Source organism: Streptosporangium sp. NPDC005286 (assembly GCF_040607515.1).
In the GTDB taxonomy this organism is placed as follows: Bacteria; Actinomycetota; Actinomycetes; order Streptosporangiales; family Streptosporangiaceae; genus Streptosporangium.
In genome coordinates, this window is sequence record NZ_JBEXGU010000002.1 from 1 (window position 1) to 110,953 (window position 110,953).

The window sequence follows — 110,953 nt, forward strand, 5'->3', positions numbered from 1 at the left end:
CCGCCAAGCTCTACCGCCGTGGCCCCGCCACGATCCTCCACCCTCCGATGCTCCGCTCCCTCAAGGAGTAGGGGCGGTCGATCACGTCGTGGGACGGGGATCGGCCAGAAGCGGGCGCGACAGGCGCACGGTGATGAACTCGTTGTCGTCGGGCCGGCCCGGGGTGCGGCCCGCGGAGAACGGGAAGTTGTTGTCGTCGAGCACGCCCAGAGTCCGGTCGTCGAGGATCACCACGTCCTCGATGGTCTGGAACGGGAACCTGAAGGTCTTCCCGAACCCACCCAGGCCGTGCGGGTTGGCCAGGTCGAGCAGGTCGGCGACGAGGGTCTTGCGCAGGTCCGCGTGGCGGATGTCCACCAGGTAGATGTGCTTGGTCCTGGCCGCGTCCCCCTCAAGGTTGTCGCGCTCGATGACGAGGAACCGGTGCCGGTCGACCGCGATCATGTCGCCGATCGCGTTGTCGGGGCTCTCCAGCCGGTAGGTCCAGCGCTTACCGGTGTAGGCCCGCTTGCGCAGGTCGAACTCGTTCATCCGCAGCGTCCCGGCCTCGTCGCCGGTCACGGTGCCCTCCAGCAGCGGGTACAGCGTGCGGCCGTCGACCGAACGGGCCATGCCCTCGAAGCCCTTGCTCCGCCCCAGGTTGGGCTGCTCGCCGCCCAGGGACGGGTTCTCCGGGGCCTTCACGCCGGGCAGCGGGATCGGCGCCTCAAGCAGCTTGCCGGTGGCGGAGAAGTGCAGCAGGAACGGGCCGAACTCGTCCCCGATCCAGTAGGTGCCGTCGGAGGTCCGTACGATCGACTCCACGTCGAAGTCCGCGCCGGTCAGCTTCCGGTCCGCCCGGGTCAGCGCCCAGCCGACGTGACCGTCGGGGTCGCTCAGGTCGAACCCGCCGAGCACCGCGACCTTGCCGCGCTTGAAGTCGGGCTTCACCTGGTGCACCCGCAGCAGGAAGTCCGCGCTGTTGGCCTTGCCGCCGTAGCCGTTGTCCGACAGCACGTCGAAGGTGCCGTCCTGCCGCCGCACGATGCCGCTGAAGCCCTGCACCGGCTGCCCGGTGAACGGCGGGGTCACCCCGTTGATCGGAGCCGTGCCGAGCTGCGCCCCCGACGGCTCGCTGCCGGGTACGAAGGTCAGCGCGGGCAGGGAGGCGAACCCGGTCAGGGTGGCGCGCCCGAATTCGGAGCGTCCGTGCCTGTCGGAACCGGGCTGTCCGGGGTCGGCCACCGCCGGTGCGGACACCGCCAGTGCCAGTACGGCCGCGCCGATGGTGATCGTCATACGTCGTCTCATGGCGGGCACGTTAGGGAACCCGGATGAACGGCCGGTATTACGTCGCGGGCCGTACAGCGAAAACAAAGGCATGGCTGAGGGAGTTGGTGCGCTTGTAGCTTCTCGCTGCCCCCTCAACGGAATAAAGTTCCATATATGAGGATTTTCGCCAACATCATCGAGCTCAAGACCGCCGTCGGGGAACATCTCGGCTACACCGAGTGGCGCGAGATCACCCAGGAACAGGTCAACCTGTTCGCCGACGCGACCGGCGACCACCAGTGGATCCACGTGGACGTGGAGAAGGCGGAACAGGGGCCGTTCGGCGGCACCATCGCCCACGGATACCTGAGCCTGGCGCTGCTGCCCTCGTTCATGGTGGAGCTGTTCCAGGTGGGCGGTCTGGCCATGGGCATCAACTACGGGCTCAACAAGGTCCGTTTCCCCTCGCCGATCCCGGTCGGCGCGCGGGTCCGGGCAGGCGCCGAACTCGTCGACCTCAAGGGCACCCCCTCGGGCTACCTGTCGAAAATGCGGCTGACCGTGGAGGTCGAGGGCAAGCCCAAGCCCGCCTGCGTCGCGGAGACCCTCTCGCTGTACGTCCCGGCGGAGAGCTCCTGACCGTGCGGTCACCTCTCCCGCGGAGGACGCCCTCCTCGACTCAGCCCTCCGTGGAGAGCTCCTGAGCCAGGATCGCGGCCTGGACGCGACTGCGGAGACCCAGCTTGTTCAGCAACCGGCTGACGTGGGTCTTCGTCGTCGCCTCCGCCATGTCCAGCTCCACGGAGATCTCCGTGTTCGACAGGCCCCGGCCGATGCAGGCCAGTACCTCGCGCTCGCGCGGGGTGAGGCCGCCGATCTCGTACGGCCTGCGCGCGGGGACCGACGCGCCGAAGGCCGAGATCAGCCGCCGGGTGACCGAGGGCGCGATGAGCCCGTCGCCCCTGGCCACCACCCGCACCGCGTTCACCAGGGCGTCGGCGTCGGTGTTCTTCAACAGGAACCCGGCGGCTCCGGCCCGCAGCGCCCCGAAGACGTATTCGTCGATGTCGAAGGTGGTCAGGATCAGCACGTCGGCGATCCCGCTCAGCGCGCGCGTCGCGGAGATCCCGTCGAGCTTCGGCATCCGGATGTCCATCAGCACCACGTCCGGGCGGAGCTCGGAGGCCATTGCGACGGCCTGCTCGCCGTTGGCGGCCTGGCCGACGACCTCGATGTCGTCGTGACCGTCGAGGATGAGGACGATCCCGGCGCGGACCGCCGCATGATCGTCGGCGACGAGGACTCGGATGGTCACGTGCTCTCCAGAGTGGGCAACTCGGCGCGGACGCGCCAGCCGTCATTATGCGGTCCGGCCTCGAAGACGCCGCCGACGAGGTTCGTGCGCTCCCGCATGCCGATGATCCCCGCACCCGCGCCGGGCAGCTCCCGCTCCGCTGCGCCCACCGGGTTGTCCACGGTCAGCGTGACCAGCCCCGGCAGGTAGCCGATCACCACGTCGGCGGCCTTTCCGCTGTGCTTGAGCGCGTTGGTCAGCGACTCCTGGACGATCCGGTAACCGGCCAGATCGACCGAGGCGGGCAACTCCCTGGCATCGCCGTCCACCCGTATCCGCACGTCAAGCCCTGCCTCCCGGGCCCGCTCCGCCAGTTCTTCAGCCTCGGCCACCCGGCGCCGGATCGCCTCGGGCTCCTCGCCGTCCTGCCGGAGCAGCCCGATCATGGCACGCATCTCGCCCATGCCCTCGACGCTGTTCTCCCTGATGGACTCCAGCACCTTCCGTACGGTCTGCGCGTCCAGGTCCCGTCGGGAGAGGACGGCGGTGGACTGGATGGCGATCGCGCTGAAGTGGTTCGCGATCATGTCGTGCAACTCCCGTGCCATCCGGGCCCGCTCGGCCTGCACCGCGGCCGCCCGGTCCAGCTCCGCCAGCCGCGCCACCTGCTCGGCCCGCGCGCGCTCGGAGGTCGCCTGGTCCTCCAGCTGTCTTATGATCATCGCGGTGAGGACGGGGGTCACCCCGACCAGGCCCGTCTGGACGAGGAAGACGGCGGCGGCGGCCCACTGCCTGAACAGGACCCCGGCGACCACACCCGCGACGACGGCGATCACCGAGGTGATGCCGAGCATCCACCTGCCCAGCGCGCGGGGACCGTACCTGACCCCCGAGTAGAGGTTGTCGGTGACGATCAGGAGCGTACCCAGCGACGGGCCCATGGCGGAGTCGCCGACGAAGGCCACACCTCCCAGCCCGAGCGCCAGCAGCGGCCTGCTCCGCCGTACCGCGACCCCCACACACGAGATCGCCAGCGGCCCGATGAACAGCGGGGCGGCGGCCCATCGGTGCTGGTAGGCGCCCGCGGCGAGCAGCAGGAGACCGACGACGAAACACGCCACGGCCCCCAGCGCGTCTCGTCTCATGCCTCTCATCCCATCATTCCGATACGGCCCGCAGGAGCGGCGCCGGGAGGATCGCCGGTACATAAAAGGATGTACACCGGTTCATCAGCTCCGACGATGTCCCAGGTCGACCGGGTTGGGAGGATAAATCCATGGTTCTGGCGGTCATCATCGGATGCGAGATCGGGTTCTGGATCCTGCTGGGCCTGGGGCTCGCCTCACGTTACCTGTGGGGCATGCGCCGGCTCAGCACGGCGCTGCTGCTGGCGGTTCCGCTGCTCGATGTGGTCCTCCTCATCGCCTCCGTCATCGACATGCGCGGCGGCGCCCAGGCGGACTGGCGCCACGGGCTGGCCGCCGCCTACATCGGCTACTCGATCGTCTTCGGCCACCGTACGATCACCTGGGCCGACGCGAAGTTCGCCCACCGCTTCGCCGGCGGCCCCGAGCCGTGGCGGCCTCCACCCGGCGGCATGGCCAGGGCCCGGTACGAATGGGGCATCTGGCTCAGGATCGTTCTCGCGTACGGCATCGCCTGCGCCCTGCTGTTCGGCCTGATCCTCATCGTCGGCGACCCGTCACGGACCACGGCGTTGATCGCCTTCATGGCCGGTGCGCTCAAGATCCCCCTGATCGCCGTGCTCTGGCCGCTGAGCTACACGCTGTTCCCGAAGAAGGTCGGCGTCGCCGGCGATTCCGGTGACTGATTCCGCGCATCGGTCGCGGTGTCACCAGCGATCCCAGTGGGTGACCTCCTCCATCGGCACCCGGCGCGCGGGCTTGAAATCGGTGCCGATCGTGTAGGCCAGCGGAACGAACGCCACCTGCATCACCTTTCCGTACGGGATGCCGAGCACCCGGGCCGCCTCCCGCTCCAGCCGGAGCGGCCCCAGCCAGGCCGTACCCAGCGACCTGGCCCGCGCGGCCAGCATGAAGCTCCAGACGGCGGGCAGGATCGAGCCGAACGTGTTGGCCTGCTCATGCACGCTCGCTCCCTCGGTCCGCCCGGTGATGCACGGGATGAGGAACGCCGGCACCTGGTGAATGTGCCGGTACAGGTGATCCGCTCCCTCCCAGACCCGCTCCATCGAGCCCGGGAACGCGTACGCCCGCCGCGCGTCCTCCTCCGGCATCGGCGTCCCTGGCAGGTGCATCCCCTCCCGCCGCAGCGCCGCGATCCTCTCCCGCTGCTCCCGCTTGGTGACCACGACGAAGTGCCAGCGCTGGCGGTTACGCCCGGTCGGAGCCTGTACGGCGAGCTTGAGGCACTCCTCGATGAGCTCGCGGGGGACGGGCCGGGTGAGATCCAGTCGCCTGCGTACGGCCCGGGTGGTGGAGAGCACATCGTCGGGGGTCATCTGGCCTCCAAGATTTCGATGACGGTCGAATTGCTGGATCCGATTGTGCTGCTGGATTTCGATGTTTGTCAAAGCTTCGAATTCATTGGCTAGGATCGGCCCATGCGAGCCCTTCACCACCCGGACGTCTCCTCCGTCACCCTCCCCACCATGCTGAACGCCCTCGCCGACGAGGTCCGGCTCTCGGTGGTCCGCCAGCTCGCCGAGGCCGGCGGCGTGGTCTGCGGCCAGTTCGACGTCCCGGTGAGCATGTCGACCCTCTCCCATCACCTGAAGGTCCTCCGTGAGGCCGGGCTCCTCCGCGTCACCCCCGAAGGCAGCTTCCGCCGCCACGAACTCCGCCTCGCCGAGATGGAGACCCGATTTCCCGGCGTCCTCTCCTCGATCCTCCGGTCCGCCTGACCCTCTGGTCCAGGGCCTGTCACGCCGCCCGACCTCGGCGCGGAGCTCGCGCCCTCCCTCGATCACGAACCGATCGGCTAACCGGTTCGAGGCACCCCGCAAAACCCGCTATGCTTGCTTACGCAGCGAGCGGCCGTAGCTCAATGGATAGAGCATCTGACTACGGATCAGAAGGTTGGGGTTTCGAGTACCTCCGGCCGCACAGCAGATCAAAGGCCCTTCAGGATCATCCTGGGGGGCCTTTTTCGTGCCCGTACAGCAGCGAAATACAGCAACGGGATCTACCGCCTCCGTCGCCGCCCCTGACGGTGTGCCGGAGAGGGTTCCTGAGAGGCTGCTGATGAGTCCCTGTTCTGTCTCACCCGTCTGCGAAGATCCTGAACTCCGCGTACCCGAAGTGACGGAGTCTCACGACATGAGCGATGAGCGGTCCGCAGGCGTCGACATGTACCGCTACTACCGGCGTCTTCTCAAAGATCACTGGCTGGAGACGGCCATCTGCTGGACCGTCGTTGTCCCCGACAACGGTGAACCGCTCACGCTCGCCGAGATCGGGGAACGGGTGAGCGGCGGCACGAGCCATGAGATCCACGAGAAGGCGTCCTTCGAGGACGCCTACTCCGACGAGGCCGCCTGGGCGATGCTGGCGGGGCGCTCCGGTCCGGTGACCGAGTTGTTCGAGGACAACGGCTACCACGGCGTCCATCCACCGACGCTTTCACGGCTCAGTGTCGGCGCCCGGGCCTACAGCGTCTACTGGAACGTGAACGCCAACAACCGCGTCGCCTTCGCCGCTGATGGAGAGCTGCTTCTGATGGTCGATGCAATGTACCCGGAGGAGTGGGCGCAAGAGCCGAATCTGGCGCGCTGGCCCGAATTGGCGGCCATGGCGCCGCACTTCAAATGGAGGAACGGGAAGAGTTGGCGAGCGGCGGCGCTGGCGACGATCGAGCTGACCACAGGAGCCAGGCTGAGCCTGGACTGGTTTGACCAGGAGCGCCCTTATCTCACTTCCCAAGATCCTGCATCGGATTGAGCAGAGGTGGGGCCAAGTGGGATCAGACCAGGCGCGGAAGAAGGCACTCAGAGTCCTTGAGGGCCTTCTTGCTGACTGCGGTCGTTAACCGTTGAGGCTGGCGTTCAATCGATCGAGTGCCTTACGCGTCTCGGGCGACGGGATCTGTGTGTAAACGTCCATGGTCATCGAGATCTGCGAGTGCCGCAGGATGCGCATCGCCACCCGAGGATGGACGTCGAGAGCAGCCAGGAGCGATGCGCAGGTGTGCCGGGTGTCGTGGACGCGGATGCGCGGGACACCCGCCTTGCGGCATTGAACTTCGAAAGATCGGTTGAAGTTGCGCGGCTCGATCGGCGTGCCGTTCCTCGTGGTGAAGACGAGATCAGACTTCTTCCACTTCGTTCCGGCCGCCTTACGGGCGTCGTCTTGGGTTCGCTGACGGTGCTTGAGCGCGGTGATGCACAGGCCGAGCAGCGGAAGCGACGCGGTGGAGTCGTCAGTTTTGGTGGTCTCGCGGTGGAGAAGCTCCCCCCTGACACGGTTGAGCTGGTGGGAGATCCACACTTGCTCCCCACCGAGGTCGACGCAGTCCCAGGCGAGCCCGAGCACCCCGCCCCGCCGCAGACCCAGAACGAGAATCAGCACGTAGGCGGCATAAAGTGGATCATTCTCCGTTCGCAGGTGTTCAAGGAATTTCCGCGCCTCGTCGACACCCCACACCACGTGCTGACGCTTCTTCTTGGTCTTGCTCGCACTGGGCAGGGTGGTCAGTGCCGCGACGTTCTTGGAGATCAGTTCTTCCCGGACGGCGTTGCCGAGCGCGGAACGTAGGACACGGCGGATGCCCGCGATCGTGCTCCGGGATCGCAACATCAACGAGACCCAGCCGGATCCACCGGTTGTCGTAGATCAGCCGCTCACCATGCACGATCTAGCGTGTCTGCTCATCGTTGGTAGCCACACAGCGAAGCTACCGCTCAACAACCCCGACGTACGCGGGCATCAGCACAGCGCCAACAGTCCGCTTCGAGACGGGATATCAGGCCGTCCTGGAGGATTGCCGAATTGTTCAACGCCGCTGCGTTTGAGGGGGAGTCTGGATGTCAAGACCCGGCGTCTGCTCGATGCTGATGGATTTTGAGCACCGTCCGACCGCCCTACTCCGAAAGGCCCGCCGATGGACACCTCAGGCTTGACCCGCTTCGGTGAGCTCGTCCAGACCGCAGCCGAACTGCGTCCCCTGGAGCTGGCCGAACTGCATGAGATCGGTGCTGTGCTGAGGGAGGTGATCCAGACCGCCTCCGCTCTGGCCATCCGTGTGGAAGCCGAGACCACGACCCTGTCGAAGCGGTACGTTCTGCGCGACACCACCGGCGACCCCGATCCGGAGGCGCGCCTGGCCGAGGTCCGCGAGCGCATGAGACGGATGGTCGATCTCCTGCAGGAAGCCGACCTGCAGGCCCGCCGCTCCCATGCCACGATCGGCCGCATCGTGCAGGCCGACCCCGACGCCGCCGCGGATCGACCCATGGCGTCAAGGGGTTGAGCAGAGCAATGGGACACCTGTAGATCAACTTGCGACCAAGCTCGCTGATCAAGAGGTGTCCCGTTGCAGGAGAAGTCTGTCATCACGCGAACGATCACGGTAGCCGCGGGCGCGTTCGCGCCCGGCCACCTGGGTGAGCTAACACAGACCGTGGACTTCGCCCTGGTGGACGCGGTCCTGGAGGAGACCGGAGCCCTCCAGCGGCGGACCCGGCTGCTGCCCGCCCGGGTGGTGGTGTACTTCGTGCTCGCGCTGGCGTTGTTCGAAGACTGCGGCTACCGCGCGGTGTGGGACAAGCCGACGGCCGGGCTGTCTGTCCTGTCTCCGGTTCGTCCGCACACCTCCTCGCTGTCACGCGCCCGCCGACGCCTGGGAGCGGCGCCCCTGCGCGCTCTGTTCGACGCCCTCGCCGGGGCGGTGGCCTGGCGCGATACGCCCGGCGCGCACTGGCGGGGCCTGCGTACCGTGGCCATCGACGGCACCAGCCTGCACCTTCCCGACCGGGAGGCGGTCACCGCCCGCTTCCCCAAACGCGGCAAGGACCGACACAGCGGATACCCGCTGCTGCGGCTGGTCGCACTGGTCGAGACCGGCACCCGCGCGATGATCGCCGCGGCCTTCGGTCACGAGAACGACGGCGAACTCAGCTACGCCGGGCGCCTGCTGGGCGCACTCGATGCGCGGATGCTGGTCCTGGCCGACTCGGCGTTCGATTCCTGGACGTTCCTGCGCGACGTCCAGGCCCAGGGCGCTCAGTTCCTCATCCGCTCTTCGGCCCGCCGCTGCCCGACCATCCAGCAGCGACTGTCCGACGGCTCCTACCTGGCCCGGCTCGGGCGCGGTGCGCTGCCGGTGCGGGTGGTGGAGGCGTGGATCACCGTCACCTTGGCCGACGGCACCCGCCGCCGTGAGCAGTGGCGTCTGATCAGTAGCCTGCTCGACCCCGTCGCCTATCCGGCCGGCCAGCTGGTGACCTTGTATCACGAACGCTGGCAGGCCGAGACCGCCTACGCCGGCCTGAAGGCGACCTTGCTGGAGGGCCGGGTCCTGCGCTCGGGACATCCCGAGGACCTCGCCCAGGAGGTGTGGGGCATCCTGACCGTCTATCAGGTGCTCATCCGCACCGCCGCGGACACTGCCGCCAGCTGTCCGGGCCTGGACATGGACCGGCTCAGTTTCACCGTCGCGCTGCACGCCGCCCGCGACCAGGTAACCACCGCTTCCGACATCCTGCCTGAAGGCCCAGCCGTCCTGGTCGGAGCGATCGGCCGGACGCTGCTGACCAACCTGCTGCCCGCCCGACGGCGTCAGCGGATCAGGGCCCGAAGCCCGAAGATCATAAGCAAGTACGTCCCCAACTTCGGCAAGCACCCCGCGACCACGCAGACCTACACCCTGCACACTGAGGTCATGGTCATGGAGGAGGGGTTCGCGCCGCGCCCACGCCGCTGACCGAGAGAATCCGCCCCGAATCGCGGCGAGGAACAGCTTGCTAGCATGATCGAATCGCGGCATGAGCTCGGGTATCCGTATCCGGGTGGAGAGTCCGCCGCCGAGGAGGAACGTCGTGGCGGAACGCGTCGTCGAGGTCACCGATCAGGTGTATATCGATCATGGTGAGTTCATGCTGTTGGACTGGGACGGCGGGAATGGGCAGGCAGAAGGAGGCCTTTCGCCCTTCGACCTTGCCGATCAGGCGAGGAGTTCTGGGGCCTGGTTCCTGACCAGCGGGAACGTCGCCTTCATCGTCGGCGAATACGGCTTCCACAAGGCGACCGTCTTTTTGGAACGCTGGGACGGCGAGCCGCCACGGGACGAGGGATGGGCGAAAGTCGTTGATGCGACTATGTTCTTGAGTTCCAGCGTGGTGTATGTCACGGGAAGCGGGTTCCCACCCTCGGGCAGAATGCTCAATCTTCAGGCCCTCAGACAGGAGTGGAACGTTCGCGCGAGCGTACGTCCACTCCGTAACGGCCCGACAGATGAGTACCCACCGGACAACATCGAAGAGTTCCGCATGCAGTTCTGGCATGCATAGAACGCGTTCGCCTGGCGAACGAGCTTGGTCCCGCGCTGATCCAGCATCGTCCCGCTGCCTTGTTCGCCCCTCCTTGACATCCAGACTCCCCCTCAAACGCAGCGGCGTTGCCGAATTGTTTTTGTGATGATCAAGCGGCGGCGCGCCGCGCCGCCGTACCCGGCCCTCTGCCGCACGCCGCCCGGGCGCGCGGCGTGGGCGCCGGTCCCGGCCGGTGGTGCCCCGGGCCGTCCACCGACCCACGCACCCGCCGAACCAAGCGCCCACGCCGACCGCCGACACGCCGCCACCTAAAACACTTTGGCTACGGGCGTCGGAAAACGCATGTCATTTGAGCGAAGTAGTCTCCGATTAGGGCCTCTGACATGTGGCTGAGCTGCCACCCCTCACGTTCGATGCCCTCAATCAGCTCGGCCGCGTCCGGCACGGCCCACGTATCTGTGTTCTCTTGCTTGGAGCGAAGTCGGGACACAAAGACTGTACGTCCCTCTTGATATGCCCGCCGAGCCTCCTCAATGGTTTTCTGCTGAAGATCCTGCTCATCGTTTCGAAACCACGCCATACGCTGCTTGACTCCTTCGCCAAAGTCGATGCATCAAGGCCATTGGGGAAGTAACGACCCTGCTCCTAGCAGGGTTCCCGAGAGACGAACGCCGCCTCCGGCGGGGGCACTTCGGCTCCGGGATGATCGAAGTTGCAAAGCCAAAGAGCCGTAGATGGCTGAGGTGGAGCTGGATCTTCCCGTCTGCCACGTCCCAGGCAAGCCCAACATCTCGACTCCTCCGGATTAAGGCCGTCTGTGACCGTTGGCTTCCAATGGCCGAGGAACGCCTACCGGCTGACGTACACAGTGAGAATGGCAGTGGCCCTCCGTCCCCGAGCTGTTGCCCCTCCGGGGTGGGACGAGGCAGACGGGAAGATCCGGCGGGAGGGGTATGTGCGTCCGCACAGGGGCTCTCAGGCCGTGCCACTCGCGTGCCAGTAAGGCCGGGGAACAAGGGGAATCACGGGGACTCACGGACAGGGCAAGACCGTCTCCGACCTGCACCGCAGCAGTTCAGGGGACCGCGTACCGAAATCTTCCAAACTGGTGAGCATGGAACTGTGAAGCTCGCCCGCCGGCAGGAGCTACAAGCCGGAACGAGGGAGGCACACCTGATGGTGAGAGAAAGAATGTCTCCATGAACTCCGAAGGCCAAGCCGAGATGTTGCCCCTTATTCAACGCTTCGTCACCACGCAAGAAAGCGTCACCCCACAGGGAAAGCCCCTCTCACCGCGCTATCTGAAACTACTCGGCGGCAACTTTCTGCGCACCCTCTCCGAGGTCGAACTTGCTGTGTTCGCTCGTTCATTTGCGCGCGACGCACAAGACATCAAGGACGATGAGCTTGGTGTATTGCTGCATCTGGGTTGGAGGCCCCGTCTTGTCGCCGCTTACCTGATAGGTCTTGACCGCCGAACCCTGTTCCGTCCCAAGCTCCGCGAACTGCTCCTGGAAAGTGCTGGCCCTTACGCGGGGAAGGGTTACTGTTTCGCCTTCGCTCGCTTCGGTGAGGCAAGCGATGCAGAGTCTCTAGTGCTCTACCTCGACCGCTACCTTCCTCGTCCCGAATGCCGCTACGACCAGTCCTGGGCAATGGGCGCACTCCTTCACTTGGACGAACGTCTGGGAACCGACCACGCTGCTCACTTCTTAGTTCCAGGCGGTCTATGGGAACAGTCATGGCTAAAGGAGCTCAACGTCGACCCCACCGAGCCGAAACGCTGGATCGATCGCCTGCTCCAGTTCGCCGATGACTGCATGAGCGGAGGTGACGGCACGATCGCCCACGTTGGACGCTAGAGCGATCCCAGTCCAGGCAGCGTGCCCGCTGCGTGCCCGTCAGGAGGGTGACCAAGGGGGACTCACAGGGAATCGCGGGAAGCCGGACCACTCCCCCGCAGGTCAGCGTTTCCCCAGCTCAAATGACAAGATCCTGAAAGACCTCCCAGCTGACAACGCCGCCCGATCTCTTCCGCGCTGGCCTTACCGAATCACCCAGCGCTCAGCCAGTATCGAAAATATGAGCTGGTGGACTTGAGTACGACGGGATCACGGTGTGACGCCGGCCAAATTTGAAGAAGATAGTGATCGATCACTGTATCGGGAAAGCTCGTTTCGCAGGCGGCGTCCATTCCGCGCGCATGATACCGGAAGCGGTAGGTCCCGGGGCCGGCGGACAACGGGGGGATGCCGTGGACGCCTCCACCTCCCCACTCATACAGCGAGACGTAACCTGACGGCGACTCGAAGCTGATCTCTACGATGTCTTCGTAGCCCTCAAGGTCGGCACCCGGATCCTGATCGGCTACGGCTACGGTGAAACTCACCGTGCCTGTGTGAAGACCAGTGATCAGGAAGGCGTTGCCCTTCTCCACTCGGATGATCCCAACGGGGTGAGTTGGAGAGTCGTCCAACATGCCGTCTGGATAGCAGTCGTCATCCTCATCGACGAGGTAAGCATGGCTGTAGTGCACTTCGACGTCCATCTGTGCGGTTTCCACCGCAGGAGTTCCGCCTCTTTCCATGGTCGAGGAGCATAGGGGGCTCTACCGACAGGATCACCGTACTGCCGCGCATCTGTCTCCTGATCGCCACACCAGTTCCATTCGGGCATCCGGGTTGCACTTCGGGTTGCAATACAGGGGCGTTCAGAGTCGTTCAGGATGGATCGCGTACGGCCTGCGACCTGCATTGAACTGTCCGGAACAGCCCGAGGGCGATCTTTTAATCCGTAACTTCCGAGTTCGAGAGCCTGCCACAATCAGGTCGTGGGTTCCCAGGACTCCCCGCTTTACAAGGCTGCCCGACTCCAGTTCGTAGGCGCTCGTGCCGAGGAGGTTACTGTCAGCGCTGTCCACATCATGGAGTGCTTGGAAGACGACGACTGGGAGACGGCCCTCATCCTTCTTGAAGATCTTGGCGATGCTCACCCACAGCCGCCCAAGTTCTGGAGCCTGCTGGCCGACGCCGCTCGGTTGATATGGCTCCGGGAGGATGCCGACTGGTACGAGTGGCGGAGCAGCGAGGCCCGGAACGGCGCCCTCCAGGCTGAACTCTGCCTGGTGCGTACCGAGGACGGGGGCCGTGCACTGTCGGTGCCTCCTGGCAGGTTGCTCCGGCCTGTGTGGGACATCGACCGCCGTACACCCGAAGGTGAATCCCTACTCAGCATCGCCTCCCTCTGGGTCGAGGGTCGTGATCCGTTGAAGCCGGGTGAGTGCGCGCGGGTGAGGCTTATTCCCCTGACCCCTGAGCACTGGAAGCACCTCAAACCGGGTGATGTGATCACCATGCACGAGATGCGGCCACCCGTTGGAACGGCACGCATCACCGAGGTCATGCCACCTGTTGCGACTGCTCCCTAGTTGCGGTTCTAGGCGCTGTCCCATGCCGTTCCAGGCGGACCAGCCGCGCCTATTGATCCACGTTGAACTGATCGGGACGGCCGAGATCCGAGCTGCTAATGCGGTTTATGTTTCCCGCACGACATCTGGTCAGGTATGGCAGGAAGCAGCTCAGAACATTCCACTGGAGTGCGCTGCCTTAGGCTTGACGCATGCCCAGCTTTGAGATTGTCACGCATGTCATGGCGCCACCGGAACGAGTCTTCGACATCTCGTTGGACGTGGATGTTCACGCAGCCTCAATGGCGGGATCTTCCGAGAAAGCAGTCGGAGGTGTGACCGCTGGTGGCTTGAAGCTGGGCGATACCGTTACGTGGCGGGCACGACACTTCGGCATCCGTTGGCGGATGACGTCTACGATCAGCGCTTACGATCGCCCTGGCTATTTCGTCGATGAGCAGGTGTCAGGACCTTTCAAACACTGGTACCACGCTCACTATTTTCAGCCTTACGACCATGGCGGTACGGTAATGAGCGACGTCATTGAATTCGCCGCGCCTCTCGGTCCTCTCGGGAGGATCGCTGAAATGCTGGCTCTCCGTCACTACATGCTCAGGTTGATCCGGGTTCGGAATCAGTACATCAAGCAGGTTGCCGAAGCCACTCTCACGGCCGAGTGAGGATCTCCCCGTAATCTCCTAGCTTGTCCGTCAGTCTTGATGTCAGCCTTGCCCCTCGCTACCTGAACAGGGTCGTTCACATGGGTCTCTTTTTTTGAGTACTACCGCGCTGCCGATCGTGAGGCGGCACTTATTCGGCCAGAAGCTTCCCGCACGATCGAAGAGCCTCACGGGGTTGCTGGGTTCGACGCGGTGGAGACCAAGTGGATCGACCAGTGGGGAACCTTAAACAAGCTGGTTGCACTCATTGGCGACGTCGATCTCTCCACGGAGCTGGTCGGCATGGTAGCTCTGTATCCCCCGCCGGAAGGCGCCCCGCAGAGCGATGAGGAATGGGATGCCCTGCCGGAGGACTCGCCCTACTTGGATGGGCCGGGCATCGAAGAGCTCTCGGTGAATGTGCGTGACCTGCTTGCTGAGGCCAACGATGCATTGCTGCCGGCGCTGGTGGAGCGCTGGGCGCAGATCGAGGAGTTCTCGCACTTTAGCTCGGTCGACATGGAGTATCTCCAGTCGGTAGCCAAGGAACTGGTCGGGCTATCTCGCCGCGCGAAGAAGCATGATCAGTTGCTCTACTGCTGGATGTGCGCCTGACCGGGGGACCACCGTGTAGATCGGCCAGGCTGCACGTTGGGCCATTAGCGGGCCATTAAGGGGGGTCAACAGGGGGCGGTCACGGTCACTCGCGGGGCCCTCCGCCCAGCTCACGGCCTGCACAACCCGAGACCGGGCCGATTTGTAAGCAGGATGTCAGGAGCTCGAATTTTCTAGGCTCCGCCACTCTCGCGGCATAGAAAAGCCCAGATCAGGCAGGGTTCTTCCCGCCGTACGCAGGCCGCGCCACCGCGGCTCTATGCCATCGTTCGTGAGCACCTATCGCTCGTGGAACATCGTGCTTTACGATCATGTGCTATGTCCGACTTCGAACCGACTCCTCTTGACTATGTGGCGAGATTCCTCATGTATGATCCCTGGCCGCTCTACTTGTCGGTTATTCTTCTTCCCTTTCTGATCACGCTTGTCTACCGCGTTCGCAAAAGCTCGTGGCCCTCAGTGCTTCGAGTAGTTGCGATGACTTCCCTGGTCATCGGCTTTTGGATGGTATTTCGCGCTCTCTATGGGTATGAATTTGGCCTCAACATCGCCGCCATGGATGTTCTGATCAATGCCGGAACAGCGCTTCTCATCGGAGCTGGCGTCTGCATATTGGCTGAGCGACGTCGTGGTGAAGTGCCTCCGACGGGGGCACTTCGGCTCCAGGGGGATCGCCAAGAGCATGAGCCGGGTTTGTAGGTGGTTGGGTGCCGGATCTTCCCGCCGCCGTAGTCCCAGGGCAAGCCGAGCAGACCGGGAGCCAGGGCGTCAAGGTCGTTCGTCCGGTGGGGCGATTCACCTCGGCACCCTGGCTTCGGCCCGCTCCTCGGTGGGTGGGACGACGGCGACGGGAAGAGTTAGCGGGGGCGTGCGCGCCGCGTGGGAGCATGAGCGAGGTGACCAAACTGCCAGAGGTCTATTTCTGGGAGCCAACGTGGGAGCCAAAGGGCTGTACGGTCTCGAACCGGGCTGGACTGATATGAACGAGCGGGACCCTTCGTGACGTGTCGGCGAACGACTCTGAACGATCCTGGGCATCGTTCGGAGACCTATGGATCAGAAGGTTGGGGTTTCGAGTACCTCCGGCCGCACAGTGCGAAGGCCCAGGTCATCACCACGGTGACCTGGGCTTTTTCGTGTTCTGGATCAGGTGCGGGTGCCCGGTCGTGTCCGGCTGATTTTTCCCAATGGGTTCCCGTGCTCCGGGGCGCAGAACGTCACTGATCCGGCGCATGGCGATCTCGTCGTGCCCTACGAGGCACTTCTCGTAGGTGCGGTGCAGGACCTCCACGCTGTTGCCTGCCCACTCGGCTACCTGCTTCGGCGAGACGCCAGCGTTGAGCCAGGTGGACAGGCGGCGTGCCGAAGGTCGTACGGGCGCCGGGCCAGTGGCGAGGAGTAATCCTCGGCGCTCAGGACCAACTCTCGGGCCTTCTGCCAGATACGGAGGACTGTGCTCTTTGCGAGCACGTCCCCGCGCGTTCCGTAGAACAGGCGTCCTCCAGGGCCGGCGCCCCACGCGATGGCAATACATGCTTTCGGCGAACCCGGTAACGGCTCTACCGTGCCCCGGTACGGCTCCACCGTGCTCAGGCAGACGAGAAGCGGTCCGTGTTTTTTGGAGCGGTGCGAAGGGCGCTAGTGGCGCGAACCAAGAATTCACAAAGCAGGATGATCAGGTTTTCAAGGAGTCTGGAAACACCTCACGGAGTGGCACCGTACAAACCGGGGCAGGTCAGCACAGGGGAAACAACGCTGTCGGCCGGGGCAACGTGGCCGCCTTCCGTCAGATGGCCCGGCGTCCGCTGTCAGCGATCCTCAGACGTCCGTGATCTTCAGAAAGGCATCGCTCATGCAAATCGAAAAGGCCAAAATCGTTGAGCTCCTCCGGTCCCGCGGCGACAACGCCCTGGCGCAGCAAGCCGACAAGAGCCTGCCCCCGCAGATCGATACCGACCAGCACGCGGAACAGCTGTCCAAGCTCGGTTTGAACCCTCAAGACCTTCTCGGCAAACTTGGCGGCCTCGGCGGCCTCGGTCAATAACCCTGGGGCTAGGGGCGCGGGGCAGCTCGATAGCATGATCGCTCTTCAATGTGACCCCACGCCAACCCGATACGCTTCTGGTCTTCGGGCCAACGCCTGGTCAACAGCATGACGTGAGGATGTTGGATCTTCCCCTATGGATCAGAAGGTTGGGGTTTCGAGTACCTCCAGCCGCACACATGCAAGAAGGCTCCTGAACAGGCATTACGCCATCGGGGGCCTTCTTGATTTCTTGATCGTTCGAGCTTCTTGCCAACACCCTTGCTGACAGGTTGGCTCCCATCACCCTTCGAGCGTCGTCACTATGAGGTGTTGGAGTATGCCACCGGCCAGGATGGCGACTGCACCGGCTAGCCACATCGGCGCATGATCTTTCCCTCTGGACAGCAGCAGGGCTCCCCGATCGTGTGGTCTCTGCACGTCCACTTGAACGATATGAACGACCAGTGCGAGCAACACTGACAACACGGTGTAGGCGTCGAGGCTCACCCTGGTATCCCAGATCATGACTACATTCACGATCAGTCCGAGAAGACCGGCGCCGGCAATGAGTACTCTGCCCCTCTTCGGCACATCGAGGCGAGCGGCGTTCATCAGCGCGATGACGGTGACGGCGGCAACCCCGCCGAGGATGGCCACGTATCCCTGCGACTGAAGCCGCCACGGCCGGGGGCGTTCAGCCACCACCGGTGGCTGAGACGGCAAATCCGTGGACACCACAGGAACAACCTCCAAGATCTGATCTTGGAATTCTTATCCCATTCGGCCTGGCTCCGCCAGATGCCAACAGGCGACGACACACCAGTAGACCCGCTAGGCGAAATGCCGTAACGGGCCTACTGGGTCGCGCTTGGGGTTCGATCCTTCCTACTCCCCGATGGCCTCGGCGAAGATGCCGGCCGCGGAGGCTTCCGCCGCTCGGATCACGTGGGCATAGACGTGGAGCGTGATGGACGGGTCGGCGTGGCCGAGCCGGGCGGCGACGACGTGGACGGGGAGGCCTGCCAAGAGGGGCGTCGTCGCGTGGATGTGCCGGAGATCGTGCAAACGGGCGTGCGGGAGTGGTTCCTTGGGCTTGGGCTCCTTCGCCGGGTTGTTGTAGCGCCGGATCATGGTTGCGGTGAGCGAGCTGACCGTGTCGGGATGGATCGGTTCACCCCAGCCGGTCGTGAACACGTGGTCATCCGTTCCTCGCCGCTCCTGCCCGGCCGCCTGCTTGCTCCGCTGTGCCTTCAGGACCCTGATCGTTCCGTCGTCGAGGCTGACGATGCGCTTCCGGCCGCTCTTGGTGGTTCCCTCGATGCGTTCGCCGTCGATGAAGGCGGCCGATCCGGTGATGGTGATCTGCTTGCCGTCGAGGTCGACGTCTGACCAACGCAGGTTGAGCAACTCCCCGCGCCGGGCGCCCGGGTAAGCGGCCACTTGGCGGAGGGTGCTTGCTTCCGGAAAGTGGTCGCGATGACGAACATCGCTGCGACGAGCAGATGCCACCGGATCATCATGGTCGCGTCCAGGTGGATTTCGTCTCCGAGGGTTGCGCCGCCCAGGAGGATGAGAACCGCCACGAATCCTTCGAACTTCTGCGAGGCACTGGGCGCGGACCGGATCGGCCGGCGGGGGTTCCACCCGTTCTTCCACGAGATCGTCGAGGTACGGCAGGCCGGTGACCCCGGCGAGCCGCCCTCGATCGTTGAGGAGCGCTGGCCCGGCTACATGATGGGCTCGATGCTGCTGACGCGGGCCGGGGTGGTCGTCACCGCCGGGGCGAGACATCTGGTCGCGAGGGTCGCCGACCGATCCACCCTGTACTGGACCTTCTGGCGCCGGTCACGATCCACCAACGACCCCTCGCACGGGTGGGGACACAACTCGCAGTGGGCGACCGGCTTCCGCCGCGACTACCTGATCGACGGCCGGTTGCACTACAACGTGGACGAGGTCCTGGATCCGAGTGACGACGAGGGGGGGAGACGACGAGGAGGACCTCGACCCGGCGTCGATGATCGAGCTTGTCCGGTACCGATGCAGCACCATCGTCGATCACGGCGATGACCAGTACCCCTACAACGATCACCATGTCGAACCGGCCCCCGCGGACTGACCCGACGTAGGCATCCTGGCTCTACCGGAAGGCATGGAACCGATGAAGTGAACCCCGTCCCGGTCGCGTTCACGGAAGGGGTGCGCAGCGGCCCATACAGCAACACCGTCTTACGCGATCTGAGCAGGGCGAGACGCCGCTAGCGAGGCATCCGCCCTTCCCTGCGGATTAGCGGGTTACCCGGACCAAGGGGCAGGACCTTGCTTCAGGACGTGGACCTCGGTTTCCTCGACTGGCTCGTCTCTCCGGAGACTGAAGCGATCGTCGAGGCCACGGCGAACTCACTGGTGACCACGAGTCGTCTCATCGACCTGTTCAGCGGGGACTGTCAGCTCATCGACGGAGAGCTGGTGGGCTACGGCGACAGTCCGTCGGCGCCGGAGGTGAGGATCCGAGCGTTCGACAGCGGCCGCTGGGACGTGCAGACGGACGGCCTTGAGTTGTTGGAAAAGATCATCATGCTCTATCCCGACGCGCACGAGCTTCCCGAGCGGTGAATCCGCGGGACTCACCGCGAAAGGTCTCCCAGGAGGATCCTGGAAGGCCTTCGTCGGTGTCGATCGACAGCGATTCGGGTGCTCCTTCGCGTGATCTGAAGATCGTCGTCCGCCGGTGAAAACTGGGTGACATTTCACATCACTTGCCGGAATGCTGGGGGCGGGCGATGAGTTTTGTCGGTGGTGCCGGTCAGTCTTTGCATGGCCACAACTTCTTGTGAGACCCAAGGCTGAGACACCAGCCATGACCACGTCATGTCCGACAACCCCGATTGAGGTGCCGTGCCCAGCCCACAGCTCGATTCACCCGCCAAGCCCGCGACCGCTGTTTCAGGTCGCACCCCGGCCGTGATCCGGCTGCTGGTGCTCGCCACATTCGTGGTCATCCTCAACGAGACGATCATGATCAACGCGATCCCGCGGCTGATGAGCGCGCTGCACATCACCGAGCAGACCGCGCAGTGGCTCTCGACCGCCTTCATGCTGACCATGGCCGCTGTCATCCCGATCACCGGATGGTTCCTGCAGCGGGTGTCCACCCGCAGCGCGTACACCACCGCGATGGGCCTGTTCCTGCTCGGCACGGCGTTGGCCGCCGTCGCGCCGTCGTTCGAGGTGCTGCTGGGCGCCCGCATCATCCAGGCGTCCGGGACGGCTGTGATGATGCCGCTGCTGATGACCACCCTGATGCAGGTGGTGCCCGAGACGGACCGGGGCCGGGTGATGGGCAACGTCTCCCTGGCCATCTCGGTCGCGCCCGCCATGGGCCCGACGGTCTCGGGGGTGATCCTCCAATTCGGGTCCTGGCGGCTGCTGTTCGCCGTGGTGCTCCCCATCGCCGCCGTGATCACCTGGCGCGGCCTGAAGCAGCTCAAGAACGTCGGAGAGCCCCAGTTCAGCACCATCGACTGGTTGAGCGTGGTGACCGCCGCTGTCGGCTTCGGTGGCCTGGTCTACGGGCTCAGCTGGTTCGAGGGTGGTGACGCCGGCGTCGCCGCCGCGATCGTGGCGGCCGGCCTGGTGGCCATCGCCGTCTTCGTCGCCCGCCAGCTGTCGTTGCAGAAGCGCGGCGTGCCGCTGCTGGACCTGCGTACCCTGCGCCACCGCACCTACACGATCGCGCTGATCCTGATGTCGGTGGCCTTCATGGCGATGCTCGGATCGATGATCTTGCTGCCGCTGTACCTGCAGAACGTCCGTGAGCTCAGCCCCCTGCAGACCGGACTCCTCGTGATGCCGGGCAGCCTCGCGATGGGGCTGCTCGGTCCGACCGTCGGCCGCCTGTTCGACCGGTTCGGCGGCCGGGTTCTGGTCATCCCCGGTGCGATCGGGATCGCGCTCGCGCTCACCGGCTTCACCCAGGTCACGATGACCATGCCGTTCTGGCAGCTCCTCGGTCTGCACGCGCTGCTGATGGTGGGGCTGGCCGCGACCTTCACCCCGGTATTCACTCTCGGGCTCGGAGCGGTTCCGCCGCCGCTCTACTCCCACGCCAGCTCGATCCTGAGCACGCTGCAGCAGGTCTCCGCGGCCATCGGCACCGCGCTCGTGATCACCGTGATGAGCGCGCGAGCCGATGCCCTGAGATCCGCGGGAGCCACGGAGGCGCTCGCCAACCTCGACGGCATGCGGCTGGCCTTCATCATCGGCGCGGTGCTGTCCGTGGCCGTGGTCGTCACCGCCCTGCTACTACCCGCCCGAGCGGACAGCGCCGGCGAGATCGAGGGGGCCCGGCCGATGCACCCGGCATGACGACGGTGGAATGGGACGCTGCAACCTCCCATATCTCGCTGAAGTCTGACGGAGAGGGGCCGGTGCAGGACCTGTCGGCCTCGGTGAGCGCCCGGCCCGTCCGCCTTCCGGGCGTCAGCACACGATGAAGATGCTCTTCCAGCCGACGGGCGTCCTCTGCTCCGCGTTGCGGTTGGACGGCAGCTCGAAGTGCATCACACCCTGCGTGTCGGGCTGGTTGTACATCCGGCCGCTCTGGCCGTCGCCGTACCACTTGTACGACCCGTGGAAGGGGATGTTGGACGGGCCGCACCGGTCGATGACCACCGACCGGCCGGTGAAGCCCGGCCCTTCGTAGGCCACGTACTGTGAGGCGTAGGCGGCGCTTCCCATGACCGCGACCATGGCGGCGGAGATGACGGGGACGAGGGCGATTCGCTTCACGATGATCCTCCCGATGACCTCAACGATCTACCGAGAGTATACGTACAGCTACTCTGAGTGAACAAAACATGTCGCACATGGTCTGGACCGCTCGTCGAAAGCGGAGAAGACCGTTTCGACTGAGGGTCGCGGTGTCGTGGTCGCGCAGCATGTGCAGGACGGTCGCCGCCGACGGGTGGCGCGCAGGCTCATCCCCTGCTCGCGCAGGTGTAGGTCCATCGACAGCATGGCGTCATCGACGACGGTCGCGCCGCCGATCGCCCTGATTACGATTAGACATATGTACTTCTGGAACGCGGTCGCCCCGATTCCCTCCATGGGGGCCGTCGAGACACACCGCGGTGCCGCTAGTGTTCGGCCGGACTGAAGTACCGGCGCGGGTTGTCCACCAGCATCGTGGTCAGTTGCGTCTGGGTGACCCCGGCGCTGAGCAGCGCCGGAAGCACCTGCTCGTGCAGGTGGGTGTAGTGCCAGTTCGGCGCGACCTGCTCGCGCACGCCCGGAGGGAACCAGTCGATGTGGCACGACGCGTCGTGTGACAGGACCATCCGGTCGGCCAGTCCTTGCCGAGCAAGAGCCGCAACGGTCGCCACCCGCTGGTCGGTGGGCAGCAGGACGTCCAGACCGAAGCGGTCCATGCCGATGTAGGAGCCGTTGTCGATGAGCTGGTGCAGGTAGTCCAGGTCGGCTGTGTCGCCGCTGTGCCCGATGACCACCGCGCCGAGGTTCACACCCTCGCTGCGCAGGATCTCCTGCGCGATCAAGCCGGTGCGGGCGTGCGCACTGGTGTGGACGGTGATCGGCGCGCCGGTGCTGAGGTGCGCCTGCGCCACGGCCCGCATCACCCGCTCCACGCCGGGCGTGAGCTCGTCCTCGATCGCGCACTTGAGGAACGCGGCTCTGATGCCGGTGCCCGCGATGCCCTCGGTGAGCTCTCGAACGAACAACTCGGTCATGCGCTCGGGGCCGCCGAGCAGGGTGCCCGGCCCGTGGTAGCGGAAGTAGTACGGCACGTCCCCCAGTGTGTAAAGGCCGGTCGCGACCACAATGTTGAGATCCACGTGCCGGTTGACCGACGCGACGCGCCGGACATCCCGACCGAGGCCGATGACGGTCGGATCGACGATCGTGGACACGCCCGTCGCCGCCAGAGCCGTCAGCCGGGCCACGGCGTCGTCGACGCGCCGCTGCTCGTCCCAGCTTTCCGGCATGCTCTGCCGTAGTTCCTCGCTCAGGACGAAGACGTGCTCGTGCATCAGTACAGTGCCCAGATCATCCACGGCCACCGTGCCGCGGACGGTAGGCACCTGCGGGGTCAAGGTCATGAGGTCTCCAAGGAGTGGTAGGTGGGTCTGGCCGCGCCGCCGCGGATGGCAAGGCCGCCAGCGTAGGACAGGGTGCCCGCGCCGGCGGCCTAATTCAGCCGGGGAGCACGCCGGTCAGCGGGTGGAACGGCCCTGTCCTGAGTGGCGACCAGGTACCACGAGGGCTTGGCGCGCCAGGCGGGCTCGGTGACGGCCCCGCCGAGCGCGTCAACGCCCCACGGCACCTGGGAGTCGGCCATGAACGCCGCCTGCCCGGAAGGCAGATCCGCGGCGAAGGACGCCGCGAAGCGCTCCCGGTCCAGGAAGAGGAAGCCGTCTCGGGGCGGCAGGATGGGCGGGACCGGGACACCCGGCGGGGGATCGGCGATGAGGCTGTTGACCGACTCGCCCTTGTCCGGAGCGAACGCGGCGATGTAGGCCAGCGCGGCGACCTTGTCATGCGTGCCGGCCTCGGTGATGACGACGCCGCCGTAGGAGTGGCCGGCCAGTACCGCAGGGCCGTCCTGCGCGTCGAGCGCGCGGTGGGTGATCCGCACGTCGTCCTCCAACGACAGGGTCGGGTTCTGCACGACGGTGACGCGGAAGCCGTCGGCGACCAGGAGGTCGTAGACCGGCTGCCAGCCGGATCCATCGACGAATCCTCCGTGGACGAGCACGGCGTTTCTCACTGCTCCACTGCTCATGGAACATCTCCTCACTGCGATGGACGCGTGGACGATCGCCGCCGCCCCCCGCTGCGATCCACTCTCGGGCGCGACGCCGGCGCTGTCTTTCGGGCCAACGCATGGTTCTTGTGCCCCAACGAAAGGCGGTGTCCCGGGCGCTCGACGCCCGCGTGGCGGCGCGCCGCGGCGACCCCGACGCGACCGCCCGGGCCCGGTTCGGGATTCCCCCCGTATCGTTGAGGCATCGTCTATGAGGAGGGCGGGCAATGCGTACCACGACGCTCGGGCCCGAGGGCCCCGTGGTCGGCGTTCTGGGGCTGGGCTGTATGGGCATGAGCTTCAGCTACGATCTGGCGACCCCGCGGGACGAAGCCACGCTGGTCTCGGTGATCCACCAGGCGCTCGATGAGGGCATGACGCTGCTCGACACCGCGGACGTGTACGGGCCGTTCACCAACGAGGAGTTGATCGGTCGGGCGCTGGCGGGCGGTCATCGGGAGCGTGCGGTGCTGGCCACCAAGGTCGGCACCCTCACCCGGGACTCCGAGGGCAACCCCGTTCAGGGCCTGGACGGCCGCCCGGAGCACGTCCGGAGGTCGATCGACGAGAGCCTGAGCCGGCTCGGCACCGATTACGTGGACCTCTATCAGCTGCACCGGGTGGATCCCGAGGTGCCGATCGAGGAGACCTGGGGAGCGCTGGCGGAGACCGTGGCGGCGGGCAAGGCGCGCTACATCGGCCTGTCCGAGGTGACGGTGGAGCAGATCAAGCGGGCGCAGTCGGTGCACCCGGTGACCTCGGTGCAGTCCGAGCTGTCGCTGTGGACCCGGGACTGGATGACCGAGGTACTGCCCTACTGCCAGGAGCAGGACATCGCCTTCCTGCCGTACTCGCCCCTGGGGAAGGGCTTCCTCACCGGGCGGTTCTCCTCGTTCGACGACCTGCCCGAGGAGGATTTCCGGCGGCGACTACCGCGCTTCCAGCAGGAGGCGCTGCGCGCCAACCTGGCCATCGCGGGCCGGGTGCGTCAGATCGCCGAGCGCATCGGCGCCACCCCGGCCCAGGTGGCGCTCGCCTGGGTGATGGCCCAGGGGCGGTACGTCGTTCCCATCCCGGGGACCAAGACCTCGAAGTACCTCGCGGAGAACGCCGGAGCGGTGGATGTCGAGCTGAGCCCGGCGGATCTGGCCGAGTTCGACGCCCTGCCCGCGCCGCAGGGCGACCGCTACGGAGCGGCGGACCCGGCTCGCCAGCCGTCGTGGAAGGATTGGTCGTCCGCCTCTCGCGGGTGATCTCCACGCGGTCCTTCCCCGAGTCGCGACAAGGCCCCAGATCGACGTCATGGTCTTTCCTTGGCGTCCCATGCCGCCGGAAGCCTGGTCGTTCGTGGCTCGCTCACTGGGCGGTCAGGTCGAGGTTCCCCTTGTATGGTCTGGCGCGGATCCCGGGAACCGGCGTGGGGACGACTCCGCACCGGGCTCTCCGTTGGTGTCTGGCGTCGCCGAACATGACAGCGAGGCTTGAGTCCGGCCTGGGCACTGTCATTTTGGTCAGCATCTAATCAGGACGCCCGAACGACATTCAAAGTGACAGTGCGATCCGAGCATGGTTCGTGTGACTACAAGCGATATCTGTCATCAGAAGGTCACTGCGACATGGGATTCTGCTCATCGTTTCCAGCGATGGTCGGCGCCAGGTACAGGTACTACTTGTCACTTTGCGATGGTGCCGGCCAGTTCCGTGGACGGGTGGAGCAGCGGCTACAAGACGGCTTCCAGCGGTAGGTAGCTGCCGCGCCAGGTGGCTGCCAACTCCTGAACCGGCAGGTTGAGTGCCTCACCGAGGCAGACGATCGTGCCGAATCCGGGAGAGGGTAGTCGTCCGGTCTCGATCTTGCGCAGGGTTTCCGGCGAGATGCCGGCCGCGTGCGCGACTTCCGCTAGGTCGCGTCCCGCTCGCGCGTGGCGCAGCAGGGCGCCGAGACGCCTGCCGGCTTCGATCTGCTCAGGCGTGAGCGGTTGGCGGACCATGCTCCCAGAATAGGGTTGGTATTACTATACCGGCAAGTGTTAAGGTTCCGGTATAACTATACCAACACCCTGTGACGCGAGGTAATCGTGATTGAACTGAAGACGCCTGCGGAGATCCAACGCATGCACGTGGCCGGACGTTTCGTCGCCGAGGTGCTCTCCGAGGTCGGCCGGCTCGCCGACGTGGGCGTCAACCTCCTGGACCTGGAGCACCACGTGCGCGGCATGATCAAACGGCGCGGGGCGGAGTCGTGCTACTGGGACTATGCGCCGTCCTTCGGACGCGGCCCGTTCCGCAACGTCATCTGCCTGTCGGTCAACGACGCCGTCCTGCACGGCCTACCCCACGACTACACGCTGCGTGACGGCGACGTACTCAGCGCGGACCTCGCGGTCAGCGTAGACGGCTGGGTGGCCGACTCGGCGCGCACGGTCGTCGTTGGCACTGCTGCCGAGGAGGACCTGCGGATCATCCGTGCCACCGAGGAAGCGTTGGAGGCGGCGATCGAGGTGGCGCGTCCGGGCAATCGCCTGGGTGACATCTCGGCGGCCATCTGGGCGGTAGCCCACGACTACGGCTATCCGGTCAACAACGAGTTCGGTGGCCACGGCATTGGCCGCACCATGCACGAGGGGCCCCACGTTTCGAACAAGGGCCGGGCAGGGCGCGGCCTTACGCTCCGGCCGGGCCTGACCCTCGCGCTCGAACCCTGGTTTGCCCGCACGACCGACCGGATCGTCTACGACGCCGACGGCTGGACCATCCGGTCGGCCGACGGCTCACGCACGGCCCACTCCGAGCACACGGTCGCCATCACCGAGGACGCCCCCTTGGTGCTCACCCGGCGTGAACCGGAGGACCCCGTAACGAGGGGTGATTCCGCCAGTCGTCTATCCACAAAAGGCGCCTAGCACGCCAACGGCAGATGCTTGGTCCGTAGCGGATCACAGGTACCAACCGGGCTCAGCGCCGAACAGATCCACTAGGACGAAAAGACTGGCTGGGCACGCGTCCCGACTACATCTGGTGACAACTGGCGCTGGTAGATGACAACTATCGTCTGCCGTCACAGTTCGGAGGGGCTCTGTGGCGAGGTGAGGGCATCGCCGCATCACCACCGCTTCTGGCCCGTTTCGACGCTGGGGTGGGTCAGAAATGGGCACCAGGTATAGCGGCGCCGAGAATGGGGCGGCGGAGGTGTTGTGGGCTGATCATGACGCCGGTGATTCGGCTGGCGAGTGCCAGGGCCGCCGGGATGGAGTTGTCGATGTGGTCGCCGGCGGCCGGATCGATGCCCAGCTCACGGAGGTGACGATTGAGCCGGTCGGGATCCGCGCCCTGCCTGTCAATGGGAAACGCCGGGTTGATGTCGGTGATGAGCCGGCCGTCGACGGCATAGGTGACATGGTGCTGGGCGTAGTCATGCCGCTGCACTGTCACCACCTCACCGCCGTCGCGAGACAGGTTGGACAGGGCCTGCCACTGCGCGCGCCAGCCGCAGTCCTCGATCGAGATGGTCCAATCCCCATCCGCAGCTCGTCGCCGAGGTGGCCGGACTGACCCCCGGTACCGCGCTCGACGTCGGCTGCGGTGAGGGCGGCGATGTGATCTGGCTGGCTCGCCAGGGCTGGACAGTCACCGGCGCGGATTTCTCCGTCAACGGCCTGGCACGCGCCGCCCGGCACGCCGAGCAAGCCGGAATCGCCGATCAGGTTGACTGGTGGCGGGTCGACGCACGGACCATCGCGGTGGCCGGGCGGTCATACGATCTGGTGACCAGCCACTATCTGCACGCGCCGGACGGCGGGATGATGGACGTGACCCGCCGGCTGGCCGACGCCGTCGCGCCCGGCGGATATCTCCTCGTCGTCGGCCACGCACCCTCCGTGGAGCTCACACACTTGACCGCGAGCCAGCGCAGGGCCATGTTTCTTGCCGAAGAGTTGCTGCCCGGCCTACCGGAAGACTTCGAGGCCCTCGTGGTCGAGCAGCGGCCACGGAAGATGACCCGCGACGGAACGTCTATCAACGCTCACGACTCCACGCTGCTTGCTCGCCGTCGGCTTAGCTGAAGCGTTTTGCAGAAGACCGCCGGAAGGCGTACTGAGCTGGGTTGTCAGCGGGTTGGCTATAGGTCGTGCATCCGGGCGACGGCTTGGACGGCGTGATGGAGGCCCTCGCCGCGAAGCGGCCTCCGGGGAGGATGAGTGCAGAAATTAGGCTAAGCAACAGTTCTTGAGTTGAGTTCGCTGGATCGATCGCGGCTGACGGACCTCTCGACGGCCCACTGGCGCGGCGGCCGCGGTTTGCCTACTTGTCTTACGTGACTTAACGACCTTCAAGCGGCTGACCGGCTGGTTCGCTTGACTACCCCAGATAACTGCCGGGACGGGTCACCGGTGAGCGGGGCCGATCGCTTCGGCAGGGCGAGGAGTGGTGGGGCGGGGCTCTGGCAGGAGTGCCGCCGGCCGCTTGAGCAGCCACCGTTCGACCGCCGCGCTCATCTTCCCGCCCGCCTCTAGCGCCGCCGCCTTGGCGGCGACCGGGTTGGTGTTCGCCACCTGGCCGAGGATCACCCCGAACACCAGGCGGCCTCGTACGCGGGAGGCCCACATCAGGTTGCCGCCCGCGACGGTGCCGGAGCCGGTCTTGATGCCGATGACGCCGTGCTTGTTCAGCAGCGTGTTGGTGTTGGGCAGCCTTCTCGCGTCGCCGGGCACGGCCGTGTCAGCCTGTGCCACCACCTCACGGAAGACCGGGTCGCGCATGGCTTCCTTGGCCAGCTTGAGCTGGTCGGCCGCGGTGCTGACGGTGCTGTCCTCGTTGCCGCTGGCGCCCGTGTACGTGGTGGCGGCCATGCCCAGGCGGTGGGCGGTGGCGTTCATCCGCTCTACGAAGCGCTCCTGGGAACCGGAGTCCCAGCGGGCCAGGAGGCGGGCCACGTTGTTGCCCGAGGGCACCATCATCAGCTCCAGCAGACGGCGCAGCCGTAGCCGCTCGCCCTCCCTGACCGGGGCGGTGGACTCCTGCGGTGTGTAGGACTCGTCGGCGGCCGTACGGTCCACGGTGATAGGCGGGCCGTCGTCGCCGAGCCGGAGCGGATGGCGGCGCAGGATCACGTAGGCGGTCATGACCTTGGTCACGCTGGCGATGGGCAGCGGCTCAGGGTCGCCGCTGGCGCCCAGGCTGCCCACGCCCTCCACCTCGACCGCCGCCTGGCCCTCGGCCGGCCACGGCAGGGGCACGTCGGACACGGTGGCCCCGGAGACGGACGGTACGGTTCCGCAGCCGGACAGGGCGCTCGCCAGCAGGAGGAGCACGAAGGAACGTCGCATGCCGAACACGGTGGGCCACCCACGTGTCCGTCCGGCCGTGGCCGTGTCTCCGTACGGGCTTGACCGTGTATCAACCGTGCATCGGGCCGGCCATCTGGTGGGGTGTCGACGGCGCCGCAGTCGCCACCCCACCAGCACTGGGGTGTCGACCGGTTTGGCCACTTAGTCGTCACCGCCGGCCACCACATCCAGCGAGTCGCCGCGTGCCGACATCATCAGGATCGGCCACCTTGAGTGGGTCGCTGCGATCCGCTGGGCACCTCAGTTGGGCAGGGTGATGGCGACGCTCGCACCACCGTTGACCGGGTTGGCGAACTGGAGGCTTGCCCCGATGATGCGGGCGTGGCCGAGCACGATGGTCAGGCCGAGCCCGTGCCCGCGGCCGCGCTCGGTCCGTCCGGTGTGGAAGCGCTGCGCCTGTCCCTTGTTCAGGTTCGCAAGCAGGTCAGGCGGGAAACCTGGCCCATGATCGCGGATGACGATCTGGCGGGAGCGCACGGTGATCATTACCGGGGCGGCGCCGTGTGTGCGGGCGTTGAGGAGCAGGTTGGCGACGATGCGCTCCAGGCGGCGCGCATCGGTGACGGCTGTCGTGTCGCCCTGGTCGCCGACGATATGCAGGTCGGCGGGCACGTCGACACGGTGCAGCGACTCGCGTACCAGGTCGGCCAGCGGCACCGACTGCCGATCCGGTTGTTCGCCGGTGGCGTCCAGGTGGGAGATTTCCAGCAGATCGTCGACCAGGCCGCGCAGCACGCCGATTCGGTCGCGGACCATGTCGGTGGCCTGCCCGTCGGGCAGCAACTGGCTGGCGGTCAGCAGCCCCATCAGTGGGGTACGCAGATCGTGCGCGACGTCGGCCGTGAAGCGCTGCTCGGCCAGCAGCCGCCGCTGCAGGCTGGCGGCCATGGAGTTGAGCCCGGCGCCGATCTCGGCGATCTCGTCCCGGCCGCCCGCATCGGTGCGAGCGGCCAGGTTGCCGTCGGCGATCTCGCGGGCGGTGCGGGCCATGCGCCGAAGCCGCCGGTTGGGGAGCTCGGCCGCCAGCACCGACAGCGGTACCACCCCCGACAGGGCGAGCAGTCCGGCTTTGGCCATGTTGCGGTCCAGCGCGTACAGGCTGCGCAGTTCCGAGCCCATCGAGATCTGTACGCTCACCGCCTGGCGGCCGTCGCTGCCATACGGTTGGGCAGCCCACATCCACGGCTCGTCCCGGTGATCGAGTCCGTACCAGATCACCGGCCGGCCGGGACGCAGTTGGGCAGCCAGAGCGTCAGGGAGCTCCTCGACGGTCACCACGTCGTCGGGCGTGCCGCCGGGCCGGTCAGCGGGGGCCAGTGACTTGTCGAGGGCCATCTGGGCTCGGGCCTCGCCGATGTCCAGGGCACGCTGCCAGGTCGCCCGGTGAACCAGCAGTCCTATCATGGCGGCGACGACGGTGGAGGCGAGCGTGACGAGGGCGGCGATCTTCCATCGCAGCGAAGCCGGATTCATGTGGCGCTCAATTTGTAGCCGAACCCGCGGACCGTCTCGATGCGCTCGGCGCCGACCTTCTTGCGCAGGCGCTGTACGCACAGGTCGACCACGCGGCTGTCGCCGTCCCATCCGTAGTCCCACACGGTGCGCAGCAGCGTCGCCCGTTCCAGCACGATGCCGGGATGGGCGGCGAACTCCAGCAGCAGCCGCAACTCGGTCGGGCTCAGCTCGACGCGTCGCCCAGCCCGCCGTACCTCCAGCGAACCGGTGTCGATGCTCAGCTCGCCGAAGGTGAGCACTGCGCTCGCGGCGGCCTGCCCGGTCGTGGGCTGGGGCTGAGCGATGGTGGCCCGGCGCAGCAGCGAGCGGATCCTGGCCACCAGCACCGGCAGGTCGACCGGTTTGACCACATAGTCGTCGGCGCCGCCCTCCAGCCCGGCGACGATGTCCAGGCCGTCGCCGCGGGCCGACATCATGAGGATCGGCACCTGACTGGTCTCCCGGATCCTGCGGCACACGCTGATGCCGTCCAGGCTGGGCAGCATCACATCCAGCAGCAGGAGGTCGTGGCCGCCTGTCTGGGCCGCCTCCAGGCCGCTCAGCCCGTCAGCGGCGGTGGTCATTCGGTAGCCGTAGCGTTCCAGGGCCAGGCTGACCGACGTGCGGATCACCGTGTCGTCTTCGACGAGCAGCAGGGATGTCATGAAAATGCACCATATCTACCGAAGTGCGTTGATTGGTTCCATGCGAGCGGCACGCAGGGCCGGGTACAGACCCGCGAGCAGCCCGACGACGGCACCGGCGGCAGGCGCCATGACGGCCAGCCGTACATCCATGACCGGAGTCCACTGCTTGGCAGCGCAGACCGCGACGATCACGACGATCCCTCCGGAAGCGCCGATGATGCCGCCGGTCAGCCCGGTAAGGGTGGACTCCAGCAGGAACTGCGCGGCGATGTGGCGGCGGGCGGCGCCGAGGGCGCGGCGCAGGCCGATCTCGGCGATGCGCTCCATCACGGTCACCAGGGTGACGTTGGCGATGCCGACCGCGCCGACGACCAGGGAGACCAGCCCGAGGATCAGGAAGAGGGCGTTGACGTCGCCTTCCACCGCATCGCGGGCTCTGGTGGGGCTGGGCGGCGAGATGACCTGGAGGAGGGCCTCGTTGCCCGGGCTGAGCGCGGTCGGCGCCTGCTCGGCGATCAGTTCCGCGGCGCCGAGGCCGGTGTTGACCAGGACCCGGGTCACGGTGCTCAGGCCGTAGCGCTTGCCGACGGCCGGTGGCAACAGGACTGCGCTCGCAAGGCTCTTTTCGCGTTTCAGGTCGCCGAGCACGCCGATGACGGTGTACGCCTGGGTGCCGATGAAGACGGCCGGGGCCCGTGTCAGCCGGGTGATGCCCAGCAGCTTGGCCGCGTGCCGGCCCAGCACGACGACCTTGTCCCCGCGGGCGATGTGCCCGGCGTCGAAGTAGCGGCCCTCGATCATTCTGCCTTTGACCGCGGCGGGCAGGCCGGGGCTGCTGGAGAGCACGGTCAGAGTCTGGTCGGTGACCCGGGTCGGGTCCACGATGTCGTTGGAGCGGACGCTGAGATTGGCGCTCTGTTCCGACTCGGCGAGCGCGGCGGCGGAGACCACCCCGCGCAGCCGGGTCACCCGGCTGACGTCGGCCCAATCGACCAGGGGGAATGAGTGCTCCGGGACTTCGATCGTGACGGAGGTGGCGGTCAGCTCGTCGAAGCGGCCGACGATCTGGTTGCCCGCCGTCGCGGCGACGCCCAGAGTGACCACGAGCGTGGTGATGCCCAGCACGGTGCCCAGGGTGGTCAGCGCCGAGCGCATCGGGCGGGCAAGCAGGCCCGCCATGGCCTCGTTCAGCAGGTCGCGCGGGTGCACATCTACTCCTCCGTGAGGACGCCGTCGGTGATGCGCACCCGGCGTCCGGCCCGGTCGCTCACGTCGTTCTCGTGAGTGATGACCACGATGGTCATCCCCTGGGCGCGCAGTTCGTCGAACAGGTCGAGCACGGCGTCGGTGTTCTTGCTGTCGAGGTTGCCGGTGGGTTCGTCGCACAGCAGCAGCGACGGTTCGCCCATGAGGGCGCGGGCGATGGCGGCGCGCTGCCGCTCGCCGCCGGACAGCCTGCCGGGCAGGAAGTCCACCCGGTGCGACAGCCGTACCCGCTCCAGAGCCCGCAGCGCACGCTCGCGCCGCCCCTTGCGAGCCCCTCTGCCGTAGACCTCGGCCAGCATCACGTTCTCCAGCACGCTGCGGTGCGGCAACAGGTGGAAGGACTGGAAGACGAAGCCGATACGGCTGCCGCGGATGGTGGTCCGCACGCTGTCCTTCAGTGAGATGGTCTCGATGCCGTCGAGCCGGTAGCTGCCGCCGGTCGGCCGGTCGAGCAGGCCGAGTGTGTTGAGCAGGGTGGACTTCCCGGATCCGGAAGGGCCGACGATGGCCACGTAGTCCGATTTTTCAACTCTTAGGTTGACGGCGGAGAGCGCCCGGACGGGAGGATCGGTGGGGAACTCCTTGGTCAGGTCGTGGAGCAGGATGACCGGCTCAGGCACTGTTGATCACCACCATGTCGCCCGGCTTGAGGTCGCCGGCCACCTCCACGGCTCCGTCGGCGGACAGGCCGGTGCGTACCTCGACCTCCTTGGTCTGGTCGGGCGCGATCTCCACCTGCACCCGGGCCTTGCCGTCCGCGGCGGTGACGACTGCCGCGGCGGGGACCACGAGCACCTCCTGGTCGGTGGCTCCGATGGTGACGCGAACCGTGACGGGCGCGCCGGCGAGCTTCTTGAGGCTCCTCATCGAGGCAGGAGTGATCATCACCGGCACGGCGCCCTTCGCGTCACGTCCGCCGAGGGAGGTCACCGTGCCGGGGACGGTCTTGCCGGCCTCGGTTTCGATGCTCGCGTTCAGACCCGTCTTCAGCCGCTCGGCCTCAGCCACGTCCACCGAGCCTGAGACCACGAAGGTGGAGCTGGTCACCGTGGCGATCGACTTGTCCGCCAGCTCGCCCGCCTTGACGGTCGACTTGTGCAGGCGGGCGGGCAGCTTGGGCAGGAAGACGACCTCTCCCGGCGGGACGGTGGTGCCGTAGGTCCGGGAGAACTCGGCCAGCAGCGCTCGTGCCGTGGCCAGGTCACTCTGGGCGTTGGCCACCTTCAGCTTGGCGGGCGAGAGCTGCCTGGCCTGCCTGAGCGCCTGCTCGGCGGTGACGACGGCCTCGCGCGCTACCCGGACGTTCTTCGTCAGCTCGGTCAGCCGCTTGGCCCGCGCGGTCCCGGCCTCCTCCAGTACGCGCTCCAGCGCCGACCTGGCGGCGGCCAGATCCGCCCTGGCGTTGGCGACCCGGAGTTCGAGCAGGCGGGTGTCGGCAGGCGGCCCGGCCGTGGCATCGGCAGTGGGGCCTGCGGTGGGGCTGGAGCTGAGGCTGGGCGCGGGGGCGGGCGTCGCGGTGGCCTGGGCGAGCTCCTGCTGGGCCGCCAGCAGCTTCTCACCGGCCGCCCGTACGGCGCTCTCGGCGGCCTCGACCTTGGCCTCGTCCTCGGTGGTGTGCTCCTGTGCCCACGCGCTCTTCAGCGCCTGTTCGGCCTCCTTCAGATCCTGCCGGGCGTTGGCGAGCCTGACTTTCAGCGGGAGCACATCCTTGCCCTGGTCAAGGGCCTTACGCTCGGTCGCGAACACTTCCCGCGCGGCCCGTACGGCCCGGTGCAGGTCGTCGCGCCTCTGCCGCAGTTCCAAGGTGGGTTGCTGCGCCTCATAGCCCCGCTTGGCGTAGAAGCGCGACACCGCGGCGATGGTCGCCTGGTCGAACACGCCGGTCGCGGGCGCGCGGTAGCCGAGCCTGCGCAGCGCCTTCTGCAGCTGCTTGACATCGGCCCCCTTGGCGCCGGAGACGATGCTGCGGTGCATCGGCACCGTGCCGGAGAAGACGAACACCGGGCGCCCGTTCACCTCCATCAGCACCGCGCCCTCCGCGAGGGTGCCCCGCCGGGGAGCGCGGGTAGCGCGCTGAGCGGTTTCGCTGCCGCCCACCACTCCGGCCAGCGACACCGGATACGGCGAGCCGTACTCCAGCGCGCCGCTGACCACTACGGTGGCGACCAGCTTGCGCCGCTCGACCGCGGCGGTGACCAGCGACGGTTTGGGCGGCTTGCGTGCCGCCGCCTCGTCGGCCGGGGAACGCAGCAGAGTGCCCACTCCCCAGCCGGTCCCCGCGACCACCAAGACCACGGCCAGCACGAGCAGCAGCTTGCCACGAGGGGTACGCATCACCGCTCTTGGAACCCGTACTTCGCCCTGGCCTCGTTGGTGAGCCGCTTTTGCAGGGGGACGAAGGCGGCGTAGAAGTCCTTGCCGCACTCCAGGTCGACCAGCGCCGACTTGATCTCCTTGGCGAGATACGGCCTGGCCGCCTCCGCCGTGACCTTGCCCGCCTTGCCGAGTTGGTCGGCCTGCCCGCTCCACACCTCCCAGCCGCGAACACTCAGCGCGAGCGGCTTCGCGGAGGTCACCCGCTCGCCTTTGGACTTCAGGCACTCGGCGAACGGCGCGGCGAGCTCCAGGAGCTTGGGGTCGCCGTCGAGAACCTTGTCGATGTTCTCGATCTCCGTGCTCATCTGGTCCTGATAGTCGGCGACCGAGGTGACTTTCAGGCCGTCCACCTGCTGGAGGGCGTTGACCCGACACTCGTTCATGGTCTTGAGGTAGGCGTCCCGCTTGGCGCCGGAGAGGCCGTCGATCGTCGCCTTGTTGGGGTCCGGCGCCTGCGTTTCCGGCGGCTTCGGATAGACGACGGCGGAGAAGACGCCGAAGCCGTCCTTGCTGCGGGCCGCCTTCATCGCCGCGTAGTCAGCGGGGTTCGCATCGGACTGCTTGGGCCGGCTGACCGAGGGGGTGTAGGAGAAACCCTTCTGCTTCATGCAGGTGGCGATGACAGTCTCCCGCTCGCGGACCTTGTCCATCGTGGCACCGCCGCTGTCTGCCGCGGGGGTTGAGGCTCCCCCGCAGCCGGTCAACACCGTTAGACCGAGCAGACCGCACATCAACACACGCATCAAGGACTCCTTCTCGGTGGGATCACGCCGTTCTTCACGACGCCGTGGCCACTTTGGAGCCCTTTTCCGTCCGCTCTGTATCGACCGGGTATCCGCGGGTGCTCGGCCATGTATCCGCCGTGTATCAACGCCGCGGGCCGCCTCGCGGCCTGCATCCTTGAACGGCGACTCGGCACCGCCGCGCAGTGGTCCGCGTCGGTCAGGTCCGGCTCGACCAACTTGTATGCGCGCAACATCGCGTGGGTGAGCTCGATGGTGCGATGGACCGGCCGACACCGGCCGCCACAACAGCGGGTAGCGCGCGACTCGCGGCGGAAGAGTGCAGTCGAACTCGCCGTCTCGGCGGGCGGTGAAATACTCCCTCGCGATCGACGGCATCCGGGCCGCGCTCGAATCCGGGCCGGCCGCGCTGGGGAAGTCAGTCCAGCGCGGCCGCCTTGCGCAGCAGCACTGAGCGTTCGCGCTGGTTGGCGCACAGCCGGGCGGCCAGCTCCAGCTCGGCGCGCGCCTCCGGTCGCCGGCCGAGGCGGGCCAGCAGCTCCCCGCGTACGGTCGGAACCAGATGCGAACCGGGGAGCCGGCCCGAGGCGATCAGCTCGTCCACGATGGCCAGGGCCTGCGCCGGACCCGAGGCCATGGCCACGGCAACGGCCCGGTTGAGCTCGACCACCGGCGAGGGTGCGACCCGGCCGAGCGCCTCGTAGAGCAGCACGATCCGGTCCCAGTCGGTCGCCTCGACCGAGGGCGCCGACGCGTGGGCGGCGGCGATCGCGGCCTGCAGGCCGTAGGGGCCGAGGCCGCGGGTCGATGCCCTGGCCAGCGCGGCCAGCCCCCGGCGGATCGCCGAGAAGTCCCACAGCCGCCGGTCCTGGTCCTCGAGCAGGACCGGCGTGCCGTCCGGGCCGGTCCGGGCCGGGAAGCGCGCGGCCGTCAGCTCGCACAACGCGAGCAGGCCGTGCACCTCCGGCTCGTCGGGCTGCAGCGCGGCCAGCGTGCGGGCCAGCCGGATCGCCTCGTACGCAACGTCGGGGCGCAGCAGCCGGTCGCCCGACGTGGCCGTCGACCCCTCGGTGAAGATCACGTAGAGGACTCTGAGCACGCCGCCCAGCCGTTCCCGGCGCTCGCCGGCCGGCGGCAGCTCGAACGGCACCCCGGCCGCCGCGATCGTCTTCTTGCCCCGGGTGATGCGGGCCTGCACGGTCGGCACGGGTACCAGGAACGCGCGGGCGATCTCCTCGCTGGACAGGCCGCCGACCACGCGCAGGGTCAGCGCCACCCGGGCCTCGCGGGAGAGCACCGGGTGGCAGCTGACGAACATCAGCGCCAGGACGTCGTCGTCGATCTTGTCGGGGTCGATTTCCTGGTCGACCGCGGGGGCGGCCGCCAGCAGGGCATATCGGTCCTGGAGGGCGGTCCGGCGGCGGATCGCGTCGATCGCCCGCCGCCGGGCCGTGGCCATCAGCCAGCCGGCCGGATTGGCCGGAGAGGCACGCGGCCACGACACCAGCGCCTCAGCCACCGCCTCCTGGGCCGCGTCCTCGGCCAACCCGAAATCGCCGGTGAACCGGGTCAGCGCGGCGACGATCCGGGCCGACTCGATCCGCCAGACGGCCTCGACGTCGGCCGTACCCATCAGATCTGGCCGTTGTTCTCGCTGCCCTGCGGGACCTCGTCGGCCTCGGCCACCCGCCGGACCTCGATCTTGGACCCGCGGACCGCCGGGACCCGCTTGGCCCACTCGACCGCCTCCTGTTTCGTGGCGACATCGAGCAGGAAGTAGCCACCGAACAGTTCCCTGGTCTCGCCGTACGGCCCGTCCGTGACCACCGGCGCCTCGCCGCTGAAGTCGACCACGACGCCCTGGCCCGGATCGTCCAGCCCTTCGGCCGCGACGAGAACCTCGGCCTTCATCATGTCCTCGATGAACCGGCGGGTCGTGGCCATCATCTCGTCGAGATCAGCCATCATGGCCGCGTTCGTCTCATCGGTGCCTCGCATGATCAGCAGGTATTTCGGCATCGCGTTCTCCTCGTCCGGCGGGGCCGCCCCTCGGCCCTCGCCCCCATACGTCGAACGAGCGGCCCGCTGATCGACACGGCCCCGGAGAAATCTTTCGCCGCGACGCGGCCGATCCCGTCAGACCGGCCCCTGAGCGATGGCTGACGCGGACGCCCTGCTGATGATGATGCTGATCAGCTTAGTAGCGCTGTTGACCGGGATGCCCTCGCACGACGGGTCTTCGGCGGCCATGCGCAGCAGGACCGCGCCGGGGATGTCGACGTTGCACTGCGACCCGGGCGCCTGCGACGCCACCTCCGGGTCGGCGAAGGTGAGGATGCGCGGCTGGCCGTCGCCGTGGGTGGTCTGGCTGGCCGAGAAGCCCTCGCCGACCCGGCCGTCGGGCTCCAGCAAGCCGACCCCGATGATCCCGATCACCGAATTCCGGAACATCTCGACGAACGCCGCGTAGGTCTTCGCGGTGTTGGCTTGCACGTGCGCGTCCATGACATCGGACAGAGGGGTGTCGGTCACGGGCAGGAGCGGTAGAGGGGCTAGGGCTGCAGGACAAGGCTCTTGACGAATTAAATGAATGCTCTTTTGCTTCCTGTATGGGGCGCATCGCGGGTGTCACCGCCGCCGAGACCCGGGAGCGGTTGCTGGACGCGGCGGCGGAGGTCTTCGCCAAGCGTGGGTACGACGGCACGCGGGTGGCCGACATCGCCGCGGCCGCGGGAGTGAGCAACGGCGCGTTGTACGCGCACTTCGGCTCGAAGGCCGAGTTGCTCGTGACCGCGCTGCGCGCGCACGGGCCACAGTTGCTCGCCGACCTGTTCGCCGCCGACCCCGACCGGTCGATCACGGATCTGCTGCTCGTCATCGGCCGCTGGCTGCCTCGCCGGCGCGACGTCCGCGGCGCCCTCATCGTCGAGGCGCTGGTCGCCGCCCGTCGTGACGAGGACGTCGCCCGGCCGATGCGTGACTACGTCGGTGAACGCGCTGACTGGCTCGCCGGGCTGGTGCGCGTCGCCCAGAACGACGGCGAGCTCGACCCCACGCTGTCGCCGAACGCGCTCGCCCACTTCTGCCTGCTGCTCGCGATGGGCAGCGCGCTCGTCCCACCCGGTCTGCACGGGGTCGACGACGCGGAGTGGAGCACGCTGCTCGCCCGAGTCGTGGCAGGCCTCGCCCCTGCTGACGACACCCCCGCACAGAGCGGAGCACCGTAGTGATAGTCCAGATGAATTCTGAAAAATGCCAGGGACATGGCCGCTGCTACGACCTCGCCCCCACCCTGTTCACCGAGGACGAGGAGGGCTACGGGCAGGTCATCGCGGACGGCGTCGTGCCGCCGGGAGATGAGCACGTGGCCCACCTGGCCGTGTCCAACTGCCCCGAACGAGCGATCGACATCGTGCAGGAGGCGTGACATGACCGGAGACGACCGCTTCACCCGAGACTTCCGGGAATCGCGGGCAGACCAGCCCCTCGGCACCCGCAACGAGATCATCACCGGTCCGGTCTCGGATTGGGCGACCGACTTCTCCCACCTGGAGCCCGAGTGGGCCGCCGACCCGTACCCCATCCAGGACGACCTGCGGCAGCGCTGCCCGATCGCGCACACCGACCGGTTCGGCGGCGGCTGGCTGCCCACCCGCTACGAGGACGTCGCCGCGATCGCCTACGACACCGAGCACTTCTCCTCACGGTCGATCATCATGAGCAACTTCCGGCCGCCCCGGGAGGTGGCGCCGGTGGGTGGCACGCCGCCGATCTCCTCCGATCCGCCGTTCCACCACGACGCGCGCAGACTGCTGCTCCCGGCGTTCACCAAGAGCGCGGTCGCCAAGCGGGAGCAGGCGACGAGAGCGCTGTGCCACTCGCTCATCGACGCGTTCGAGGGGCAGCCCACCGTCGACGCCGCCCGTGACTACGCCCAGTACATCCCGATGCGGGTCATCGCCGACATGCTCGGCTTCCCACCCGAGGACGGGCCACGGTTCCGCGAATTCGTGGAGAACACGCTCGAAGGCGTCAACCTGCCGCCGGAGGAGCGCATGGCGCGGATGGGGAGTCTGTTCGACTACCTGCTCGCGCAGGTCCGCGACCACGTCGACGACCCGCGTGACGACCTGACGACCTACCTCGTCAATGCCGAGCTGTACGGCCGCAAACTCGACCCGTCGCACGTGGCCGGCACGATGGCCCTGCTGCTCATCGCGGGCATCGACACGACCTGGAGCGCGATCGGCGCGTCGCTGTGGCATCTCGCGAAGACCCCGGCCGACCGTGAGCGCCTGGTCGACGAGCCCGCGCTGCTGCCGACCGCGATGGAGGAGTTCCTTCGGGTCTACGCGCCGGTCACGATGGCCCGGCTGGTCAAGGAGGACACGCACTGGAACGGCGTCGACATGAAGGCGGACGACTGGATCCTGCTGTCGTTCCCGGCGGCCAACCGGGACCCGGCGCAGTTCGAGCGGGCGGACGAGGTCGTCATCGATCGCGAGGTCAACCGGCACGCCGCGTTCGGCCTCGGCATCCACCGCTGCGTGGGCTCGCATCTCGCGCGGATGGAGCTGCGGGTCGCCCTGGAGGTCTGGCTTGAGCGGATCCCGAACTTCGGCCTGCACGACCCGGCGGCCGTGACCTGGTCCACCGGCCAGGTCCGCGGACCTCGAACCCTCCCGCTCGACATCGACCGGGTCCGGCCTCCGGGGTGAACCGTCCGTGCGGGATCGGAGCGGTTCAGTCGCGTCTCCAGAGCCTTCCTGTCGCCAGATTGAGGTAGTAGACGCGTTCGCTCAGGGCGCTGCGGACCAGGAAAAGGCCTTGTTCGGACCAGCCGAGGCCAACGTCAAGAAAATCGTCGCCGGGGAACTTGGGAGTGACGCTGGACAAACGCCTGCCGGTTTCTGAGTCGAAGGTTTCGACGCGACTCCCGAAGCCCCGGATGGCCACAAGGCGTTTTCCGTCCGGCCGGAGGTGGTATGCGTCCTTGGGGGTGTTCTTCTTGGTCTTCCTGAGGGGAAGGCTCATCCGCGTTTTTCCCCGGTGGTCGAGCACGAGCACTCGAGAGGCCGTCGTGACCACGATCCCGCTCCCGTTGAGGGCGTGGACGCGTTGAGCGTCGGGGATCGACACCGTGGTCCAGGTCCTGGTGTCGGTGATCCGGGTGCCATCCTTGGTCAGGGCTACATACCTGCTCTGACCGAGGAATGCGGGTGTGGGCACTTCGGCGTCGGCCAGGTTGCCGGTGAGATGGTGAATGCCCTTGGAGTCCTGGTACGCCATGCGGCGGTCGTCTCTGCCCAAATAGACGACGGCCTTTTTATCGGGGCTTCGGATGAACGGCGCCTGCTGGGGTGCTTTGCCTTTTCTGATGGTGTAAGGCGCGGCCTGCGGGAACGGTTGTTCGTTCACCAGCCAATACCGGCAGGGATCGTCCATCTGATCGATCCATGGACAGGTAGGCGCCTTATATTCGTCCACCTTCGTGAACACGGCCATGTCCTTCGGGAACGACCTGGGCATCGAGTATTCGGGTAGTTCGCGCTGTGCCGGCTGCCCGGGAGTGAGCATCGCGCCTGCCAGTACGACCGCGGTTCCCGCGAGGTAGAGGTTCCGCGTTGACCATTGGCGAATCGCCAGACCGGCCTGGGTCGTGTCGTCGGGCGCTTCGGTTGTCGGCCCGGTTCGCAGATTCCGGGCGGCAAACGGTACCGCCGCCGTCACGATGATCATGATGACGGCGTGGGTCAGACGTGCCGGAGTGGCGCCGTGGTTCGTCAGCAGATAACCGCCTGCCACCACGGCACCGCCGACACCGAGCAGCCACGCCTTTCGATAGATCTCCATGTCGTGGCCCTCCGCGTCACCGTGATCGCGGAGCGTTGGGGTCGGTGGTCGTACGTGAAGGAAGATGGAGACGGCACACCAGCCCAGAACCAGGTAGAACGGATCGTCGGTGAAACACGCCAGGGGAGCGGCGAAGACGAGTGCGATCAGACGCCACCGGCGCAGACCGGCGAAGTGGTCGATGATCTGACGGGCGTTGGCCGCTGTGACGGAAAGGTCAAGGAGCGCGGTAAACCTGGTGAGTCGCTCCTGTGTGACTGGCATGGCCGCCACCAGCACGACGATTACGGCGGCTACCCAGGAGATCATTGGGGGTATCGTCACGAGATGCCACCATATATGGTTTTGAACCGTGGATTCAGGTGACATATGGCAGCAATTTGGCGTTGCTACATGGCGCTCTCAGCGTGTGCGGTCGTTGGTCTCGGCAACGGTGTTCGGTTTCCTGTCACTTGTGCTCATTGTGACGGGCATATGGTGGTCGGGGGTGCCGACTCCACATATCCGGTGGAGCATCGACGATTTCCTCCTCTCCCCCGAGGTGGACAAGAACGGCGTCCTGTACGCCAGCCTGCATATCGAGCTTGAAAACGAAGGAGTGGCCTTCACCCTCACCGGTATCTCGGCAGAAATGCCGGGCCTCCGCCTGCTACCCGCTGACGAGACGAAAAATGAACGCTCCGTGGTCACCGTGAAGGGTGGTGGCTTCGAAACCCTGACGAGGCGCATTGTCATCACCGACTGCGCGGCGGTGCCACACGAGCCCCAGCCGGTCAGGTTCACGTACAGAACCTGGATGGGGTCAGGGTCGGCGGAGGCGACGTTGGAGTCATGGCAACTGACAGGACCCACGGAGCGTCTCCAACTCGCCTGGCAGCGAGGTGTCGCAGGCAAGGTCTGCAATGAGGTGTTGAGTTCAAAGTGGTTCTGAGGGCCGGCTCATCCGCGGACGACAAGCCTGAAAGGTCAGGGCAGATGCGCCCGGTCGCCAAGATCGCCACCGGTTTCGTCTTCGTCTTCGGTGCCTTCCGCTTCAACGGTTTCGACCTGCTGTTCGACCCCTTCGGCTGGGGCCTGTGCGCGTCCGGACTGTTCCGGTTGGAGCGATCCGCCGACGATCCCTTCGGCCGGGCCAGGCTGGCCGCTGTCGCCATGGCCTGCACCTCGCTTGTCGCCACGATCGTGTCCGTCGCGGATTCGAGCCGTACCTTGTCGACCTCCTCCCTGGGGGAGGTGATCGGCCTCGCCAACACGGCAGGCACTTTGATCACCGTCTGGCTGATCACCGACGCCATCATCAGACAGATCCGTCCTCAGGGGGCCATCTCCCCTGCCGTTCTGCTCGACGTACTACGCTGGGCCGTGGTCGGCCTGGGAGTGCTCGGCACGTTAGTCCGGCACGGCTATGCCGACCTGGGGATTTTCGCGTTGGTCGCCTGGTTCGCGGCCATCGTGGCCTTGATCGTCGTGCTCTACCGCTCGGCCCATCTGCCGTACCTCTCCTAGACGCTCGGCATCCACCGCTGCGTGGGCTTTCACCTCGCGCGGATGGAGCCGCGGGTCGCCCTGGAGGTCTGGCCTGAGCGGATCCCGAACTTCAGCCTCCCCGACCCGGCGGCCGTGACCTGGTCCACCGGCCAGGTCCGCGGGCCACGAGCGCTTCGGCTTCGCATCGACCAGGGTCCGTCTCAGTAGGCGACTGCCGCTGCCGATGGCCGAATCCGGAACACGGGCCTGAGGGATCGATCAGGCAGACCGGCGTGGTTCGTGAACCCTTCGGGCGCTGAGGTGCGACAGGCAGATGTGAGATCAATGAGAGGTCGGCTCGGATGAGCGGCCGCGAGAGTTCGAAGGTCGCCGCCGAAGGCGACCGTGAGGCGTTCGAGGTGCATGGCTTCCCGCCGCTGTTCGGAGATGCTACGACGGAGGTGACGGTGTGACCGCCGAGGTGCTGGACGTGTCCGGTTCCGGACCGCGGGTCGTGCCGTCGCTCGCTCTGAACGAGGCCTGGCGGCTCCTGCGGCATCCGCTCACCCTGCTGGGCCTGGCGCTGTGGATACTGCGGGTCGTCCAGGACGGCTGGGCGGGGCCGCGACCCGCGTTCGCCGCGCTGACCTCGGAGATGACCATCTTCTGGGGGGTTCCGGTCTTCTTCGCCGCGAACCTGGTCGCCGGCGCCGCGCGGCGGGCCGAGGAGACGCTGTCGGTCGTCCCCTGTGACCGAGAGCGGCGCACCGCCGCGCTCTGTCTCGCCGCTCTCGGCCCGCTCGCACTGACCTGTACGGCGCAGGCCCTGCTCGCCGGGCTCTACGTGATCACCGGCAACGAACTGGAGCGTTTCCCGTCCCCGGCGGAGCTGGGCACCGGGCCGCTGAACGTGCTGGGGGCCTGCCTGCTCGGGGTGGCCGTCGCCCGGTGGCTGCCGTGGCCGGGGGCGTCGGTGCTCGTCATGCTGGCGCTGACGGCCTTCAACAAGATCATGGTTGACCACGGGGGCCAGTACATGCTCGGCTTCTACCTGGACTTCACGATCTGGGGGCCCGCACCGTACCTCGCCTCGGCGGGGTTCATTCTCGGGCACACGGGTCCGCACGCTCTCTACCTGCTGTCGCTCGCCCTCGGGGCGGGGGCGCTGGCGATGCTCAGGGACACCTCGCGGCGCGGGCTCTGGCTGGGGGCCGGGGCGGTCGCGGTGCTCTGCGCGGTGCTCACCGGCATCGGGCAGCTTCCATGATCCGCCTGGCCCAGGCGGCCCTGCCGGCGCGGCTGAGCGGCAAGGTGGTTTGGATGTCGCGCGATCCGGCGCGGCGGTGAGCCGGGTGGGCGCCTCCCCGCTGGAGACCGAGACCGCCACACGTACTGAGCTGCGCTGACATCTTGTCGGGCACGTTGTCCGGCTTCGCCTTTCGCGTTACTTAGCGGATCCTAGATTGACTTCCATGACGATAAGTGTCGGCCTGGCCGGTACGGGGCGGCGGGCGGCGGAGTTTCACGCGCCCGCCGCATGTGCCGATGGCGGCTTGACCGCAGCGCCGTGCCTGACCTCGCCGAGGCCGTCGAGCGCGGCATGTCACCACCTCGCGGACGTACGGCATGGCCCGCACCCGGCGGAGACCGACCTGATCCGCGGCGGTCATCCACGACCACTCCCCGAAGCTCAAGCATCCGACCGCCATGACGAGGACATCGCATGATCACCAAGGGCACTGTCGACCGCCTCATCCGCTTCGATAGCGGCGGCCTGCCGGTTCTCTCCATGTACGTCGCTGTGGGCTTTGACGAGTTCGAGGCCGTCCGTACCCGGGTGAACAGCCTCATCACCCAGATCCGCCCGCTCACCGAGGACCCGTCGCTCGACCGGCGGGCACGGCTCTCGTTGCGGCAGGACATCAAACGCATCGAGGGCATACCGGAGCTCGGGCGGGGCACGGTCGGTGCCGTCGCGGTGTTCGCGTGCAGCGAGGGTGACCTGTTCGAGGTCGTGTCGCTCCCGCGCAAGGTGCGCGACCAGGTCGTGGTGGACCAGACTCCGTACGTCCGTCCCATGCTCGCGGTGCTCGATGAGTATCACCGCTGCTGCGTCCTGGTCGTCGACAAGGGGGCGGCCCGCGCATGGGAGCTGTACCAGAAGGAGATACGCGAGATCGGCGAGGTGCGAGGGAGCGTCCTCCGCAAGCCCGACTACGCCGGCTGGGCCGGTCTCGCCGAGTACACGGTCCGCAACAAGGCCGATGACCTCGCCAAACGCCACTATCGCCAGACCGTGAGCCTGCTCGACAGGCTCTTCCGCACCGAGAACTACGACCTGCTGATCATCGGCGGCCAGCGCAATGAGGTCGCCGTCTTCCTGGACTTCCTGCCGCACCAGTTGCGCTCGAAGGTCGGGGGCGTCTTCAACGTCGACATGGGCAAGGTGGCGACGTCCGAGGACATCCGCGAGAGCGCCGAGCGTCTCGTCGCCGACTACGAACGTGAGGAGGAACGCCGCCTGGTTGAGGAGGTCTTCGAGAAGGCCGCCGTCGGTGGCAACGCCACGCTAGGGATCGACGAATGCCTGTGGGGCGGCACCATCGCCGCGATCGACACCCTGCTCATTCAGGACGGTGCCGAGGTCCCCGGCGTGTTCTGCGACGAATCCGGCTGGCTGGCCCGCTCCGGCCAGACCTGTCCGCTCTGCGGCGGCGCCACGCGTCAGGTCCCCGACGTCCTCGACGAGCTGACCGAAACGGTCATCAACGAAGGCGGCTCCGTCGAACACGTCGCCGTCGACACCCAACTGAAAGACCACGTCACAGCCGCGGCCCTCCGCTTTCCCCTCCCTCCGCGCCCCTGACGGGGGACTTCCGCCCTCCACCCGACAACTCGCCGTCCGGACGCGCCGGTTCCGAACGGCGGCTATGGTCGGCACGCTCGCCGTACCGGGTCCGCGTTACCGCACACGGAAGACATTTCCCCCATAGTCGATATACCCTCACCGTGCATCTACGGCGCGCATGATGAGGAGCGGCTTTGCTTCCTGATGGAGCGGAGGAGGTTCTCCTCGGGCTTGCCTACGAATTCGTGTACGCAGCGCTCATACTCGTCGGCCTGGTGTTCTGCTTCGGCTTTCTCATTGTCGTGACCGCCACGGTAATCATGGGTGGTCTTTATCCTGTGCTTCGCCGTCTTTCGGACCTCCGGCGAGGGCGTGAACCCGAGGATGATCGCCGGCCGCAGGAGTCAGCCCTGTGGTGGCTGGGGGAGGACCCCGACCCTCCCGGCCACCTCCCAGGCGAGCCCAACACCCCGGCTCCTTCGGGCCAAGGCCGTCTGTGACCATTGGCGTCCAATGCCCGAGTCGGTAGGCGGCACCAGCGTCTCGTTGTGGTGGGTGCCGGCGGGACTGGTATGCCACTCGTCGGCCTGCTCTACTGGCACCGTGATGACTTTCCAGCACTCCACCCGGTCCCCCGGGCGCGCTTTGGTGAAGCTGGTCGTGATGGTGCTCCTGCTGAGCGCCGCACTCGCAGCGGGCGCGTGGTGGACACTGGCGGAGGGGTGGGACGCCCTGTTGGATGCCTTGCCGATATGGCTGCCGCACACCAGGAGTTAGGCCGTCTTTCGTAGCTCCATGGCTCGCGATCAGGCGAGGGTTCGTGTTGCCGCGCGACTGGACGACTATGCAGCGTGGGCGGGAGCCGGCTTCGCGCCGCGATCCACGCCACCGGCGGCTGCACACCTGGTTGGGAGGATCGCGGCCCACGAGAGCACGCCCTGGTCTACGAACTCGACGACACCGGGGTCAACCTAAGACCCCTGGAGCGCATCCGGTAGAGGTCGGAACGGATGATGGTTCACTCCAGCAGGCTGGAGATCGCCTTTCGCAGGCGGGCCGCGCGTCCGGCCGGGGTTCTGGTCTTCAGCAGCGGCAGGATCATCAGGTAGCGGCCGGTTTTGTCGAGTGCCTCGAAGCGGGCGGCGGCCCGCGGGTTGGCCGCCAGTGCCTCGGCCAGGTCGGGTGGGACGGTGGCGTTGCGCTGGGCGGTGTAGGCCGCCGCCCACCGGCCGTCCGCCTGGGCGGCGGCGACCTCCGCCAGGCCGGGCGGCCGCATCCGCCCGGCGGCGGCCAACGCCTCCACGTGCTCGACGTTCACTCGTGACCAGGGGCTGCCCTTGCGGCGGCGCGAGTACCGTTGCAGGAAGCAGTGCTCGTCATAGGACCTGCGGTGGCTGTCGATCCAGCCTTAGCACAGCGCGACCTCCAGCGCCTGCTCGATCGTGATCAACGCTTCGGTCGATCCCTTCTTGGCGATCTTCAGCCAGACATCGCCCTCGGACCCGTGATGCTCGGCCAGCCACGACTCCCACCGGTCGGCGTCCGCGAAGTGCATCATCGGCCCAGGACCTCCAGGTAGTGCCGGTTGTACATGATGCCCAGCACGTTGCCGAACGGGTCGACCACGGACGCGGTGACGAAACCGGGGCCGTACTCGGTGAGTGGTGTGTGCGGCGTGGCCCCCAGGGACAGCAGCCGGTCCAGGGTGGCCCGCACGTCGTCGACGTGCCAGTGGACGATCGCGCCTCCTGGGGCGGCGGGCGCGCCCGGCGGGGCGTAACGCCGGTCGATGAGGCCGAGTTCGGCCTGGTAGTCGCCGATCCTGAACTCGTAGTAGGCGGCCGGCTGCCCGTTTCCCGGGCGCTCGAAGTACGGCTCGACGTCCAGCAGTTCGACGTACCACTTCTTGGCCGCCTCCAGGTCGTCGGCCCAGAAGCTGACGGTGGCCAGTCCTCGCAACATCGGCGGTTCCCTCTTTCGATCGGTGACAGTCACCATGCTCCACCCCAAAGTGCTCACCAATTGAGCACTTTGTTGGAGAAACTGGGGGCATGCGTGCTGATCGTCTCGTCGCCACCCTCCTGCTCATGCAGGCCCGTGGCCGGGTGACCGCCGCCGAGCTGGCCGCCGAGCTGGAGGTGTCCGTCGCCACCGCTCGCCGCGATCTGGAGGCGCTGTCCGCGGCCGGCATCCCGGTGTACCCGCAGCCAGGACGCGGCGGCGGCTGGTCGCTCGTCGGCGGCGCCCGCACCGATCTCAGTGGCCTGTCGGCAACCGAGGCGCAGGCACTGTTCCTGCTCGTCGGCCCGGCCGCGGCCGTCTCGGGCGAGGCCAAGGCGGCGCTGCGCAAACTCGTGCGGGCGCTGCCGCAGACCTTCCGGGCCGACGCCGAGGCCGCCGCCGACGCCACGATGATCGACCCCACCCGGTGGGGTGAGCGTGATCGCCACCGGCCCGAGCTGGTCGACCTGCTGCAGACCGCCGTGATCCGCAGGCGAAAAATCCGTCTGACCTACACCGACAGTGCCCGGGAGCGGACCGAACGGCTGGTCGACCCGTGGGGCCTGGTCGACAAGGACGACATCTGGTACCTGCTCGCCGGGACCGAACGAGGACGGCGAACCTTCCGGGTCGACCGGATCACCGGGGCCGAGCCGACCGACCAGCCCGCCGAGCGCCCGGACGACTTCACGCTCGCCACCGCGTGGCAACAGGTCGTCGGCGAGGTGGAGCGGCGGCGGTCACGCACCTGGGCGACCGTGCTCATCGAGGCCAGGTTCGTGCCGGTACTGCGAACGCACTTCGGCCGGCACTGCCACATCGACGCCGAGCTCGACCACGGGCGTGTCCGGGTCCGCCTCGCCGCGCCGACCCCGCTGGACATCGCCCGGAACCTGGCCGGCTGGGGCGCGATGATCGAGGTGGTCGAACCGCACTCCGTCCAGGCCGAGCTGGCCCGGATCGGCGCCGAGCTCGCCGGCCGCTACACCAGCGGACACTGACGTGGAGTTCGGCCTTGGGGCGGCGTGCGTCACGCCAGGCTGTCGAGCTCGCGAACGAGGCGGGCTCCCTCCCGGGTCATGATCTCCGGGTCGCGCAGCGCATTGGAGAGCAGGGACATGCCCTGGTAGGCACCGACGAGCGTCAGCGCGAGGCCCTCGGGATCGGCCACGCCCAGCTGGCGGTACTGCTGTTCCACCCAGTCCAGCAGCCGGCGGATGACATGGCCCGCCGCGACGTCGAGGCCACTCTCGGTTCGCTTGTCGAGTTCGACGGCAAGGGTGCCGGTGGGGCAGCCGTAGCGGGCCGCGGTGTCGCGCTGACCGACCCACGCGTCCACGAGACCCTTGAGGCGTTCGCGCGGGTCGGGGAGCTGGTCGAGCCGGCCGGTGAGGACCTCCAGATGTCTGGCGTGCTCGGAGAGGGCGGCCTCGACCAGCTCGTCCTTGGTCTTGAAGTAGTAGTACACGTTGCCCGCCGGGACATCGGCGGCGCGGGCGATGTCGGCGATGGTCGTGCGTTCCACGCCCTGCTCGTGCAGCACCCGGGCGGTGGCCGCCATCAGTCGCTGCCGCTTACCGGCGGCCTTCGTCCGAGGGTGCTGAGGATTCATTGAGTTAGTCACCCGACTAACTATAGACAGCCGATGGCCGGGCTGTGCTAACGTCTCATTCGACAAAGTTAGTCAGCCAACTAACTGACTTCTGAGGGAGATCGACATGATCGTGGTAGCGGGTGCGACCGGGAACGTCGGGCGGGCGCTGGTGCGGATGCTCACCGAGGCTCAGGTGCCGGTGACGGCTGTAGCCCGGCACATCACCGGCGCCGACGTGCCGCCGGGGGTGCGGGCGGTGGCCGCCGACCTGGCCGAGCCGGCCGGTCTGCGGGTCGCGTTCGACGGGGCGGAGGCGCTGTTCCTGCTGGTGGCGGGCGAGAACCCGCACGGCATCCTGGAGGTGGCGAAGACCGCGGGGATCCGCAAGGTGGTGCTGCTGTCCTCGCAGGGCGCGGGGACCCGCCCGGAGGCGTATCGGCACCCAGGCCTGTTCGAGGCGGCCGTGCGGGAGTCCGGGCTCGGCTGGACGGTCCTGCGGTCGGGCGGGATGGCCACCAACGCCTTCGCCTGGGCCGAGTCGATCCGCACCCGGCGGGAGGTCGCAGCGCCGTTCGGTGATGTCGGCCTGCCCTTCATCGATCCCGACGATGTGGCCGCGGTCGCCGCCGCCGTCCTGGGCCAGGACGCTCACCTGGGCGCCGTCTACACCCTGACCGGTCCCGCACTGACCACCCCGCGCGAGCGGGCGGCGGCGATCGCGGCCGCACTGGGCGAACCGGTCCACTTCACCGAACAGACCCGTGAGGAGGCCCACAAACTGATGGCGCGGTTCATGCCGCTGCCCGTGGTCGAGGGCACTCTGGCCATCCTGGGCGAACCGACCGAGGGCGAGCAGCGGGTGAGCCCCGACGTCGAACGTGTCCTGGGCCGGGCGCCGGGCACCTTCGCCGCCTGGGCCGAGCGCAGCGCCGCAGCCTTCCGGTGAGCATGTCGGTCGAGGATTTCCTCGCTGAGCCGCACGTGGCCACCCTGACCACCTCGCGTCCCGACGGCTCGCCGCACGTGGTCGCGGTGCGCTTCACCTGGGACGGTCAGGCGAGGCTGGCCCGTGTCCTGACCGTCGGCACCACTCGTAAGGCCAGGAACCTCATCGCCGGGCCGGGCGGGCGCGCGGCGCTCTGCCAGGCGGTGGGATTCCGGTGGGTGACGCTCGAAGGACTCGCCACCGTTGGGCCGCGCGTCACCCGCACCGGGTACGCGGCATCGCGTTCACCGAGACCATCGTCAAGCCGATGGCCTGGGAGGAGTTCCCCGAAGGCGGCCGGCGGCTGTTCCAGGCGATCAAGACAGCCGGCATCGGCGAAACAATGATCCTCGACGACAACGCCTTCATCGAGCAAGCCCTGCCCGGCACCGTCGCCACGGCGCTCACCCGGGGCGACCTCGACGTCTACCGCAAGCCGTATCCGACCCGGGAGAGCAGGCTGCCGCTCCTGCAGTGGCCGCGCTCGATGCCGCTGGGCGGTGAGCCCGCTGACGTCGTGGCCAGGATCGAGGCGTACGACCGGTGGCTGAAGGCCGGCGCGGACGTGCCCAAGCTACTGCTCACGTTCGCGCCTGGGCCGGGGGCGATGATGCACGAGGGCATCGTCGCGTGGTGCGCGGCGAACATCGCCGGCCTGGAGATCGAACACTCCGAGGCCGTCGCCGGGCATCACACGCCGGAGGACCAGCCCGTGTTGATCGCCGAGGCCATATCGGCCTGGGCGGACAGACACGGCCTTCGCCTCTTGTGAAACGCGATCCTTTTCAACCGTTCCCGCGCGGCCTTGACGGCGCATTCGATTCCCCTGGGACAGGGGGTGCGCGGTCAGCGCTTGACGGCTCGCAGCACGACGAACCTGGGGTCGCTCGCGGCGACCTCGCAGTTGCCGAAGAGCCGGCGGAGCTTCGCGTGGTAGCCGAGGTGCCGGTTGCCGACCACCCACAGCTCGCCGCCGCGGCGCAGCGCGGCGCGGGAGCCGTTGAACATGCGCCAGGCCGTCGCGTCGGTCGTCGCGCGGTGCGTGTGGAACGGCGGGTTGTTCAGCACCAGGTCCACCGTCCCGGCGGGTACGCCTGACAGGCCGTCGGCCGCCAGGAACTCCGCGGTGGTGCCCGCCGCCATGTTCGCCCGGAAGGTGGCCTCCGCCGAGGCCAGCGCCTGATAGGACTCGTCGATGAACGTCACCTGGGCTTCGCTGTCGCCCAGTGCGGCGGCGAGCCCGACCACCCCGTTGCCGCAGCCCAGGTCCACGACATGTTCGCGCCCACGGCGCTGCGGCAGATTCTTCAGGAAGAAGCGGGTGCCGACGTCCAGGCGGTCGGCGCAGAAGATGCCCGCGTGGTTGGTGACGGTCAGACCCGAGACGGCTCCGACACCGGCGGGCAGCGGGTAGCTTCGCGGCCACGGGTTGTCGCTTCGGGGAAGCCCGGGGTCCGGTGCGCAGAAGATGAGCCGTGCCTTCTTCGCCGCCAGCGACGTCCTGGTCGGCCCGAGGATCCGTTCGAACAGGTGCAGCGTAGAGGTGTGGATCTCGGTGACCATCCCGGCGCCGACGACCACCGTGCCGGAGTGTAGGTGCGGTGCGAGGCGGTGCAGCTGGTCCTCAAGGAGTGCGAGGCTCTTGGGCACTCGGATGAGCAGCACGTCGATCCGGTCCGGAGGCGCGTCCCTGGTCGTGCGGAGCCCTACCGTGTTCCCGGCGACGTTCCCGGTGACCTTGTTGCGCTCCAGGTTCGCCAGGGTCGCCTGCCTGCCGAGGAAGGAGTCGGTGATCTGCACGGGATGGTGATCGGCGAGCGCGGTGACCAGGGCGCCCCACCGGTCGCCCAGCACGACCACGGTGCCCGACAGGTCCGCCTGTTCGCCGTCGAGGTGCCGCAGCAGGTATTCGTCGGCGGCGTCCCAGGCGCGAAACGGGTCGCGGGGATCCTCGGGGAAGCGGGTGAGCTCGAACTCACCTCTTGACGTCGTGAAACGGTTCATCGCGCCTTAGGCTAGCGAGTCACGCGATGAGCCGGTCACATCCCCTCATCGCCGGGCCGGTCAACCCTGCCCGCCGCTCGACCGTCCCAGGTCGGCGGCCCGGTCCCGGGGGTGGGTGGATACGGCGCGTGCCCCGCGATCCACGCCGGGCCTCATCCGCGAGCAGGAATCCGTGCGACCGGATACTTAAGTACACCCCCTCGATCGTCGGCGGCCAACTTTGGTTACCGCATGACCGTCCTAAGCCTGATTCCGCGCCGGGCATCACCTGCCTACCGTGAAGCCATGACCTCCACCAACTCGAAGTCGCCCCTGGCCACCCTGTCGGGTCTGCTCTGCTTCATCCTCGTCGCCGGCGGCGGGAGCGGCCTTCTGCACGAGTGGTTCGGCTGGATCCATTTCATGGGCTTCCTCCGGTTCCTCGCCCCCGAAGGCTACGAGATCTACAGCTACGTCTTAATGATCGCCTTCGGCTTCGCGATAGGCGCGGCCGGCAACGCGCTCGCCCGACGAGGCCGCAGATGAACCACTCCGGGCGACTGGCTCGGGGCCTGGGCAACGGATACGCAGGTCGGCGGCGCTGCTTGTAGCGTCTGCGTGTGACCGAGGAAGAGTGGGCCGAGCACCGGCCTGCGGTGTTCGGGGCGGCTTATCGACTGCTCGGTAGTGCCGGCGACGCCGAGGACGTGGCGCAGGACGTCTGGCTGCGCGCGACCGGTGCCGACCTGTCCGGGGTCGAGGATCTGCGGGCCTGGCTGGTGACGGTCGCCGCCCGCAGGTCCTACGACATCCTCCGGTCGGCACGGGTGCGGCGTGAGACGTACGTCGGCCCGTGGCTGCCCGAGCCGTTGCTGACCGGTCCGGACGCCGCCGAGCCGGTGCTCGTCGACGAGTCGGTGAGCATGGCGATGCTCGTCGTCATGGATCGGCTCACGCCGCCCGAGCGAGTCGCGTTCGTGCTGCACGACGTCTTCGAGGTGCCCTTCGATCACATCGCCCGGGTGCTCGGCGTCACTCCCGCGGCCGGCCGCCAACTCGCCTCACGGGCGCGGCGCCGGGTGGCCGCGACGAAGCAGCAGCCACGCGCGAGTCGCCCGGAGCGCGAGCGGGTGCTCGCGGTGTTCCGCGCCGCGTACGAGGCGAGCGACCTGAAGGCCCTGGTCGAGCTCCTGCATCCCGACGCGGTGTACGTCACCGACGGCGGCGGCAAGGTCTCCGCCGCGCGCAAGGTCATTTCCGGCGGTGAGCGGATCGCCATGGTGCTGTCCCGGGTGGCCGGGCGGTTGGGGCTCTTCCCGCTCGTTCCCCGCGAGGTGGGCGGTGAGCTCGCGCTGGTGGCGTACCGAGACGAGCGGGTCATCCTGGTCGATACTTTCGACGTCGCGGCAGACGGCCGGATCCTGGCGATCCGGCGGGTGCTCAATCCGGACAAGCTCTCGCACATCGACCCGGCGCGCTGAACTTTCGCGAATCTTTCTGGCAAAGGCCGTCACAGCGGCGGGTGCCACCTCGTCTCCCTGGTGAGAACCGGGAGAGAGACCGAGAAAGGTGGGAGCACGATGTCACGCTTGAACCTCGCCGAGGTGGCGCCCGAGATGTACAAGGTGTTCGTCCAGGCTGAGCAGGTGATCTCGAAGGGGCCGCTGGATCCCGCGATCCGCGAGCTCGTCAAGATCCGTAGTTCGCAGATCAACGGTTGCCTCTTCTGCATCGACATGCACGTCCACGAGGCGCTGCGACTCGGTGAGAAGCAGGATCGGATCTACCAACTGTCCGCCTGGCGGGAGTCGGAGCTGTACACCGACGCCGAGCGGGCCGCGCTGGCCTACGCCGAGGCCGCCACGGAGCGGCCCGACGGCGTGTCGGACGAGGTCTGGGAGGCGGTGGCCGCCGCGTTCAAGCCGGAGGAGGCAGGGTACCTGGTCGCCCAGGTGGCGCAGATCAACCTGTGGAACCGCATCGCGGCGCCCATGCACACGCGCCCTCCGAAGCGGGGCTGACGGGGCGCGCGATGTCGTCGCGTGCCGGGACTCCCGGGTGACCTGGGCCGTCTCGTTCGGATCGGTCACAACGCCCCGGGCCCTGGCGAGGGGCCCGGGGCGTTGTGCCGCCGTTCAGGAGTTTGGCCGCGACGGTGGCTTTGACCTCGAACGTGAGCTCGGGCAGGTCCTAGGTGCCGAGGTGGCGGGATCGGACCTCGTTGATCTCCGCCTCGTGGCGCACCGCCCAGTCCGCCAGTGCCGACAGCGGTTGGAGCAGGGTGCGCCCCAGTGGGGTCAGGCTGTACTCGACGCTGGGCGGCACGGTCGGGTGCACCTCGCGCCGCACCAGCCCGTCGGTTTCCAGGCTGCGCAGCGTGCGGGTCAGCATGCGCCGGCTGATGCCTTCAATGGCACGGTGCAACTCGTTGTACCGGTGCGGGCGCCTCCCGAGCAGGACCACCAGCAGCATGCTCCACTTGTCGCCCATGCGCCGGAACACATCACCGACCGGGCACGCGTCGAGCTCGTCGGTCGCATGCGGTCGAGCCCCGCGGCGATGTCCGCGCTCAGGCGGGCAGAATCTGTAGCAGCGCGTTGCGAGCGCCGGACAGGCGGCCGGTGCCGGCCAGGCGGGTCATCCAGCGCGACATGGTCACCAGGCGCTGGGCGGGCCGGCGACGCCGGGCGTCGTAGGCGCGCAGCGCGATCGCCACGTCCGCCGGGGTCCTTGGGGTGGCCAGGAGGTCGGCGAGGGTGGCGGCGTCCAGCAGGGCCTGGCAGGCGCCCTGGCCGAGGGAGGGGGTCATCGCGTGCGCGGCGTCGCCGACCAGGGCGACGTTGCCGGTGACGAAGGATCTCAGGTGCGGGGACAGATCATGGATCTCGTGCCGCAGCACCGTCTCCTCTTCGGCCTCGGCGAGGACGCGCGGGATCGGGTCGTGCCAGTCGGCGAAGCGGGCGCGCAACTCGTCGAGGCTCTCCCTTCGCCCTTGCGGCGTGGCCACCGCGGCGTACCAGTTGGTGGAGCCGGGCTCCTGGGGCGTGATGCCGAAGACCTGGCCCGGCCCCCAGGTCTCCCCGAAGCCGAACTGCTCGACCGTGCGGTCACCGTCAACCGGTCACGGGTCCTGGCCTACCTGGAACTGCACGCCGAGGCCGCGCGCAGGCCGCAGGTGCAGGCCACCCTCGCCGAGCTCAACCAGGCGGACCTCGCGCTGCACCTGCGAGTACAGCAGGCCGCCGGGCTGGCGGCGACCCCACGCGGCGCCGCCATCGTGACCATGTGCGTCAGCACCGCGCTGACCTACCTGCTCACCCAACCGCCGCAGGTGCTCAAGGCCTACGGGCTTGACGACCTCGACGCCTTCCTGCGCGACCTCATCGACACGACATATCCGCGCCCGGCCTAACAGGACCTCGTACGACGCCCGTCCGGGGCCTCTCCGTGCCGCCGGAGACGTCAGGCGGTCAGAGGTCCAGGCCGGAGCCGCCGAACCGGTCCTGGAGGAACCTGCCCTGGTCACGCAGGGCCTGCTCGTCGCCTTGGTAGACCGACTCGGCCACCTTGCGCAGCTGGGTGTCCAGCAGGTCGAGCTGGGCGAGCAGCTCCTCGTGGGCGCTGCGCTCCCGCTCGCCGCGCCGGGTGAGCGCGTACGAGCGGGGCAGGTTCGCGTACGCCTCCAGGCTGGACGGCAGGTAGTCCCTGATCGTCTGCGACACGATGTGCAGGTGGTCGGGTGCGGAGGTGAGCGCGTCCGCCCGCCGGAGGATGTCGCGCACCACCTCGGCGAGCACGCCGACTCTCGCCACCACGTCGTCGGGGAACCGGTTCCCGCCGATCTTGGCCAGCAGGGTGTCCAGGTCGGCGTGGAGCCGCCGGGACTCCACCTCCGCGTGCGAGATCGTGAGACGTACCCGGTCCGCCGGGGCCAGCAGCGCCCCGACGCCGTACAACCCGGCGACCACGACGGGCCAGAACGTCCCGGCGACGTCGAGGAAGACCAGGGCCACCCCGACGAGTGCCAGGGCGCATCCGGCGATGTTCCTGGTCGACCCGGCGTAGGCGAGGATACGGCCGCCAGGACTACTGGTAGCCACGGATCTCCTTGAAAGCCGCGGCCAGCGACCCCTTCCGGGCGTCGAAGGTCGCCCCACCGGTGAGCTGGGCGATCTGCTTCATCTCGTTGACGTCGCTGTCGCCGAAGAGCACGACGAAGGTCGGGAACTTCACGGGTAGTGACGCGTAGTAGCCGGCGAAGTCGTGGTACGAGCTGCCGTCGGTGTTGTCGCCGTCCGTCATCAGCACGATCGAGGTGAAGTCCTCCGATGCCGACGACCCGGCCTCCTGGTAGGCGGCCCGCAGGCTGTCGAAGATCGCCGTGCCGTCGTGCGCCCGTAGCGCCTCGCTGTACGAGCGGATTCGCTGGAGCACAGGTTCGGGGTTCCGGTCGGGCAGCGTGAAGGTCTGCGGGGTGCCGGGGGTCGTGTTGAACGGGATCATCGTGACCGTCTCGCGGTCGCGGAAGCGCGAGAACGATCCGCTGACGGAGGTGTCGGCGCCGGACAGGGCGGTCAGCGCCTGCTTGAGCGCGTCGATCCGTTCGCCCTCCATCGAACCGGAGGTGTCCAGCACGAACAGCGTCCGCGACGGCCTGCGCACCTGGTTGAGGTAGACGCCGATCAGCTCGTCGGCCGCGTCGCGCCGGTTGGGGAAGGGCAGCTCCACCAGCGACGCGGACCCGAAACGCCGGTCCGGCCCGACCTCGGGGACGATCGGCCGGCGGTGGGTCGTGGTCATGACCTCCCGCTGGATCTCCGGGGTGCGCAGCCAGGCGGCGAGCTTCCGGTACAGCTCCTTCTTGTCCGGTGTCGCGGAACTCAGCAGCGTGAGCGGGTAGTCGGCCGTCACCACCCCGTCGCTCGGGTAGATCAGCGTGAGCGGCTCGGAGAGCCTGCCGGAGGCGTTGAGGCCCAGCAGCACGGACTCGTAGTTGACGAGTCCGTCCACCTCGCCCTGCCTGGCGTACGCGTCCGCGAGCCAGCCGGAGGAGCCGGAGGTGAGCGTCTGCGCCGAGAAGAACTCCTTCAGCCTGGGCGTCACCGCGTCGATCTGGGCCTTGTCCACCGCCTCCCCGGCGTCGGAGAGCGCCGCCGTCACACCGACCAGCGCGGAGAACCCGGAGTTGGACGCCGCGGGGCTGGTCATGCCGAAGGTGAACTCGCGGGCGCGCGCGGCTGAGGCGATGTCGTTCCAGGTAACGGGTTTGCGGTCCCAGCCGAGCTCGCGGGCCTTGGAGGCCTTCAGCCCGAGCAGCACGGGCGAGACCATGACCTTGGTCTGGGTCGAGAGCCGCGCGGTCGCCCCGTCGATCAGTGACAGGTAGCGGTTGGAGGAGAACCACGTCGCGTCGTACTGCCCGTCCGCGCCGCCGCGCGCCACCTGGTCGGCTCCGTCGAGCGTTCCGGCGTACGACAGCGCGACCCGCACGCCGATCGCGTCCCGGGCCCGCTTGAGCAGCGGTTCCAGGTCGCCGATCTCGCTTCCCGCGAGGACGCGGAGCACGTCGGGACCGTCCACGGGGGTGGCGGGCGTGTCGGCCCCGCCGCACGCGGCCGAGGCCACCAGCAGGGTCAGCGCGGCGAGCGCCCGCCTGATCGGGCGAGAACCCGTTCGTGCTCTCATCGCGGGAGTGCCTGTTCGTCGCCGTGCCGAGAGCGTTCCAGGTAGGTGCGCGCGTGGTCGAGTTCGACGGTCAGGCTGTCCACGGTGATCGCCATGTTCTCCACGGCCTTGGCCTTGAACGTGTCGATCATGTCCATGGTGGTGTAAATGTTGTCGAACGCCTTGCGTAGCGCGTCCATGTCGACCGTGGTGGATGCCGCCTGGGTCTGGATGTCGGCCGCCTGGGTACGCAGCATCTCGCTGGTCGCCACGATCAGGTCGGAGGTGGTGGTGTTCAGCGCCGTGATCTGGTCGAGCACGAGCTTCTGGTTGGCGAGGGCCTGCGCCACGGTCACGGCCGTGCGCAGCGCCGCGATCGTCGTCGTGGTCGCCCGGTCCACGCCCTTGATCAGTTCAAGGTTGTTCTTGCGGATCAGGTCCAGCGCGAGGTAACCCTGGGCGGACACCGCGAGCTGGGTCAGCAGGTCCTGGTGCTTCTGCCGGATGCCGAACAACGCGTCCGAGCGGAGGGCGGTGGCCTTCTCCGGGTCGGCCGCCTCGACATGCATGATCTTGTCTTCCACCGCGGAGTCGAGGGCGGCGGCGAGCAGGGCGTACTCCTGCAGGCGCTTCATCGACTCCCACAGGTTGGTCTTCTCGCCCTCGATGGCCGCGTTGTCCTTGCGCAGCTCGTCCTGCCCAGATTTGAGGGCGCGGATGATGTCGTCGATGTGCCGCTGCGCCGACTGATATTTCGCGAAATAGTCGCGTAGTTTATCGCCGAACGGGATCAGTCCCAGCAGCTTCTTGGCCGGGGTGGACGCCTGCTTGGGGTCGAGGTCGACGATCGTCCGGCGCAGCGCGGTCAGCTGCCCGGCCACCGCCGCCTGCGCGTCCCTGCCCTCGCCCCTGGCGGACGCCAGCGCGGCCACCGGACGCTTCAGCATGCGGTTCGCCACCTGGGAGGAGGCCCGGATCTCCGAGTCACCCATGGAGGTGATGTCGTGCACCTTGCGGGTGAACTCCGGCGACCGCGGGTCCAGGCCGCTCAGCTCCTCGGCGAAGCCACCTGCCTTCTCCGCCAGTTCGGCGCCTCGCTCCTCCGGTACCGGCAGCATGGTGGCCGCCTTCTCCACGGGCACCTTGGCCACGGGTTCCGGCGGGCTGAGCACGAGATCGCTCACGGTGGTCTCTCCTCGAAACGGTGGGAAGGCGAGGTCAGGGGGTGGGGGAGGGAACCACGCCGGATCGGTAGAGCCTGTCGATCGCGGTGATCATGCCCTCCAGCCGTTCGTAGTCGGGCGGCTCCACCACGTCGATCAGGCCGGCCGGCAGCGGAGCCCCTGCCTTCGCCACCAGGTCGTCGAACGCCTTGGCGCCTGCGGTGCGGAAGCCGTACAGGGCCGCGAGGCGCCCGAGTTCCGGGTCCTCCTGCAGGAGCCGGCCGACCTCGGTGCCCTGCGCGCCGAACGGTACGAGCGTGTGCTTGCTGAGGACCGTGGGCGAGGGGTAGAGCAGCCGCATGTCGGGGCGGATCAAGCCGTCCCCCGCGAAAAGGCGCGAGGCGTACTGCGCCTCGTAGATCATGACCATGGGTGTCTTCCCCATCCCCAGAGCCAGGTAGTCCTCGAACGGAGCCTCGGTGGAGGTCTCGGAGTATCCCTGGTCGAGGAAGAGGGGGGCGACGGCTCCGGCGACCTTGGAGCCCTGCGCGTTCGAGGTGATCACGTCGTCGCCGTTGGCCACGTAGCCGGCGATCGAGAGGTACATCGCCGCGGAGTTGGAGGTGCGGATGTCGGTGGTGGTGAGCAGGACGCGCTTGCGCGCCGGGTAGGCGGTGTTGCCCGGCAGCCTGTCCCACCGGGTGCCCTTGGCCACCAGATCCAGATATTTCTTGATATCGAACACCCAGTAGCCCAGGCCGGAGTCCCGCACGACGCCCGCCTTGGCGAGCACGTCCGCGATCGGCTTGAAGGTGGCGATCGCCATGGGGGAGGAGAACGGCGCGAACGTGCGGGTGGCGCCCCGGTCACGCTTGATCTTCTCGGCCGCCGGAGCGCTGGACGGGAACGCGAAATCGTACTTCTTGAGATCCACCGAGGCGGCGATCTGGCGTGATCCGGCGGTGTCGACCTCCACCCGGAGGCCGTGTTCGGCGAAGACGGCCCGCACCCGCCGATCGTCGAAGAACGGTTTCTTCTCCGATCCGATCACCCCGCGGACCAGGGTGAGCTCCCGCGTCTCCGCGCCGCCGCCACGGTTGCCCACCACGATCGCCGCCACTACGGCGGCGCCGAGGAGCAGCGCCAGCCCGACGCCGATCCAACGCTTCATGTGATCCCTCGAAAGCTTGCCCCATATAGCGATAAAACAGCGTTCTATATTGAATTATGTGAGATATGACGACAGGGCGAAGTGAGGCATCCATGATGCGCTGACAATTCAGCTTTCATTCATCTTCTCGTCATAAAGTAAGACAGGTGCGCCGTCACCTATCGCGGCATCTTGATCCCGGCTGTCACTGTCTCCTGGTTCCGCACACCTTGAGCGCCACGTCCTGACCGTCCGGCCCGGTATCGAGACCGGCAGCGATTCCCACCGGCTCGCCCAGACCCGAACCCGGGAAGTCGGCGTCGGTGTGAGGCCTCAGGAGATGGAGCCAAGTGACGGGGGCGAGGCCTCACCGGCACCCGTGGACGATCTCGATCAAGGGCTGAAGATCGGGCCATCGGGCTCGCATGCTCGGAGTCACCGCCCCGGGGAGAGACCGGCGTCGAACCGTACCTCGACGTCGTCGCTGAGTTTGAGTGTGCCGAAGAACGCTGAATAGGGCCGGATGCCCCACCGGGTCTGCACGATGGTCGCCGAGCCGCGTACGCGGTCCTCGGTCAGCAGGCCCTGGAGCGTGACGGGCTGGGTGACACCGACGATGGTGAGATCGCCCTCGACGTGAAACGACTCCGCTGTTCCGCTGATCCGTGTCGATCGGAACGTGATCGCCGGGTAACGCTCAACGTGCAGGACCTTCTCCTGAAGGTTCTTCTTTATCTCCCGACGATCGGAGTCCGTGAGCGGCTTGATGCCACCGGTTCCCTCCCGGACCTCGAACGACCCTGCGTCGACTTTGACGGTCACCGAGGAGCCGGCCGGATCGGCGACGTCGATCGTGGCATCGCCGTGCCAACGGGTGACCTCGATGGTGAGGTCATGGCCGGCCTTCGCGCCCAGCCCGGTACGGGTCGTATTGACGATGAGCCGGCCGGACTCAGGTCCCAACGCGTAGCTACCAGAGGTGACGCCCACCACGTCAGGCTATCTCGCACCCGAAAGCTCACCGTGGCACGTACATCGGCATGGCGAATACCAGGACCGGAACCGACGCACTTTTGGCCGCCTGTCGCTTCTCGCGGGCGGGGATCGCGTAGGTGCGAGCCAACCTTCGGCGCGTACGGAGCCGGCGGGTTCCGGGAGAGAGCCCGGCGCGGTCCTGCCCTGACCTCGGTAGGGGGCTCGCCGGGACCCGAGCCCTGCAAGGCCGGTGTGCCGATAAATAAGACTTCCTTGACAAGTTAATTTGTCGGTCATAGCCTGTGGTCATGCAGGACATCGCCGTGATCGAGGATCCGGCCGCCGCCGAGGTCTCGCTGGACCCCATCCGGGCCCGGCTGCTGGCCGAGCTGAGCGAGCCCGCCTCAGCGACCATGCTGGCCGCCAAGGTCGGCCTGCCCCGGCAGAAGGTCAACTACCACCTCAAGACGCTTGAGGCGCACGGGCTCGTCGAGATGATCGAGGAGCGGCGCAAGGGCAACGTCAACGAGCGCATCATGCGCGCGACCGCGGCCTCCTACGTGATCTCCCCGGCCGCGCTGGCGTCCGTCGAGCCCGACCCGGCCCGCTCTCCCGACCAGCTGTCGGCCGGCTGGCTGCTGGCCGTCGCGGCCCGGCTGGTCCGCGACGTCGGGGCGCTCATCGCCGGCGCCGCCAAGGCGCGCAAACGCGTCGCGACCTTCGCGATCGACACCGAGGTGCGCTTCGCCTCGGCCGCCGACCGGGCCGCGTTCGCCCAGGAGCTTGCCGGGGCCGTCACGACCCTGGTGTCCAAGTACCACGACCAGTCCGCCGAGCACGGCCGCGACCACCGGATCGTCGTCGCCGTCCACCCGAGCATGAAGGAAACCCGATGACGCACCCGTTCGAGCTGAGCCAGGAGATCGAGCTCAGCGCCACGCCCGAGCAGGTCTGGGACGCGATCGCGACCGGGCCGGGCGTCGACTCCTGGTTCATGGGACGCACCGAGATGGGCACCGCCGAGGGCGGCCCGGCGAACCTGACCATGCTGGGCCACACCGAGCAGGCCACGATCACCGCCTACGAGCCGGGCGCCCGCCTGGCGACCCGCGGCGCGCCGGCCCCCGACGGCCGGTTCATGGCGCTCGAATACCTCATCGAGGGGCGTGGCGGCGGCACGACCGTGCTGCGGATCGTGCAGAGTGGCATGCTCGGCGACGACTGGGAGACCGAGTTCGAGGCGATGCAGGCCGGCTGGCCCATCTACCAGGAGACCCTCAAGCAGTACCTCGCGCACTTCACCGGCCGCACCCCATCGGTCACCACGGCCTTCCGGCCCGGAGCGGGCGGCCCGGACGCCGCCTGGAAGACCGTCACCCAGGAACTGGGCGTCACGCAGGACGTCGCCGAGGGCGACGACGTCCGTCTCCCGGACGGCTCCGCCGGGGTCGTCTACTACGCGAACCTGCCCGTCAACCTGGGCGTTCGGACGGACGAGGGCCTGTACCGGTTCATCCACTCCGGTACCGACCGCGGCGACGCCCTCGTGCTCGGTCACCAGAACTTCGCGGGCCGTGACGAGCAGTCCGCGTGGGACACCTGGATGGCCGAGCACTTCGGCTGACCGGCCGGTCCCGGTCAGCCCGTCAGGTAACACCTTCATCCCTCGCGCCGCGACCAGATCAGCGGCGCCGAAAACCAGCAACGCAACCCCAGAGGAGCCAGTCCCATGCGCATCGTGATTGTTGAGTTCATGAGCTTGGACGGCGTTGTGCAGGCGCCGGGCGGACCCAAAGAGGACACCGACGGTGGCTTCGCCCACGGCGGCTGGTCGCACCCGTTCTTCGATGATGACGTGGTGGGCGGCACCTTCGACGACGCGGTGACCAAGGCCGGGGCACTGCTGTTCGGGCGCCGCACCTGGCAGACGATGGCCGCGGCGTGGCCCAGGCGGGCCGGCGACCCGTTCGCCGACCGGATGAACGCCATCCCGAAGTACGTCGTGTCCAAGACGCTGGGCGACGACGAGCTGACCTGGAACAACACCACCCGCATCCCCGGCGACGAGGCCGTCGCCGACATCAGGAAGCTGCACGAGAGCGACGGCGGCGACCTGGTGGTGATGGGGAGCCCCACGCTCGCGCGCACCCTGCTGAGCGAGGGCCTGGTCGACGAGCTCCGACTCATGATCATGCCGGTGCTTCTCGGCGGCGGAAAGACGATCTTCCCCGACGACGGCGCGTCGCGCACGTTCGAACTGGCCTCCACGGCCATCAACGACAAGGGCGTGCAGGTGTGCACCTACCGGCCGGTCGCCGAGGGGTAGGCCGGGACGACGGTGCCGCTGTAGCGCGGATTCCCGATCGCCGCCGGGGATCCCGAGTGATGGTCCGCGCGTTTCCCCGAGGTGAGACATACCCGCTAGTGGCAGGCGCGGTGTGAAGAGGTGCCGGTCGGGCGCGGCCCGAGCCTGGTCCGCGCGGAGCGCGAAGGGTTCGGTGCGGCTCGGAAAGACGGACACCAGCCATCCGCAAGTGCCGGTCCCTAGGCTTCTCGCCGGTGAGCCGCCCAGGTCACCCCGATCATTTCGTTCGCCTCGGAAAGGGGATCTCTCAATGGCGGTCAAGAACGGTCCGAAGGCCGCCCTGACCCGGATCAACAGGTGCGGGCGGGAAGGGGCGCCCACGCTCAGCCTGAGCGGGCTGAAGCTGACGGAGCTGCCCGAGCGGATGAGGGACCTGACGCAGCTGCGCGAGCTCGACCTGACTTTCAACGAGCTGACCGAGCTTCCCGAGTGGCTGGGCGACCTCACCGGCCTCACCCGGCTCCGCCTGTCCTACAACAACCTCGTCGGGCTCCCCGAACGGCTGGTGAACCTGACCGCCCTCACCGAACTCGACCTCGGCCACAACAAGCTGGCTCGGATTCCCGAGTGGCTCGGCGAGTTGACCTCTCTCACCGGCCTCTCCCTGTTCGACCTCCGGCTGACCGGGCTTCCCGACTCCTTGCGAAAGCTCACCGCTCTCACCAGGCTCTCCCTGGGCGGCGGCTGGGAGCCGTTCGACATTCCCGACTGGATAGGCGACCTCACCGCGCTCACCTCGTTCGGCGTGACGCACTGCCGGCCGCCCGTCGGCCTTCCCGAGTCACTGGGCAATCTCACCGCGCTCACCGAGCTCCGCCTCGGTTACAACCACATGGAGGAGGTTCCCGACTGGCTCGGCAACCTCACCGCGCTCACCGAGTTGGAGCTGCAAACCAACCGGCTGACCAGCCTGCCGGAGTCGATGCGCGCCCTCACCGCGCTTACCAGGCTCGAACTGCAGGACAATCGGCTGACCGAGCTTCCCGAGTGGCTGGGCGACCTCACCGCGCTCACCAGGATCTGCCTGTGGGACAACCGGCTGACGAGCCTGCCGAAGTCGATCGGTAACCTCACCGGCATCGCCTGGCTCTACCTGTGGGGCAACGAACTGGCCGAGCTCCCCGGGTCGCTGGGTGACCTCACCGGCCTGACCAAGCTCGACCTGCACGACAACCGGCTGACCGAGCTTCCCGAGCCGCTGCGGAACCTCACCGCGCTGACCGAGCTCGATCTGTGCGGCAACCGGCTGGTGGAGGTCCCCGAATGGCTCCCGGACCTCACCGCGCTGACCACCCTCCGTCTCGGTGGTAACGACCCGCGGCCCACGGTCCCGGCTTCCCTGCGCCTGCTCGCCCGGACCTCGCCGCAGTGGCACCGCTTCCTGGCGAGCCGCAACCGCTGATCTCTCGCCGCCTCCGGTCGAGCGTCGGCCCGAACGGAGCGGGGAAGACGACCGCGCCGGCCATGGCCGTCGGGCTGCTGCGCCCGGACGAGGGTACGGCGTTCGTGCCCTCGGGGTGGCCGCCGCGGAGCGATGTTAAGAAAACTAGACATGATGTTGGCTTTGTCTTACATTCGAGGCATGTCATCCGAAGAGAAGAGCGCCTGGATCATGGGCGTGGTCGCGGTGTGCGGGTATGCGGCCTACCTCGTCCTCGTTCTGGGGCGAGCGGACGGTGTCCCGCTCACCGAGGTCCCGTACGTGTCGACGATGCTGTGGAGCATCGGTGCCGCGATCGTGGTGTCGATCGTGCTGCGCATCGCGGTCGCGATCGCCTCACCCAAGGACGCCGGCAAGAAGGACCAGCGTGACCGGGAGATCTACAGATTCGGCGAGTACACCGGCCAGTCGTTCGTCGTCATCGGCGGGGTGGCGGCGCTCGGCATGTCGCTGGCCGAGCTGGACCACTTCTGGATCGCCAACGTCGTCTATCTGATGTTCGTCCTGTCCGCGGTCGTCGGATCCATTGCGAAGATCTTCGCCTACCGCCGGGGCTTCTGGCCGTGGTGAAGCCGACCAGGGTCACCAACACGATCCGCGCCCTCCGGTTCGCGCACGGAGAGATGACACAGGCGGAGCTGGCGGACCGCATCGGCGTGACCCGCCAGACCGTCATCGCCATCGAGCAGGCCCGCTACTCGCCCTCGCTGGAGATGGCCTTTCAGATCGCCCGGGTGTTCGACGTCTCGCTCGACGATGTTTTCCAGTACGCGGACAGTGCAGGAGAGACACGGTGAAGGCAATCGTCCAGGACAGGTACGGCTCCCCCGACGTCCTGGAACTCAGGGAGATCGACAGGCCGGTGATGGGGGACGACGACCTGCTCGTACGGGTGCACGCGGCCGCCGTCGATCCGGGCGTCTGGCATCTCATGACGGGCCTGCCGTATCTGGCGCGCGTCATGGGCTTCGGGTTCCGCAGGCCCAAGGTCCGGGTCCGGGGGATGGACGTCGCGGGGCGCGTCGAGGCGGTCGGCGGGAACGCGACCCGGTTCAAACCGGGTGACGAGGTGTTCGGCACCTGCGACGGAGCCTTCGCCGAGTACGCCTCCGCCCGGCAGGACAGCTTCGCGCCGAAGCCGGCGAACCTCACCTTCGAGCAGGCGGCGGCCGTTCCGGTCTCGGCCTGCACCGCCCTGAAGGGTCTTCGCGAGGCGGGAAGGGTGCAGCCGGGGCAGAAGGTCCTGATCATCGGTGCGGGGGGAGGCGTGGGGACGTTCGCGGTGCAGCTGGCCAAGGCGTTCGGCGCGGAGGTCACCGGCGTGTGCGGCACGACCAAGGCGGACCTGGTCCGATCGATCGGCGCCGACGACGTCATCGACTACACCCGCGAGGACTTCGCGGACCGGGCGCGCCACTACGACCTCATCCTCGACGCCGCCGGGAACCGCCCGCTGTCACACCTCCGGCGTGCCCTCACTCCCCGGGGAACCCTCGTCATCGTCGGAGGCGAGCGGGGAGGGCGGTGGATCGGAGGCAACGATCGCCAGCTCCGGGCGCTCATGCTCGCACCGTTCGTGGGGCAGCGGCTGCGCGGGCTCTTCTCGATGCCGCGTGCGGAGGACCTTCGGCTGCTGAGGGAGCTGATCGAGGCGGGCAAGATCACGCCGGTCATCGACAGGACGTATCCGCTGAGCGAGGTTCCCGAGGCCGTCCGGTATCTGGAGAAGGGGCACGCGCGCGGCAAGGTCGTCATCACCGTGTGAGATGTGACCGGCGGAGGCACACCTTTCAACGCGCCGTTGCCCCTGCCGCAAGGCCCGTCATCGCCGACCGGTGCTCGACTTGATCGCAGGATCTCCGAATTGGATTCCGATGTCTGGGGATGCTCTTCATCGTTCCCCGCACACGCTCGGGGGAATCAGCGCCACGATCAATCGAAGGGCTGATAGCCGCTCGGTCGCGAGTACGCTCTGTTATGCTCTGGTGTACTCAGGGTAGTGGTGCGGCCGGTTGGTCGTGGTCTTGTCGTAGCCGGCAAGGGTTTCGCTTTCCTGGGGTGCTGATCGTGCTCGCGGTCATGTCGCCCAGAGTTGCGGGAGACGTTGAACGCTCGTGGAGCCGATGTGAGACCAGGTCGTAAGGCCGGGCGGTTGGCGGTGAAGCGGGAACTCCCGAAAGGGAGAACGCTCATGTCGTAAGGCATGGGCTGCTTGGGAGCGCGCTTACCAGAACACACTCACGAGTAACGGCATGACGACACGTATTCCGCCGTTGCCCGAGGGCGAAGGTGGCGAGCAGGCACGACGCCTGCTCGACGGGCTGGCCGTGGGAGGTGACCGGGTGCCGATGACCGTCGGCTTCTACACGATGACGGCGATGGCGCCGAACATCTTCGGCGTCGAGATCGACCCCGGCCTGGCGGGTGCCTCGTGACCGGCCGGCTGGAGGGGTACGCCGCGATCATCACCGGGGCCGGACAGATTCCCGGCCAGATGATCGGGAACGGCAGGGCGACGGCACTGATCTTCGCCCGGGAGGGCGCCAGACTCGTCCTCATCGACCGTGACCTGGACTCGATGCTGGTCACGGCGGGGTTGGTCGAGGAGCAGGGCGGAACCGCGGTCACCGTCCAGGGGGACGTGTCGGTGGCCGACGACTGGTCGACCGCGGTCGCCACCTGCGTCGAGAGCTTCGGCCGTCTCGACGTGGTGCACCACAACGTGGGCGTGGCCATCGGCGACGGCTCTCCCACCTCCGTCGAGCCCGACGACTGGGCACGGAACATGATGATCAACTCTGGCAGCATCCTGCTGATGGCCCGGGCGGTGCTCCCCGTGATGCGGGCCGCCGAGCGTGGTGTGATCACCAACATCTCCTCCATCGCGGCCATCGCCGGAAACCCCTCTCCCGGCAATCCGCCCATCACCTACAAGATGTCCAAGGCGGCCATGAACGCCGCGACCCAGCAGATGGCCCTGGAGAACGCCCGCTACGGAATCCGGGTCAACGCCATCATGCCGGGCCTCATCGACACCCCGATCGGCGTCGACCTGGGCGCGACGGAGTACGGCATGGACAAGGAGGAGAGGGAGGGCTACGAGGCCCGTCGTCACCAGCGGGTCCCGCTCAAGGGCGGCATGGGTACGGCATGGGACATCGCCAACGCGGCCCTCTTCCTGGCTTCGGAGGAGGCCCGCTTCATCACCGGCGTCCTGCTCCCGGTCGACGGAGGCCAGAGTGCCATGGTCGGCTGAGCCCCTTTTTGACCGCCTGGCTCATCGCTGACGCTCCTGCGGAAAGCTCACAGCCGGGAAAGTGCTGCCAGCGTGGTGTCGAGGTTCTGCACGCGGCCGGGGAGTTCCTGCCCGTGCCACCAGACGATGTCCTCGATCTCGTCGTCGGGGGTGAACGCGCCGTGCGGCGCGGCTTCGTCGGCCTGGTAGAGGGCCGCGTACTCGGTGCGTCGTTCGGGTCCGAGGACGTACTCGGCGTACCCGGAGAAGGTCAGCCGGGTGATGTGGAAGCCGGTCTCCTCGTGGAGTTCACGTACGGCGGCCTGGCGTGGCGTCTCTCCCGCATCGATCATTCCGCCCGGTAGTTCCCACTTCTGGCGGTAGCGGTTGAACACCAGAAGCAACCGGCCGCGAGACCACAGGGCGACCAGGGCGAGAGGGAGCGGGGCGTCGCCGGGAGGCACGGTCTCGGCGCCGTGGTGAAAGGCGGTCAGCTCGTTGCCGGCGTCGTCGACCGCGAGAGGAGCCAATCCGATGTCCCGTCTGTCGTCGGGCCGCTGATCCAGCTGGGTCCTGCCGACGCGGATACCGATTCTCCGTTCCGCGACGGAGATCGCGAATATACGGCCTGGAATCTGACAGCGTAAAGGCCCAGGCCGTCAATCGATGACCTGGGCCTTTGTATCCGTGATTCAGACTCCACTCCGTATGGCGCGGATGAGCCGCCGCGGTCCATGGCCCGCACGACGTTCGCCGCGGTCAAGGGTGAGGAGCCTCCAACGGGAGTACTTCCCTAGGAAGCGGTCCGCCGTCCCTCAGCGGGGAGGGTAGGGAGGCCAGTGCGGTGGGTACGGCGGGCGCCCGCCCGGGTACGGCGGGATCGGGTAGCCGGCCGGGTAGGGCGGGCGCCAGCCCGGGTACGGGGGCCGCCAGCCTGGGTACGGGGGCCGCCAGCCGGGGTACGGCGGGATCGGGTAGCCGGCCGGGTAGGGCGGGCGCCAGCCCGGGTACGGGGGCCGCCAGTCCGGGTACGGCGGGTGCCAGCCCGGGTAGGACGGCTGGCCGACCGTGTTGCCTATGGGCACGCAGTCGTACTGCGGGCACGGTGTGGTGAAACACTGCTTGGGAGAGGGCACGCAGACGCGGCCGGGGCCGCAGTTGACCGCCGCGCACGGCGATCCGGGATCACATTTACCCGCCTTCTGCGCGGCCGGCGCGGCGACGGCCGCCTGCGCCACCGGGGCGGTGGACGCCTCGTCCGCCCAGGCCGTGGCGGCTGGTGATCCGGTCGCCGTGACCAGGGCCAGCGCCAGGATTAGTTTTCGAAGCATTTTTCCCCCAGATGTCATGATCGGTTCTGCCTCTCTGGCGATGCTCGCACCGGCCATTCCTGCTTAGGGCAAAGCGACCATCAGAAAGTCGGCTGGCTTGCGGAGGATTAGGTATTGCTTCTGGGGGACCGGCATTTTCGCCGGAAATATCATGTCAATTCGGGCGACCCAACTGCCGAGTGTGACACTTAAATCAGCTTATGGCGTGATACTCAAATCAGCCTATAGGTAACGCATGGCACAAAAGGCCACTTCAATCACCGGTGTCGTCTATATGCCGATTCGGAAGGGCAGCAGGCAGACGAGCACATCCGTGTGCTCCCGTAGCGTGACCATCAGGAAAAGGTCACGCTGGTTGTGCAGGGCCCGGTGGCGGAAGTGCCGCGGTTCGACGGTGGGAATGAGCACGGCGACCCATTTTCCGCCGTCGGCGACCTGCCGGATGTAGTCGAGAACGGGACGGACCACGGTGTGCTGCGGGCTGCCGAGGATCTCAAGACGGACCCCCGGATCCCACAGGTTCCACCGCGTCCGCAGGTCGTCCACCCCCTCCTCGGTGAAACGCACCGCGACGACCACCACCTCGCCACCGAGGGCCAGGCCCGCGCTGACGGCCCGTTCCGTCTTGGTGGTGATGTCCGAGACCGGGATGATGATCACTTTCCCGGTCTCGGCGACCGCTGCGGGCCGGGTGGGTTTGGGAGGTGTCCGCCCGAGCCCGAGCTGCTTTTCGACCGCGGTGTAGTAGCGCTCGACGCGGGCGAACAGCAGCATGAGCAGCGGGATGGCGATGACGACCACCCAGGCGCCCTCCAGGAACTTGGTGGTGAGCAGCACCAGGGTGGCGACGGCGGTCAGCAGGGCACCGGTGCCGTTGAGCAGCGTCTTGCCGAGCCGGTGGGGCGGGCGCAGGGTCGTCCAGTGCCTGACCAGGCCGACCTGGCTGATCGTGAAGCCGATGAACACCCCGATGGCGAACATCGGGATCAGCCTGTGGGTCCGCGCGTCCACCGCGATCAGTATCACGGCGGCCGCCACCGCCACGGCCACGACGCCGTACCTGTGGACGGGACGTTCGGTGCGCAGCGCGAACAGGTGGGGCAGGCGGTTGTCGCGGGCCAGCAGGCTCAGCAGGACCGGCAGGCCGCCGAAGCTGGTGTTGGCGGCCAGTGCCAGGGCGAGCATGACCACGAGGTTGGTCGCGTAGTACGCCCAGCTCGTGCCGTAGGCGCCGGCGGTCAGCTGGGCGAGGACGGTGACGTCCTGCCGGGGCTGTACCCGGTCGCGGTGGATGAGCAGCGCCAGTCCGATCAGCATCACCCCGAGCAGCGCGCCGAGCAGCAGTTCGGTCCGTTGTGCCCGCGCGACCCGCGGCTCGCGGAACATGGGCACGCCGTTGGCGATGGCCTCGACGCCGGTCAGCGCGGAGCACCCGGAGGAGAACGCCTTGAGGATCAGCAGCACTCCCAGCGCGTCGGTCACCGGGACGTGCACGGGCGTCCCCACCACGGCCGCCGGATGGGAGCGGGCCAGCCCCAGCACCACGACGCCGAGGATGCTCACCACGAACAGCGCGGTGGGCAGCATCAGCACCCGCGCGCTGTCGGCGATGCCGTACAGGTTCACCACGGTCAGCAGGGCCAGTCCCAGCAGGCAGATCGCCAGGAGATGCGGGGCCAGGACGGGGAAGGCCGAGGCGAGGCTGGCGGCACCGGCCGCGAGGCTGACCGCCACGGTGAGCACGTAGTCGACGATGAGCGCCGCGGCGGCCAGCAGGCTCACCCGTTCGCCGAGATCGTTCTTGGCCACCGCGTAGGAGCCGCCGCCGTTCGGATACGCGGCGATCACCTGGCAGTAGGAGATCACCAGCACCGTGAGCAGCCCGACGATGGCCAGGGTGATCGGCAGCGTGTAACCGATCGTGGCGCCACCGGCGGCGACCAGGATGAGCGCGATCGCCTCCGGTCCGTAGGCGACCGAGCTGAGAGCGTCGAGCGACAACGCGGCCAGCCCCTGCAGGCTGGTCAGATGATGCCTTTCGCCCTCACCGTGGCGCAGCTGGGGCCTGACGCGCCAGCTGACGTGAACAGGGCGGTCCGATCGGCGGTGAGGGGTCATGGCGGCGACTCGTCATGGTGGCCGCCGGGCTCACCCCTCGGCAAAGCCCACGTCCGAGCCGACGCGCTGCTCCTCCTCGGTCGCTCGCATCCGGAACAGCTTGTCGACCACTTTCCCGATGATGAACGTGACGATGAAGCTGTACAGACCGACGGCCAGGACACCGACCACCTGCTTGCCCAGCAGCGCGATCGAACCGCCGTAGAAGAGGCCGGGGGTTCCGACGAGCTCGCCGGTGGCGAAGAACCCGAGCAGCAGGATGCCGGTGATGCCGCCGGCCCCGTGGAAGCCTGTCACGTCCAGCGTGTCGTCGTAGCCGAGGACCAGCTTCATCTCGACCGCGTACGTACACACGATGGCGGCGACGATGCCGACGACGAGCGCGCCCTCGACGTTGACGAACGCGCAGGACGGGGTGATGGCCACCAGTCCGGCCAGGACGCCGTTGGCCGAGCCCATCCTGGTCAGGTGCCGGAAGCGGATCCACTCCACCAGCCGCCAGGTCAGCATCCCCGCGCAGCCCGCGATCATCGTGCTGAGAAACGCCCTGGCGGCCAGCGGGCCGTCGGTCAGCGCGGAGCCCGCGTTGAAACCGAACCAGCCGAACCAGAGCAGGGCCAGGCCGAGCAGGACCAGGGGGATGTTGGCGGGCTGCGGGGCGTCCTTGCGCCGGAAGGCGACACCCGGCCCGAGCACCAGTGCGAGTGCCAGCCCGGAGATGCCCGAGTTCAGCTCGACGACCAGCCCGCCGGCGAAGTCCAGCACGCCCCATTGCTTGAGCCAGCCGGTGTTGGAGAACACCCAGTGGGCGACCGGCGCGTAGACCAGGGTCATCCACAGGACGCCGAAGAGCATCCATGGGCCGAACCGGGCCCGTCCCGCGATCGAGCCGCTGATCAGCGCGACCGTGATGATGGCGAAGGTCAGCTGGAACAGTGCGAAGACGTACGTGGGGATCTGCTGGTACAGCGTCTCGGGGGTGATGTTCGCGAACCGGAAATCGCTCCAGCCGATGAGCCCGGCGCCACCGAGGTCCCTCCCGAAGGCCAGCCCGTATCCGTAGGCGAACCAGATGATGGTCACCAGGCTGATCGAGATGAAACTCATGTAAAGCGTTGTCAGCAGATTCTTGGAACGGACCATGCCGCCATAGAAGAAGGCCAGCCCCGGAGTCATCAGCAGCACCATCGCGGTGCTGGTCAGCATCCAGGCCGAATCACCGGTGTTCAGCCCGCTTGATATCCAGCTGCTCATTCCGACTGACATTATGGGCCCCTTCGTCTTGTTTGCTCCTTCGGCTCTTTTTGCGCCTGCCGACAGAGATGCCCTAGCTCACATGGTTGGCGTCTAAGTCGGGAGTTAACCTCAGCACCTTTGATATTTGACCGAATGCTGGCCTTGGTTGATTTTTGCCGGTTCGGCACATGGAAAGTAGTGCTGTGTGCCCACATCGTGGATTCACCTTTGATGGCCGTCCATGGGCAGGACGCGTGTCAGTGGCGGGAAGGGCGACGTTTATGACATCGGCGTTTCCGCCGTCGGGCTCACCCGGAGGTGAGCACCCTGTCGGGGGGCGCCGCGCGCTGGAGTACCTGTTGACGATCCCCCGGGGGGTCGCGCAGGTCGATCTCCAGCCCAACCACTGGACGGGCCTGATCTTCATCGTCGCGTTGTTCGTCGGCGGCTGGCGGTTCGGCGTCTTCGGCCTGCTGGGCACGCTCGTCGCCACGGCCACCGCGTACCTGTTCGGCGTCACCTGGGACCGGGTCTCGGTGGGGCTGGAGGGGTTCTGCGGCACGCTGATCGGTGTCAGCCTGGTGCTCTACCTGGAAGCCCGGTGGATGACCGTGCTCCTGGTCGTCGCCGGGGCGATCGCCGGGAGCGTGCTCACCTCGGCGCTGAACGTGCTGCTCACCCCGTACAACCTGCCGACCTTCACCGCGCCCTTCTGCGTGGTCACCAGCGTGATGGTGATCGGCGGGCCGTCCTTCAGCCGGATCTGGGCGGAGCACGCGCGCTCGGCCCCGCCGTCGGCCACCGCTCCGGGCACCGCGATGAGCTGGCACGACTTCTGGCGGGGCACGCTCAGCGGCATCGGCCAGGTGTTCTTCCAGAACCAGTGGTACGTCGGCCTGATCTTCCTGATCGGGCTGTTCGTGGCCGGCTGGGTGACCGGGCTGGTGGCGCTCCTGTCCAGCCTGGTCGGCCTGCTCACCGGCTGGGCGCTGGGCGCGCAGGCCGCCGATCTCGGGGCCGGCCTGTACGGCTACAACGCCGTGCTGGCCGGGCTCGCACTGTGGGGCACGTTCATGCTGGTGAACCGGGTGAGCGCGGTCTACGCGGTGATCGGCGTGGTGTCCGCGGCGGCGCTGACCGCCGGTATCGGCAACCTGTTCGCCGTTACCGGCGGCCACACCCTCACCTGGCCGTTCGTCCTGGTGACCTGGGTGTTCCTGGCGGCCATCCCGATGTTCACGAAAATCCAGCGCGCCGGATAGCCGTGCGGAGAAAGGACCCCGATGAATCTCACACCACGCGAGATGGACAAGCTGCTCATTTTCCTCGTCGCCCAGATGGCCGAGCAGCGCCGCAGGCGCGGGCTGAAGCTGAACTACGGCGAGACGGTGGCGCTGATCAGCTCGGCGATCGTGGAGGCGGCACGGGACGGCAAGACGGTCGCCGAGTGCATGGAGCTGGGCAAGCAGGTGGTCGGGCCCAACGACGTGCTGCCGGGCGTACGCGGGATGCTGAAGCTGATGCAGGTCGAGGCCGTCTTCGACGACGGCACCAAGCTGGTCTCCTGTCACGATCCCGTCGGTGGGAAGTGATGCCCGGGGAACGCGCGCTCCTACGGCTCGGCGGACCGTCGTCCGCGGCGGCCGGACATCGCCACGACCACGACGATGACCACGACGATGACCACGACGACCATCACCACGGCTTCCGGGCGGTGGCGAACCTGAGGGGGGCGACATCCCATGTCGGATGACGACGTCTACATCTACGGCGAGGGACAGATCGAGCTGAACGCCGGTCAGCCCAGGGTGAAGCTGACCGTGCACAACACCGGTGACCGGGCCGTTCAGGTGGGCTCGCACTTCCATTTCTTCGAGGCCAACCGCGCGCTGAGGTTCGACCGCGACAAGGCGTTCGGCAAGCGCCTTGACATTCCGGCCGGCACCGCCGTCCGGTTCGAACCCGGAGACACCAAGGAGGTAAAGCTGGTCGAGTACGGCGGGGGCCTGCGGATCGTCGGCTTCGGTGGACTGCTCAACGGAAGCGTTCGCTCGCACGAGGCGCATCGCAAGGCGCTGAAAAGAATGCGCGAACGCGGTTATCTCGACGAGCCGGGCAGGTCCGCGGCGGCTTCGTCGAAGAAGAACGGCTCCTCAGGCTCCGCGAAGAAGGGCTGAACCCCGATGACCACGATCAGTCGTAAGCAGTACGCGACCATGTACGGCCCCACGGTGGGGGACCGGATCCGCCTCGGGGACACCAACCTCGTCGTCGAGGTGGAGAAGGACCACACCGAGGGGCACTACGGGGACGAGGCGCAGTACGGGGGCGGCAAGACGGCCCGCGACGGGATGTCGGCCGACCCCGCCTCGCGGAACGCCACGGCCGCCCTGGACGTGGTGATCACCAACGCGGTGGTCATCGACCCGATCCTGGGCATCGTCAAGGGCGATATCGGTATCAAGAACGGCAGGATCGCCGGGATCGGCAAGGCGGGCAACCCGCACACCCAGAACGGGGTCGACCGGCGGCTCGTCATCGGCGCGGGCACCGAGGTGATCTCCGGCGAGAACCTCATCGCCACCGCCGGCGCGATCGACACCCACGTCCACTTCATCTCCCCGCAGCAGGCGCAGAACGCGCTGAGCAACGGGATCACCACCCTGGTCGGCGGGGGAACCGGTCCGGCCGACGGCACCCGTGGCACCACCTGCACCCCGGGACCGTGGAACATCGCCCGCATCCTGCAGGCGTACGAGGCCATTCCGATCAACATCGGGGTGTACGGAAAGGGGAACAGCAGCCTGCCGGGTTCCCTGGAGGAGCAGATCCGGGCGGGCGCCTGCGGGCTGAAGGTGCACGAGGACTGGGGGACCACGCCCGCCGTCATCGACTGCTCGCTGTCCGTCGCCGACGAGTACGACATCCAGATAACCATCCACACCGACACGCTGAACGAGGCAGGGTTCGTCGAGGACACCATCAGCGCGATCAACGGCCGCGCGATCCACACGTACCACTCCGAGGGCGCGGGCGGCGGGCACGCCCCCGACATCCTGCGGGTGACCGGGGAGCCCAACGTGCTGCCGGCCTCCACGAACCCCACGCTGCCCTACACCGCCAACTCGGTGGACGAGTTGCTGGACATGACGATGGTCTGCCACCACCTCAGCTACGACGTCCCCGAGGACGTGGCGTTCGCGGAGAGCCGGGTGCGCGCCGAGACCATCTCCGCCGAGACCGTCCTGCACGACCTGGGCATCATCAGCATGATCGGGTCGGACTCGCAGGCGATGGGCCGGGTGGGCGAGTCCTTCACCCGCACCTTCCAGATCGCCCACCACTGCAAGGACAAGCGGGGGGCGCTGCCGGAGGACTCCGCGCGCAACGACAACTTCCGGGTGCTGCGCTACCTGGCCAAGCTGACCATCAACCCGGCCCGCACCTGCGGGATGGCCGACACGATCGGCTCGCTGGAGGACGGGAAGCTGGCCGACATCGTGCTCTGGCAGGTGCACTCCTTCGCGGCCAAGCCCTACCTGATCGTCAAGGGCGGCATGATCAGCTGGGCCCCGATGGGCGACCCGAACGCGTCCCTGCCGACGCCGCAACCGGTCTACTACCGGCCGATGTACGGAGCCTTCGGCACCGCGCTGAAGGAGACCTGCGTCACCTTCATGTCGCAGGCCGGGATCGACGCGGGCGTGCCCGAGCGGCTCGGCCTGGAGCGGACCGTCCGGGGCGTACGCCAGTGCCGGACCGTCGACAAGCGCCACATGCTGCGCAACTCGACGCTGGCCGACATCATGGTCGATCCGGAGACCTACAAGGTCTCGGTGAACGGCAAGCCGGTCAGCATCGAGCCGGCCACCAAGCTGCCGCTGAACAGGCTCTACTTCATCTGATGAGCCTGACCGACCTGGGCCCGCTGCTCGCCCAGTTGCAGCTCACCGACTCCGGCTTCCCGAGCGGGCTGTACACGCTCTCGCACGGGCTGGAGGGGTACGTCCAGCTCGGGGCGACCGGATCGGCGGACCTGCGTGGCCTGCTGACCGACCTGCTGTACAACTCGGTGGGGCCGGGGGACGCGACGGCCCTGGTGCTGGCGCACCGCGCCGCCGGAGCGGGCGACTGGGACCGGCTGGTCGAGGTCGACCAGCGGCTGCACGCGATCAAACTCAACCGCGAGCAGCGTTCCGCCTCGGTCAGGACCGGCCGGCAGGTCCTCGACACGGCGGTGTGGGCGTTCGCCTCGCCGGAGGCGGCCCGGCTGGCGGCCCTGGTGGCGGAGAGGGCCGCGCCGGGCAACCACGCGGTCGTGGTCGGCGTGATCCACGCGGGCATGGGCGTGCCCGTCGCGCACGCGGTGGCCGGTGACCTGTACGCCTTCGCCGCGGGCTGGACGGCGGCGGCGGTGCGGCTGGGCCGCACCGACTTCCGCCGGGCCCAGCGGATCCTGGGCGAGGTCCGGCCGGACCTCGCCCGGGTCGCGCGGGCGGCGCTCGCCGCCGAGGACCCCATGGACCTGAACGGCTCGGTACCCATCGCCGACACGGTCTCGGCCGCGCACGAGCGGGCGGCGGCCCGTCTGTTCATCACCTGAAAGGGCACGAGATGGAACCGCGGAAGGTGTTCAAGGTCGGTATCGGGGGGCCCGTCGGATCCGGCAAGACGGCCCTGATCGAGATGCTGGCCCCCATCCTGATCGCCAGGGGGCACAGCCCCGGCGTGATCACCAACGACATCTACACACAGGAGGACGCCGAACACGTCCGCCGCACGATGGCCGGGGTGCTCGACTCCGAGCGGATCGTCGGGGTCGAGACAGGGTCCTGCCCGCACACCGCGGTCCGTGACGATCCGAGCATGAACCTGGCGGCGGCGGCCGAGCTGCTCGACCGGTTCCCCGACATCGACATGCTGCTGTTCGAGAGCGGCGGCGACAACCTGACGCTCACCTTCAGCCCGGTGCTCGCCGACGTCTACATCTTCGTCCTGGACACCGCCGCGGGCGACAAGATGCCGCGCAAGCGCGGCCCGGGCACCACGGACTCCGACCTGCTGGTCATCAACAAGATCGACATCGCCCGGTACGTGCGCACCGACCTGTCGGTGATGGAACGGGACGCGCACACGGTGCGCGGGGCGGGGCCGGTCGTGCTGACCGACTGCCTGGCCGGCACCGGTGTCACCGAGGTCGCCGACTTCATCGAGGCGCGGCTGGAGGCGATGTGCGCTCCGGGGCGGTGATCGACCATCTGGTCCCGGAGCGCTACCAGCCGGAGTGGCTGCCGGGCTCGGTGGCGCGCCATGCCGCCGACCTGGACATGCTGCCGGTCGGCAGCCCCGGCAAGGTCGGGATCCTGCACCTGGCGTTCGAGCGGGCCGGCGGGCGGACCGAGCTGACCGGTCACTACCAGAAGACGCCGCTGCAGATCGCCCGCCCGCTGTACTACGACCCCGAGCGCCCGGACATGCCGTACCTCATGTTCATGTCGTCCGGCGGCGGCGTTCTCCAGGGCGACCGCTACCGCGTCGACGTCTCCTGCGGCGAGGGCTCGTCCGTCCACCTGACCACCCAGGCCGCCACCCGGATCTACCGGATGGAACAGGACTACGCCACCCAGCTCGTCAACCTCACCGCGGGGCCGGGCGGCTACCTGGAGTACCTGCCGGACACCACGATCCCGTTCGCCGGCTCGCGGTACTACCAGCGGCTCCGTGTCACCGTCGCGGCGGACGCGACGGTGGTGCTGGGCGAGACGCTGATGGCCGGCAGGCTGGCGCGGGGGGAGCGGCACGCGTACACGGCGTACTGCAGCGACGTCGAGGTGCGTGACACCTCGGCACGGCTGCTCTTCGCCGACCCGCTCCGCCTGGTGCCGGGGGAACGGCCGGTGACCGGACCCGCGGTGATGGCCGGATTCGGACTGCTGTCCTCCCTGTACGTCGTCACCGCCGCGCAGCCCGCGCAGGTCGTGGCCGACACGATGCACGCGGTGCTCGCCGGCACCGGGCTGCGGGCCGGTGCCAGCGTCCTGCCCGGGGACCGGGGCGCCTGGGCCCGCATCCTCGGGGACAGGTCTCCCGAGGTCGAGGCGGCCCTCCACCGGACCTGGAACGCCGTCCGCGAGCTGCTCCTGGGAGTGCCCGCGCCGGACCGCCGCAAGCAGTGACGCCCGTCCACGGAGAGGCGGGCCGGTTCACCGGGCTGTTGACACCGCGGACCGGGCGGCACCCGAGAACTAGTTTCTATCGCCTAAAGTCGGGCGAATGGCCCCGACTCCCTCCCGGCTGGCCTGGCTGGACGCCCTGCGGGGACCCGCCGCGCTGGCCGTCGCGCTGCACCACTCCGGGTGGACCTTCATCCCGGACCTCTGGGCCGAGGTGGACCGCAGGATCGACGTCGGCACCTGGGGCGTCTTCGTGTTCTTCCTGGTCAGCGGCTATATCATCCCCGCCTCCCTGGAGCGGCGCGGCGACCCGCGGGTCTTCTGGGTCGGCCGGGCATTCCGCCTCCTGCCCCTGCTGCTCGCCGCGCTCGGCCTGGCGTTCCTGCTCGCCTACGCCGGTGCGTTCGTCCTCCACCCGGGCGTGAGCGCCCGCCCGGCGCCGCTCGTCGCCCTGGGGAACCTGACGATGCTGCAGGAGCTGCTCGGCGTGCCCGCCGTCATCGACGTGATGTGGACGCTCTCCTACGAGATGGCGTTCTACCTGATGGCGGTCGGGCTGTTCACCGTGCGGCAGGCGCACCGGTCGGCGGTGGTCGCGATCGTCCTGGCGGTGTCGGCGGTACCTCTCGGACTCCTGCTGCCCCGTCCGGTCATCGGTGGCCGCGCCGACCTGGTCGCCGCGCTCCTCGGCGTCGCGGTCGTCGTGGTCATCGTGGTGTCGGCGGCCGCGCGCGGCGGGGCGCGCACGGCCGCCGCGGTGACGGGCGGCCTGCTCGGGCTGGCGCTGGTGGTCCTGGGCAGCAGGATCGGTGCCTGGCAGGGCCTGATCGTGCCGGCCATGATGTTCGCCGGTACGGCCGTCTACCGTGCCGAGCAGGGGACGATCCGATGGCCCGCCGCCATCGCCGCCGTGCTGACGGTGCTGGCCTGCGGGGCCCTCGCCAAGGACGATCCCGGTTGGGCACCCGCGCTTTTGCTGGCCGCCGCCTTCTTCGGCGGCGCGTTCGCGCTGCGGCACAGGTCGTTCCCCCGGTGGCTCGCCCACCTCGGGGTGATCAGCTTCTCCCTCTACCTGCTCCACCCGCTCCTGCTGCGGGTGAGCCCGAACCTTCCGCTCTTCTTCCTCGCTCTGCTGCCGCTCTGCTACCTGACCCACCGGCTGATCGAGGCCCCGGCCCAGCGCCTCGGCAGGCGGCTGGGCCGGGGCTGAACCGCTTGGTCCGCGGAGAGACCGGAACAGCCGGAGCCGCACCGGGTCACGGAGCGGCGTACTGTCCGGCGTAGGCGGCGGACGGCTCGGTCGGGGTGATCACGTCGATGAGCACGCCGTCGGGCGCGGCCACGATGAAGTGCCGCTGCCCGAACTCCTCGGTACGCAGTGTCAGCTCGACCGGGAGTCCCGCCCGTCGTACCAGCCTGTCGTGCTCGGCGTCGACGTCGGCCACCTCGAAGTTGAGGATCAGCCCTCGCACCGCCGAGCGGTACTTCTCCGGCACGGTCGGATGGTCGTGGTCGACGAGCGCCAGCTCGTAGTACGGCGGCTCCGGCCGTCGCAGGCTCACGTACCAGTCCGCCTCGAACACCGTCTCGAAGCCGAAGAACCGCTGGTAGAAGTCACGGGACTCGGTGATCCGATCGGTGCAGACGACCGGGTAGAAGCTGGTGAGGGACTTGCTGAGGGAATTGGTGAGGGACACGGCCCCCTCCTTTCGACATATTCACATACCGTCGGTATGTGAGGTTAACATACCATCGGTATGCCAATGATGGAGGCCGCGATGGATCGGGTACGGCAACGACTGGAGACCAGGCGCACGCTGGTGACGGAGGCCAGGACGCTGTTCGCGCGGCACGGGTACGCCGCGGTGAGCCTGGCGCAGATCGTCAGGGCGGCGGCCGTGACCAAGGGCGCGCTCTACCACCACTTCGACAGCAAGGCCGCCCTCTTCCACGCGGTCGTCGGGCAGGTGCAGCGGGAGGTGGGCGAGCGGGTCTCGGCGGCGGCGGACGCGCACGACGACCCGTGGGAGCAACTGGTCGCGGGATGCCGGGCCTTCCTCGCGGTGAGCCGCGACCCCGACATACAGCGGATCATGCTCGTCGACGGCCCCGCGGTGCTCGGCTGGAACGAGTGGCGGGCCATGGACGAGGCGTCCTCGGCGCGGCACCTCAGCGAGGCGCTCGTCACGCTGATCGAGGCGGGGGTCATCGCCCGCCGGCCCGTGGAGCCGTTGGCCCGGCTGCTGTCCGGCGCGATGAACGAGGCGGCCCTGTGGCTGGCCCGCTCGACGGATCCCGGCGACCTCCCGGCCGTCACCGAGGAGCTGTCGCGCCTGCTGGAATCCCTGCGAGACCGCCGGTAGGCGGTCAGGGCACGCTCACCTCCGGGTCCGGACGGGACCGCCCGGCACTGGCTAGGATCGGTTCACCCGAGTCTGTTCTGATGGAGGACGGTGACCGAGCCCACGCATCCGGACGGCCGTCCGCACGCCTCCCTCGCGGCGGCCGCGGTGGCGCTTTCCCGCCTGGGCCGGGTCCGTGACCTGCCGGTCATCCTCATGCTGGCCTGGGTGGGCTGGCTGGCCATCCCGTGGCCGTCCAGCGGTCTCGTCCAGGCCCGCAGCGCGGCCAGTCAGCCACTGGACGCGGGTGTCGCGGCCAGGTTCTCCGGCGCGGGTGTCCCGGCGGGCCAGGCCCTCGACACGGAGACTTCGCGCGACCGGGTCACGGGCACGGATGTCCCGGCGAGCTGGGGTCTGACCGCGGCGCCGGTCCGTCCGGCGCTGCTGGTGAAAACGGTCACCGAGCCGGTCGGCGAGACGGCGCGGGCGTCGACGAGCGCACGGGAGCTGATCGCCGCGGAGCGGGCGCGCATCGCGGGCGAGGTGCACGACGCCGCCGGGCACGGCCTCGCGACCATCGCCATGCAGGCCGGGGTCGCCCTGCTCATGCTCGACGAGCGGCCAGACCAGGTTCGCGAGTCGCTGGAGGCGATCCGCTTGACCAGCGTGCGGGCGCTCAACCAGCTCCGCTCCGCGCTCGACCTCATCGACCCGGTGGCCGCCGACCACGACCTGCTCCGGCTGATCGACGGAGTGCGCGCGGCGGGGCTGCCCGTCGACGTCGAACCGGCCGAGCCGAGCGTTCCCTCGCACCTCGAAGGCACGGTCTATCGCGTCGTGCGAGAGTCGTTGACCAACGTCCTGCGCCACGCCGGCCCGACCAGAGCCCTGGTCCGGGTCTCCGGCGACCCGGGCCGGTTCGTTCTGGAGGTCGCGGACAGGGGGAGCGGCCGTGCCGGAACGGACGAGGGCCGAGGGCTGGCCGGGATGCGGGTCCGGGTGACGGAGGCCGGCGGCGCCTTCAGCGCGGGCCCTCGCGAGGGCGGCGGGTTCCAGGTCGTGGCCTGCTTTCCCCGCGCACCGCACGAGGCTCCCCCCGGGCACGACGTGAAGCCTTCCCCGGACATCGCGTGAGGCCGGAGAGCTCCACGACCGACGCCCCGCGGTGGCTGACGTCGCAGGACACCGCGTGACTTCTCCGGCGGGCACGATCCGTGTGGCGCTCGCCGATGATCAGGCCGTCGTGCGCATGGGGCTCAGGGCGCTCATCGACAGGGAGCCCGACCTGGAGTTCGCCGGTGAGGCCGCGGACGGCGCCGCGGCTCTCCGGCTGCTCGGTGACACCCGTCCCGACGTCCTCCTCCTCGACATCCGGATGCCCGGCATGGACGGCATCGACACGCTGCGTGCCATCGCCGCCGATCCCGCGCTCAACGCCACCCGGGTGGTCGTCGTCACCACCTTCGAGGTCGACCGGTACATCTTTGCCGCCCTCCAGGCCGGGGCCAGCGGATTCGTTCTCAAGGACAGCGCTCCCGAGGAGCTCACCCACGCGATCAGGGTCGTCGCCTCGGGCGAGGCCCTGCTCTCCCCGTCCGTCACCAGGAAGGTGATCGGGCTGTTCGGCCGGCACGACATCACCCCGGTCGAGGGCCTCGACACCCTCACTCCCCGGGAGCGGGAGATGGTCGCCTGGGTCGCCACCGGCCGATCGAACGACGAGATCGCCGCGGAGCTGGTCATCAGCCCCGAGACGGTTCGCACCCATGTCAGCCGCGCCATGGTCAAGTTGCACGCCCGCGACCGTGCCCAGCTGGTCGTCTTCGCGGTCAGATCCGGGTTGACGATCCCCTGAGAAAGCCCCGGTAGTCGCGCTGCTCCAGCTGCGCCTCGATCTGCTTCACCGTGTCCAGGCCCACCCCGACCATGATGAGGACCGTGGTTCCGCCGAACGGGAAGTTCTGCTGGGTCGCCGGATCGCGCAGCAGCATGAACGCGATGATCGGGATCAGCGACAGCGTGCCGAGATAGGCCGCTCCCGGGGCCGTCAGCCGCGAGAGCACGAACCGCAGGTACTCCGCGGTGGGGCGTCCGGGCCGGATGCCGGGCACGAACCCGCCGAACCGCTTCATGTTGTCGGCCACCTCCGCGGGATCGAAGGTGATCGACACGTAGAAGTAGGTGAAGGCCACGATCAGCACCAGGTACGTCGTCACATAGACCGGGTGGTCGCCCGAGACGAGATAGCGCGCGATCCACGCCGCGACCGGTCCCGTGCCGCCCATCAGCTGCATCGCCAGCTGCGGCAGGAAGAGCAGGGACGAGGTGAAGATGACGGGGACGATCCCGGCCTGGTTGACCTTCAGCGGAAGGTAGGTCGAGGTTCCGCCGTACATCCTGCGCCCGACCAGCCGCTTGGCGTACTGCACCGGGATCCGTCGCTGCGCCTGCTCCATGAAGACCACCGCCGCCACCAGGAAGACGCCCGCGACCAGCATCGTCGCCAGGGCGAACGGGCTGAGCAGGAAGATGTTCGACATGTAGGAGGGGAACACGGCGATGACCTGCGTGAAGATCAGGATGGACATGCCGTTCCCGATCCCCCGGTCGGTGATCAGCTCGCCCAGCCACATGATCACGCACGTCCCGGCCACCAGGGTGACCACGATCACCGCGATCGTCATCGGGCTCCGGTCGTGCAGTATCTGCCGGTCACAGCCGGGAAAGATCCGGCCCGCGCGAGCCAGCGACACGACGGTGGTGGCGTTGAGCACGGCCAGCGCCACCGTCAGATACCTCGTGTACTGGGTGATCCTCGCCTGCCCCTGACGCCCCTCCTTCCTGAGCGCCTCCAGACGCGGGACCATCACGGTGAGTAACTGGATCACGATGCCGGCGGTGACGTACGGCATGATCCCGAGGGCGAACACCGACAGTTTCAGCATCGCCCCGCCGCTGAACAGCTGCAACATGTCGATGAGCCCGCCGCGGGTCGTGTTCAGGCACTCCCGCACCGCGACCACGTTCACGCCGGGCGCGGGCAGGATCTGCCCGAACCGGAACAGCGTGATCATCGCCAGAGTGAAGAGCATCTTCTTCCGGAGGTCGGGCACGCGGAAGGCACGAATGAGCATGGTCGGCATGTGCAGAGTCTGGGCGCGCGGCCGCGCCGGGACATCCGCTCACCCGAGGCTTCACCGTACGCAGATCCGCGTACCCCCTCATCGGCGACTGGACGATCCCGGGCCGACCACGACCAGGAGCACCGCCCGCGCCGGCCTGGTACGCGCGAGAGATGCCCCGCTCCCCGCCGGCCGGAGAGCGGGGCGTCGACGGTGGTGTCAGCCGGTCGCCTGGGCGACGCCCTCGGGCGCGCCGTGCCGGATCATCGCCACCACCGCCTCGTGGATCCCCTCGCCACTGCCCGCCGAGACGGGGAGCGGGCTGCCCGTGGCGACGTACCACTCCTCCGCGCCGGTGTACTGCACGCGGACGGCGGCCTGGCCGCCGGCGATCTCGGTGACCACGGTGAGGTCTCCGGTGACGGTTCCCACCTCGTCGGTCATCACCCCACCGGGACCGGCGGTCACCTCGGACCGGTACCGCTCGTTCATTCCGCGTCGCAGGTGTCGAGCATGCTCTTCAGGGCCGCCCGCTCGGCGTCGGTCACGGTGAGGCCGTAGTCGAACTTCACGTCGGTCCAGGCGCGCGCGTAGGTGCACCAGTAACTCACCAGCGGCGGGCGCCACTGGTCGGGGCTCTGGTCGCCCTTGCTCCTGTTCGACGCGGCGGAAACGCCGATGAGCTGGGAGTTCTTCAGGTCGTTCGCGAACTCGCCCCGCTTCTCCGTGGTCCAGCCGTCGGCGCCGGAGCGCCACGCGTTGGCCAGGGGGACCATGTGGTCGATGTCGACCTGGCTCGCGGAGGCGATCATCCTCCCGTCGTAGGCCGACCTCCAGGTGCCGGAGATGGCCCGGCACCGGCCGTCCTGGAAGACGAGCGAGCCTTCCCTGGCGAGGACCTTCTCGCGCGTGTTGCAGGCGCCGCCCTGCGCGGACCAGTGCGGGAACTTGGCGCGGGAGTAGCCGGTCATCGGGCGCGGTTCCGCCGTCTTCAACTGGTCGAGTTCGGTTCGGGCGACGGTGACGGACGGCGGCTCGGGAAGAGCGGCCGGTACCGTCGCGGCGATGGCGGGCAGGGACAGGACGAGGGCGGACGCCGCGGCGCCCGTCAGCATGAGGATCTTCACGCGCCAGCACCGTAATGATCGATACCGTCGCCCGGCCGATCCAGCGCGCCCTCATGGAGATCCCTGCCGGAGCGATGACGTGATCATGACTCGGGTGGCGCCGGCATCGGGAGCCGTTCGATCCCGGACCGCCGCGGTGCGGGTCCCTCGGCCGTCATGGCAGGGCGGGAATGCGTAATAGTGCACTCTCGGGGATGAGTGTGGATTCGTACGCAGAAGGGTTCTTCGTAGCTTTCTAACGTCTGTGGTGTCCGAACGACAAGTTTCCACACCGCACTCACGGGAGCATGAACATGAGCACGAAGCGCGCACTTCTCGCCGGAGCGGCCCTGGCCGGTTCACTGCTGGCCGGTGTGGCCGTGGCCCCGGCGGCGACGGCCTCGACCGCCGGCACGACGACCACCGCGACCGCCCCGCAGCAGGCACAGACCTTCAGCAAGCACTTCTTCGGCCCCTACTACTCCGGCTTCGGCCAAGGCGAGGACTTCGGGCACCGGTCCTACTTCAAGGGCTACTGGACCAAGGAGGGCGGCCGCTACTGGTTCTACGGCGACCTGTTCGACCGTGACCGCGACCGCTCCTACAGCTACGTGTGGTTCAAGTGGCACGACCGGTTCGGTTCGCACACCAAGGTCTTCAAGACCCTCGGTCACGGTGACATCGACCGGTTCGGCGGGTTCAAGGGGAGCAGCGGCTTCGACGACTTCAAGGTCCGGGTGTGCGAGGGCACCGACAAGTTCGACGACTGCGGCCGTTGGGGCGACGCCTTCTGACCTGATGGGCGTCTCCACACGGGGGTGCAGGGTCATGCACGGGGGCCCGGTCGACGATCGATCGGGCCTCATCGGGCGCCGGCCCGTCACCGTGGTCGAAGTCGGTCGCGAAGCGGTCCCCACCCAGCGCGTCGCCGATCCTGTCGATATCCCGGAACGCCCGCCCTACCCGGCCTCGGCGACGACCGGGGTCCGGTGGCGGGTGCCGCCGGACCCGGTGCGCCCGCGAAGGCCGGACACCATGATGGCCGCTCCCGCGACGACCATCACGACCGGGACGAACAGGGCCGCGCGGAAGCCGTCGAGCCCCGCCAGGAGCGATCCGCCGGCCCCGGTGGCGGCGACGTTGACGGCGGTCGCCGCCGACAGGCCGAGTGCCGAGCCGAACTGGAACGAGGTGTACAGCAGGCCGCCGGCGACCCCCTGCTCCCTCTCGGGCACGCCGTCGGTCGCGGCGATGGTGAGCGGCCCGTACGCCAGGGCGAAGGCGAGACCGAGCAGGAGCATGGTCGGGAACATCGCCGCGTACGTCCAGTCGAGACCGACCGGCAGGAACAGGGCGTAGGCCACGGCGGCGAGGCACAGCCCGCCGAGGATCACCCGGACGTTGCCGAAGCGGTTCACCAGCCGGGGGGTGAGGGTGGGGGCCAGTACGGCGTCGATGCCGACGACCAGCAGGGCCAGGGCGGCCTGCAACGACGACCAGCCGCGCAGTTCCTGCAGGTAGAGGACGACGAGGAACTGGAATCCGAAGAACGAGCCGCCGAACAGCAGCGCGCCGAGGTTGGCGCGGACGAGCGGACCCGAGCGCAGGATGCCCAGGCGTATCAGCGGTGCGGCCGACCGCCGCTCGATCGCGGTGAAGGCGGCGAGCAGCACGAGCCCGGCGGCGAGCGCGGCGACCGTCCAGCCCCATCCCGAGCCGGGGTCCTCCAGCCGGACGACCGCGAACACCAGCGCGAACATCGCGCCGGTCACGGTGATCGCACCGGCCAGATCGAAGCCTCCGGTGGAGCGGGGCGGGCGGCTGTCGCCGGGGATGAGGGCAAGGGCGGCGAGGAGGATCGCGGAGGCCAGAATCACCGGCGCGAAGAACACCCATCGCCAGCTGACCGTGGCCAGCAGGCCGCCGACGACGAGGCCGAGGGAGAATCCGGCCGCGGCCGTACCCGCGTAGACCAGCAGGGCACGGTTGCGCCGCGGCCCCTCGGCGAAGTTCGTCGTGATGATGGAGAGGCCCGCGGGCGCCATGAACGCGGAGGCCACTCCCGTCACGAAACGGGCGACGACGAGGACCCAGCCCTCGGTCGCGAACCCGCCCAGGCCGGAGAAGACGACGAAGACGCCGAGCCACGCCAGGAACATCCGCCGCCGGCCGAGCAGGTCGGCGGCTCGGCCGCCCAGCAACATGAAGCCGCCGTAGCCGAGTATGTAGGAGCTCATCACCCAGCTCAGCGATCCGGTGGTCAGGCCCAGATCGGCGCGGATCGACGGCAGAGCCACGTTCAGCATCGCCACGTCGATCCCCTCCAGGAAGATCGCGCCGCACAGCACGAGCAGCATGCCCCGGGCGCGCCCGCCGATGTGATCCGTACGGTCGGCGCCGCCGGGCGGTGGGGACAGTGGTGTGGACACGAGACGGCTCCTTGGGGGAAGGGAGGGATCGTGATTGGTTCCCTCTTGTAAGTAGTCGCATCATGGGGCACTATCAACGACCATGGAAGAAGGCACTTCGAAGTCACCGAGTCACTGCGCGGACACCGGTTCCCACGTCGACGCCCGGCAGTGGGACACCAGGGAGGACTGCGAGGTCCGCCAGATCCTCGACCGTGTCGCGGACAAGTGGTCGCTGCTCGTCATCGCGCTCCTCGACCGGCGCACCCTCCGGTTCACCGAGCTGAGCCGGGAGATCGACGGCGTCAGCCAGCGGATGCTCACCGTCACCCTGCGCCATCTGGAGCGGGACGGCCTGGTGCGCCGCACTGTGCACCCCGTCGTGCCGCCCCGGGTCGACTACGATCTCACGTCGCTCGGCGTGACCCTGCACGACACCATCCAGTCGCTCGTCACCTGGACGGAGCGGCACCAGAACGAGATCGCCGCCGCACGCGCGGACTACGACGCCCGCGCGGAGGCCGAGCCGGCCGTGGCGGGACGCGATGGCGCGCGGGGGGCGATGCGACGTGACAGCGCGACGAAACGCGACAACGTGACGGTCAACCGTAACGAAACATGGGTGGCGGCAGCACCGCGTAACGAAAGTCGTGCCGGGGTGGGCCCGTCGGGATGCGAGGTGTGCGGCGCTCCGATCCACGTCGCGCGCACGGGCAGGCCCGCCAGGTTCTGCGGCGCGGCATGCCGCCAGAAGGCACACCGCCGCCGCTCCGGCGTCCACTAGAGGGCCGCACCGCCGCGCCCGCCCACGTGGTCCGTGTGCACATCGACATCGGTGCCCTGGACGGGCGCGGTGGCCGGCACGGCGATCCGCAAGCGCCGCACAACCGGGTCCGGCACGCTCGGCCTTCCAGGAGAGGCGGAGGAGAACGGGTGCGGGTTTCGGGGCGCGCTGCCATGTGCCTGCCGGCGGCATCCCCGTGCGAGCCGGTGGTCGCGGGAGTCAGCCTCGTCGTCAGAGGAGAGCCGGAGAGGGAGGAGGGGAAGGATCGGTCAGGGCCGCCCCCTTGGCAGACCTCCGGCCTCCTGGAACCGCCGGGTGAGACAGGGGCACGGCAATTCTCGTGGCAGGAGCAGAGGGCCCGGGGGTGGTGCGGCTCGCGACTCAGGCATGCCCCCGGTCGGCCACCTCCCCGAGGGGGACGTTGCGCAGGCTGAGCAGCATGAGCAGGGCGCAGCTTCCGACGAGGGCGATGTCGGCGACGTTGCCGACGAACAGGCCGCCGTAGTCGATGAAGTCGACGACATGCCCCCGGCCGAACCCGGGGGAACGCAGGAGGCGATCAAGCAGGTGGGACGTGGCGCCGCCCAGAAGCCCGCCCAGCGCGACGGTCCAGGCGGCCGAGCGCAGCCGCAGCCCCGTGTACAGGATGCCGATGACCGCGATGGCCGCCGCCAGCGCGAACACCCACGTCGTGCCCGCCCCGATCGAGAACGCGGCACCGGGGTTGTACAGCAGCCGCAGCTGGATCAGCTGTGGGATCACCGGGATACGCTCGCCGTCCGAGAGCGCCGAGATCGCCCAGGTCTTCGAAGTCTGGTCCGCGACAAGGACCACTGCGGCCAGCGCGAGCATCCACCCGTACAGCCGTAGCCTTCCCCTCGCCGCCTGCGTACCCCGTCCGACCGCCACCTTTACCCCACAATCTGTAGTTCTCTCGCATCGAATCCAGAGAGCGGCCCTGCCCCTGAGCGTCGTGGGCGGGAAGGGTCGTGCTTGAGGAGCGATGTCGGTGTCGCGTGCGGGGCGGAGCAGCGTCTCGTCGGTGAGGTTACCGGTCGATGTGCTCTCGGGCACAGGCGTTGAAGGGGACACAGGGTGGCCCGGACCGTGGCGCCGCCTGGAACCTGCTCCGGCACCCGTTCGACGGCGGCTCCCAGCGGTGAGCAAAGGCATGGCCAAGCGGTACGTGTCGTGGCTCTGTGCCGGGGGCGCGGAGTGTCTGCTGTGCAGCAGCAGTACACCGCTACCTGGAGGGTCGGAGATGAGGAAGTTGCTTCATGCCGGCGTGCTCGCGCTGGGGGTGTTCGCGGCCGGGTGCGGCGCCGGGGACGGGAGCGCGACCGAGCCGATGGTCGCGAACCAGGTCAACGCGTCGCCCACATCGCCGGGGACCCCTGCACCGTCTTCGCCCTCGGCCCCGTCGGGGACCAGGGCCGAGGTCCGGCTGGGAGATACGAAGATCGGAAAGGTACTGGTCGGCGAGGGGGGCCGCACGCTCTACCTCTTCGAGAAGGACAAGGGCGGGAAGTCGTCGTGTTCCGGCCCCTGCGCGCAGGCGTGGCCGCCGTACCTCACGGATGGAAAGCCCAGAGCGGGCAAGGGCGTCAAGGAGCAGCTGCTCGGCACCACCAAGCGGGATGACGGCACTACCCAGGTGACCTACAACCACTACCCGCTCTACTACTTCATCAATGACACCAAGGCCGGCGAGACGACCGGGCAGGACCTCAACAGTTTCGGCGCCGACTGGTACGCGGTCGGCGCGGACGGGAAGAAGGTGCACAGCTGAGCGCGTCTCGCCCGGATCGGCGATGGGCTGCTCACACGTCATGACGGGAGGAAGTGGGTCCGCCGTCGCACCAAGGGTTGTTTGTCCAGTGCATGAGATATGTGCTGGACAAACCGGAAACCGCTAAACAGGTGAGTAAAGCCGTCGACGAGACGGCTCGCTGACCGAAGGGACGCCATGTGACATCCTCCCCGGTGTCGAGGCCGGAGATGTAGCCCTGCTCGCATCCGCGTACCTCCACGACCGCGCCCGCCACGAGCGCCGCGAAAGCGGCTGGATGACGTGAGGCGCGCCCGAGCACCGGGACCCGTCTCCGCCCACATCGGTCCGCAGGCCGAAGTCGGTTCTGGCGGTGCCCGGCCGCCGGCCCTCCGCCGGGGAACGGAGGAGCCGGCGCTTCGCCACCGGATCGCATGAGAACGATTCCGAAACGGCGGCACGAGAACCCCCGCACCGTTTTCTCAAGGGGCCGGTGCGGGGGTGAGGTGCCCATCGGCGACGTCGTTTTCGACGGGCGCCGATTTCGTCATGTCCACAAGGGATTCTTGCCATCCACTGGACCGGTACGGCCAGGCATGGTTGCATCTCGCTTGTCCAGAATCGATCTTCGGGAGAAGACGAGCGACGATCGCGTGTCGGCGGGGGCTGAATGGGGCGACCGGAAAGGGCTCTCGATCCCGACGCGAGTCCGCTACAGCGGTTCGCGTCAGAGTTGCGGCAGCTGCGGACCGAGGCCGGGCGGCCGAGTTACCGGGAGCTGTCCCGGCGTGCGCACTACTCGGTGACCGCGCTGTCGGAGGCGGCCGGTGGAGAGATCTTTCCCACGCTCGCGGTCACCCTGGCCTACGTCGAGGCGTGTGGCGGCGATCCCGAGGGCTGGGAGAAGCGGTGGCGGACGCTGGCCGCGGAGTTCGCCTCGGCCGACGCGGCGGAGCGGGCCAGAAAGGACGAGGACGCCCCCTACCTGGGACTGGTGACCTTCGATCCCGGTGACGCCGACCGGTTCTTCGGGCGTCGGGAGCTGGTCGGTGAGTTGCGCGCGCGGCTGGAGGACACCTCCCTGCTGGCGGTCTTCGGCCCGTCGGGGAGCGGCAAGTCCTCGCTGCTGCGGGCGGGCCTGCTACCGGCGCTGTGGGACGGGGCACTGTGGGGGAGTAAGGCGTGGCCGACGCTGCTGCTGACCCCGGGCGAGCATCCGCTGGAGGAGCTCGCGATCGCCATGGCGAACGAGGTGGGGGCCAGCGCCTCGGTGCTCCACGCGGGGCTGCTGGCCGAGCACGGGAGCGCCCGCCTCGACATCGGCCAGCTGCTTGAGGGACGGCCGAAATCGGCGCGCGCCGTGATAGTGGTCGACCAGTTCGAGGAGGTCTTCACGCTCTGCCGCGACGAGAGGGAGCGGGTGGCCTTTCTCGACTGGCTGCTCACCGCGGCGGACGGTACCGACGACCGGGCGCGGGTGGTGCTGGGGGTCCGCGCGGACTTCTACGCCCGGTGCGCGGAGTACCCGCCGCTGGTGGCCGCGCTGCGCGACCGGCAGCTGCTGATCGGGCCCATGGACGAGGAGGATCTGCGGCAGGTGGTCACGGGACCGGCGGTCCGCGCCGGGCTCAAGGTCGACCGGGCGCTGGTCGAGGCCATCCTCGGCGACTGCCGCCGGGAGCCGGGGGCGTTGCCGCTGCTCTCGCACGCGCTGCTGGAGACGTGGAAGCGGCGCAGGGGCGACGCGATGACACTGGCCGGGTACCGCGCCGCCGGCGGCATCCAGGGGGCGATCGCGCAGAGCGCCGAGCGGGTCTACGACGGGTCCGGCGACCGGGAGCGCCATCTGGTCAAGAACGTGTTCCTGCGCCTGACCGCGCTGGGCGAGGGCACCGAGGACACCCGCCGTCGCGTCGCTCCCGACGAGCTGCTGTCCGGACCGAACGGCACGGCGGTGGCGACCGTGCTGACCAGGCTCACCGAGGCCAGGCTGCTCACCGTCGACGAGGACAGCGTCCAGGTGGCGCACGAGGCGGTCATCCGCTCGTGGCCCAGGCTGCGGGGCTGGCTCGCCGAGGATCGGGAGCTGGTACGCCTGCACCGGCGCCTCACCGAGGCCGCGGCGGAGTGGGAGCAGCACGGGCGTGAGGACGAGCTGCTCTACCGGGGGATACGCCTGACCGCCTGGGACGGTCGCGAGCTCGACCGGCTCAACGACTCCGAGCGTGCCTTCCTGGAGGCCGCGCGGGCGCGCGAGGCCCGCGAGCGCGCGGCGGGCAGCAGGCGGGCCCGCCGGGTGCTGATCAGCGTGACGGCGGTCGGCATGGTGGTCTGCGCGCTGGCGGTGATGGCCCTCGTCCAGGCGGATCGGGCCAGGTACGAGCAGAATCTCGCCCACTCCCGCCAGCTCGCCGCCGACGCCCGAGGCCAGCTCCAGCTCGATCCCCAGCTCAGCCTGCTGCTGGCCCGGCGGGCGTACGAGGTCAGCCCCACCGTCGAGGCCGCCGCGGTCCTGCGACAGGCGGTCGTCGACTCCCGGGTGCGTCTGATCCTGCCCGTCGACGGGGGCAAGGTCTGCGGCGTCGCCTTCTCCCCGGACGGGCGCCTGCTGGCCGCGAGCAGCGGTGACGGGACCGTACGGGTGTGGCGGACGACCGGGCAGGGCCTGCCGGCGGGGGACCCGGTCGTGTTGCGGGGGCACGAAGGCCAGGCGTGGAGCCCGGTGTTCAGCCCCGACGGGCGCTACCTGGCCACCGCCGGCGTCGACGGCACCGTACGGGTGTGGGATCTGACCGGCGGTGACCGGCCCGCGGTTCTCCCGGGGCACACGGGAGAGGTCTGGAACGTGTCCTTCGGCCCGGACGGGCGGCGCCTGGCCAGTAGCGGAGACGACGGCACGGTACGGGTGTGGAAGGCGGGCGGCGGCGGGTGGGCCGGCGCGTCCTCGGTCGTGCTCCGCGGGCACGAGGGGCGGGCCCTGGGGGTGGCGTTCAGCCCGGACGGCCGGCGCCTGGCCACCGGGGGCGGCGACGGTACGGTGCGGCTCTGGGATCCGGAGGGCAAGAAACGGCCCACCGTGCTTCGCGGGCACGAGAACTCGGTGGAGAACGTGGCGTTCAGCCCGGACGGTCGGCGCCTGGTGAGCGCGAGCACCGACGGCACCGCGCGGCTGTGGGACATACCGGGCGACGGCTCCTCCATGGTGCTACGCGGGCACGACGGCACCGTGGAGGGGGTGGCGTTCAGCCGCGACGGGCGCAGGATCGCCAGCGTGGGCAACGACGGCACGGTCAACGTCTGGAGCGCGGGCGACACCATCGCCCCGCTGCTGCTGAGCGGTCACCGAGGAACCGTGTGGAGCGCCGACTTCAGCCCCGACGGCCGGATGCTGGCCAGCGCGAGCGATGACGGCACCGTACGGCTCTGGGACGTGACGGCGGTGGGCGACGTCGCCATCATGCGCGGTCACACCGGAGAGGTATGGGACGCGGCGTTCAGCCCGGACGGGCGGCGGGTGGCCGACGCCGGCAGTGACGGGACGGTCCGCATCGAGGATGTCACCGGCAAGGGCGGCACGGTGGTACTGAGTCCCGGTGGCGGGGAGATGCTCGGCGTGTCCTTCAGCCCGGACGGGCGGCGGGTGGCGAGCGCCACGCGGGACGGTGTGGTCCGGGTCTGGGACGCCTCCGGGCGCGGTGAGCCGGTCGCGCTCCGCGGCCACCTCGAGACGGTGTGGAACGCCGCGTTCAGCCCGGATGGGCGGCGGCTGGTCAGCGGGGGCAGTGACGGCACGGTCCGGGTCTGGGACGTCTCGGGACATGGTGAGCCGCTCGTGCTCCGCGGCCATCGGGGGTTGGTCAGGTATGTCGCCTTCAGCCCGGACGGGCGGCGGGTCGCGAGCGCGGGTGAGGACGGCACGGTCCGGGTCTGGGACGTCTCGGGACATGGTGAGCCGGTGGTGCTCCGCGGCCACCAGGGGATGGTGTGGAATGTGTCCTTCGGCCCCGGCGGGCGGCGGCTGGCCAGTGGCGGCAGCGACGGTACCGTCCGGGTCTGGGACGTCTCAGGACGCGGTGAGCCGGTGGTGCTCCGCGGCCACCGGGGGCTGGTGTGGAGCGTGTCCTTCAGCCCCGACGGGCAGTGGGTGGCCAGCAGCGGCAACGACAACACGGTCAGGATCCAGGCGGCCGGGGGCGAGGGCGAGCCGGTGGTCTTCCACGGTTACGGCGCCTCCGTCGAGAGCGTGGAGTTCGCCCACGACAGCCGTAACCTCGTCACCGCGCACGGCGACTCCACGGTGCGGGTCTGGCGGTGCGACGTGTGCGGCCCGATGGAGGAGGTGCTCCGGCTCGCCGGTGACCGCACCATCCGCGAGCTGACCCCGGACGAACGCAAGGCGTACCTGCAGACCTCCCGCTGACCGGGGCTCGCGGCCGGTGCGTCAGGTGGACTCCCGGATGACCAGCTCGGTGGGCAGGATCGTCGACGAGGCGGGGCCGCCGTCGATCTGGCGCAGGAGCAGGCGCACCGCCGCCCGTGCCTGGTCCGTCCTGGGCGTGCGTACCGTGGTGAGCGCGGGCACGGTGTAGGAGGCGGCCCCGATGTCGTCGAACCCCACGATCGCGACGTCGTCGGGCACCCGTCGCCCCGACTCGCTCAGCACCCGCAGGGCGCCGATCGCCATCAGGTCGCCGGCCACGAAGACCGCGTCGAGCGCCGGGTCGTCCCGCAGCAGCTGGCGCATCGCGTCCGCGCCCGAGGCGAGGGTGAGGTCGCCGACGGCGATGATCGACCGGTGCCCGGTGTCGCGCAGTGCCTCGCGGTACCCCCTGAGCCGGTCCTGCGCGGCGATCGTGTCCGGGGGACCGGCGATCGCGGCGATCCGCCGCCGTCCCCGGGCGAGCAGGTGCCTGACCGCCGAGGCGGCGCCGCCGGTGTTGTCGATGTCGGCGTACGAGGTGGGCGCCGACACCGCGGGCCTGCCGAGCGACACGACGGGGATGCCGGTACGGGCCAGCGCGGTGGGCAGCGGGTCGGAGCTCAGCGTCGAGTCGAGCACCACCCCGTCCAGGTGTCCCGAGGCGGCGTACCGCTCGACTCGGAGCCGGCCTTCGGCCGAGTCGGCGAGCATGAGGGTGACCCGCTTGCCCGCGTCCTCCAGCTCCCGGGTGGCCGAGCGGACGGTCGCGGAGAACAGCGGGTCGTCGGGGTACGCCCCGGCCGGGGAGCCGGAGACGACCAGCGCGATCGAGTCGGTGCGCCTGGTCACCAGGGAGCGGGCCGCCGAGTTGGGGACGTAGCCCAGCTCGTTGACCGCGTCCAGGACGATGGCGCGGAACTCGTCGCTGACCGTGCCCTCACCGTTGATCACCCGGGAGACCGTCGACCTCGACACGCCGGCGCGGGCGGCGACCGCCTCCAGCGTGGGACGCCTGACACGCTCGCGGTGCAGCCCGTTGTGCCGGATCACCTCGCGGTACCAGAGCGCGCTGTCCTTGGGCAGCCGCCGCTGCGTCTCGAAGTCGACGTGCACGATCCCGAAGCGCTTGTCGTATCCCTCGGCCCACTCGAAGTTGTCCAGCAGCGACCAGACCAGGAAGCCGCGCAGATCCGAACCGGCCTCGATGGCGGCGTGCGCGGCCCGCAGGTGGCCCTCGAAGAAGGCGGTCCTGTCGGTGTCGTGCACGCGGTCGCCCGTCACCACGTCGTCGAACGCGGCGCCGTTCTCGGTGACCAGCAGGCCGACCTCGGGGTAGTCGCGCGAGAGCCGGGTGAGCAGCTGGGTGAGCCCGGTCGGCACGATCGCCCAGCCCATCGCGGTCGTCGGGGCGTGGGCGCCGCTGAAGCGGATGTCCTCGCTCCCGGGATAGGCGGCGTTGGCCGGCTCACCCGGCTCCGACCGCACCACGCAGGGCGTGTAGTAGTTGATCCCGAGCAGGTCGAGGGGCTGGTTGATCGCTTCGAGATCGCCGTCGCGGATGTGGTCGAGTCCGCCCATCCGATCCATGATCGCGAGCGCCGGGGCAGGATAACTTCCGCGCAGGGCGGGGTCGAGGTACTGCCGGTTGATGAGGCAGTCGATCCGGTTCACCGCCTCGGCGTCCTCGGCGGACGGCACGAGGTCGGGGTCGTTCACCTGGTCGGGTGTGATCACCGGTGCGAGGTTCAGGGTGAGGGCGATCTCGCGGGCGCCCGACTCGCGCAGCACCCGGGCGCCCAGCCCGTGGGCGAGCAGGAGATGGTGGGAGGCGCGGAAGACCTCCGCCGCCGATGCGCGGCCCGGCGCGTGCGCGCCGATGCCGTATCCCAGCACCGCGGCCACCCATGGCTCGTTGACCGTCATCCACGTCCCGACGCGGTCGCCGAGCCGGTCGTGCACGATCTGCGTGTAGTCGGCGAAGCGGTAGGCCGTGTCACGGTTGGTCCACCCGCCGAGGTCCTCCAGCGCCTGGGGGAGATCCCAGTGGTAGAGCGTCACGTACGGCGCGATGTCGGCCGCCAGCAACTCGTCCACCAGCCGGTCGTAGAAGTCGAGCCCGGCGGCGTTGGCGGGTCCGGAGCCCGACGGCTGGATCCGGGGCCAGGCCACCGAGAACCGGTACGCCCCGAGACCCAGCTCCGCCATCATCCGGACGTCGCCGGCGTAGCGGTGGTAGTGGTCGCAGGCCACGTCGCCGGTGTGGCCGCCGGCGGTCCTGCCGGGCGTGTGGGAGAAGGTATCCCAGATCGACGGACCGCGCCCGTCGTCTCGCGCGGCGCCCTCGATCTGGTACGCGGCGGTGGCCGCCCCCCAGACGAAGCCGTCGGGAAAGGCCAGGGTCTCGCCCCGAGCCGAGATGGTCGTTGCGGTCATCCTTCGACAACTCCCCGTTGGTTCTCGCGATTGTCAGGACGCGGAACGTCCTGGCCGGTGGAAACACCTCACCGACATTCTGGGCACGGCCGAGGTCCGGCGTCGAGAGGACCGCCATTCCGAACTGGTGTGCCTCCCCCGGTCCCGTGTTCGTGATCGGTGACACGGTAACCGATACCGCCGGCAACGAGGCCGCTCCGGGACCGCGGGAGACCTCCCGGCGCACGCCCTCAGGCGCCGCGCGGGGTCAGCATGCGGTCGACCAACTGCTGGAGATGGGCGAGGAAGTCCTGCCGCGCCTGTGGGTCGGTGGAGGCGGAGCCGTGCCCATCGGTGTTGATCTCGCCGTGCATGAACCCGTACACGCTCCAGATCAGCGTCTGCACCGTCTGTTCCAGGTTCACCCGGTCGTCGATCAGACCGGCCTCCGCGGCGGGGCGCAACGCGTCGCAGACGAGGTGGATGACGGGGTCCTTGTAGGTCGCCTCAAGTTCGGGGATGTCGGCGGCGTCGCCGAGCCAGCGGTGTGCCCACAGTGAGGGGACCTGCGGGTTGGCGAGGAAGAACTCCAGAAAGCGCGTCGCGAGCCGGTACACGACGGCGCGGGCCTCCTCGGGGTCGGCGGCCGGGAGGGCGCTGAGCACATCTGTCACGATGCCGCGCTCCATCCGGCTGCCGTGGTCGACGACGGTCAGGTAGAGCTCACGTTTGTCGCCGAACCGCTGCTGCAGCCACGTCATGTCCTCCCCCGAGGCCTCCGCGATATCGTGCAGCGACGTGCCGTCGTAGCCGAACGCGGCGAAGAGCCGCGCCGCGATGTCGATGACCGCCTGGCTCTGCGGGTCGTCGGAGGGAAGCATGATTCCCATTCAAGTCCCGCACGAGGGCGGGGAGGGCCACGTACTGGTTTTGACCCGGTCAAACCTGTGTGCGCAATACTCCGCCGGTGAGGGGTGCGGGTCACGAGGGGAGGATACGCATCTCGCCCGCCGCGGTCAGGGTGGTGATCCGCCGCGGGGCGGCGGAGTCGCGCCGTACCTGGACGGTCGCGTTCCCGTCGTCGGCCCGCACGTCGTAACCGTCCTCGCCCGGCACCCTGACCTCCACGTCCCCGGCCGTCCGCACCACGGCCCTGACGTCGCCGGGCGGGCTCGCGAACCCCAGTTCGACGTCTCCGATACCGGTCTCGACATCGGCTCCGGTGGACATCAGACCGGTGCCGTGCACGTTCCCCACCTCCGTCCGTGCCCGCAGCGCGCCCCGCGTGCCGTCCACGACCACGTCGCCCGTGGCGGTCGAGAGGCGCAGGTCGCCCCAGACACCGTTGACCGACACGGTCCCGAAGCGGCTCTGCACCTCGACGTCGGTGGTCCCGGGCAGGCTCAGGGTGTAGTCGGCCCGGCAGTTCGGGCCGTCTGGACGGTCGCCGCCGGGGCAGCGGACGCCGATCGTGAGCGTCCGCCCGTCCCAGTCCTCGGTGACCACGGGCCGGTCCAGGGTCCACTGGAGCGTCCGCTCCAGGTCCAGCCGCCGCTCCGCGCCGCCGACGACCGAGACGTTGACGTAACCGGTGGTCTCCACGACGATCCCCGGCGAGGTGAGCGCGTGGGACCGCAGCGTGGTCTCGGAGACCCGGCGGGCCTGGGTGACCTCGCTCCACGCCGCGATGGAGGTGAGGGCCACGGTGAGCGCGGTGAGCGTACCGCCCACGACGATCCAGGCTTTTCTGGCGTTGCTCCGTATCGGCATGTTCTCAAACCTTCAGGAATCGCAGGACGGCGAGTACCCGGCGGTGGTCCTTGTCGGCGCCGGAGAGGTCGAGCTTGGTGAAGATGTTGTTGATGTGCTTTCCGACCGCGCTCTCCGAGACCACCAGGGCCTCGGCGATCCCGGTGTTGGACCGGCCCTCCGCGATCAGCGAGAGCACCTCGTACTCCCTGCGGGTCAGCCGGTCCAACGGGTCGCTGTGCCTGCGCAGCAGGAGCTGGGCGACCACCTCGGGGTCCAGCGCGGTGCCTCCGGCGGCGACCCGGCGCAGCGCGTCGAGGAACTCCTCGACGTCGGCCACCCGATCCTTGAGCAGGTAGCCGATCCCGCTGGTCGCGGTGGACAGCAGCTGGGTGGCGTAGCGCTCCTCGACGTACTGGGAGAGCACGAGGATCGCGAGCGTCGGCCGCTGGCGGCGGAGCACGAGTGCCGCGCGCAGGCCCTCGTCGGTGTGCGAGGGCGGCATCCGCACGTCGGTGACGACGAGGTCGGGAACGTGTTCGTCCACGGCGCGCAGCAGTCCCTCGGCGTCGGAGACGGCGGCCACGACCTCGATGCCCACCGAGCCGAGCAGGCGGATGAGCCCCTCTCGCAGCAGTACGGAGTCCTCGGCGAGCACTACGCGCACGGTAGCTCCACTCTGATCGTCGTCGGCCCGCCCGGCGGGCTGTCGACGTACAGGATGCCGTCCACGGAGCCGACCCGGCGGGCCAGGCCGCGCAGCCCCGTTCCCAGGTCGGGGTCCGCGCCGCCCTGGCCGTCGTCGTGGACGGCCAGGTGCAGCCGGTCGTCGCGGCGCTCCACCGTGACCTCGGCGCCGGACGCCCGCGCGTGCTTGGTGATGTTGGTCAGCGCCTCGGAGACGACGAAGAACGCCACCGCCTCGACCGTGGGAGAGACCCGCTCGGAGATGTCGACGTCCAGCCGCACGGAAAACGGGGCCCGCGCGGCGAGGCCGGACAGCGCCGCGTCCAGGCCCTGGTCGTTGAGCACGGCCGGGTGCAGCCCCCGGACGAAGTCGCGCAGTTCCTTCAGCGCCTGTTTGGCCTCCTCGTGCGCCTGCACGATCACCTCGCGGGCGGGCTCCGGCAGGTCGGTGAGGGTCGCACGGGCCATGCCCAGGTTCATCGCCAGCGACACCAGCCGCTGCTGGGTGCCGTCGTGCAGGTCCCGCTCGATGCGGCGGCGCTCGGCGTCAGCGGCGTCGACCACCCCGGCCCGGCTCTCCCGCAGTGTCTCGACCCGCAGCACCAGCTGGTCGCTGAGGCTGGGGCCGAGCAGGGCCTCGGCGGCGATCACGTCCAGCACGGCGAATCCGCGGGCCACCCACGGCCCGGAGACGAGCAGCGTCCCCGAGACGAGGATGAACACCGTGCTCTGCCAGGTCTCCCCCATCGCCCAGCTCCGCATCGCGAGCGCGGCGGTGACCAGGCCGCCCGCCCACGCCCCGACGACCGAGGCGGCGCCGACGCCGCTGATCAGCGGGGCCAGCAGGTGGTACGAGAGCCGGCGCCAGGTGCTCCGCGTCCTGGCCTCCTGGAGCAGCCGCCCGAAGGGGTTCCTGCTCAGCGGGCGGTGCGGGACCGGGGGGATGTCGACGTCGAGGAAGGCGGCGAACCGGGATCGCTGCACCCGGGTGAGCAGCCGGACGACCCAGAAGAACAGCAGCAGCGCGACCACCGGGACCACCACGGTCCACACGAACAGCACCGACGCCACGGTCAGGCCCACGATCACCGCCGCGCCCAGCAGGGCGATCGGCAGGCCCGTCACCAGGTGCGCGGTGCGGAGCCAGGTCTGTGCCGACCAGTGGGCGCTGATCCTCGACCAGGGGGTGGTCGCCTCGATGCCGCTCATGGGACCACCGTAGGGACTGCGGCGGCTCGGGCACATGGGCGAGGTATCCCGGAAAAAGGTGGGGTTTACCCCACCCTTGGACCGCCGGGGCGCCTTCCGGCGTGAGCCGGAGCCCGGGTCTGGAGCGGAAACGGCGTCGAGATCCCCGACGCCTCCGGGGCCTCACGGGTGTGGGAGCCCGGGGGCGGGTTCCCACACCCGTGGAGTCGTGTCGGAGCGGCCTGCGGGCGGCCCGGGGTCCCGGTCAGGCTGGGGAGGATTCCGGCTGGGCGGACCGGTCGTGAGGCAGGGCGGCGACGGCGACGACGATCAGCGTGGGCAGTGCCAGAGCCCACAGGAAGGCTGACCGGTAGCCGTCGGCGAGCGCCTGCGCGCCGGTCTCCCCACCGGTGACAGCGGCGGCCACCGCGCTCATCACCGCCAGGCCCAGTGGTGCGCCGAGCTGGAAGGAGGTGTTCAGCAGCCCGGACGCCAGCCCCTGGTCGCCCTCAGGCACCCCGGTGGTCGACACGATCATCGAGGGGGCGAACATCAATCCGGCGCCCAGTCCGCTGAGCAGCAGGCCGGGCAGGACCCCGGCCCACAGGGCGTCCGCCGGGGACAGGCCGAGCACGAGCAGCCCCAGCGCGGCGGCCGCGGCACCGCCCGCGAGCATCCGCCGCAGCCCGAACCGGGCGATCAGGGCTCCCGCCTTTCCAGAGACCGCGACGATGACCGCGGTGACGGGGGCGAAGGCCAGCCCGGTCTGCAGGGGGGACAGCCCGGCCACGTTCTGCAGGGAGAGCGTGGTGAAGTACTGCGTCACCAACACGATGGAGGCGGACAGGACGCAGATCAGGTTCCCGTATCTCACGTGGGGGTTGGCGAACATCGCCGGTTTCACCAGCGGCACGGCCACCCGGCGCTCGACGACCACGAATGCCCCGAGAGCGACGGCCGAGGCCACCGCCATCGACCAGACGGTCGCCGTCCCGCCCTGGGACGCGCGGGTCACCGCCGCGACCAGCAGGACCATGCCGCCGGTCAGGAGGACGGCTCCGGCCAGGTCGAGGCGGCGCTCCCCGCCGGGGCGATGATCGCGAACCAGTCGCAGCACCATCACGATCACAGCGACGCCGGCGGGGAGGTTGATCATGAAGATCGCCCGCCAGTGCACCAGGTCGGTCAGCAGGCCGCCGACCAGGGCGGCGCCGGTCGCCCCCGCGGAGGCCACCGCACCCCAGACGCCGAGCGCCCGGTTGCGCGCGTCGCCCTCGGCGAACGCCGTGGTGACCAGTGCCAGTGCCGTGGGTGACACCAGGGCGCCGCCCACACCCTGCAGGGCTCGTGCGGCGAACATGGTCGCCGGGCCGCTCGCCAGCCCGGCCAGGGCCGACGCCGCGGTGAAGACCACCAGCCCCGCGACGAGCACGCGCCGGTGTCCGAACAGGTCGCCGACTCGCCCTGCGGCGATCATGAATCCGCCGTACGCCAGGCCGTAGGCGGTGACGACCCACTGCAGGTCTGCCGGGGAGATGCCGAGGTCGGCGCCCATCGAGGGCAGGGCGACCGTCACCACCACCAGGTCCAGCACGAGCATGATCTGCGCGGTGCACAGCACGGTGAGCAGTAGTCCGGGCCGCTGGACGGGGCCGGGGTCAGTCACGGTCCCGGTCCCTGGAGAGGGGAGCCGCCTGCCCGTGCTCGACAGGGCTCTCCCCGGTGATCGTGTATCGCGGGCGGTTGTCCGGCAGGCCCCGGGACGGCACCGAACCCGCTGTGCTCTCGTGCATGACCCTACTCTCTCGTATATAAACGACTGTTCGTTTATAAACCTAGCCGGACCGGGTACTGTTAACAAACAGTCATTCACTAATGGGGTGGGGGCTCGGCGGGATCTCACGCGCCGTCCTGGGGCACTCGCCCGAGCTGTGGCCTCCGCATACCCGAGACCAGACAGAGAAGGAGATCCCGTGCAGGACCACCAGGGAGATGCCGTGCAGGCGGGCGGAGCCGTCGCGCTCGTCGCGGGCGGGACCCGTGGCGCCGGACGCGGCATCGCCGCCGAACTCGGCGCGGCGGGCATGACCGTGTACGTCACCGGACGCAGCACCAGACAGGGGCGCTCCGACCTGGACCGGCCGGAGACGATCGAGGACACCGCCGAACTGGTCTCGGCGCGCGGCGGGACCGGCATCGCCGTCCGCTGCGACCACTCCGACCCCGAGCAGGTACGCGCGCTCGTCGACCGGATCGGAAGCGAGCGGGGCAGGCTCGACCTGCTCGTCAACGACGTGTGGGGCGGTGACCCGCTCGCCGAGTGGGACAGGCCGCTCTGGGAGCACGACCTGGACAACGGGCTGCGCATGCTGCACCGGGCCGTGGACACCCACATCATCACCAGCCGTTTCGCGCTGCCGCTGATGATCGCCCGGCGGAGCGGCCTGGTCGTCGAGATCACCGACGGCACCGAGCGTGATGTCGACGAGGTACTGGGCGGTTATCGCGGTTCGTTCTTCTACGACCTTGCCAAGCACACGGTCATCCGGCTCGCCCGCAACCAGGCCGCCGAGCTGAAGCCGCACGGTGTGGCGGCGGTCGCGCTGACCCCCGGCTTCCTGCGCTCCGAGGCCATGCTGGACCACTTCGGCGTCACCGAGGAGAACTGGCGGGACGGCGCGCTGAAGGATCCGCACTTCGCCGCCTCGGAGACGCCCGCCTACATCGGCCGGGCGGTGGCCGCGCTCGCCGCCGACCCGGAGATCATGGCCAGGACCGGCGGCTCGTACAGCACGGGCGGGCTGGCGGCGGAGTACGGCTTCACGGACGTCGACGGTTCGCAGCCTGATTTCATCACCTACTACCGGGACTTCCTCGCCCGGACCTCCTGACATCGCGGGAGCCCGCCTGCGTTCCCCGTCCGGTGCGCCGTTCGCTCTGGGGGCAGGCGACGCCGCGCCGCCCGAACATAACCCCAATAGGGGTACCTATGGGTTATAAATAGAGGCGACCGAACATGGCCCGTCGAAGGGATCCCGTCCTTGAAGCGTGTGCTGCTGCTGGCGACCGGTGACACCATCGCCCACTCCTACGCCCCCGGTCGTCCGGGCGTCGCCTCCGGGGCCGAGCTCCTGGAGGCCCTCCCGCCCGGCGCGATCCCGGCGGACGTGGTGGCCGAGGACGTGATGGCGGAGCCCAGCTGGGACATGTCCCCCTCGACCATGCTGGAGCTGGCCCGCCGGGCGCGCTCGGCCATCCTGGAACGCGGATTCGACGGTGTCGTGATCACTCACGGCACCGACGCGCTGGAGGAGACCGCGTACCTGGTGGATCTGCTCGCGGGCCGGGCGGCCGAACAGGGCTCCATCGTGCTGACCGGTGCCGTCCGCTCCCTGGACGAGCTCTCCCCCGACGGCCCGCGCAACCTCGCCTCCTCGCTCGCGGCCGCGGCCGACGGCGCGCTGCGGGGAGCCGGGGCCGTCGTGTGCGTGAACGACGAGATCCACGCGGCCCGCTGGGTCACCAAGGTCGACGCCACCAGCGTCGCGGGGTTCTCGTCGGCGCCTTTCCCCGCGCTGGGCCGGGTGACCGGCGGCCGGGTCGAGACGCTGTCCGCCGCACCGCGCCGGCCGCCCGCCTTCGGTGGGGACCCGGCGTCGGACGTCGCGCTGATCAAGACCTATCCGGGGATCGACCCCGTGCTGCTCACCGCCGTGGTGGACGCCGGGGCGCAGGGCGTCGTGCTGGAGGGGACCGGCCTGGGCAACGTGCCGGTCGGGCTCTTCACGACGATCGCCGAGCTGACGGAGTGGGGGATCCCCGTGGTCGTCGCGTCGAGGTGCCGTACCGGTGCGGTCCCGCTTGACGAGATGCGCCTCGGTACGGGGCTCGCCGCCCGCGTCGGGGCGATCGGAGCCCGCGGCCTGGCGCCCTCGAAGGCCCGGTGCGCGCTGATGGTCGCCCTCGGGACCGGCGGGATCGACGCCGTACGCGACTGGTTCGGCAGGCTCTGACCCCCGCGAGGAAATTATGGACGGTTGAAAATCGTAAGAAAGGGAGTATCCCCGAATCGGGTGGGCAGGTCCGGGGAGTCCGTGATCCGGCGGAGGGCTGGGGAGGCCTCCGCCGGATCACCCCCCTCTCCCCCCACGCGGGTCGGTCGTTCCCCGGATGGATGTCCCGGCCACGCGAGATGATCAGACGGGGATCGAGACGCCGAGGCCGCCGCGGGTGTCGGCGCCGTAGCGCTCCTTCTCCCTGGCGATGTCGAGAGGCTTGATACCGCTGCGCCCGCTCAGCGTCTCTGAGGTGAGAAGATCGGCGGGGACCAGCCAGGAGACCTCGAACTCCAGCCCGTCGGGGTCCTTGGCGTACAGGGCCTTGGTGGTGGAGTGGTCGGAGGCGCCGACGAGGGCGTTGAGCTCGCTGAGCTTGACGGCGATCCGCTCCAGCTCCCGCAGCGTGTCGACCTCCCAGGCCAGGTGGTAGAGGCCGACGGTCGAGCGCCCGGCTCCCGAGGGACCCGCCTGCGCGCCGAGCTCGAAGAGGCCGAGGTCGTGGTCGTTGCTGGACCCCGAGGCCTGCAGGAAGGCGGCGCCCGGCATGCCCATGACCACCTTGAAGCCGAGCGCCTCCTGGTAGAAGGCGACGCTGCGCTCGACGTCGCGCACGAAGAGAACGGCGTGGTTGAGCCGCTGGACCGGCATGGTTCCTCCCAAAAACTTGAACTCTCAAGTAGATTACTCCCGCTTTGTTGAGAGTTCAAGTAAGCTTGCGCCGTGACGCGATGGCTGGACGATGACGAGCAGTGCACCTGGCGTGCGTTCATGGCCGCCTCGCAGCTCGTCCAGGAGGAGCTGGACCGGCAGCTGCAGCGCGACTCCGGCATGCCGCACGCCTACTACGCCATGCTGGTGAAACTCTCCGAGGCACCCGGCCGGATGATGCGGATGAGCGAGCTGGCGACGGAGCTCAACTCCTCGCAGAGCCGCCTGTCGCACGCGATGAAGCGACTGGAGGAGCGCGGCTGGGCGCGGCGCGAGCCGTGCGCCGCCGACAAGCGGGTGAGCTGGGCGATCCTCACCGACGCGGGACTCGCGGTCCTCGCCGCCGCCGCCCCCGGCCACGTCGAGGCCGTACGCCAGACCCTCTTCGACCGCCTGACCCCTGACCAACTCCGCCACCTGCGGGAAATCTGTACCGCCCTCCTCCCCACCTCGAACCCTTCATGACCGAACTCCGCGGGGACGCGCCCACGCTCCTCCGGAGGCCGCCGGCGGGTACGCCAGGCGAATTCGACTGGCCGGACTGAGCGCCACACCGTGGCGCCGTGCGAGCGAGAAGGCGCGCGGCCCTGGCACGGGGCGGATCCCGGCCACATGTCAGATGGATAGCCCTTGCTATAGTCAATGAGCCTGACTACATTGCTGGCCATGGATCACGCCCTGCTGCGCGAGCGCCTCGCCGCCCTGGTCTCCGTTGAGTCGCCCTCGGGACACACCGAGGGTCTCGAGCAGTGTCACGCCCTGATGCGGGCCTGGGGGGAGCCGGTCCTCGGCAGGCGGGCGGAGGTCGTCGGCGACGGCGGCACGCCGCACCTGCTCTGGCGGGCGCCCGGCGAGGGCGGCGTGCTGCTGCTGGGTCACGTCGACACGGTGTGGCCGCTGGGGACGACCGCCCACCGCCCGTTCCGCGTCGAGGACGGCCGCGCGTTCGGCCCCGGCGTCTTCGACATGAAGGCGGGGCTGGTCGCGGCGTTCGCCGCGCTGGCCGAGTGCCGTGATCCGGCGGGCGTGAGCGTGCTGGTCACCGGGGACGAGGAGGTCGGCTCGCCGACCTCGCGGGCGCTGATCGAGGAGGTGGCGGCCGGCGCGAACGCCGTCCTGGTGCTGGAGCCCAGCCAGGAGGGCGCGGTCAAGACCGCGCGCAAGGGCGGCTCGTTCTACAGCGTCGACATCACCGGCCGGGCGGCGCACGCCGGGCTCGAGCCGGAGCGCGGGGTGAACGCGCTGCTCGAACTCGCGGAGCAGGTCGGGGCCTTGTCGCGGCTGGCCGACCCCGGACGGGGAACCACCGTCACGCCCACGGTCGCCCGCGCGGGCACCACCACGAACACCGTGCCCGCGCACGCCCATCTGCGGGTGGACGTGCGCGCCTGGGAACTGGCCGAGCTGGAGCGGGTCGACGAGCGGATGCACGCGCTGACCCCCAGCATCGCCGGTGCGATCGTCAGGGTGGACGGCACGATCAACCGCCCGCCGCTGGAGCCGGCGAGTTCGCGTGGGCTCTACGCCACGGCCCGCAAGGTGGCCGCCGAACTCGGGCTGCCCGACCTTGACGAGGTGGCGGTCGGGGGTGCCTCGGACGCCAACTTCACCGGCGCGCTCGGCGTCCCCACGCTCGACGGGCTCGGCCCGCTGGGCGACGGTGCTCACGCCGAGCACGAGTGGGTCGAGCTGGCCTCACTCGCCGAGCGGGCCCGGCTCGTCGCCGGTCTGATCGACGCCCTGGCGCGCCCGTGAACGCGCCGCGCGCGCCTCGATCGCGTCGAGCATCATCTCCATGCCGAGGTCGAAGGCGATGGGGCTGCCGAGGTTGGGCAGATGGTCGGCGAAGTGGGCGATCGTCGGGTACTTCTCGGGGTCGAGCTGGCGGTACTCGACCTGCCACGCGAGCTCGTCCCTGCGCCGCACGTCGGGGTCGAGCGTGTGGAAGGCCGCCTCCAGGCTCGCCACGGCGCGCACGAAGTTACCGAGCGCGCGCTGCACGGCCGCCACCTCGTTGTCGTCGACTCCGGCCCGCCTGACGGCGTCGAGGGTGAACTCGACGTTGGAGAACTCCACGGGTCGGCGCGTGGTGCGCATGACCATCTGCTGCGCGAACGGCGCGTAGCGCAGGTAGTGCTCGCGCACTCGCTGGGAGATGGTGCGCAGGTCGGCGCGCCAGTCGTCGGTCGGCGTGACGCTGCCGCCGTACGAGCGGGCCCTGAGCCCGTCCACCAGCTCGAGCAGCAGCTCGTCCTTGTCCTTGAAGTGGCGATAGATCGAAGTCGGGTGCGCCTGGAGCTCGTCGCCGATCTCCTGGAACGTCAGCGCGTCGAGGCCGTCGCGCAGGGCGATCTTCTCTGCCGCCGCGAGGATCGTCTCCCTGTTGAGGCTGTCGCGAGCACGGCGCGGCCGGCTCTCGCCTTTTGCCCGCTTCTCCTTGGGCTGGCGTGCAGTTGCCACCAAAAGCCTCCCGTAGTCGACCACTGTGCCACCGCTGGTGCTGGCATTTTCGCACCCGCTGATCGGCCTGCCGGACCACAGCATAGTCAATGAGCCTGACTAGAAACATGTCTAAGACCCTTGCCTGCGCTCTGGCTTGCGCCTACCCTCCCCTCATCACCTTCAGAAAGGCCAGAGCATGAGCACACGGATCAGACTCGGGGTCATCGGGCTCACTGCCCTCGCACTCCTCGCGGCCGCGTGCACGAGCGGGGGTGCCGGCCGGACGTCGAGTGCGGCCCCGAGCACGGCCGCTCCGGTGCGCCAGGGCGGGAGCATCGTGATCGGCGCGGAGCAGGAGCCCGACTGCGCCGACTGGATCGCCAGCTGCGCCGCCTCGATCTGGGGCACGTACATCATGGACGTCCCGACCGTTCCCCGTGTGTTCGAGCCCAGGAAGGTCAGCGGCACGTGGGCGCCGGTGGCCACCGACCTGATGGCGTCGGAGCCCGAGGTCGCCGCGGGCCCGCCGCAGAAGGTCACCTACCGGATCAACCCCGCCGCGGTCTGGTCGGACGGCAAGCCGATCACCTCGGCCGACTTCCGCTACACGGCCCTGGCCATCCGTGACGGCAAGGACGTGCTGAACAGGACCGGATACAGCCACATCACCAAGATCGACACGCCCGACGAGAAGACCGCCGTCGTCACCTTCGACGCGCCGTACGCCAATTGGAAGGGCCTGTTCAGCGACGGCGGCGGCGTGCTGCCCAGCCACCTGCTCGACGGCAAGGACCGCAGCGCACTGATGAAGGACGGCTACACCTGGAGCGGCGGCCCCTGGAAGATCGAATCCTGGACGAAGGGGGTCTCGGTCGTCCTGGTGCCGAACCCGAGCTATTGGGGGGACAAGCCCAAACTGGACAAGGTCACCTTCCAGTTCACGGCCGACACCGCGGCGGCGTTCCAGGCGTTCAAGACCGGCCAGCTCGACGCGCTTTACCCCACGCCGCAGCTCGACTCCATCGACCAGATCATGAGCGGGCTGCCCAACGCGAGCTCGCTCGTCGACCCCGAGTCCGGCAACCTCGAGGCCGTCTGGTTCAACAATGCCAAGCCGCCCTTCGACTCCGCGACGTTCCGCAAGGCCGTGTCACACGGGCTGGACCGCAAGGCCATCGTCACCCGCCTGTACGGCGCGCTCGGCGTCACGCGGCCGGCGCAGAGCGCGCACACCCCGCTCGTCGGCAGGTACGGCGGCACCGACTTCGAGCAGTACACCCTCGACCTGGCCAAGGTCGACTCCCTGATGCAGGCTGACGGCTGGGCCAAGGGAGCCGACGGCATCTGGGCGAAGGCGGGCACCAGGGCGAGCTTCACCGTCAGCACGATGACCGGCAACAAGCGGCGGGAGCTGACCGAGCAGATCCTCCAGGAGCAACTGCGCGTCGCCGGCTTCGAGGTCACCGTCGACAACACCTCGGCCACCGACCTGTTCGCGGCCAAGCTGCCCAAGGGCGACTTCCAGATGGGCCTGTGGACCCTCGTCGACACCTTCCCGCAACCCGCGCTCGACGCCTCCTTCTCCTCGGGCGCGATCCCCACCGAGGACAACGGCTTCTCCGGCCTCAACCTGTCGCGCATCGACCTGCCCGGCCTCGACAAGGTGCTCGGCACGGCCGCCTCGACGCTCGACGAGAACGAGCGGATCGAGCTGTCGCGCCAGGCCGACAAGCTCCTCGCCGACTCGGCCGCCCTGTTGCCGCTCGACGTGATCCCCAACGTCCTGTTGTGGAACAACAAGATCGGCGGGCCGCTGGCCATCGACCCGGCCCGCGGCCCGTTCTGGAACCTGGCCCAGTGGGGACTGGTGGGCTGAGAACCGATGTTCGCCTACGTTGGACGGCGACTGCTCTACTCGGTCCCCGTCGTACTCATCGCCTCGTTCCTGCTGTTCTGGGCGGTCAGGACCACCTTCGACCCGCTCGCGAAGCTGCGCGGCGGGCAGGACCAGGGCGCGATCGCCCGCATGACCGAGGTCCTCGGGCTCGACCGGTCGATCCCCGAGCAGTACTGGCGGTGGCTGACCCAGTTCGTCACCGGCGACTGGGGAGTCAGCTCGCGGACGGCCGGCTCGGTCCACGGGCTGATCCTGCCCGCGCTCGGCACCACGCTGCAGCTGATCGTCTGGGGCGTGCTGGCCGCCGCGCTGATCGCGCTCGCCGTCGGCGTCTACTCGGCGGTGCGGCAGTACTCGGCGGGTGACCTGGCCTTCACCGGCCTCTCCTACCTCGGCGTGGCGATGCCGCCGTTCTGGCTCGGGCTGATCCTGATCCAGATCCTCGCCGCCTGGCCGCAGGAGATCCTCGGCCTGGCCGACCCGCCGCTCTACTTCGTCGGGTTGCACTCGGCGCAGGGCGGTGGCCCGCTCGACTACCTGCGCCATCTGGTGCTGCCCGTGCTGACGCTGACCGTAGGCCTGGTGGCGAGCTGGAGCAGGTTCACCCGCGCGACCATGCTGGACGCGCTCTCCAGCGAGTACGTGCGCACCGCGCGGGCCAAGGGGGTGCCCAGAGGCCGCATCGTGGTGCGGCACGCCCTGCGCACCTCGCTCGGCCCGTTCGTCAGCATCACCGCCGTGGACGCGGGCCTGCTGTTCGGCGGGCTGGTCGTCACCGAGCAGATCTTCGCCATCCAGGGCATGGGCCGGTTGTTCCTCGACTCCCTGCTCGCCGGCGACGTGTTCGTGCTGGTGCCGTGGACGCTG

At 68.7% G+C, this 110,953-nt stretch carries 118 protein-coding genes, 1 tRNA gene and 3 pseudogenes (1 of these 122 cut by a window edge); 66 read left to right on the top strand and 56 right to left on the bottom strand.

Annotated elements, in window-relative coordinates:
• Positions 1-81: 81 nt before the first annotated feature.
• On the bottom strand, positions 82-1,290 hold the full coding sequence (locus ABZU75_RS01135; RefSeq protein ID WP_355547791.1) for an esterase-like activity of phytase family protein: 1,209 nt from the start codon (positions 1,288-1,290) through the stop codon (positions 82-84).
• A gap of 135 nt (positions 1,291-1,425) precedes the next feature.
• On the opposite strand from ABZU75_RS01135, the gene ABZU75_RS01140 reads away from it, so the two are divergent.
• Positions 1,426-1,890 (top strand): MaoC family dehydratase, encoded by a 465-nt coding sequence (locus ABZU75_RS01140; RefSeq protein ID WP_355547794.1) that lies wholly within the window; start codon positions 1,426-1,428, stop codon positions 1,888-1,890.
• 40 nt (positions 1,891-1,930) lie between these two features.
• Here the strand turns inward: ABZU75_RS01140 and ABZU75_RS01145 are convergent, their stop codons facing one another.
• Both ABZU75_RS01145 and ABZU75_RS01150 read right to left on the bottom strand, forming a co-directional pair.
• Entirely contained in the window at positions 1,931-2,566 is a 636-nt protein-coding gene (locus tag ABZU75_RS01145; protein ID WP_350914149.1) for a response regulator transcription factor, read from the bottom strand.
• On the bottom strand, positions 2,563-3,690 hold the full coding sequence (locus ABZU75_RS01150; protein ID WP_355547799.1) for a histidine kinase: 1,128 nt from the start codon (positions 3,688-3,690) through the stop codon (positions 2,563-2,565). The genes ABZU75_RS01145 and ABZU75_RS01150 overlap by 4 nt, the downstream gene beginning before the upstream one ends.
• Positions 3,691-3,821: 131 nt before the next feature.
• Between ABZU75_RS01150 and ABZU75_RS01155 the strand changes: the two genes are divergently transcribed.
• Positions 3,822-4,376 (top strand): hypothetical protein, encoded by a 555-nt coding sequence (locus tag ABZU75_RS01155; protein ID WP_355547802.1) that lies wholly within the window; start codon positions 3,822-3,824, stop codon positions 4,374-4,376.
• A 21-nt stretch (positions 4,377-4,397) separates the two neighbouring features.
• Here ABZU75_RS01155 and ABZU75_RS01160 read toward each other — a convergent pair whose 3' ends face one another.
• A complete protein-coding gene (locus ABZU75_RS01160; protein ID WP_355547805.1) occupies positions 4,398-5,027 on the bottom strand; it encodes a nitroreductase family protein in 630 nt (209 codons plus the stop codon).
• A gap of 102 nt (positions 5,028-5,129) precedes the next feature.
• Here ABZU75_RS01160 and ABZU75_RS01165 point away from each other — a divergent pair, with 102 nt between their 5' ends.
• The 3 genes from ABZU75_RS01165 to ABZU75_RS01175 all read left to right on the top strand — a co-directional run bounded on the left by ABZU75_RS01165 (position 5,130) and on the right by ABZU75_RS01175 (position 6,465).
• Positions 5,130-5,429, top strand: a complete 300-nt coding sequence (locus tag ABZU75_RS01165; protein WP_350914158.1) for a helix-turn-helix domain-containing protein — start codon at positions 5,130-5,132, stop codon at positions 5,427-5,429.
• 129 nt (positions 5,430-5,558) lie between these two features.
• Positions 5,559-5,631: transfer RNA gene (locus ABZU75_RS01170), tRNA-Arg, on the top strand.
• 213 nt (positions 5,632-5,844) lie between these two features.
• Positions 5,845-6,465 carry a DUF6461 domain-containing protein gene (locus tag ABZU75_RS01175; RefSeq protein ID WP_355547809.1) on the top strand — a complete coding sequence of 207 codons (621 nt, stop codon included), beginning with the start codon at positions 5,845-5,847 and terminating at the stop codon, positions 6,463-6,465.
• Between the two features lie 84 nt (positions 6,466-6,549).
• Here ABZU75_RS01175 and ABZU75_RS01180 read toward each other — a convergent pair whose 3' ends face one another.
• A complete protein-coding gene (locus ABZU75_RS01180; protein ID WP_355547812.1) occupies positions 6,550-7,320 on the bottom strand; it encodes a site-specific integrase in 771 nt (256 codons plus the stop codon).
• Positions 7,321-7,624: 304 nt separating this feature from the next.
• On the opposite strand from ABZU75_RS01180, the gene ABZU75_RS01185 reads away from it, so the two are divergent.
• The 4 genes from ABZU75_RS01185 (at position 7,625) to ABZU75_RS01200 (ending at position 11,875) form a co-directional block, all read left to right on the top strand.
• Positions 7,625-7,993 carry a hypothetical protein gene (locus tag ABZU75_RS01185; RefSeq protein ID WP_355547815.1) on the top strand — a complete coding sequence of 123 codons (369 nt, stop codon included), beginning with the start codon at positions 7,625-7,627 and terminating at the stop codon, positions 7,991-7,993.
• Between the two features lie 63 nt (positions 7,994-8,056).
• Positions 8,057-9,445, top strand: a complete 1,389-nt coding sequence (locus ABZU75_RS01190) for an IS4 family transposase (protein ID WP_355547817.1) — start codon at positions 8,057-8,059, stop codon at positions 9,443-9,445.
• A gap of 61 nt (positions 9,446-9,506) precedes the next feature.
• Complete coding sequence (locus ABZU75_RS01195; protein WP_355547820.1) at positions 9,507-10,031, top strand: hypothetical protein; 525 nt, start codon at positions 9,507-9,509, stop codon at positions 10,029-10,031.
• 1,181 nt (positions 10,032-11,212) lie between these two features.
• Positions 11,213-11,875 (top strand): DUF6000 family protein, encoded by a 663-nt coding sequence (locus ABZU75_RS01200; RefSeq protein WP_355547823.1) that lies wholly within the window; start codon positions 11,213-11,215, stop codon positions 11,873-11,875.
• A 191-nt stretch (positions 11,876-12,066) separates the two neighbouring features.
• Here ABZU75_RS01200 and ABZU75_RS01205 read toward each other — a convergent pair whose 3' ends face one another.
• Positions 12,067-12,561, bottom strand: coding sequence for a hypothetical protein (locus ABZU75_RS01205; protein ID WP_355547826.1), 495 nt, complete (start codon positions 12,559-12,561; stop codon positions 12,067-12,069).
• Positions 12,562-12,843: 282 nt separating this feature from the next.
• On the opposite strand from ABZU75_RS01205, the gene ABZU75_RS01210 reads away from it, so the two are divergent.
• The 4 genes from ABZU75_RS01210 to ABZU75_RS01225 all read left to right on the top strand — a co-directional run bounded on the left by ABZU75_RS01210 (position 12,844) and on the right by ABZU75_RS01225 (position 15,392).
• Entirely contained in the window at positions 12,844-13,440 is a 597-nt protein-coding gene (locus ABZU75_RS01210; RefSeq protein ID WP_355547829.1) for a hypothetical protein, read from the top strand.
• Between the two features lie 191 nt (positions 13,441-13,631).
• The gene (locus ABZU75_RS01215) at positions 13,632-14,099 is read left to right on the top strand and encodes an SRPBCC family protein (RefSeq protein ID WP_355547832.1); all 468 of its coding nucleotides are present in this window, start codon (positions 13,632-13,634) and stop codon (positions 14,097-14,099) included.
• Between the two features lie 192 nt (positions 14,100-14,291).
• Complete coding sequence (locus tag ABZU75_RS01220; RefSeq protein ID WP_355547836.1) at positions 14,292-14,693, top strand: hypothetical protein; 402 nt, start codon at positions 14,292-14,294, stop codon at positions 14,691-14,693.
• 318 nt (positions 14,694-15,011) lie between these two features.
• Complete coding sequence (locus ABZU75_RS01225; protein ID WP_355547839.1) at positions 15,012-15,392, top strand: hypothetical protein; 381 nt, start codon at positions 15,012-15,014, stop codon at positions 15,390-15,392.
• 1,087 nt (positions 15,393-16,479) lie between these two features.
• Here the strand turns inward: ABZU75_RS01225 and ABZU75_RS01230 are convergent.
• The 3 genes from ABZU75_RS01230 to ABZU75_RS01240 all read right to left on the bottom strand — a co-directional run bounded on the left by ABZU75_RS01230 (position 16,480) and on the right by ABZU75_RS01240 (position 18,159).
• Positions 16,480-16,734: a hypothetical protein gene (locus ABZU75_RS01230; RefSeq protein WP_355547842.1), complete on the bottom strand. Its 255-nt coding sequence runs from the start codon at positions 16,732-16,734 to the stop codon at positions 16,480-16,482.
• A 285-nt stretch (positions 16,735-17,019) separates the two neighbouring features.
• Positions 17,020-17,376, bottom strand: a complete 357-nt coding sequence (locus ABZU75_RS01235; RefSeq protein ID WP_355547845.1) for a hypothetical protein — start codon at positions 17,374-17,376, stop codon at positions 17,020-17,022.
• 228 nt (positions 17,377-17,604) lie between these two features.
• Positions 17,605-18,159, bottom strand: a complete 555-nt coding sequence (locus tag ABZU75_RS01240) for a site-specific integrase (RefSeq protein ID WP_355547848.1) — start codon at positions 18,157-18,159, stop codon at positions 17,605-17,607.
• 129 nt (positions 18,160-18,288) lie between these two features.
• Between ABZU75_RS01240 and ABZU75_RS01245 the strand changes: the two genes are divergently transcribed.
• The 3 genes from ABZU75_RS01245 to ABZU75_RS01255 all read left to right on the top strand — a co-directional run bounded on the left by ABZU75_RS01245 (position 18,289) and on the right by ABZU75_RS01255 (position 21,087).
• Positions 18,289-18,789, top strand: coding sequence for a hypothetical protein (locus ABZU75_RS01245; protein ID WP_355547851.1), 501 nt, complete (start codon positions 18,289-18,291; stop codon positions 18,787-18,789).
• A gap of 249 nt (positions 18,790-19,038) precedes the next feature.
• Positions 19,039-19,335 carry a hypothetical protein gene (locus ABZU75_RS01250; RefSeq protein WP_355547854.1) on the top strand — a complete coding sequence of 99 codons (297 nt, stop codon included), beginning with the start codon at positions 19,039-19,041 and terminating at the stop codon, positions 19,333-19,335.
• Positions 19,336-19,617: 282 nt separating this feature from the next.
• Positions 19,618-21,087, top strand: a complete 1,470-nt coding sequence (locus tag ABZU75_RS01255; RefSeq protein WP_355547857.1) for an MDR family MFS transporter — start codon at positions 19,618-19,620, stop codon at positions 21,085-21,087.
• Positions 21,088-21,201: 114 nt separating this feature from the next.
• On the opposite strand, the gene ABZU75_RS01260 is transcribed toward ABZU75_RS01255, so the two are convergent.
• The 3 genes from ABZU75_RS01260 to ABZU75_RS01270 all read right to left on the bottom strand — a co-directional run bounded on the left by ABZU75_RS01260 (position 21,202) and on the right by ABZU75_RS01270 (position 23,518).
• A complete protein-coding gene (locus ABZU75_RS01260) occupies positions 21,202-21,510 on the bottom strand; it encodes a MiAMP1 family antimicrobial peptide (RefSeq protein ID WP_343970830.1) in 309 nt (102 codons plus the stop codon).
• Between the two features lie 347 nt (positions 21,511-21,857).
• Entirely contained in the window at positions 21,858-22,835 is a 978-nt protein-coding gene (locus ABZU75_RS01265; RefSeq protein WP_355547861.1) for a phosphotriesterase-related protein, read from the bottom strand.
• 89 nt (positions 22,836-22,924) lie between these two features.
• Positions 22,925-23,518 carry an alpha/beta hydrolase gene (locus ABZU75_RS01270; protein WP_355547864.1) on the bottom strand — a complete coding sequence of 198 codons (594 nt, stop codon included), beginning with the start codon at positions 23,516-23,518 and terminating at the stop codon, positions 22,925-22,927.
• A 248-nt stretch (positions 23,519-23,766) separates the two neighbouring features.
• On the opposite strand from ABZU75_RS01270, the gene ABZU75_RS01275 reads away from it, so the two are divergent.
• A complete protein-coding gene (locus tag ABZU75_RS01275) occupies positions 23,767-24,792 on the top strand; it encodes an aldo/keto reductase (RefSeq protein ID WP_355547867.1) in 1,026 nt (341 codons plus the stop codon).
• Positions 24,793-25,260: 468 nt separating this feature from the next.
• Here the strand turns inward: ABZU75_RS01275 and ABZU75_RS01280 are convergent, their stop codons facing one another.
• Complete coding sequence (locus tag ABZU75_RS01280; protein ID WP_355547870.1) at positions 25,261-25,530, bottom strand: helix-turn-helix transcriptional regulator; 270 nt, start codon at positions 25,528-25,530, stop codon at positions 25,261-25,263.
• A gap of 87 nt (positions 25,531-25,617) precedes the next feature.
• Here ABZU75_RS01280 and map point away from each other — a divergent pair, with 87 nt between their 5' ends.
• Positions 25,618-26,442 (top strand): type I methionyl aminopeptidase, encoded by an 825-nt coding sequence (gene map, locus ABZU75_RS01285; RefSeq protein WP_355547873.1) that lies wholly within the window; start codon positions 25,618-25,620, stop codon positions 26,440-26,442.
• 238 nt (positions 26,443-26,680) lie between these two features.
• On the opposite strand, the gene ABZU75_RS01290 is transcribed toward map, so the two are convergent.
• Complete coding sequence (locus ABZU75_RS01290; protein WP_355548248.1) at positions 26,681-27,046, bottom strand: DUF6461 domain-containing protein; 366 nt, start codon at positions 27,044-27,046, stop codon at positions 26,681-26,683.
• Between ABZU75_RS01290 and ABZU75_RS01295 the strand changes: the two genes are divergently transcribed.
• Positions 26,965-27,603 (top strand): class I SAM-dependent methyltransferase, encoded by a 639-nt coding sequence (locus tag ABZU75_RS01295; RefSeq protein WP_355548251.1) that lies wholly within the window; start codon positions 26,965-26,967, stop codon positions 27,601-27,603. The genes ABZU75_RS01290 and ABZU75_RS01295 overlap by 82 nt on opposite strands.
• Positions 27,604-27,924: 321 nt before the next feature.
• Here the strand turns inward: ABZU75_RS01295 and ABZU75_RS01300 are convergent, their stop codons facing one another.
• The 10 genes from ABZU75_RS01300 to ABZU75_RS01345 all read right to left on the bottom strand — a co-directional run bounded on the left by ABZU75_RS01300 (position 27,925) and on the right by ABZU75_RS01345 (position 37,945).
• Positions 27,925-28,866, bottom strand: coding sequence for a serine hydrolase (locus ABZU75_RS01300; RefSeq protein ID WP_355547876.1), 942 nt, complete (start codon positions 28,864-28,866; stop codon positions 27,925-27,927).
• Positions 28,867-29,127: 261 nt separating this feature from the next.
• The gene (locus ABZU75_RS01305) at positions 29,128-30,360 is read right to left on the bottom strand and encodes a HAMP domain-containing sensor histidine kinase (RefSeq protein ID WP_355547879.1); all 1,233 of its coding nucleotides are present in this window, start codon (positions 30,358-30,360) and stop codon (positions 29,128-29,130) included.
• On the bottom strand, positions 30,357-31,046 hold the full coding sequence (gene cseB / locus ABZU75_RS01310; RefSeq protein WP_355547882.1) for a two-component system response regulator CseB: 690 nt from the start codon (positions 31,044-31,046) through the stop codon (positions 30,357-30,359). The genes ABZU75_RS01305 and cseB overlap by 4 nt, the downstream gene beginning before the upstream one ends.
• A gap of 15 nt (positions 31,047-31,061) precedes the next feature.
• The gene (locus ABZU75_RS01315; RefSeq protein WP_355547885.1) at positions 31,062-32,237 is read right to left on the bottom strand and encodes an ABC transporter permease; all 1,176 of its coding nucleotides are present in this window, start codon (positions 32,235-32,237) and stop codon (positions 31,062-31,064) included.
• Between the two features lie 2 nt (positions 32,238-32,239).
• A complete protein-coding gene (locus ABZU75_RS01320) occupies positions 32,240-32,914 on the bottom strand; it encodes an ABC transporter ATP-binding protein (protein ID WP_355547888.1) in 675 nt (224 codons plus the stop codon).
• Positions 32,907-34,628, bottom strand: a complete 1,722-nt coding sequence (locus ABZU75_RS01325) for a peptidoglycan-binding protein (RefSeq protein WP_355547891.1) — start codon at positions 34,626-34,628, stop codon at positions 32,907-32,909. The genes ABZU75_RS01320 and ABZU75_RS01325 overlap by 8 nt, the downstream gene beginning before the upstream one ends.
• A complete protein-coding gene (locus tag ABZU75_RS01330) occupies positions 34,628-35,413 on the bottom strand; it encodes a hypothetical protein (RefSeq protein WP_355547894.1) in 786 nt (261 codons plus the stop codon). The genes ABZU75_RS01325 and ABZU75_RS01330 overlap by 1 nt, the downstream gene beginning before the upstream one ends.
• A 418-nt stretch (positions 35,414-35,831) precedes the next feature.
• Positions 35,832-37,046, bottom strand: a complete 1,215-nt coding sequence (locus tag ABZU75_RS01335) for a sigma-70 family RNA polymerase sigma factor (protein WP_355547897.1) — start codon at positions 37,044-37,046, stop codon at positions 35,832-35,834.
• A complete protein-coding gene (locus ABZU75_RS01340) occupies positions 37,046-37,432 on the bottom strand; it encodes a YciI family protein (RefSeq protein WP_355547900.1) in 387 nt (128 codons plus the stop codon). Before ABZU75_RS01340 ends, ABZU75_RS01335 begins: the two co-directional genes overlap by 1 nt.
• Before the next feature lie 117 nt (positions 37,433-37,549).
• A complete protein-coding gene (locus ABZU75_RS01345) occupies positions 37,550-37,945 on the bottom strand; it encodes a hypothetical protein (RefSeq protein WP_355547903.1) in 396 nt (131 codons plus the stop codon).
• A gap of 77 nt (positions 37,946-38,022) precedes the next feature.
• On the opposite strand from ABZU75_RS01345, the gene ABZU75_RS01350 reads away from it, so the two are divergent.
• Genes ABZU75_RS01350 through ABZU75_RS01360 form a run of 3 tightly spaced genes read left to right on the top strand, consistent with a single transcriptional unit; the run spans position 38,023 to position 40,131 of the window.
• Positions 38,023-38,640, top strand: a complete 618-nt coding sequence (locus ABZU75_RS01350; protein ID WP_355547906.1) for a TetR/AcrR family transcriptional regulator — start codon at positions 38,023-38,025, stop codon at positions 38,638-38,640.
• A gap of 11 nt (positions 38,641-38,651) precedes the next feature.
• On the top strand, positions 38,652-38,840 hold the full coding sequence (locus tag ABZU75_RS01355) for a ferredoxin (RefSeq protein WP_355547909.1): 189 nt from the start codon (positions 38,652-38,654) through the stop codon (positions 38,838-38,840).
• A 1-nt stretch (position 38,841) separates the two neighbouring features.
• Positions 38,842-40,131: a cytochrome P450 gene (locus tag ABZU75_RS01360; protein ID WP_355547912.1), complete on the top strand. Its 1,290-nt coding sequence runs from the start codon at positions 38,842-38,844 to the stop codon at positions 40,129-40,131.
• Between the two features lie 25 nt (positions 40,132-40,156).
• Here the strand turns inward: ABZU75_RS01360 and ABZU75_RS01365 are convergent, their stop codons facing one another.
• Positions 40,157-41,575 (bottom strand): hypothetical protein, encoded by a 1,419-nt coding sequence (locus tag ABZU75_RS01365; RefSeq protein ID WP_355547915.1) that lies wholly within the window; start codon positions 41,573-41,575, stop codon positions 40,157-40,159.
• Positions 41,576-41,720: 145 nt separating this feature from the next.
• Here ABZU75_RS01365 and ABZU75_RS01370 point away from each other — a divergent pair, with 145 nt between their 5' ends.
• The 5 genes from ABZU75_RS01370 to ABZU75_RS01390 all read left to right on the top strand — a co-directional run bounded on the left by ABZU75_RS01370 (position 41,721) and on the right by ABZU75_RS01390 (position 46,358).
• On the top strand, positions 41,721-42,197 hold the full coding sequence (locus ABZU75_RS01370) for a hypothetical protein (RefSeq protein ID WP_355547918.1): 477 nt from the start codon (positions 41,721-41,723) through the stop codon (positions 42,195-42,197).
• A 44-nt stretch (positions 42,198-42,241) separates the two neighbouring features.
• Positions 42,242-42,772 carry a hypothetical protein gene (locus tag ABZU75_RS01375; RefSeq protein ID WP_355547921.1) on the top strand — a complete coding sequence of 177 codons (531 nt, stop codon included), beginning with the start codon at positions 42,242-42,244 and terminating at the stop codon, positions 42,770-42,772.
• Positions 42,773-43,202: 430 nt separating this feature from the next.
• A complete protein-coding gene (locus tag ABZU75_RS01380; protein WP_355547924.1) occupies positions 43,203-44,000 on the top strand; it encodes a hypothetical protein in 798 nt (265 codons plus the stop codon).
• A gap of 456 nt (positions 44,001-44,456) precedes the next feature.
• Positions 44,457-45,599 carry a hypothetical protein gene (locus ABZU75_RS01385; RefSeq protein ID WP_355547927.1) on the top strand — a complete coding sequence of 381 codons (1,143 nt, stop codon included), beginning with the start codon at positions 44,457-44,459 and terminating at the stop codon, positions 45,597-45,599.
• Between the two features lie 585 nt (positions 45,600-46,184).
• Complete coding sequence (locus ABZU75_RS01390) at positions 46,185-46,358, top strand: hypothetical protein (protein ID WP_355547930.1); 174 nt, start codon at positions 46,185-46,187, stop codon at positions 46,356-46,358.
• A 241-nt stretch (positions 46,359-46,599) separates the two neighbouring features.
• Here the strand turns inward: ABZU75_RS01390 and ABZU75_RS01395 are convergent, their stop codons facing one another.
• The 3 genes from ABZU75_RS01395 to ABZU75_RS01405 all read right to left on the bottom strand — a co-directional run bounded on the left by ABZU75_RS01395 (position 46,600) and on the right by ABZU75_RS01405 (position 47,543).
• Positions 46,600-46,899: a YdeI/OmpD-associated family protein gene (locus tag ABZU75_RS01395; RefSeq protein ID WP_355547933.1), complete on the bottom strand. Its 300-nt coding sequence runs from the start codon at positions 46,897-46,899 to the stop codon at positions 46,600-46,602.
• A 90-nt stretch (positions 46,900-46,989) separates the two neighbouring features.
• Positions 46,990-47,139 (bottom strand): hypothetical protein, encoded by a 150-nt coding sequence (locus ABZU75_RS01400; protein WP_355547936.1) that lies wholly within the window; start codon positions 47,137-47,139, stop codon positions 46,990-46,992.
• A complete protein-coding gene (locus ABZU75_RS01405) occupies positions 47,136-47,543 on the bottom strand; it encodes a VOC family protein (protein ID WP_350958579.1) in 408 nt (135 codons plus the stop codon). Before ABZU75_RS01405 ends, ABZU75_RS01400 begins: the two co-directional genes overlap by 4 nt.
• Before the next feature lie 89 nt (positions 47,544-47,632).
• Between ABZU75_RS01405 and ABZU75_RS01410 the strand changes: the two genes are divergently transcribed.
• Positions 47,633-48,583, top strand: a complete 951-nt coding sequence (locus ABZU75_RS01410) for a YafY family protein (protein ID WP_355547940.1) — start codon at positions 47,633-47,635, stop codon at positions 48,581-48,583.
• Between the two features lie 29 nt (positions 48,584-48,612).
• On the opposite strand, the gene ABZU75_RS01415 is transcribed toward ABZU75_RS01410, so the two are convergent.
• Complete coding sequence (locus ABZU75_RS01415; protein WP_355547943.1) at positions 48,613-49,206, bottom strand: TetR/AcrR family transcriptional regulator; 594 nt, start codon at positions 49,204-49,206, stop codon at positions 48,613-48,615.
• A gap of 94 nt (positions 49,207-49,300) precedes the next feature.
• On the opposite strand from ABZU75_RS01415, the gene ABZU75_RS01420 reads away from it, so the two are divergent.
• The 3 genes and pseudogenes from ABZU75_RS01420 (at position 49,301) to ABZU75_RS01430 (ending at position 50,933) form a co-directional block, all read left to right on the top strand.
• Positions 49,301-50,122 (top strand): NAD(P)H-binding protein, encoded by an 822-nt coding sequence (locus ABZU75_RS01420; RefSeq protein ID WP_355547946.1) that lies wholly within the window; start codon positions 49,301-49,303, stop codon positions 50,120-50,122.
• A 2-nt stretch (positions 50,123-50,124) separates the two neighbouring features.
• Positions 50,125-50,307 (top strand): annotated as a pseudogene (locus ABZU75_RS01425) (pyridoxamine 5'-phosphate oxidase family protein); the annotation flags it as partial.
• 29 nt (positions 50,308-50,336) lie between these two features.
• Positions 50,337-50,933, top strand: a complete 597-nt coding sequence (locus ABZU75_RS01430) for a hypothetical protein (RefSeq protein WP_355548266.1) — start codon at positions 50,337-50,339, stop codon at positions 50,931-50,933.
• A gap of 74 nt (positions 50,934-51,007) precedes the next feature.
• Here the strand turns inward: ABZU75_RS01430 and ABZU75_RS01435 are convergent, their stop codons facing one another.
• Entirely contained in the window at positions 51,008-52,165 is a 1,158-nt protein-coding gene (locus tag ABZU75_RS01435) for a methyltransferase (RefSeq protein WP_355547949.1), read from the bottom strand.
• Positions 52,166-52,450: 285 nt separating this feature from the next.
• Between ABZU75_RS01435 and ABZU75_RS01440 the strand changes: the two genes are divergently transcribed.
• From ABZU75_RS01440 to ABZU75_RS01450, 3 genes are all read left to right on the top strand, one after another.
• Entirely contained in the window at positions 52,451-52,690 is a 240-nt protein-coding gene (locus tag ABZU75_RS01440) for a hypothetical protein (RefSeq protein ID WP_355547952.1), read from the top strand.
• A gap of 74 nt (positions 52,691-52,764) precedes the next feature.
• A complete protein-coding gene (gene sigJ, locus ABZU75_RS01445) occupies positions 52,765-53,625 on the top strand; it encodes an RNA polymerase sigma factor SigJ (RefSeq protein ID WP_355547955.1) in 861 nt (286 codons plus the stop codon).
• Between the two features lie 99 nt (positions 53,626-53,724).
• Entirely contained in the window at positions 53,725-54,165 is a 441-nt protein-coding gene (locus ABZU75_RS01450) for a carboxymuconolactone decarboxylase family protein (protein WP_355547959.1), read from the top strand.
• A 169-nt stretch (positions 54,166-54,334) separates the two neighbouring features.
• Here the strand turns inward: ABZU75_RS01450 and ABZU75_RS01455 are convergent, their stop codons facing one another.
• A complete protein-coding gene (locus tag ABZU75_RS01455; RefSeq protein WP_355547962.1) occupies positions 54,335-54,634 on the bottom strand; it encodes a helix-turn-helix domain-containing protein in 300 nt (99 codons plus the stop codon).
• Positions 54,635-54,713: 79 nt separating this feature from the next.
• Entirely contained in the window at positions 54,714-55,151 is a 438-nt protein-coding gene (locus ABZU75_RS01460; protein ID WP_355547965.1) for an FAD-dependent monooxygenase, read from the bottom strand.
• On the opposite strand from ABZU75_RS01460, the gene ABZU75_RS01465 reads away from it, so the two are divergent.
• A complete protein-coding gene (locus ABZU75_RS01465) occupies positions 55,137-55,556 on the top strand; it encodes a hypothetical protein (protein WP_355547968.1) in 420 nt (139 codons plus the stop codon). The genes ABZU75_RS01460 and ABZU75_RS01465 overlap by 15 nt on opposite strands.
• 58 nt (positions 55,557-55,614) lie before the next feature.
• Here the strand turns inward: ABZU75_RS01465 and ABZU75_RS01470 are convergent, their stop codons facing one another.
• From ABZU75_RS01470 to ABZU75_RS01490, 5 genes are all read right to left on the bottom strand, one after another.
• Entirely contained in the window at positions 55,615-56,244 is a 630-nt protein-coding gene (locus ABZU75_RS01470; RefSeq protein ID WP_355547971.1) for a hypothetical protein, read from the bottom strand.
• Complete coding sequence (locus ABZU75_RS01475) at positions 56,231-57,829, bottom strand: VWA domain-containing protein (protein WP_355547974.1); 1,599 nt, start codon at positions 57,827-57,829, stop codon at positions 56,231-56,233. The genes ABZU75_RS01470 and ABZU75_RS01475 overlap by 14 nt, the downstream gene beginning before the upstream one ends.
• Positions 57,826-58,992, bottom strand: a complete 1,167-nt coding sequence (locus ABZU75_RS01480; protein WP_350923240.1) for a toxic anion resistance protein — start codon at positions 58,990-58,992, stop codon at positions 57,826-57,828. Before ABZU75_RS01480 ends, ABZU75_RS01475 begins: the two co-directional genes overlap by 4 nt.
• A 34-nt stretch (positions 58,993-59,026) precedes the next feature.
• A complete protein-coding gene (locus tag ABZU75_RS01485) occupies positions 59,027-60,142 on the bottom strand; it encodes a hypothetical protein (protein ID WP_355547979.1) in 1,116 nt (371 codons plus the stop codon).
• Positions 60,143-60,556: 414 nt separating this feature from the next.
• Positions 60,557-61,111, bottom strand: coding sequence for a YceI family protein (locus ABZU75_RS01490; RefSeq protein WP_355547982.1), 555 nt, complete (start codon positions 61,109-61,111; stop codon positions 60,557-60,559).
• A gap of 293 nt (positions 61,112-61,404) precedes the next feature.
• Between ABZU75_RS01490 and ABZU75_RS01495 the strand changes: the two genes are divergently transcribed.
• The 10 genes and pseudogenes from ABZU75_RS01495 to ABZU75_RS01540 all read left to right on the top strand — a co-directional run bounded on the left by ABZU75_RS01495 (position 61,405) and on the right by ABZU75_RS01540 (position 68,158).
• Positions 61,405-61,992, top strand: coding sequence for a helix-turn-helix domain-containing protein (locus tag ABZU75_RS01495; RefSeq protein ID WP_355547985.1), 588 nt, complete (start codon positions 61,405-61,407; stop codon positions 61,990-61,992).
• The gene (locus tag ABZU75_RS01500; RefSeq protein WP_355547988.1) at positions 61,989-62,720 is read left to right on the top strand and encodes an SRPBCC domain-containing protein; all 732 of its coding nucleotides are present in this window, start codon (positions 61,989-61,991) and stop codon (positions 62,718-62,720) included. Before ABZU75_RS01495 ends, ABZU75_RS01500 begins: the two co-directional genes overlap by 4 nt.
• 105 nt (positions 62,721-62,825) lie before the next feature.
• Positions 62,826-63,422: a dihydrofolate reductase family protein gene (locus ABZU75_RS01505; RefSeq protein WP_355547991.1), complete on the top strand. Its 597-nt coding sequence runs from the start codon at positions 62,826-62,828 to the stop codon at positions 63,420-63,422.
• Positions 63,423-63,711: 289 nt separating this feature from the next.
• Positions 63,712-64,863, top strand: coding sequence for a leucine-rich repeat domain-containing protein (locus ABZU75_RS01510; RefSeq protein ID WP_355547994.1), 1,152 nt, complete (start codon positions 63,712-63,714; stop codon positions 64,861-64,863).
• 23 nt (positions 64,864-64,886) lie between these two features.
• Positions 64,887-65,198: pseudogene (locus tag ABZU75_RS01515) on the top strand (ATP-binding cassette domain-containing protein); the annotation flags it as partial.
• Complete coding sequence (locus ABZU75_RS01520) at positions 65,089-65,472, top strand: hypothetical protein (RefSeq protein WP_355548254.1); 384 nt, start codon at positions 65,089-65,091, stop codon at positions 65,470-65,472. The pseudogene ABZU75_RS01515 and the gene ABZU75_RS01520, both read left to right, overlap by 110 nt.
• Positions 65,473-65,495: 23 nt before the next feature.
• On the top strand, positions 65,496-65,699 hold the full coding sequence (locus ABZU75_RS01525; RefSeq protein WP_355548257.1) for a helix-turn-helix transcriptional regulator: 204 nt from the start codon (positions 65,496-65,498) through the stop codon (positions 65,697-65,699).
• Positions 65,696-66,667: an NAD(P)-dependent alcohol dehydrogenase gene (locus ABZU75_RS01530; RefSeq protein ID WP_355547997.1), complete on the top strand. Its 972-nt coding sequence runs from the start codon at positions 65,696-65,698 to the stop codon at positions 66,665-66,667. Before ABZU75_RS01525 ends, ABZU75_RS01530 begins: the two co-directional genes overlap by 4 nt.
• Before the next feature lie 487 nt (positions 66,668-67,154).
• Entirely contained in the window at positions 67,155-67,337 is a 183-nt protein-coding gene (locus ABZU75_RS01535; RefSeq protein ID WP_355548000.1) for a hypothetical protein, read from the top strand.
• Positions 67,334-68,158, top strand: a complete 825-nt coding sequence (locus ABZU75_RS01540; protein WP_355548003.1) for an SDR family oxidoreductase — start codon at positions 67,334-67,336, stop codon at positions 68,156-68,158. The genes ABZU75_RS01535 and ABZU75_RS01540 overlap by 4 nt, the downstream gene beginning before the upstream one ends.
• 47 nt (positions 68,159-68,205) lie before the next feature.
• Here ABZU75_RS01540 and ABZU75_RS01545 read toward each other — a convergent pair whose 3' ends face one another.
• The 4 genes from ABZU75_RS01545 to ABZU75_RS01560 form a co-directional block, all read right to left on the bottom strand.
• A complete protein-coding gene (locus ABZU75_RS01545) occupies positions 68,206-68,667 on the bottom strand; it encodes an NUDIX hydrolase (RefSeq protein ID WP_355548006.1) in 462 nt (153 codons plus the stop codon).
• Between the two features lie 285 nt (positions 68,668-68,952).
• Complete coding sequence (locus ABZU75_RS01550; RefSeq protein WP_355548009.1) at positions 68,953-69,468, bottom strand: hypothetical protein; 516 nt, start codon at positions 69,466-69,468, stop codon at positions 68,953-68,955.
• Positions 69,469-69,738: 270 nt separating this feature from the next.
• Positions 69,739-71,586, bottom strand: coding sequence for an APC family permease (locus ABZU75_RS01555; protein WP_355548012.1), 1,848 nt, complete (start codon positions 71,584-71,586; stop codon positions 69,739-69,741).
• 30 nt (positions 71,587-71,616) lie between these two features.
• Positions 71,617-72,840: an ammonium transporter gene (locus ABZU75_RS01560; protein ID WP_350966257.1), complete on the bottom strand. Its 1,224-nt coding sequence runs from the start codon at positions 72,838-72,840 to the stop codon at positions 71,617-71,619.
• A 341-nt stretch (positions 72,841-73,181) separates the two neighbouring features.
• Here ABZU75_RS01560 and ABZU75_RS01565 point away from each other — a divergent pair, with 341 nt between their 5' ends.
• The 8 genes and pseudogenes from ABZU75_RS01565 to ABZU75_RS01600 all read left to right on the top strand — a co-directional run bounded on the left by ABZU75_RS01565 (position 73,182) and on the right by ABZU75_RS01600 (position 80,205).
• On the top strand, positions 73,182-74,084 hold the full coding sequence (locus ABZU75_RS01565; protein WP_355548016.1) for an urea transporter: 903 nt from the start codon (positions 73,182-73,184) through the stop codon (positions 74,082-74,084).
• Between the two features lie 21 nt (positions 74,085-74,105).
• Positions 74,106-74,414 carry an urease subunit gamma gene (locus ABZU75_RS01570; RefSeq protein ID WP_355548019.1) on the top strand — a complete coding sequence of 103 codons (309 nt, stop codon included), beginning with the start codon at positions 74,106-74,108 and terminating at the stop codon, positions 74,412-74,414.
• A gap of 150 nt (positions 74,415-74,564) precedes the next feature.
• A pseudogene (locus tag ABZU75_RS01575) lies at positions 74,565-74,870 on the top strand (urease subunit beta); the annotation flags it as partial.
• Positions 74,871-75,005: 135 nt separating this feature from the next.
• Positions 75,006-76,727, top strand: coding sequence for an urease subunit alpha (gene ureC / locus ABZU75_RS01580; protein ID WP_355548022.1), 1,722 nt, complete (start codon positions 75,006-75,008; stop codon positions 76,725-76,727).
• A complete protein-coding gene (locus tag ABZU75_RS01585; protein ID WP_355548026.1) occupies positions 76,727-77,425 on the top strand; it encodes an urease accessory UreF family protein in 699 nt (232 codons plus the stop codon). Before ureC ends, ABZU75_RS01585 begins: the two co-directional genes overlap by 1 nt.
• 11 nt (positions 77,426-77,436) lie before the next feature.
• Complete coding sequence (ureG, locus tag ABZU75_RS01590; RefSeq protein WP_355548029.1) at positions 77,437-78,072, top strand: urease accessory protein UreG; 636 nt, start codon at positions 77,437-77,439, stop codon at positions 78,070-78,072.
• Positions 78,054-78,998, top strand: a complete 945-nt coding sequence (locus ABZU75_RS01595) for an urease accessory protein UreD (RefSeq protein WP_355548032.1) — start codon at positions 78,054-78,056, stop codon at positions 78,996-78,998. Before ureG ends, ABZU75_RS01595 begins: the two co-directional genes overlap by 19 nt.
• Before the next feature lie 97 nt (positions 78,999-79,095).
• Complete coding sequence (locus tag ABZU75_RS01600; RefSeq protein WP_355548036.1) at positions 79,096-80,205, top strand: acyltransferase family protein; 1,110 nt, start codon at positions 79,096-79,098, stop codon at positions 80,203-80,205.
• A 46-nt stretch (positions 80,206-80,251) separates the two neighbouring features.
• On the opposite strand, the gene ABZU75_RS01605 is transcribed toward ABZU75_RS01600, so the two are convergent.
• The gene (locus ABZU75_RS01605; protein WP_355548039.1) at positions 80,252-80,692 is read right to left on the bottom strand and encodes a VOC family protein; all 441 of its coding nucleotides are present in this window, start codon (positions 80,690-80,692) and stop codon (positions 80,252-80,254) included.
• 66 nt (positions 80,693-80,758) lie between these two features.
• Here ABZU75_RS01605 and ABZU75_RS01610 point away from each other — a divergent pair, with 66 nt between their 5' ends.
• The 3 genes from ABZU75_RS01610 to ABZU75_RS01620 all read left to right on the top strand — a co-directional run bounded on the left by ABZU75_RS01610 (position 80,759) and on the right by ABZU75_RS01620 (position 83,192).
• Positions 80,759-81,358, top strand: a complete 600-nt coding sequence (locus ABZU75_RS01610; protein WP_355548260.1) for a helix-turn-helix domain-containing protein — start codon at positions 80,759-80,761, stop codon at positions 81,356-81,358.
• Between the two features lie 90 nt (positions 81,359-81,448).
• Positions 81,449-82,471, top strand: coding sequence for a histidine kinase (locus tag ABZU75_RS01615; RefSeq protein WP_355548043.1), 1,023 nt, complete (start codon positions 81,449-81,451; stop codon positions 82,469-82,471).
• A gap of 55 nt (positions 82,472-82,526) precedes the next feature.
• Positions 82,527-83,192, top strand: coding sequence for a response regulator transcription factor (locus tag ABZU75_RS01620; RefSeq protein WP_355548046.1), 666 nt, complete (start codon positions 82,527-82,529; stop codon positions 83,190-83,192).
• On the opposite strand, the gene secY is transcribed toward ABZU75_RS01620, so the two are convergent.
• The 3 genes from secY to ABZU75_RS01635 form a co-directional block, all read right to left on the bottom strand.
• Entirely contained in the window at positions 83,167-84,480 is a 1,314-nt protein-coding gene (gene secY, locus ABZU75_RS01625) for a preprotein translocase subunit SecY (RefSeq protein WP_355548049.1), read from the bottom strand. The two genes, ABZU75_RS01620 and secY, sit on opposite strands and share 26 nt — an antisense overlap.
• 198 nt (positions 84,481-84,678) lie before the next feature.
• Positions 84,679-84,951 (bottom strand): hypothetical protein, encoded by a 273-nt coding sequence (locus tag ABZU75_RS01630; protein ID WP_355548052.1) that lies wholly within the window; start codon positions 84,949-84,951, stop codon positions 84,679-84,681.
• Positions 84,948-85,586, bottom strand: a complete 639-nt coding sequence (locus ABZU75_RS01635; RefSeq protein ID WP_355548055.1) for an HNH endonuclease family protein — start codon at positions 85,584-85,586, stop codon at positions 84,948-84,950. Before ABZU75_RS01635 ends, ABZU75_RS01630 begins: the two co-directional genes overlap by 4 nt.
• 293 nt (positions 85,587-85,879) lie before the next feature.
• Here ABZU75_RS01635 and ABZU75_RS01640 point away from each other — a divergent pair, with 293 nt between their 5' ends.
• Complete coding sequence (locus tag ABZU75_RS01640; protein WP_355548058.1) at positions 85,880-86,359, top strand: hypothetical protein; 480 nt, start codon at positions 85,880-85,882, stop codon at positions 86,357-86,359.
• Between the two features lie 165 nt (positions 86,360-86,524).
• On the opposite strand, the gene ABZU75_RS01645 is transcribed toward ABZU75_RS01640, so the two are convergent.
• Entirely contained in the window at positions 86,525-87,994 is a 1,470-nt protein-coding gene (locus tag ABZU75_RS01645) for an MFS transporter (protein WP_355548061.1), read from the bottom strand.
• A gap of 82 nt (positions 87,995-88,076) precedes the next feature.
• Between ABZU75_RS01645 and ABZU75_RS01650 the strand changes: the two genes are divergently transcribed.
• Entirely contained in the window at positions 88,077-88,757 is a 681-nt protein-coding gene (locus tag ABZU75_RS01650) for a helix-turn-helix domain-containing protein (RefSeq protein WP_355548064.1), read from the top strand.
• Positions 88,758-89,138: 381 nt separating this feature from the next.
• On the opposite strand, the gene ABZU75_RS01655 is transcribed toward ABZU75_RS01650, so the two are convergent.
• Positions 89,139-89,666 carry a signal peptidase II gene (locus ABZU75_RS01655; protein WP_355548067.1) on the bottom strand — a complete coding sequence of 176 codons (528 nt, stop codon included), beginning with the start codon at positions 89,664-89,666 and terminating at the stop codon, positions 89,139-89,141.
• 352 nt (positions 89,667-90,018) lie between these two features.
• On the opposite strand from ABZU75_RS01655, the gene ABZU75_RS01660 reads away from it, so the two are divergent.
• Together ABZU75_RS01660 and ABZU75_RS01665 are read left to right on the top strand one after the other, a co-directional pair.
• A complete protein-coding gene (locus ABZU75_RS01660) occupies positions 90,019-90,546 on the top strand; it encodes a hypothetical protein (protein ID WP_355548070.1) in 528 nt (175 codons plus the stop codon).
• Positions 90,547-91,258: 712 nt separating this feature from the next.
• A complete protein-coding gene (locus tag ABZU75_RS01665; protein ID WP_355548079.1) occupies positions 91,259-94,945 on the top strand; it encodes a hypothetical protein in 3,687 nt (1,228 codons plus the stop codon).
• A gap of 21 nt (positions 94,946-94,966) precedes the next feature.
• Here the strand turns inward: ABZU75_RS01665 and ABZU75_RS01670 are convergent, their stop codons facing one another.
• From ABZU75_RS01670 to ABZU75_RS01700, 7 genes are all read right to left on the bottom strand, one after another.
• Positions 94,967-97,378, bottom strand: coding sequence for a GH1 family beta-glucosidase (locus ABZU75_RS01670; RefSeq protein ID WP_355548082.1), 2,412 nt, complete (start codon positions 97,376-97,378; stop codon positions 94,967-94,969).
• Between the two features lie 230 nt (positions 97,379-97,608).
• Complete coding sequence (locus ABZU75_RS01675; protein WP_355548086.1) at positions 97,609-98,238, bottom strand: TetR/AcrR family transcriptional regulator; 630 nt, start codon at positions 98,236-98,238, stop codon at positions 97,609-97,611.
• Positions 98,239-98,338: 100 nt separating this feature from the next.
• Positions 98,339-99,127 (bottom strand): hypothetical protein, encoded by a 789-nt coding sequence (locus ABZU75_RS01680; protein WP_355548089.1) that lies wholly within the window; start codon positions 99,125-99,127, stop codon positions 98,339-98,341.
• Between the two features lie 4 nt (positions 99,128-99,131).
• Positions 99,132-99,773, bottom strand: coding sequence for a response regulator transcription factor (locus ABZU75_RS01685; RefSeq protein WP_350956899.1), 642 nt, complete (start codon positions 99,771-99,773; stop codon positions 99,132-99,134).
• A complete protein-coding gene (locus tag ABZU75_RS01690; protein WP_355548093.1) occupies positions 99,764-101,002 on the bottom strand; it encodes a histidine kinase in 1,239 nt (412 codons plus the stop codon). Before ABZU75_RS01690 ends, ABZU75_RS01685 begins: the two co-directional genes overlap by 10 nt.
• 244 nt (positions 101,003-101,246) lie before the next feature.
• Positions 101,247-102,647, bottom strand: coding sequence for an MFS transporter (locus tag ABZU75_RS01695; protein ID WP_355548096.1), 1,401 nt, complete (start codon positions 102,645-102,647; stop codon positions 101,247-101,249).
• Positions 102,640-102,774, bottom strand: a complete 135-nt coding sequence (locus tag ABZU75_RS01700) for a hypothetical protein (RefSeq protein ID WP_355548099.1) — start codon at positions 102,772-102,774, stop codon at positions 102,640-102,642. Before ABZU75_RS01700 ends, ABZU75_RS01695 begins: the two co-directional genes overlap by 8 nt.
• Before the next feature lie 180 nt (positions 102,775-102,954).
• Here ABZU75_RS01700 and ABZU75_RS01705 point away from each other — a divergent pair, with 180 nt between their 5' ends.
• Together ABZU75_RS01705 and ABZU75_RS01710 are read left to right on the top strand one after the other, a co-directional pair.
• Positions 102,955-103,872, top strand: coding sequence for an SDR family oxidoreductase (locus ABZU75_RS01705; protein WP_355548102.1), 918 nt, complete (start codon positions 102,955-102,957; stop codon positions 103,870-103,872).
• A gap of 159 nt (positions 103,873-104,031) precedes the next feature.
• A complete protein-coding gene (locus ABZU75_RS01710; protein WP_355548263.1) occupies positions 104,032-104,994 on the top strand; it encodes an asparaginase in 963 nt (320 codons plus the stop codon).
• A gap of 183 nt (positions 104,995-105,177) precedes the next feature.
• Here the strand turns inward: ABZU75_RS01710 and ABZU75_RS01715 are convergent, their stop codons facing one another.
• A complete protein-coding gene (locus ABZU75_RS01715) occupies positions 105,178-105,687 on the bottom strand; it encodes a VOC family protein (protein WP_355548106.1) in 510 nt (169 codons plus the stop codon).
• Positions 105,688-105,759: 72 nt separating this feature from the next.
• On the opposite strand from ABZU75_RS01715, the gene ABZU75_RS01720 reads away from it, so the two are divergent.
• Both ABZU75_RS01720 and ABZU75_RS01725 read left to right on the top strand, forming a co-directional pair.
• Complete coding sequence (locus ABZU75_RS01720; RefSeq protein WP_355548109.1) at positions 105,760-106,212, top strand: MarR family transcriptional regulator; 453 nt, start codon at positions 105,760-105,762, stop codon at positions 106,210-106,212.
• Positions 106,213-106,413: 201 nt separating this feature from the next.
• The gene (locus tag ABZU75_RS01725; RefSeq protein WP_355548112.1) at positions 106,414-107,502 is read left to right on the top strand and encodes a M20 family metallopeptidase; all 1,089 of its coding nucleotides are present in this window, start codon (positions 106,414-106,416) and stop codon (positions 107,500-107,502) included.
• On the opposite strand, the gene ABZU75_RS01730 is transcribed toward ABZU75_RS01725, so the two are convergent.
• Positions 107,443-108,207: a TetR/AcrR family transcriptional regulator gene (locus tag ABZU75_RS01730; protein WP_355548115.1), complete on the bottom strand. Its 765-nt coding sequence runs from the start codon at positions 108,205-108,207 to the stop codon at positions 107,443-107,445. The genes ABZU75_RS01725 and ABZU75_RS01730 overlap by 60 nt on opposite strands.
• A gap of 178 nt (positions 108,208-108,385) precedes the next feature.
• Between ABZU75_RS01730 and ABZU75_RS01735 the strand changes: the two genes are divergently transcribed.
• A complete protein-coding gene (locus tag ABZU75_RS01735; protein ID WP_355548118.1) occupies positions 108,386-110,065 on the top strand; it encodes a peptide ABC transporter substrate-binding protein in 1,680 nt (559 codons plus the stop codon).
• Between the two features lie 6 nt (positions 110,066-110,071).
• On the top strand, positions 110,072-110,953 hold the 5' portion of the coding sequence (locus tag ABZU75_RS01740) for an ABC transporter permease (protein WP_350923094.1). 84 nt of this gene lie beyond the right edge of the window; 882 of the gene's 966 nt are visible here — the first part of the coding sequence; the start codon lies at positions 110,072-110,074; its stop codon lies beyond the right edge, outside the window.

What these genes read in the sequence shown, in the direction of transcription:
- ABZU75_RS01405 (WP_350958579.1), bottom strand. Translation starts at nt 47,543, where the DNA reads ATGTTGCGAGGACTGGCCACCGTCAGCTTCTGGGCCGACGACCTGGAG.
- ABZU75_RS01160 (WP_355547805.1), bottom strand. Translation starts at nt 5,027, where the DNA reads ATGACCCCCGACGATGTGCTCTCCACCACCCGGGCCGTACGCAGGCGA.
- ABZU75_RS01420 (WP_355547946.1), top strand. Translation starts at nt 49,301, where the DNA reads ATGATCGTGGTAGCGGGTGCGACCGGGAACGTCGGGCGGGCGCTGGTG.
- ABZU75_RS01585 (WP_355548026.1), top strand. Translation starts at nt 76,727, where the DNA reads ATGAGCCTGACCGACCTGGGCCCGCTGCTCGCCCAGTTGCAGCTCACC.
- ABZU75_RS01300 (WP_355547876.1), bottom strand. Translation starts at nt 28,866, where the DNA reads ATGCGACGTTCCTTCGTGCTCCTCCTGCTGGCGAGCGCCCTGTCCGGC.
- ABZU75_RS01265 (WP_355547861.1), bottom strand. Translation starts at nt 22,835, where the DNA reads ATGACCTTGACCCCGCAGGTGCCTACCGTCCGCGGCACGGTGGCCGTG.
- ABZU75_RS01305 (WP_355547879.1), bottom strand. Translation starts at nt 30,360, where the DNA reads ATGAATCCGGCTTCGCTGCGATGGAAGATCGCCGCCCTCGTCACGCTC.
- ureG (WP_355548029.1), top strand. Translation starts at nt 77,437, where the DNA reads ATGGAACCGCGGAAGGTGTTCAAGGTCGGTATCGGGGGGCCCGTCGGA.
- ABZU75_RS01270 (WP_355547864.1), bottom strand. Translation starts at nt 23,518, where the DNA reads ATGAGCAGTGGAGCAGTGAGAAACGCCGTGCTCGTCCACGGAGGATTC.
- ABZU75_RS01335 (WP_355547897.1), bottom strand. Translation starts at nt 37,046, where the DNA reads ATGGGTACGGCCGACGTCGAGGCCGTCTGGCGGATCGAGTCGGCCCGG.
- ABZU75_RS01140 (WP_355547794.1), top strand. Translation starts at nt 1,426, where the DNA reads ATGAGGATTTTCGCCAACATCATCGAGCTCAAGACCGCCGTCGGGGAA.
- ABZU75_RS01505 (WP_355547991.1), top strand. Translation starts at nt 62,826, where the DNA reads ATGCGCATCGTGATTGTTGAGTTCATGAGCTTGGACGGCGTTGTGCAG.
- ABZU75_RS01375 (WP_355547921.1), top strand. Translation starts at nt 42,242, where the DNA reads ATGCGCCCGGTCGCCAAGATCGCCACCGGTTTCGTCTTCGTCTTCGGT.
- ABZU75_RS01325 (WP_355547891.1), bottom strand. Translation starts at nt 34,628, where the DNA reads ATGCGTACCCCTCGTGGCAAGCTGCTGCTCGTGCTGGCCGTGGTCTTG.
- ABZU75_RS01330 (WP_355547894.1), bottom strand. Translation starts at nt 35,413, where the DNA reads ATGCGTGTGTTGATGTGCGGTCTGCTCGGTCTAACGGTGTTGACCGGC.
- ABZU75_RS01535 (WP_355548000.1), top strand. Translation starts at nt 67,155, where the DNA reads ATGACGACACGTATTCCGCCGTTGCCCGAGGGCGAAGGTGGCGAGCAG.
- ABZU75_RS01275 (WP_355547867.1), top strand. Translation starts at nt 23,767, where the DNA reads ATGCGTACCACGACGCTCGGGCCCGAGGGCCCCGTGGTCGGCGTTCTG.
- ABZU75_RS01365 (WP_355547915.1), bottom strand. Translation starts at nt 41,575, where the DNA reads ATGATCTCCTGGGTAGCCGCCGTAATCGTCGTGCTGGTGGCGGCCATG.
- ABZU75_RS01355 (WP_355547909.1), top strand. Translation starts at nt 38,652, where the DNA reads ATGAATTCTGAAAAATGCCAGGGACATGGCCGCTGCTACGACCTCGCC.
- ABZU75_RS01180 (WP_355547812.1), bottom strand. Translation starts at nt 7,320, where the DNA reads ATGTTGCGATCCCGGAGCACGATCGCGGGCATCCGCCGTGTCCTACGT.
- ABZU75_RS01475 (WP_355547974.1), bottom strand. Translation starts at nt 57,829, where the DNA reads ATGAGAGCACGAACGGGTTCTCGCCCGATCAGGCGGGCGCTCGCCGCG.
- ABZU75_RS01155 (WP_355547802.1), top strand. Translation starts at nt 3,822, where the DNA reads ATGGTTCTGGCGGTCATCATCGGATGCGAGATCGGGTTCTGGATCCTG.
- cseB (WP_355547882.1), bottom strand. Translation starts at nt 31,046, where the DNA reads ATGACATCCCTGCTGCTCGTCGAAGACGACACGGTGATCCGCACGTCG.
- ABZU75_RS01440 (WP_355547952.1), top strand. Translation starts at nt 52,451, where the DNA reads ATGACCTCCACCAACTCGAAGTCGCCCCTGGCCACCCTGTCGGGTCTG.
- ABZU75_RS01400 (WP_355547936.1), bottom strand. Translation starts at nt 47,139, where the DNA reads ATGATGCACTTCGCGGACGCCGACCGGTGGGAGTCGTGGCTGGCCGAG.
- ABZU75_RS01675 (WP_355548086.1), bottom strand. Translation starts at nt 98,238, where the DNA reads ATGCTTCCCTCCGACGACCCGCAGAGCCAGGCGGTCATCGACATCGCG.
- ABZU75_RS01735 (WP_355548118.1), top strand. Translation starts at nt 108,386, where the DNA reads ATGAGCACACGGATCAGACTCGGGGTCATCGGGCTCACTGCCCTCGCA.
- ABZU75_RS01560 (WP_350966257.1), bottom strand. Translation starts at nt 72,840, where the DNA reads ATGAGCAGCTGGATATCAAGCGGGCTGAACACCGGTGATTCGGCCTGG.
- secY (WP_355548049.1), bottom strand. Translation starts at nt 84,480, where the DNA reads ATGCCGACCATGCTCATTCGTGCCTTCCGCGTGCCCGACCTCCGGAAG.
- ureC (WP_355548022.1), top strand. Translation starts at nt 75,006, where the DNA reads ATGACCACGATCAGTCGTAAGCAGTACGCGACCATGTACGGCCCCACG.
- ABZU75_RS01610 (WP_355548260.1), top strand. Translation starts at nt 80,759, where the DNA reads ATGATGGAGGCCGCGATGGATCGGGTACGGCAACGACTGGAGACCAGG.
- ABZU75_RS01185 (WP_355547815.1), top strand. Translation starts at nt 7,625, where the DNA reads ATGGACACCTCAGGCTTGACCCGCTTCGGTGAGCTCGTCCAGACCGCA.
- ABZU75_RS01455 (WP_355547962.1), bottom strand. Translation starts at nt 54,634, where the DNA reads ATGGGCGACAAGTGGAGCATGCTGCTGGTGGTCCTGCTCGGGAGGCGC.
- ABZU75_RS01640 (WP_355548058.1), top strand. Translation starts at nt 85,880, where the DNA reads ATGAGCACGAAGCGCGCACTTCTCGCCGGAGCGGCCCTGGCCGGTTCA.
- ABZU75_RS01340 (WP_355547900.1), bottom strand. Translation starts at nt 37,432, where the DNA reads ATGCCGAAATACCTGCTGATCATGCGAGGCACCGATGAGACGAACGCG.
- ABZU75_RS01280 (WP_355547870.1), bottom strand. Translation starts at nt 25,530, where the DNA reads ATGGTCCGCCAACCGCTCACGCCTGAGCAGATCGAAGCCGGCAGGCGT.
- ABZU75_RS01385 (WP_355547927.1), top strand. Translation starts at nt 44,457, where the DNA reads ATGATCACCAAGGGCACTGTCGACCGCCTCATCCGCTTCGATAGCGGC.
- ABZU75_RS01485 (WP_355547979.1), bottom strand. Translation starts at nt 60,142, where the DNA reads ATGAAGCGTTGGATCGGCGTCGGGCTGGCGCTGCTCCTCGGCGCCGCC.
- ABZU75_RS01510 (WP_355547994.1), top strand. Translation starts at nt 63,712, where the DNA reads ATGGCGGTCAAGAACGGTCCGAAGGCCGCCCTGACCCGGATCAACAGG.
- ABZU75_RS01205 (WP_355547826.1), bottom strand. Translation starts at nt 12,561, where the DNA reads ATGGACGTCGAAGTGCACTACAGCCATGCTTACCTCGTCGATGAGGAT.
- ABZU75_RS01215 (WP_355547832.1), top strand. Translation starts at nt 13,632, where the DNA reads ATGCCCAGCTTTGAGATTGTCACGCATGTCATGGCGCCACCGGAACGA.
- ABZU75_RS01700 (WP_355548099.1), bottom strand. Translation starts at nt 102,774, where the DNA reads ATGCACGAGAGCACAGCGGGTTCGGTGCCGTCCCGGGGCCTGCCGGAC.
- ABZU75_RS01715 (WP_355548106.1), bottom strand. Translation starts at nt 105,687, where the DNA reads ATGCCGGTCCAGCGGCTCAACCACGCCGTTCTCTTCGTGCGCGACGTC.
- ABZU75_RS01550 (WP_355548009.1), bottom strand. Translation starts at nt 69,468, where the DNA reads ATGCTTCGAAAACTAATCCTGGCGCTGGCCCTGGTCACGGCGACCGGA.
- ABZU75_RS01360 (WP_355547912.1), top strand. Translation starts at nt 38,842, where the DNA reads ATGACCGGAGACGACCGCTTCACCCGAGACTTCCGGGAATCGCGGGCA.
- ABZU75_RS01600 (WP_355548036.1), top strand. Translation starts at nt 79,096, where the DNA reads ATGGCCCCGACTCCCTCCCGGCTGGCCTGGCTGGACGCCCTGCGGGGA.
- ABZU75_RS01450 (WP_355547959.1), top strand. Translation starts at nt 53,725, where the DNA reads ATGTCACGCTTGAACCTCGCCGAGGTGGCGCCCGAGATGTACAAGGTG.
- ABZU75_RS01225 (WP_355547839.1), top strand. Translation starts at nt 15,012, where the DNA reads ATGTCCGACTTCGAACCGACTCCTCTTGACTATGTGGCGAGATTCCTC.
- ABZU75_RS01165 (WP_350914158.1), top strand. Translation starts at nt 5,130, where the DNA reads ATGCGAGCCCTTCACCACCCGGACGTCTCCTCCGTCACCCTCCCCACC.
- ABZU75_RS01690 (WP_355548093.1), bottom strand. Translation starts at nt 101,002, where the DNA reads ATGAGCGGCATCGAGGCGACCACCCCCTGGTCGAGGATCAGCGCCCAC.
- ABZU75_RS01500 (WP_355547988.1), top strand. Translation starts at nt 61,989, where the DNA reads ATGACGCACCCGTTCGAGCTGAGCCAGGAGATCGAGCTCAGCGCCACG.
- ABZU75_RS01245 (WP_355547851.1), top strand. Translation starts at nt 18,289, where the DNA reads ATGAGAACCGCCACGAATCCTTCGAACTTCTGCGAGGCACTGGGCGCG.
- ABZU75_RS01650 (WP_355548064.1), top strand. Translation starts at nt 88,077, where the DNA reads ATGGAAGAAGGCACTTCGAAGTCACCGAGTCACTGCGCGGACACCGGT.
- ABZU75_RS01495 (WP_355547985.1), top strand. Translation starts at nt 61,405, where the DNA reads ATGCAGGACATCGCCGTGATCGAGGATCCGGCCGCCGCCGAGGTCTCG.
- ABZU75_RS01195 (WP_355547820.1), top strand. Translation starts at nt 9,507, where the DNA reads ATGAGCTCGGGTATCCGTATCCGGGTGGAGAGTCCGCCGCCGAGGAGG.
- ABZU75_RS01435 (WP_355547949.1), bottom strand. Translation starts at nt 52,165, where the DNA reads ATGAACCGTTTCACGACGTCAAGAGGTGAGTTCGAGCTCACCCGCTTC.
- ABZU75_RS01670 (WP_355548082.1), bottom strand. Translation starts at nt 97,378, where the DNA reads ATGACCGCAACGACCATCTCGGCTCGGGGCGAGACCCTGGCCTTTCCC.
- ABZU75_RS01630 (WP_355548052.1), bottom strand. Translation starts at nt 84,951, where the DNA reads ATGAACGAGCGGTACCGGTCCGAGGTGACCGCCGGTCCCGGTGGGGTG.
- ABZU75_RS01570 (WP_355548019.1), top strand. Translation starts at nt 74,106, where the DNA reads ATGAATCTCACACCACGCGAGATGGACAAGCTGCTCATTTTCCTCGTC.
- ABZU75_RS01175 (WP_355547809.1), top strand. Translation starts at nt 5,845, where the DNA reads ATGAGCGATGAGCGGTCCGCAGGCGTCGACATGTACCGCTACTACCGG.
- ABZU75_RS01350 (WP_355547906.1), top strand. Translation starts at nt 38,023, where the DNA reads ATGGGGCGCATCGCGGGTGTCACCGCCGCCGAGACCCGGGAGCGGTTG.
- ABZU75_RS01200 (WP_355547823.1), top strand. Translation starts at nt 11,213, where the DNA reads ATGAACTCCGAAGGCCAAGCCGAGATGTTGCCCCTTATTCAACGCTTC.
- ABZU75_RS01410 (WP_355547940.1), top strand. Translation starts at nt 47,633, where the DNA reads ATGCGTGCTGATCGTCTCGTCGCCACCCTCCTGCTCATGCAGGCCCGT.
- ABZU75_RS01555 (WP_355548012.1), bottom strand. Translation starts at nt 71,586, where the DNA reads ATGACCCCTCACCGCCGATCGGACCGCCCTGTTCACGTCAGCTGGCGC.
- ABZU75_RS01725 (WP_355548112.1), top strand. Translation starts at nt 106,414, where the DNA reads ATGGATCACGCCCTGCTGCGCGAGCGCCTCGCCGCCCTGGTCTCCGTT.
- ABZU75_RS01150 (WP_355547799.1), bottom strand. Translation starts at nt 3,690, where the DNA reads ATGAGACGAGACGCGCTGGGGGCCGTGGCGTGTTTCGTCGTCGGTCTC.
- ABZU75_RS01680 (WP_355548089.1), bottom strand. Translation starts at nt 99,127, where the DNA reads ATGCCGATACGGAGCAACGCCAGAAAAGCCTGGATCGTCGTGGGCGGT.
- ABZU75_RS01135 (WP_355547791.1), bottom strand. Translation starts at nt 1,290, where the DNA reads ATGAGACGACGTATGACGATCACCATCGGCGCGGCCGTACTGGCACTG.
- ABZU75_RS01660 (WP_355548070.1), top strand. Translation starts at nt 90,019, where the DNA reads ATGAGGAAGTTGCTTCATGCCGGCGTGCTCGCGCTGGGGGTGTTCGCG.